We start from the raw sequence: 115,343 nt of genomic DNA, 5'->3' as shown, positions 1-115,343 counted from the left end.
GGCTTTATTGCCGTCTATATGGAAGGCAAAGACGACGATAAAGATGACGAAGATGCAGAAGCCAAATTGCCGCATCTAGAAACCGGCGAAGTGCTGACCGTTGAGAGGATTTTTGGCGAGCAACACTTTACCGAGCCGCCACCACGTTACTCCGAAGCCAGCCTGGTCAAAGCCCTTGAAGAGTACGGCATTGGCCGCCCTTCAACTTATGCCAGCATTATTTCGACCCTGCAAGACCGTGAATATGTAGTGCTGGATAAAAAACGCTTTACGCCGACCGATGTCGGCCGCGTAGTGAATAAGTTTCTCACCGAACACTTTACCCAGTATGTTGACTACGACTTTACCGCCAAGCTTGAAAACGAGCTGGACGAGATTGCTGAAGGCAACCTGGACTGGCTGCCTGTCATGGACAAGTTCTGGCAGGGCTTTAATCAGCAAATTCAGGTCAAGGCCGATGTAGAGCGCCCTGGCAACGAGCTGATTGATGAAATGTGCCCAAAATGTGGCCTGCAATTGCAAAAGCAATTGAGCCGCTACGGCAGCTTTATTGGTTGTACCGGTTACAACGCCACCCCAAAATGCGATTACAAACGCAACCTGGATGGCGAAGCCAATATGGCTAGCGAACCGGTAGTGATCGGGCAGGATGCCGACACGCAAAAAGAAATCTACCTGATGAACGGCCCTTACGGCCCTTATTTGCAGCTTGGCCTGCCTGTAGAAGGTGACAAGAAAAAGCCTAAACGGGTCAGCATTCCGAAAGAAATTCCGCTGAGCCAGGTCAATATAGACACCGCAAACATGTTGCTGAGTTTGCCGCGAGACTTAGGCCAGCACCCGGAAACCGGTAAAAAGATTGTCGCCAATATCGGTCGCTTTGGGCCTTACGTCAACCACGACAGCAAGTTCAAATCGATCCCTAAAACCGAGAGCGTGTTTAGCATAGACCTCGAAGGCGCGGTGAAGCTACTGGCGGCGGCCAACGGCCCGACTCCGCTGGCAGATTTGGGCGAGCACCCGTCAGGCGAGGGGCGCATTGAGGTGTTTTCTGGCCGGTTTGGCCCTTATGTGCAACACAACGGCTTGCGTGCAACACTGCCCAAAAGTGTCGCGCCAGAGGAGCTAACGGTGGAGCAAGCATTAGAGTTACTGGCAGAAAAAGCGGCTAAAGAAGGCGGTAAACCCAGCGCTAAAAAGCCAGCAGCAAAAAAAGCGGCCGCCCCCAAAGCAGCTGCAAAGAAAACCACTGCAACCAAAACAACGGCTAAAAAACCAGCCGTCAAAAAAACCAGCACGACTAAAGCGGCCGCCAGCAAAAAAAACAAAAAGTCAGCAGAAGAGTAAATAACCCTCATAAAAAAAGGAGCGCATTAGCTCCTTTTTTTATGTCAATCGCAGCAGGCCAATCTCCTGCGTTAATGGCTAGACCACAAGTGATCAATATTGCCCACACCCCAGGTGGCCGCTGAGTCATTACCAATAATCTCATCCATGCCTTTTGACAAGTCGAGCTCTATCACCGGGATATGGATTTTGGATTTAGTCGAGAAAAACGCTTTGACCACCGGCTTGAGCAAACTGTCTGGCGTTTGCTTCACAACCACTGCCAGGCGGCCAGACTTCAGTATGACAACTGTGCCAATCGGATAAATGCCTAAGCTTTTGACAAATGCTTTAAACACCACCGGGTCAAAATGCCCGGTCCAGCTCGCCATGCGTTTGAGTGCCATGCCAGGCTCCCAGGCTGGCTTATAGGCGCGGGTAGAGGTCACCGCGTCATACACATCACAAATCGCCCCCATCTTGGCAAAAATGGTCATTTGATCACCACTTAAATGTTCGGGATAACCGGAGCCATCGATCTTTTCGTGGTGATGCAAACACACGTCCAGCGTCACACTGTCAGAAATATGGGCCTTCACCAGCATATCGTGACCAAGCTTGGGGTGTTGTCGAATCACATCAAACTCGTTATCAGTGAGTGAGCCTGGTTTATTCAGTATCTGCAACGGAATGCCGGCCTTACCCATATCGTGCATCAGCCCGGCGAGGCCGGCCTGCTTGACTTCGGTTTCGGACAATTTGAGTTCTCTGCCTAGCGCAGTCATCAATGCACAGACCGCTACCGAGTGCATATAGGTGTAATCGTCTACCGTTTTCAAACGCACCAGACTAATCAGCGCGTGCACATTACGGGTCACCGAGGCTGAGATTTCTTCCACAATCGGCATTACGGCTTCGGCCTCAACCGCCTTGCCCATGCGCAAATCTTTAAACATGGAGGCGATCGCTTTGCGCGAAGAGGCAATAATTTTTGCCGCCTGCTGACGTTCAACATCCAAAGTGGCTGGCCTTAAGCGCTCGGCATTGGTTTCGTCTGCCGCAACAGGCCCATCGAGCTCCAGCATGGCCATTTCTTTGTCAGTAAGCTGATGCGCCCCCCGTTCAGGCTCAAGCAACACATCCACGCCCTGGTCAGTGTCTATCACCACCTGCTGCAGACTGCTTGCTTTTAACTTTTGCAAATCAATGGGGTCATTCAGCACAAATTTGCTACGCCAAAAGGGATGATCCATCCACGGGCCTTTTAGCTCATGAATATACATCCCCATCCGCACCTCTTTGGTTGCTATTGTTTTTAACATACGACCCTGAAAACCCCTGCACAATACTTACATCTTATTACTGGATAACGGAAAAAAATTGAAAAAAAAGAGGGCTAAAAGCCCTCTTTAAAATTACTTTTATATGCATGTATTAACATGCATGATGATCAGCCAGATTTACAGACCTGCGGCAGCACGCAACGCGGCAGCTTTATCAGTCGCTTCCCAGCTAAACTCTGGCTCATCACGACCAAAGTGACCATACGCTGCCGTTTTGGTATAAATCGGGCGTAACAGATCCAGCATCTTAACAATGCCTTTAGGGCGCAAATCAAAATGCTCACGCACCAACTGTGTCAGACGCTCGTCTGAAATCTTGCCCGTGCCATACGTTTCTACCATGATAGACGTTGGCTGTGCCACGCCAATCGCATAGCTGACCTGCACCAGGCACTTGTCAGCCAACCCGGCAGCTACAATGTTTTTTGCCACGTAGCGACCAGCATAGGCCGCTGAGCGGTCAACCTTGGAAGGGTCTTTGCCAGAGAATGCGCCACCACCATGCGGTGCTGCACCACCGTAAGTATCCACAATAATCTTGCGGCCAGTGAGGCCACAATCACCTTGCGGGCCACCGATCACAAAACGGCCGGTCGGGTTGACCAGGTATTTGATCTCGCCTTTAATCAACTCGGCTGGCAGTGTCGGCTTGATGATTTCTTCAATCACCGCTTCACGAATCGCGTCCAGCGTCATTTCTGGCGCATGTTGCGTAGAAACCAGCACGGTATCAATGCTGTGCGGTTTGCCATCCACATAACGGATAGTCACTTGTGACTTGGCATCCGGGCGTAACCATGGCAAACGGCCATCTTTACGCAATTGTGACTGGCGCTCCATCACGCGATGGCTGAGCCAGATCGGCAATGGCATTAATTGCGGGGTTTCATTCACAGCATAGCCAAACATCAGGCCCTGGTCTCCGGCACCTTGATCCAGCGGATCATCATTGGCGTTATCCACACCTTGTGCAATATCAGGTGACTGCTTGTCGTAAGCCACCAGTACAGCGCAACCTTTGTAGTCGATGCCGTAATCAGTGTTGTCGTAACCAATGCGCTTGATGGCGTCACGTGCGACTTTAATGTAATCGACATTGGCCGTGGTGGTAATTTCACCCGCCAATACAATCAGGCCGGTGTTGGCCAGGGTTTCTGCGGCCACGCGTGCAGTTGGGTCTTGTTCAAGAATTGCATCCAGAATGCTATCAGACACCTGATCAGCTAATTTGTCGGGATGGCCTTCGGAAACCGATTCCGAAGTAAAAAGATATTCACTCATGTTTGACGCCTTGAAAAGTAATCGAGTTAATAAATGGCACTGACTAAAGGCTGAAGCCAGCACCCAAATTGGAGAACAAAGATTTTACCCGAGTTTATTTCTGCTAAGGAATAAATCTTCGTGCCAAGGATGCCTTCAACGGCACGATAGAGTATTATCTTGAGCTATGAAATTACGATTTACCAAAATGCAGGGCGCAGGCAATGATTTTGTTGTGATTGATGCCACGCAACAGCCTGTACACCTCTCTCACAGCCAAATCCAGCATATTGCCAACCGTTATTTTGGCGTTGGGTGCGACCAGTTACTGATGGTTGAATCAACCAATACCGCTGGGGTTGATTTTCGTTACCGCATATTTAACGCCGATGGTGGTGAAGTGGAACAATGCGGCAACGGGGCACGTTGTTTTGTGCGCTTTGTGGTTGAAAAAGGCCTCACACACAAACGTGACATCAAGGTTGAGACCGCCAGCGGCGTGATCTCGCTGATGCTACAAGAGGACGGCCAAGTCACGGTCAATATGGGCGCACCGCGCTTTACACCGGCACAGATTCCTTTTGAGGCTGAAACACAGTCTACCGTTTACGAGCTACCGCTCAAAGACGAGACGGTGACCATTAGCGCGGTCTCAATGGGCAACCCGCATGCCGTGATGCTGGTCGACAACGTGCATACGGCTGAAGTCGCCAGCCTGGGGCCACAAATTGAATCTCACGCGCGGTTTCCGCAGCGCGTGAATGCAGGCTTTATGCAGGTGCTTAACGAGCATGAAATTAATCTGCGCGTGTATGAGCGTGGCAGCGGTGAAACCCTGGCCTGCGGCACAGGGGCCTGCGCGGCGGCAGTGAGCGGCATTCAGCTCGGCACCTTGCAAAGCCCGGTGAAAGTGCATACCCGTGGCGGCATTTTAACCATTCAATGGGCGGGTGCTGACGCACCAGTCATGATGACCGGGCCAGCAGACATTGTATTTGACGGCGAAATAGAGATTTAGAGAGACCAGAGCAGCAGCATGGAAGACAGTATTAACGAAAACGATATCAAGCATTACCTCAAGGCGCATCCCGACTTTTTTGAAAGTCATGCCCACTTGCTGGCTGAGCTATTTTTGCCCAGCCCGCATGGCAAAGGCACTATTTCACTGCCCGAACGCCAGCAAATTGCCCAGCGCGATAAAATTCGTGTGCTTGAGTCACGCTTTACCGAGCTGATTTTAACGGCAGAAGAAAATGAAGCCACGGCAAATAAAGTGCACGAGCTCACCCTGGGCTTATTATTCGCCAAAGATGTTGCGGCATTGCATACCCATCTGGTGGCGTTTCTTGCCGCGCATTTTCAGCTACCCAACGCGCAACTAAAATTATGGGTCAACGACAGCCACGCAGCGGATGACTTGTTTATAGAAGCAGAAGACTCGCTGAAAAACTGGGCCAAAGACTTGAGCCAACCCTATTGTGGCACCTTGCCCACCATGGATATCGCCGGCTGGTTTACCGACACCCCGGCCTCACTGGCCGTGATTCCCATGCGCTACCAAGACATCACCTTCGGCCTGATGGCGATCCCTAGTGAGCAACGCAGCCGTTTTTATGCTGGCATGGGCACCTTGTTCCTCAACCGGATTGGAGAACTGGTCAGCGCATCACTGGCCAGATATATCATATGAAAGCCCCCGCTGAGGTTTCCGCCAAGAGGGATATTCTTGCGGCAACTGTCAGCGTAGATCAAACATGGCTGCGCGGCCAAATTGCTGCGTTGCGCGGTACTAGGAGTCCTCATGTACTTAAATGTACATTCCGGCTCCTGTGTTCCGTGCGCCTTGCACTTCCTGCCGCTCGCGCATGTTTGGAGCATCGGGTATTTCACCATGCATGAACTGCTGGATGACTACCTCGACTTTCTGCATTTTGAGCGCGGCTTGAGCGAGCACACGCGCAACAACTATCAGCGCGATATTGAGCGCTTGCTGCAGCAACATGCAGCCGACCTGCAAACACTCACCCCACAAGACATTCGTCGCCAAATCGCCAGTTTAAATAGCCAGGGCCTGCATGGCCGTAGCATCGCGCGCATATTGTCGAGCTGGCGCGGGTTTTATCGCTATCTAGTGTTACACAAAAGCTTCCCGGCCAACCCGGTGATCGGCTTGCGCGCACCTAAAGCACCAAAAACATTACCGCACGCATTGTCGATAGAGCAAACGATCAAACTGGTAGAGATTGAAGGCGACGAGCCGATAACGGTGCGTGACCGTGCCATATTAGAACTGTTTTATTCCTCAGGCTTGCGTCTGAGCGAATTGGTTGGCCTCAATCTGGATCGCCTGGACTTGCAAGAAGGCCTGATTACCGTCATAGGCAAAGGCAACAAAACCCGCATGGTGCCTCTGGGCAGCAAAGCTGTTGCCGCGCTCAAAGACTGGTTAGCCATTCGCACACTCTGGCTCCTCAAGCGTCCGACAGAAATGGCCGTGTTTGTCAGCCAGCAAGCACGTCGCATCCATGGCCGCACCGTGCAAACGCGCATCAACCACTGGGTCACCAAACAAGGTCTGCATAACCATGTGCACCCGCACATGCTGCGCCACAGCTTTGCCAGCCATGTGTTACAAAGTAGCGGCGATTTACGTGCCGTGCAAGAAATGCTGGGGCATGCCAACATCAGCACCACACAAGTGTACACCCACCTCGACTTTCAACATTTGAGCAAAATTTACGACGCCGCACACCCGCGTGCACGCAAAAAATAAAGAATCTATCAAACAAGTTAACGCGCACAAGGTTTTGCAAGATGCCAAAATATGGCAAAATGGCCCTGCTAAATTGGTAAACCTTTGCCAGTCTCGTGACTCTAATGTCATCTCGTCTTAGCTTACAAAAGCAGGCTTATATTTAACAAACCTAAAAAAAGGAACCTCCATGGAACACACCTTACCAGCGTTGCCATTTGCAAAAAATGCATTGGCACCACACATGTCAGAAGAAACATTTGACTATCACTACAGCAAGCACCATCAGGCATATGTGACCAACCTCAACAACCTGATCAAAGGCACCGAGTTTGAAAATGCTGCGTTAGAAGACATCATTAAAAAGTCTTCTGCTGGCATCTACAACAACTCAGCCCAGGTTTGGAACCACACTTTTTTCTGGAACTGCCTGTCTCCAAACGGTGGCGGCGAACCAACCGGAGCATTGGCAGCAGCTATCAATGCCAAATGGGGTTCTTATGAAGAGTTTAAAAAAGCTTTTCAAGCTTCAGCCGTGGGTAACTTTGGTTCCGGCTGGACCTGGCTGGTGAAAAAAGCTGACGGCGCTGTGGATATCGTCAACATGGGCGCCGCTGGCACCCCACTCACCACTGGCGACACCGCAGTGTTGACGATTGATGTATGGGAACACGCTTACTACATCGACCACCGCAATGCGCGTCCTAAGTTTGTCGAAACGTTCCTGAACCATCTGGTGAACTGGGAATTTGCAGCGAAGAATTTTGCGGCTTAATACTGCTCAGTAGCAGCAAACCTGTCATGCTTTAAGGCCTCTAATCACTATTTTAGAGGCCTTTCTTATTGCACCTCCGGATAACCTTATCCTGGCCACGGCCCCCTTCTCCCCCCTCAATAGCATTTGAACCATCATTCGCCTTTAATATATGACGACCATCATATATAATGCAAAACATGAGCAATCAGTCTGTGAAAAAAAATAAGGCCACGCGCAAAGAAATGAGCCATGCGCGCATTTTAGAAACGGCTGCCAAGGCAATACGTAGAAGTGGCTACAGCGGCACCGGTGTCGCCGATATTATGAAAGAGGCTGGTCTGACACATGGCGGGTTTTATGCGCATTTTGCCTCTAGGGATGAAATGCTGGCTGAAGCTGCAAGCCTGGCTGGTGCAGAAACGATCGCCATTGTCGAACAAGTTTTCGCCAAAACGCCACGAGAGCAACGCTTGTGGGCATTGATGAATGCGTATTTATCCAATGAACACATTGCAAATATAGACATGGGATGTTCTTTCGCCGCACTGGGTTCTGAAATGCATAGGCAAGCACCTGAAGTCAGGGCTGCTTCTACTCAACGAATCAAGGAAATGATTAATTTAATCGAAGGTCAATTACCTCATGCCAGTCAATCTGATGCCTATGCTGAAGCACTTCTGATGGTATCCACGATGGTTGGTACGCTTATGCTGGCGCGTGCGGTGGATGATGCTGAACTAGCTGAGGCCTTTCGACAAGCGGCACTTCAACACTATGCACCGCAACATAGTTGAAATAGTGACAGCAGGTTTTTTTTGGCCAAAAATATGATGGTCATCATATAAAATAAAAACGAACCATCATAAAAGGACAACACGATGAGAGCACTTATCCTGAAACGCTACGGCAAATCCGATCAACTGGCATTTACTGACATTGCAAAGCCCGCCATACACCCTGATGAAATATTGGTTCAGGTGCATGCGGCAGGCTTAAATCCAATTGACTATATGATTCCCAAGGGGGCATTCAAGCCGATACTTAAATTCAAGCCCCCTGCGGTGATGGGCAGCGACCTGGCTGGGGTTGTGGTGGAGGTCGGGAGCCGTGTGACCCGCTTTAAAACGGGGGATGCGGTATATGCCAGCATATTTGATTTAGGCACGGGATCCCTCGCTGAATATGCTGCTGTTCCTGAAAGCGCTGCGGCCATCAAACCAGAAACGCTAAATTTCATCCAGGCTGCTTCGATCCCCATGGTGGGACTCACTGCCTGGCAAGCACTTAAAGAACGCGCGCATATTCAGCCCGGACAGCAGGCATTCATACCGGCTGGTTCCGGTGGGATCGGCACATTCGCGATCCAGCTAGCCAAATACCTGGGTGCCAAAGTGGCAACGACGACGAGCACAAGCAATGTGGCACTCGTGCGACATCTGGGTGCAGATGAAGTTATTGATTACAAAACGCAGGCCTTCGAAAAATTACTACATGGTTACGATGTGGTGTTAGGGACAGTAAAAGGCGATAGCATTGAAAAGTCACTGCAAATTCTCAAACCCGACAGCCAGGTGATCTCGTTAATTGGCCCGCCAGACGCGGCTTTTGCCCGCAAAAGAGGCATGGGGATGTTAATGAAACTGATCTTTGGCTTAATCAGCCACAAAATCATCAGGCTCGCCAAAAAGCGCGACATTGAATACAGCTTTATGTTCGTGCATCCAGATGGCCAGCAACTGTCTGAAATCGGTAAATTGCTTGACGCTGGGCATATTCAGCCCGTGGTGGACCAGGTCTTTTCGTTCGACAAAACCATAGAGGCTCTCGCTTATTTGGAGACTGGCCGAGCCAAGGGAAAAGTAGTTGTTAGTTTGATTTAAAGCTAGCTTTGACCATTTTTTAGTATCAACCAAGGAGAGATAGCATGCACAGTAAAGTGGCGATTGTGACGGGGGCTTCATCGGGAATCGGCGCAGCGACGGCAGAGATGCTGGCTGACGCGGGTTATAAAGTATACGGGACCAGTCGCAAAGGGGCGCCGTCTCACCTGCGCGCTTACAAAATGATTGCTTTAGATGTGAATAGTGAGGCCTCTATAGACGCGGCCTTGAAGGAAGTGATACAGACTGAAGGCCGCATTGATCTGGTGGTGAATAACGCCGGGTTTGGCGTCGCAGCGGGCGGTGCTGAAGAGAGTTCGGTTGAGCAGGCAAAAAGTATTTTTGAAACCAATTTTTTTGGCGTTGTGCGTGTGATACGCGCCGTTGTCCCTTACATGCGGCAACAAGGACAAGGGCGCATCATCAATATAGGCTCCATTCTTGGTTTAATCCCGGCACCCTACATGGCGACTTATGCGGCGAGCAAACACGCGATTGAAGGCTACTCAGAATCGCTAGACCATGAACTGCGCACCAGGGGAATCCGCGTATCAGTGATTGAACCTGCTTATACTAAAACCAATTTTGAAGCGAATGCCCCAGAACTAGACGCCAAGATTGAAGCCTATGATGTTGCCAGGAAAGCACTGGCGAAGATCTTAAAATCGGCAGTAGAAGGCGGGGATGATCCTAAAGTCGTTGCTAAAGTGGTATTGAAAGCAGCGAATGCCAAGCAGCCTAAAATGCGATACACAGCGGGGAAATTAGCCTGCCGATTAAGCTTTTTACGGAGATTTGCACCTGCAGCATTGGTTGATAAAGGGATTCGTCAAGAAATGAAGTTAGACATACTCGACAAAATAGCTGACTAAAGACAGGCCTTGATCATGCATGTATCTTTTCACTTTCTGGCACTATGCACGGCGGCTTTATTTCTGCTACTCGCCCTCACCTGGATGTTTGCCCCCACCAGACTTCTGGCCGCGTGGGGCGTCGGCTTTTCAGAGACGGCGGGACTGGTCGGCAGAAGAGCGGCGGCGCTTTATACAGGGATCGCCTTGATGTTTTTTCTGGCGAGAAATGCAGCGCCATCCGCCACCCGCGATGCCCTCATTTATGGGCTAATAGTTACGTGCATGATACTGGCTTTATTGGGGATTGATGCGTTTGCAAAAGGCAGGGCAAACAAGGGGATGCTGACTGCGGTTTTAATAGAGATCGCGTTATGCCTGTTGTTTTTACTGCCTATGTCTTTAAGCGACCTCATATAAGCTCTCAGCATCAGGTCAAGACATAGCGCTTCCCTTGAAACAGATTTACTATCGGCAAATCTATGTAGACATGTATAAGGAAAGCTCAATGACCATACTTGAAGCGACATTTGAACAGAAACTGTTTGAGCTGATCCCGCAAACCCGGAATCTGGGTATCCATATCACACACATCGGGGATAACGAACTGCAAGTAAGTGGCTCGTATGCGCGCAATAAAAACCATCTGGATATTGTGTTTGGTGGCAGCATTGCCGCCATTTCGATCACGACTGCCTGGTCATTACTGCAGCACAAAATACAGCAGACCGGGCTCACAGGTAGCCTGGTGATCAAGCAGCAGGAAATCAAATTTCTGCTACCGGTGCATAGCGATTTTGAGTGTGTTTCTACCTTGCAATCCGCCGAGGACTGGCCATTATTTCTGGAAAACTATCGCCAGCGTGGACGTGCCAAGCTGATCGTGAATGCGCAGATTTTATGCGACGCCAGAATCACCTCGACTTTTCAGGGAGTGTTTGTGTTGTACCAACCGAGCTGAGAGGTTTCACACCACACTTATTTGCCCTGCATTTACATGGCCTGCAATACAGCTTTGCCTTTGGCGGGCTGCTGCGACTGCGCAACCCAGGCTTCAAACACGTCTAGCGCCAGTGGCCTGGTGAAATAATAGCCCTGAAAGATTTCGCAGCCCAGGTCTTTGAGGACATTGAGCTGCGCTTCGGTTTCAACGCCTTCGGCAAGAATCTCCAGTTTGAGGCTTTGCGCCAGCGAAATAATGGCGTTGACGATGCTTTCATGATCGTGACCGTTGAGCATATCGCGCACAAAAGACTGATCAATTTTTAACTGGTCAAACGGCAGGCGCTTTAAGTAAGACAATGAAGAATAACCGGTGCCAAAGTCATCCAGTGAGAAGCAAACGCCCAGTTGTCTGAGTGCCGCCATTTTGGCGATGATGTCTTCGACGTTGTCCACCAGCATACTTTCGGTCAGCTCTAGCTTGAGGTGACCGGGGTGGATGCCAGACTCGGCCAGCATTTGCTGCACATCTGCCACAAAGTTAGGTTGCAAATACTGCTTGGGGCTGACATTCACCGAGAGCACCAGATGGCGCAATGACGGCTGACTGGCCCAGCGCTGCAACCAATAGCAAGCCTCTTGCAACACCCATTGCCCCAAAGCAACAATCTGGCCGGTGCTTTCGGCCAGGCTGATAAATTGCCCAGGCATGATGAGCCCTCTAACAGGATGTTGCCAACGCACGAGTGCTTCGGCACCCACGATCTCATGCCGTTGGTTGTATTGCGGCTGAACATGCAAAATAAACTCTTGTTTTTCAATGGCGGCATGCAAATCTGTTTCGAGCGCGACCCGTTGACGCAACTCGGTTTCCATTTGCGTATCAAAAAACTGATAGCCATTTCTGCCCGCTTCTTTGGCTTTATACATTGCCATGTCCGCTCGGCGCAACAACTCGTCCGTTTGGCTCATATGCTCGGGGTCAAACAGCACGACGCCGATACTAGGCGTGGTGTAGTGCTGATAATGCTTGAGGTTAAACGGTTTTTTAAAGGCCGCTAAAATCTTTTCGCACACGCGCCTGGCCTGCTTTTCGGCTTGCGCCGCCTCATGGTGCAAGCTGTCTAGCACAACCACAAATTCGTCACCACCCAGGCGGCTCACGGTATCAAAGCGTCGCACTGACTGTTTGATGCGCTTGGCCACTTCGACCAGCAAGGCATCGCCGACATCGTGGCCGTGCGTATCATTGAGGGTTTTAAAATTGTCGATATCGATAAACAGCAACGCGCCACCGGTTTCTTTGCGCATGGCTTTGCGCACATGCAAAGCCAGTTTTTCCTGTAACAGCATGCGGTTAGGCAGGCCGGTCATGGTGTCGTAATAAGCCAGTTGGCGAATTTGCGCATCCGCTTGTTTGCGTTCGCTAATATCCCTGAGCACCGCGACCCATTGCGTGACCACACCGCCTTTATCCAGCAACGGTAGCGCATCCATTTCCAGTGAAATACCTACGCCGTCCTCATTCACCGTCACCACCTCGGTTTTAACCGGGCGCATGTGCTGGAAGGCTTCTTTCATCCGCTCCAATTCACGCCCGGGTGTCGCTTCCTGAAACAGCTCAAAGGGGGAGATGCCACCTAGCACGTCGATTGAGCGGCCAGTAATACGGGTAAAGGCATCGTTTAAAAACACGATTTTTTGCTGCATGGGCGCATGCACTGGCGACTCGGTAATCATCACAATGTCATTGAGCCTGGAGATGCCACTGCGCAACAAATGCAGTTGTTCGTCTGATTGCTCGCGTTCAATGGCCAGCCCGAGAATTTGGGCGTAGCTATCGATAAAATCTTGTTCAGCCGCTTGCGGGTGATGCCGCTGCTGCCGATACATGGCTAGCACACCCAGCACACGATGGCTGCGCGACAAAATCGGCATGGTCCAGCAGGACTGCAAACCATGTGCCATCGCCAGTCCACGACATTGCTGCCACAAAGGATGCGTACTGATGTCTTCAGCGATGACCCGCCCCTCAGTCAGCGCAGCAATACCGCCAACCCCCGGTTCGATATCATTAATGGCCTGGGCATACGCGGCAGGTAACCTGGCTGAAGCGATACGACGCAAATGCTGTTCATCTTTATCGAGTAGCAGCATCGCGCAACTCGCCTCTGGAAACTGTTCTTCGATTAACAAGACAGCAGTATGCAAAATTGCTGGCAACGCGACATCAGCCAGCATCATGGCCTGCATTCTATCCTGCCCCTGTTTGATGGCCGCGAGTTGTTTGTGCGCAGTAATGTCTTGTAATGAGCCTTGCAGTTTGACGATCTTGCCTTCGCTATCACGCACTGGCCGCCCCATGGCACGCACCCAGAAACGGCGACCATTGGCAGTGATCTTTTCCATCTCCAGGTCATAGGGCATCCCCTCATCGACACACTGTCGAATCGCGCTACACATCAGTGCCTGATATTCAGGCACAAACATGCTCAAGCCCTCCTCAACTGTCGGCGAGTAGCCTGGTGGCATCTCATGCAACATGGCCACTTCGTCTGACCAGTGAATCAGGTTGGTCTTCAGGTCTATCACCCAACCACCGATTTTCGCCACACTGCCAGCTACCTTGAGCAAGTATTCAGCCTGTGTCCGTCGGTCAATTTCTTTTTGCAAGGCCTGCGTACGGTGCACCACTTGCCGCCTGATCTGCAAGTTCCACAGAAAAGTGACGCCCAGTACCAGCAACAATATGGCGACGCCACGCGTGAACCACAGCATATATGGCCGCTTGACCAGCACATCCCCTTGATAGACAAACCCTTTCAGGTTGTATTGCGCCGGGATCAACCCGAGATCGGCAAAAGTACCGGCAATCGCATCCCAGCGATCTTCATTCATGTGCCCCCACGGCACAACTTCTGATAACACATAAGGCACCATTAAACTGGCCTCTTGCATCAGCGTTTGTTTGGTAATGCCGCGCTTGGAAACCCCAGGCATACTGGCAATCTGTTCGCCCATAGACTCTTTGTGATTAAAAGCGTATACCCAGCCTTTTTTGGTGGCGCGCAAAAAAGCCTCCACGCGCGCAGGGTGCATGGACAGTTCACGTTCAGTCGTGAATAAAATATCACCGTAAAAATCTACGCCATAGCCCTGATTGCTGATGATAGCGGGCGAGTAACCCATTTGCTGCAATTGCACAGGTTCATCCATGGCATAGGCCGAAATCACATCCACCTTGCCCTCTATCAAATCCTGCAAGCGCCAGCTATGCGGCAGAATCGTCATCTGGCGGATATCAAGGTGCTGTTTGAGTAACATGGCTTTAAACTGCAAGCCCCCCTGATCACCAGACATCATGATACGTTTGCCGATCAAGTCTTCTGGCTGATAAATGCCGCTTTCATTCAAGCTGAGCAATACGTAGGGGGAATGCTGAAAAACGGCAGCGAGTGCCACCACTGGTTTACCTGAAATACGAGAGACCAGAATCTCGGAATCACCGATTGAATAATCTGCCTGCCCGGATAACACTTGTTGCAAAGGCGGCAGGTTTTTACTACCTTCAATTATCTCAACATCCAGGCCTTCATCGCGGTAATAGCCCTGTTGCTGGGCCGCATAATATCCGGCAAACTGAAACTGGTGATGCCATTTGAGTTGTAGCTTGATATGCTCAGACGCCACCGTCACAGTCGCAAACGTCAGGCAAACCAATGCCAGCAGCCATTTGCATAATGTAAGAGTCAATCCGCGCTTCATGGGTATCCGAACAACGTCAAAGAAATATGGGATTGGTCACTAACAACCAATCTCATCCAATGGTGTTTATACCGCACGATGGGCAGATCACATCATGCAAACAAACCAGAATTTATAGCTGTATCAATCGAATTGACGACTATGCTCCTTAAGCCGCCGCAGACGCGCCTCAAAACAGCCCCGGTGATTAATCGCCATGCGCTGAAACCGGGCCAGGTTTGAGTGTTAATGCAAGCAACAGCATCAGGCAAGAGACCAGGCACAAGAGTCGAAACGCACTCTCGAAGTGACCACTCACATCACGGATATAGCCGACAATAAAAGGACCGCAAGCGGCGATCAAATAACCAATTGTTAACACGAAAGCATTCCAGCGATTAGCAGCATCCGAGGTGTCTGTATGGTCTAGTGGCAAGGTCATTGCCAGCGTAAACGCACCGCCCAGGCCCACAGCCGTGAGCGGCACCCACAGCCATGGCGAGGCGCCGGGGGTTGCCATTCCGGCCAGGCCGATGGTAGACAACAAGGCACAGCCGGCAAGCCAGCCGCGCCGATCGGCTTGCCGGCTATACAACCCGACCACCGGGCTCGCCAACATAAAGCAAAAAGTAAAACTGGCAAGTACTGCACCAGCTTCGGCGGCTGGCATGCCGCTTTCCTGATACCTGGCCGCAGTCCAGGTGAGAATGGCATAAAACAAAAAATTAACGCAGGCAAAAAATAGCGCAATCAGCCAGGCCACTGGCGTGCGTAGCGGCAGGCGTGATGCAGCTGCAGAAAGCACCTTTGGCTGAGCCGGAACCGTTTTTTTCATTGCCTGCCACCAGGCAACGATGGCGATGACGCCTAAGGCAGCCCAGACACCGGTCGCCACCTGCCAACCTGCCATTTGTACCATCCAGCCAGTCAACCCGGCCGACAAGGTACTCCCCAACGACAGTGCCGTGGCATAAATGCCCATCATTAACGCGGCACGCTGGGCAAAACTGGCTTTAACGATGCCAGCAAACATGGCGCCAGCCACGGCAATGCCAACACCGACACCAACAGTGGAGCCAATTAAGACACCACTGCTCGCGGAGTAAGTACGGACTAACATCGACACGCTGAGCACACTTAAAGCCGCCATCAGCACTTTATTCACACCAAACCGGCGCACCAGCCACGGTGTCGGCAAGGCCAATGCACCCATTAATACATCCGGTATCGCCGTCATCAGCGAGGCCATGGCATGACTTAACTGAAAACGGTCTATGATGGCAGGTAACGCGGGCCCCATCGACACGATGCCAGGCCTTAAGGCGATCGCCACCAGCACAATCGCCACGACCAGCCTCCACTCGCTGCCAGAAAACCCGGCCCAACGCCCTTGTTGCTGCACTCGCTTGCCCTTCATGGCATCCCCTGTAAACATTCACTATACAAACCACACTGTAGCGGGGAGTCTCTGATTGCAAAATACGCCATTTGTCTGATACGGGCTGGTGATGCCACACGCATTGCGCCCATCGCCAGCGACTGGGAGTCGTGTAAAATGCGCGAGCATCGCTGGCGTATTGTGCGCGCCCGCAACCATTTTTTGTGGAGAATAGTGTTGAAACTGGCTACCTGGAACGTCAACTCCCTGACTGTGCGCTTGCCGCATGTGCTGGACTGGCTGGCTGCCAACCAGCCAGATGTGTTATGCCTGCAGGAAACCAAGCAGGAGGATAGCAAGTTCCCTTATGCAGCGTTGCAAGAGGCGGGCTTTAATGCAGTACATAATGGCCAGAAAACCTACAATGGCGTGGCGATTATCAGCCCGCATGCACTGAATGATGTGCATGTTGACCTGCCCAATTTTGTCGACGAACAAAAACGCATCATTGCGGCGACCATACAAGGCGTGCGCGTCATTTGTGCGTATGTGGTGAATGGTCAGGCAGTAGATTCAGACAAATATCAATACAAACTCAACTGGCTGGCTGCATTACAGAACTGGGTTACAGACGAGTTAAAGCAACACGAAAAACTCGCATTGCTGGGTGACTACAATATTGCGCCTGATGATAGAGACTGCCATGACCCAGTGGCCTGGCAAGGCCAGGTGCTGGTGAGTGCCCCCGAGCGGGAAGCGTTGCAACGATTATTAGCCTTGGGATTACACGATAGCTTTCGCCTGTTTAACGAGGAAGCCGGGCAGTTTAGCTGGTGGGATTACCGCATGGCCGGCTTTCGCCGCAACATGGGCATGCGTATAGACCATATTTTAGTCAGTGAGGCCTTAAAGCCGTTATGCCAAAGCTGCGTGATAGACAAGGCACCGCGCAAACTGGAACGCCCAAGCGACCACACACCGGTCATGCTCACGCTGGCAAACGGATAAGCTTTAAACCGTAGGCATCACAAACTTGATGCCTTGCAATACTTCGAGAATGCGTGACTTGAGGCGTTTGTTCAACTCGGCCTCCATCTCCTGCAATTGCGCCGCAACGACCGTTGCCACCTCCGCGGCGATTTTTTCTTGCAAGGCGGGCTCAGAGGCAGCCAGCTCAGTCTGCATATTCTGTTTAAACTCGGCCATTTGCGCCGCGTTTAACTCGGTAAACACCTGTTGCAAAGACGCTTTGTAATCATCTACCAGCGTCGATGCCGCCAAGGCCTGGCTGTCAGACAACGTTTGCTTATTAGTTTCTTGCAACTGTTGCAAATGCTCGGTCAAGCCTTGTTCAAGCTGCTCGCGCAAAGACTGCAAGCGACTTTCCATTTGTGCTTGTTGCGCGTCAACCAGGGGCGATAAAGTTTCTCCCAACCACTGGTTGCCAGCTTTATCGACGGTGTCACGGACTGCCTGCTCTGTGCTGGCCAGCAACTGCTGCTGTGTTTCACTTAACTGCGACAGCTTGCCTTCAATGGCCTGCAATTGCAGCTGAACCGTGTTTTCCAGCGTGCCCGTAAACGCTTGCTCACTGGCTTGCATCTGTGTTTGCTGCGCGTCAGTCACACGGCCAACATGCTCTTCAAATGTCTGCAACTGCTGTTTGCTGACATGGCCCATTGCCTCACGAAAAGCCTGCTCTATCGCCTGAATACTGTCACCCACTTGCGACTGCGCCTTGGCCAACACCTCTTGTTGCAGCGTATTTGCATAGTCAGCAAGTGATTGCTGCCCGGCAGCGAGCGTACCTGGACTCTTCTCGGCCAGTTGTGCTGTCACCAATTGGGCGATTTCCGGTAACAACGCCTGTTTAAGCTGTGCCACCAGCTCGTCCATCTCAATAGCAGGTACAGACGCTTTTTGAACGACTTTGGTTAATACCGGAATTTCTGAAATATCCACACTATCTCCCTTGCAAGGCTTGTTATTGCGTTTGCTTATTCATGTGCTGAATTTCGTAACCGCGATCACGATAAAACGCCCAACGTTGCCGCCCGGCCACCTTGTCGGCCTCTTCGGTGCCGATCAACTCGAATACATGGCGAAAACGACTAAAAAACTTAGGCAGACTTGCCTGACAATTAAACAGCAAATCATCCTGGCGAATCTGCTCCGGCAGCCAGGCCAATTGCACCGGCGTCAGGGCGGCATTTGCCGCGTCTGCCAGTGCATTTGGTACAAAGCTCTCTACCGCTTGTTGCCATAGAGTGTCTCCCATGGCCTGCGCCTGGTCACGATCAGACACAAAAATCGTCACACTGCGTTGACGCGCCAACGCCTGGCTCACCAGTTGCTGTACCATCGCTGACGGGTCAGTGACATCAGTGTAAAAACGGATTTTGGTCATAAAGCGTTTATTTGGCAGCCTGTTCCAGCAAGTAAGTCACCAGCAATGGCACCGGGCGGCCAGTACCGCCTTTGTCCTTGCCAGACTTCCAGGCGGTGCCGGCGATGTCCAGATGCGCCCAGTCATACTTTTTGGCAAAGCGTGACAAGAAACACGCGGCGGTAATACTGCCTGCGGCACGCCCGCCGATATTGGCGATATCGGCGAAATTACTGTCAAGCTGGCCTTGATAGTCATCCCATAATGGCATTTGCCAGGCTCTATCATTGGCCTGCTCACCCGCTGCCAGCAATGCTTTTGCCAACGCGTCGTTATTGGCAAACAAGCCACTGACATGATGGCCCAGCGCAATCACACACGCGCCGGTCAAGGTGGCAATATCAATCACTGCGGCTGGTTCAAAACGCTCGGCATAAGTCAGCGCGTCACATAAAATCAAGCGGCCTTCGGCGTCAGTATTCAATACTTCAATGGTCTGGCCAGACATGCTGGTTAACACGTCGCCCGGCTTGGTCGCGCGGCCACTTGGCATGTTTTCGCAAGTAGGGATCAAGCCCACCACGTTCAGCGGTAACTTTAATTCGCCCAGGGCTTTAAACACCCCTAGCACCGAAGCAGCACCGCACATGTCATACTTCATTTCATCCATGTCGGCGCCCGGTTTGAGTGAAATGCCGCCGGTATCAAACGTGATGCCCTTACCCACCAGCACTACCGGTTTTTGCGACTTTTTGCCATGCAAATGCTGTAACACAATAAAGCGTGGCGGCTCGTCGCTACCGCGGGTCACGCCCAAAAAAGAGCCCATATTGAGTTTTTCAATCGCGGCTTGATCCAGCACCTCAACCTTAAAGCCATATTCTTTGGCCAGTTTTTCGGCCTGCTTGCCCAGATAGCTTGGCGTGCAAATATTAGGTGGCAAATTGCCGAGGTCTTTAGCCAGCGCAACGCCCTGGCCTAAACTGCTGCCCTGACTCACCCCTTCCGTGACAGCCGCATGGTGCTCTTTTTCTGCCAGCAGCAGCACTTCTGTTAAGGCATGCGGCTCAACAGACTTCTCTTTGACTGCATTCACCTTATAAGTCGCATCCAGCGCCACCTCAGCCAAGGCGGAGGCGGCTTGTTGCAGTGTCGTTTTTTTAATGCCCAGGCCGGCAAAATCGGTAGCAATACTCTCTACGCCTGCTGGCAATGCCTTAATTGCCGCACGAAAACTGTTACGCAAGCTTTTCAGGCTTGCTTCGTCGGCTTTACCCAAGCCCACCAGCATCACTCTGGACGCACTCACGCCAGCAAGCTGACGCAACAGCACAGTGCTGCCAGTTTTACCTTCCATATCGCCAGATTTCAGCACCGCTGAAATGGCTTTTTCGCTTACAACATCCAGTGATTTCGCCAAATCCGTCAGTTTTCGGCCTTCATAAATGCCAACCAGCAAGCAATCCGTACGCAATTTTTCCGGGGCAGCGCTTTTTATGCTAAATTCCATCTTTATCCTTTGTGATGCCATGCAATTTGCCTGAGTAATGGTTGTATTATCTAGTGTTTTATGCTGATTTCAAAGCGGTGCATCTAAATTGAAAATTTTCAAACGTGCATTGTCCGCAGAGCTGATGTCCTCAGCGTCTGCCATTTTCCTGATTATCCTCGGTATTGTGGTGGCACAACGCGCCGGTAATATCGTGCGCCAAGTCTCTAAAGGCATTTTGCCCAACGACGCCATCGGCACTATCCTGACCTTTAGCTTGGTGCAGTTCATGCCAATGATGCTGTCGCTCGCCATTTTTCTGGCAGTCTTGCTGACGTTGACCCGCTGGCACCGCGATTCCGAAATGGTGATCTGGATGAACGCAGGGCTTAGCCTGCGCCAATGGGTGCAACCCATTTTGCGCTTTATTTCACCGATTGTGATCATCATTAGCGTATTCAGCCTGCTCATCATGCCCTGGGCCAATGAAAAGGCGGACAACTACCGTGCACAACTGAAAAAACGTGACGAATTGTCGTCTATCAGCCCGGGCACATTTAAAGAGTCAAATAACGGTGACCGCATCTACTTTATCGAAAGCTTCGATAAGCTGGGTTACGAAGTCAAAAATATCTTTGTGCAATCCAAACAAAATGGCAAAACCGGTATTATCACGGCCAACAGCGGCAGTCGCTACAAAGCAGCCAACGGCGATAATTTTTTGCGTATGGAACACGGCAGACGCTATGAAATCACGCCCAATACGCTAGAAGTCATGACCACCGAGTTTGAGCGTTACGACATCCGGGTTGAGATCAAGGAAGCCGCCCCAGCATCCAGCACGGCACAAGCCAGGTCTACCCAGTCATTAATCAGTGGGGCAACCAAGGCCGACCATGCCGAGCTGCACTGGCGGTTGGCCATCCCGATTTCAACCATTGTCATGGTACTGCTCGCCATCCCGCTCAGCTTTGTTGATCCACGCGCCGGGCGTTCGCTCAACATCATGTTTGCCATCCTGATATTCATCATCTACAACAACATGCTAAGCATTTTTCAGGCCTGGATTACACAAGGAAAAATATCCATTTTGATTGGTCTATGGCCAGTCCATCTTGTGTTTGTTCTGCTTGGCTGGTATCTCTACCACCGTCGCAAATACCTCAAACCACTCATTCCAGATTGGTTTAAACGTCGAACCAAGCGTGCATAAACCATGACGCTGACTATTCTAAATCGCTATTTCTGGAAAGAAATCAGTTTCAACATCATGTTGGTGTTGTTGGGCCTGCTCGCCATGTTTTCTTTCTTTGACCTGTTACAAGAGCTAGACAGCCTCGGGCGCGGGCACTACGGCATCAATAGCATGCTGATTTATGTCGGGCTCAGCATTCCCGGACACATTTATGAAGTAGCGCCAGTGGCCGTGCTATTAGGCATTGTCTACACCCTGGGAGCAATGGCCTCCAGCTCAGAGCTGATTGTGATGCGCACCAGCGGCATTTCACTGCAAATGATCGCTAAAATGCTGTTAAGCATTGGGCTGGTGTTTGCACTGGTCACCTTTTTAATTGGCGAAGTCATTGCGCCTATCAGTGAAAAAATGGCGCAGCGCATCCGTATTCAGGCCACAGATTCTGTGGTCGCGCAGGACTTTCAATCTGGCTTGTGGATCAAAGATGGCAGCAGTTTTGTCAATGTCAGCACCGTGATGCCAGACACCAGCCTGGTCGATATTCGTATTTACGACTTTGATGCACAGTTTCGCCTGCGCAATGTGAGCCATGCTGACAAAGGCTATTTTGAAGATGATCACTGGGTACTGTCGAATGTGACACAAACCAAAATGCACACCAGCAAAGCTGCCCAAAACAATTCGGTTACCTCGCAATTTTTCAAGCAGACCAAGTGGGAATCATTGATTCGACCCGAACTGCTCAATGTCTTGCTTGTGCTTCCAGAGAAAATGTCGGCCTGGAACCTCTATAGCTTTATCCAATACCTGCATCAAAACGGGCAGCGCAGCACTCGCTACCAGGTCGCCCTCTGGTCCAAACTGGTCTACCCGCTAGCCTGCCTGGTCATGGTGGTGCTAGCATTGCCGTTTGGCTTTTTACAGCAACGCGCGGGCGGCATCAGTGCCAAAATTTTTGCCGGTATCTTTTTGGGGGTGGTCTATCAAATCATGAACCGCGTGTTTGTACACCTGGGTGTGCTTAATGACTGGTCACCCCTGGTGAGTGCCATCAGCCCAACGCTATTATTTTTAGCGGCCGGACTCGGCATGCTCTATTACGTCGAACGCCGTTAACATCGCCGCTTAACACCCTACTGATGCGGCAATATAATGATGCGTGAACCCAACAGGCGATCATGCAAAAACTGTTGCTCACTATCCAGCAACGCCCACCATAAAGTGAGCCCAGCCGGCAACAGCAACACCCCTGCCAGTACATAACGCAACACCGCTTGCTGGCGATTCAGCAACTGCCCATGCTGATCAACCACTTTCAATTTCCAGGTCTGGCTCGCCAGCGTTTGCCCGCTTAACACCCAGCAGCGCACAAAATAAGCGCCCATTGCCAGCCACAACAAGGCCTGCAAACCCAGCCTTTTCCAGCCGTGGCTTGCGTCCCCTATCAGCATGACGTACGCTGCAGTCAAGGCCAGCGCTAACGCCACCATCAACAAGGCCTCGTAGACCACCGCCAGATACCGTTTAATTAAATGCTTCATTTGTCATCCAGATAACAAAAACCCCGCAATTGCGGGGTCAGGCAGAAAAACGCAGGCTTATTTCTGATCCCAGCTATCTTCCCACATGCAGTGTCTGATTTTGTGACGGTTAGCAATCAGTTCATCAATGCTAGGCTCGTCATTCAAGGCACGCTTCAACGCCAGCTTGATCGCTTCGTAGTTGTTTTTGTACAAGTCAGCCTTGTCCAGGTTAGCTTCTTTGGCACAGCCCGGGTCTACCCACAGCAACGCAACGATACACAACTCGTTGACCAGTTCTTTAGGAATAATGCCTTCGATCACAGCATCAGTAATGCCATCAGCCACACCAGCTTGCACCACGCCACCGAACAATTCAATGTTCAGGGAATCTTTCAAGGTCACTTTTGGCACCATCATGGTCGCAGGGCGTACCATCTGGTTAATATCGCGCACGGCAAACATCGCTGTATGGCCTTTGGTTTGTGCCATCATGTTGGCAAATGCAGCACCTACCGGGCCGTCTACAGAACCAATCAAGATTTCCGGCATCGCGGCTGTAACATCTTTACCTTCAGAAAACACGGTGGCTTCACCGGCTTTAAATACGATTTTTGACATGAGAATTCCTTTGATGTCTGCAAGTTTGAGAAAAACTGAAGCCGCAATTATACCAGTTCAAGTTGCATATCAATATGTAATATATCGGCATCACTGTAAGGCTCGCCGCAGATTTCAAAGCCGGTTTGCTGATAAAAACCCACGGCATGCATTTGCGCCGATAAGCGCGCATGTGTGACCTCCAGCTGACGACAGACCTGTATCGCCTGCAACAACAGCGCCTCACCCACGCCCTGCCCACGCCACTCCGCCAGCACTGCCATACGGCCAATATGCCCATCCGGCAAGACCCTGGCGCAGGCAAGTGGCAGATCGCCCTGGCAGGCCAGCAAATGGATCGCTGTTGCATCGGCAGCGTCCCACTCTAGCGCAACCGGCACCTGTTGCTCGTCTATAAAAACGCGTTGCCGAATATTGCGGCACTCTGCCCACAAGAGATGATGCATATTCAGTGCATGGATATTGAGTTGAATACCTTGGACGGACATGCCCTGCTCCGGATCAAATCCGCTCATTGTACCTGCATTGCAACTGCGCCTATATTGCAATTGACCGTGGCCACAGGCATCATACGTGCTTTATTAAAACAGGATTTGAGGAAAAGCTATGTGTCGTTTTCAAACTGCGGCGGCCAGAATTTTGCTGGGGCTGGTGTTTTTCGGGGTGGTAATTTTAAAGTTGATGGCGATTTTGAATACGCCTGACGGCTACTTGCAATATCAGATGACGTTGGGCCAGTTTGGTTTGCCAGCGGTGTTTGCTCCCTTGCTGATCCTGGTACAGTTTGTGTTTGGCCTGCTGCTGATTATCGGCTTTAAAACCAGACTGTCAGCGCGTGTACTCGGTGTGCTGGCAGCATTTATGGCATTGATTCTGGCACAGGCATCCCTGGACGCATTTTTTGCCTATATGGGCATTGCCGGCGGCATGTGGCTGCTGAGCATTTATCCTGACACAGCTTGCAGCCTGGATAACCGCCGCAAATAATTTTTCGTGCTTTGCTCGTAAAAAAAGCCGGTGCAATTGCCCGGCTTTTTTTGTTTGTGCCAACGGCATTAACCTTTGATTTTAATGCCCAGCTGCTTGAGTTTACGGTACAAATGCGTGCGCTCCAAACCGGAGATTTCTGACAGGCGGCTCATATTATTTTTCACCAGCCGCATGTGATACTGAAAATAAAAACGTTCAAATTCGTCACGCGCTTCACGTAAGGGCTGGTCGAGATTGAGCGGCATATGCTGCTCGGCCGACGCGGCAGTTTGGCCTTGAAAATTGGCTAACACCCGTTGCACATCTGCCTGCGTGATGACTTCGGCAAGACTGGTCATCAGTAGGTTTTGCACCACGGACTCAAGTTCATCCAGGTCACCCGGCCAATCGGCATTGCGCATGGCATTCAAGGCCGCAATATCAAACGATTTATAGTCAATTTTGCTGGCTTCCACCATCAGGGTAGCCATCGCATTCACCAGGTCAGGAATATCTTCTTTGTGCTCATCCAGGCAAGGCACTTTGACCGCTGCACCAGCCAGCGTTTGCAGCAAGGACTGCTCCAGCATGGCCTTTTCAATTAATTGCGGCAGGCCATGCTCACTGGCACAAATGACGCGCACACCGTATTTTTCAGACTTGTTAATGACCAGGCTCAAGCCTTTTTGTTCGGTTTTACCCAGCTTGGTCACTTCGTCGACAAACACTACGCCTTCGCGCGCCTGCTCCAAAATCTCCATCGGCGCAGTGACTAATTTTTCATACTCGGTGAGCGCAACCCACGGCGTATTGTGCGGTCGCAAAAATTTAGCGCATAAAGGCACGCTGCCGCCTTTTTTGCCAATCAGAAACAAGGTATTTTTATGCCGGGCCAGTTGTTCAAGGCGTTGCTTGAGCTCCTGAATCACCGCGCTTTTGCCAAAGCTGGATAGATTAATCTCGGTATGCGCGAGGTGCTCGGTGTGCTTAATGGCCGCAGTCACGGTTTTGAGCAGTTTTTGCAGCGCGATGGGTTTTTCGAGAAAATCAAACGCACCCAAACGTGTTGCCTCAACGGCTGTATCAATCGTGCCATGCCCTGACATCATAATCACCGGCATGGTTAGCAAGCCGGCATTCGCCCACTCTTTGAGCAAGCTGATGCCATCGCAATCCGGCATCCAGATGTCCAGCAAAACCAGATCCGGGCGCAATTTGAGGCGCTCGTCCCTGGCCACTTGTGCGTTCTCCGCCAAGCGTACGATGTGCCCTTCATCTCGCAAGATGTCGCTCAACAACTCCCGGATGCCTATCTCGTCATCGACCACCAAAATATTACGTGAAGCCATGGTACTTCCTTACACGATGCGCTCAACGCGCCGACGCTGTTGTTGTTTATCTACCGGCAAGCTGATGGTGACGCTGGCGCCCCCTTGTGGCAGATTGTCTATGCGAATCTGTCCACGCTGCTCTTCTATCATTTTTTTCACAATGGCCAACCCCAACCCGGTGCCGTGAGACTTGGTGGTGACATAGGGTTCAAACACCCTTGCCATCACATCGGTTGGAAAACCACTGCCGTTATCGGTCACTGTCAATTTTATACGCTCGCCATCATAATCGGTCAAGATAACAATGTGCGGCTCAGCCACTTGCGTCAATGCATCCTGCGCATTTTGCAGCAAGTTGTGCAAAATCTGCCGCATCATGGTCGCATCGGCATAAATGTCCGGCAGTTGCTCATGTAAGGCAAATACCAGCTTAACTGCCGAGGCGTTATACAAGCGGCTAACATCACGAATTAAAGCATTTAAATCCAGTTTTACCAACTGTACCGCCGGGGTTCTGGCATATTCACTAAACTCGTTGACCATGTTTTTCATGGCCTGCACCTGATTGACGATAGTGTCTGTGGCCTTAAACAACATCTCGGCGTCTTTGCTATCGAGTTTGTCCTGCAATTTAAGCTGCAGGCGCTCTGCCGACAATTGTATTGGTGTCAGCGGATTTTTAATCTCGTGCGCGAGCCGCCTGGCAACCTCGGCCCAGGCCGCATCGCGTTGTGCCTGCGCCATCGCGGTCACATCATCAAACACCACCACCAGCCCATGCCCCGCGCCTTCTGGCAATCGCGTGACGCGCAACATAAGAATCTGCGACCCGTGCACACCTTCAATGTCGATCTGGCTGGTCAGGTGCCGTTCATGATGGTCAAACTGCAAAGTGTCTTCGTAATGCTGCATCACCAGCTCAGTAAACGGGCTGAGATATTTTTTTTCTGCCGCCACTTCGGTAAAAATCTTGTTTTTAAAACCGACCAGCGAAATTCCCAGAATATTAGTCGCCGCCAGGTTATACACGCGCAACTCTGCGCGCTCATTAATGGTCATTACACCCGAGCTTAAATGCGACAGAATCGCCTCCAGGTAAGCGCGCGCAGACTCGACGTGCTGACGGCTTTGCTCGGAGGCATTTTTTGCCTCCTGCAGTTGCCGCGTCATGCTGTTAAACGACTTCACCAGCACACTCAGCTCATCTTTACCAAACGAAGGCAATTGCTGTGAATAATCGCCGCTGGCAATCAGGCGCGTGCCTTCTGCCAGCACGGTCAGCGGTTGCGCCATGCGGCGACTCAGCGCAAAAGCAATGGTCAATGCACCGAGCATGGAGAGCAATAAAATCATGGTCAGCGTCAGCATGAAAATATCTTTTAATGACTGACGGCTGTAAGACAGCGTTTGATATTCGCGATAAACGTCTTGCACTGATTCGGCGGTATTCGATAGCGCCTTTGGCACTGGCTGCATCAATTGCAAGATGCGCATTTCACCAGTAATGCCCAGGGTTTCCACTGGGGTCAGCACCCGCATATAGAGGCCTTTACCCGGAATCGGCTCGATTTTTCCGTAGACACCCGTTCTGGCCTGACGCAGCTGAGGCACCGAAGGCAACTCGGGCAAAAAGCTGCTGGGGTCCGAGCTACTCACAGCCAAAATGGCCCCTTGCGCACTGAGTAAAGCTGCGTCCTGGATGCCTGCTTTTTCGCGCAAATCGTTGATCTGGCTATAGTGTGAGCGGGCCGGCTGCAGCGACACGGAAACGGCCATGCTTTGCGCTTTTTCTTTCAGGTCGCCCAGCATAATATCCAGTGCACGCTGGCCAAGACTCAGGCCGCCGTCCAGCGCAGACTCAACCTTGACGTTAAACCAGGACTCAATGGAGCGCGACAGAAAATTCACCGACACCAGATACACAATCATGCCGGGAATCAGCGCCATCAGCGCAAACGTGACCAGCAGCCTGAAATTGAGTTTGCTGCCAACCTGCTTGGTTTTGGTGGTGCGATAAAGATGGCGTAACTGATAAGCAATGACGCCCAGCAGCAGCACCGCCAGACCGGCATTGATATAGAGCAAGACCAGGTAATAGTCGCCGCTAATGGCGGTATTGGCACTGGCGAGCGACAGCAGATAAAGCAGGGCTGCTGCCAGCGCAATAGACAAAATCAAGACATAACGCATAACGCTAGCGCAGTGTTTCCTTCACCCACCAGCTAAACGTGGGCGTGACCAGCTCCCAGTCACTTTCACCTAATGCATCTAATTGCAGTGCTTTGGGCAGTTTGCTGGTATCCAGATGCATTTTGAGCGCAGCCTGGTAGGGTTGGTTTTTTTCGAGGGTGGCATGTGGCACCAGCCGCCAGTCATGAATCAAGCCCAGCTCGCGCCTGGCTTCACCCAGGCTATCAAACACTTTTTGTTGTTGCGGGTAATTGAGCAGATATTGTTTGGTGAGCGCATGGTAGTTAAGAGTCACGGCACGACGCTCAGTCACCACTTCGTCATCAAACCAGTATTTAAGTGGTTTGACGATTTGAAACTCGTACAAAAAGGTGAGCGCAACGCCTTTACTGAGTGCCTCTTCCAGCGCGCGCCCAAACTGGAGATCAAGATCGGCATCCAGTGTCCACATTTCATCGCGCAACACCAGTTCTGCACCACGAATATGCGCATGATTGCCACCAGCCATCACCACCCAAGTCGTCAGGCTGAGCAAGAATCCTATGCATAACCAGCGATTAATGTTTTTGCAAAAGTGCATAAAACAATCCGTCATGCGCAGCGGTGGGCAACAATTGGCCGCCAACCTGCGCTTGACAAGGCAATGTCGTCACATCAAAAGCGAGCGGCAACCTTGTCGCATCGGTGTGCGTGGATAAAAATTGTTGAATTTGCATTTCGTTTTCTTGTTGGAATATTGAGCAAGTCACGTAGAGCAATTTACCGCCTTTTGCCAGCATTTGCCACAAATTCGATAAAATTTCCTGCTGTGTACGGGCAAATACGGCCAAATCCTGCGGCCTGCGCAACCACTTCATATCAACATGGCGGCGCACAATCCCCGACGCGCTACAAGGCACATCGGCCAGAATACGGTCAAACAAGTGGCCATCAAACCAGTCAGCCTGAGCGGCGTTGCCGGTGATAACTTGCGCTTGCAACCCTAAGCGCTGCAAGTTTTCATGCACACGCCGCAAACGCTCAGTTTCCACATCCAGTGACAGCAACTCAATGTCACTCGCCTCCAGCAGGTGGCAAGTTTTACCGCCTGGCGCGCTGCAGGCATCAAGCACACGCATGCCTGGCTGTAAATCCAGCAACGGTGCTGCCCATTGCGCCCCTGCGTCCTGCACACTGACCCAGCCTGCCTCAAAATTGGGCAGTTTGTATACTGGCAACGGTTGTTGCAACTGAATAGCGGTGCCGCCCAAGTGGCTCACCTGAATGTCGGCCGCCTCCAGTAGCTGCATATACCCTGCCACATCTGTCTTGCGCAGGTTGACGCGCAAGGTCATCGGCGGGTGGCTGTTGCCTATGTCTAAAATGGCTTGCCATTGCTGCGGATATTGTTGCTTCAGCGTGTCTATCCACCATTGCGGGTAGTTAAACTGCACCTCTTCGCGCTGCATCATAAGCGGCTTTAACGCCTCGCGCTGACGCAAAAAATTACGTAACACCGCATTGACCAAACTTTTAGCCCACCGCTGGCCGGTTTTACCCGCCGCCTCTACCGCCTGATTAACCACGGTAAAATCATCATCGGCACTATGTAGTAGTTGTGACAACGCAACCAGCAACAAGGCAGACACACGATCATCGGTAACCGGTTTAGGCGTCAACGCTTTAAGATAAGCAGCCGCCTCTGCATAAAAACGCAGCGTGAGATAGCTATAATCCTGCGCGGCTGCTTGCTGTTGCGGCGTGGCCGATTTGACCTTGCGCAGCGCCTTGGGCATGGAAACAGTCAGGTTATGTCCGGCCAACACTTCGGCCACCGCATGCGCGGCGATTAATTGGGCAACTTGCAACGATGATCTCTGGGCAAAAAAAGCTATTCTACTTGATGCGCCCCAATTACACAGTGAAAAACGCGCGCAATAAAAAAGGCTTTCACCAGAAAGCCTTTTTAAACTTCAACACATCTGCGCTTAATATTGGTTGGCGAGTGCCAACAAGCGACGAATACGCTCCTCTGTTTGCGGGTGAGTGCTAAACAAGCCCTTGAGGTCAGCGCCAGACAATGGATTAATAATCATCATCTGGCCGGTTTCAGGGTGTTGCTCAGCCGTCATGTTCGGGATCTGGTGTGCGTAATGATGGATTTTTTCCAGCGCGGCCGCCAGCGCTTTCGGGTCACGGCTAATATCCGCGCCCATGCGGTCTGCTTCATACTCACGCGAGCGCGAAATCGCCATTTGAATCAACGAAGCCGCCAACGGCGCTAGCACCATGATCAGAATACCGATCATCGGGTTAGGCCTGTCTTCACCATCACGGTGGCCGCCGCCAAACATCAGGCCAAATTGTGCAATGGATGAGATAGCGCCGGCCACCGTGGCTGAGATAGTCGAAATCAGCGTATCGCGATTTTTCACGTGTGCCAGCTCATGCGCCATCACGCCGCGCAACTCGCGCTCACTTAAAATCTGCATGATGCCAGTGGTGGCTGCTACGGCTGCATGCTCCGGGTTGCGGCCCGTCGCAAAGGCATTCGGCTGGCTTTCGTTCATCACAAATACACGCGGCATTGGTAGCTCGGCGCGCTCAGCCAACTCTTTAATCATATTGTAGTAATTGCGAAACTGGCCATTACCAAAATTATTGTCAGCGTTAATTTCAACCGCGCCATACATCTTTAACACCGCCTGGTCACTAAACCAGTAGGCATAAAAGTTCATGCCGCCCGCCAGTAACAAAGCGATTAACATACCACCCTGGCCACCCAGCGCCCCGCCAACAGCCACAAACAGGGCCGTAATGGCTGCCATCAGCACAAAGGTTTTGGTCCAGTTACCTAACATACATACTCCTTGAATACTTAATAGACTGCCATCTTAATATGCGGTGATGACAGTGGTTTTTCAATGGCTGCGCGAGCAAATACCGAATCGTTGAGCGAACCGGGGGGCCAGTGAAAAGCGCGTGAAATGTAACCAGCCTGCTTAAGAAAACTGGTCGCCCACCTGCACATGCTGCCCTTGCACAAACTGCTGCGCTGTTTGCCGCTTACCACCCGGCATTTGCAATTCGAGAACCTCCAGCACGCCGTCGCCACAAGCGACTCGCAATGGCTGTGTTTCCAGCACAGTACCAGGCCGGCCCTGGCCAGTCGCAGACTGCGCAAACCATACTTTGCACACTTGCTGTTTAAACTTGGCAGTCGCCACCGGAAAAGGATTAAACGCACGCACCTGACGTGACAGTTGCTGCGCAGAGAGTGTCCAGTCTATGGCAGATTCGGATTTCTCCAATTTGTGCGCATAGGTGACCAATGACTCATCCTGTACTTCAGAACGGAGCTCGCCTGTGCTTTGCAATATGTGCATGGCTTCCACCATTAAACGCGCACCTTCACGGCTAATCGCATCATGCAGGCTTTGGGTGGTGTCGGCCTCGGTAATAGCAACCGCCCATTTACTGACCATATTGCCTGCATCCAGCTTAGGCACCACCTCCATAATGGTGACGCCCGTTTCGGCATCGCCAGCCAGGATGGCTCTATGAATTGGTGCCGCACCGCGCCAACGCGGCAGCAATGAGCCATGAATGTTGTAACAGCCACGCTTGGGGATATTCAGTACGGCAGTCGGGATAATCAGGCCATAAGCCGCCACTATCATGACATCGGCATTCACCGCAGCGACCTCTGCCTGTACTTCTGCAGGTTTGAGGCTCTCCGGCTGAAACACCCGTAAGCCATGTTGCAGGGCCAGCTGTTTGACCGGGCTGGCTTTTAGCTGCATGCCACGGCCAGCCGGGCGGTCTGGCTGGGTTAATACCATGACAATCTCATGGCCAGCATCAATCAAGCCCTGCAAAGCAGGCACGGCAAACTCCGGGGTTCCGGCATAAATAATTCGCATGCAAATCCCCTGTGACTAATAACTATTGCGTTCGATTTCGCGCGCGTGTTTGACCATTTTGCTGCGGATACGGTTACGTTTGAGCGTTGACAGATACTCAACAAATACCTTGCCTTTGAGGTGATCCATTTCATGCTGAATACAGACACTGAGCAGGCCATCGGCATCCAGCTTATATGTTTTACCGGTGGCGTCCTGCGCCTCTACCGTGATGAACTCGGCCCGCGTCACATTCTCATACACACCAGGCACCGACAAACACCCTTCTTCGTAATCCTGGCTACCCGCCTCGGCAATGATTTTAGGATTAATCAGCACCAGCAAATCATTTTTTTCTTTGCTTAAATCAATCACAATCAACTGAATGTGCTGATCGACCTGCGTGGCAGCCAGCCCGATGCCCGGCGCATCATACATGGTCTCGGCCATATCGCTCACCAGCTGCTGCAATGCGGCATCAAATACCTGTACTCGCTTAGCCACCGTGTGCAAGCGCGGGTCAGGATATTGCAAAATTGGAAGTAGTGCCATGCTCTACAAATCTTTCCATTCAAATAGTTTGAGGGAAAACAGGGTAAAACGCCCGCTTTTTCACCTTGATAAGAACTTTAAACCCATGCTAGATTGGTCGACATTGCGCAGATGCTGCGCACCGTTGGTGCTGCCCATCCTTTTGTGCTGCATATTACAGAGACGCCACATGACCAAAATTGTTCAAATTATAACCTTGCTTGCGCTGGCTTGTAGCAGCTTGTTGGCGCATGCCGAAGAAATTCCTTTACGTCCGCAACATCCAGATCGCCACGTGGTGGTCAAAGGCGATACGCTGTGGGACATTTCTTCCAAGTTTCTCAAAAACCCATGGCAATGGCCACAAATCTGGCAACTTAACCGCGAGCACATCAAAAACCCGCACTGGATTTACCCGGGCGATGTGATTGTACTCGACACCAGCAGCGGCAAGCCGGTGTTAAAACTGGTGCGCGAATCGGTCACGCTGGAGCCGGGTGTAATTGTGACGCCGATTAAAGGCGATGCGATTCCTGCCATCCAACCTAACACCATTCTGCCATTCTTAAGCAAACCAATGCTGATTTCGCCAGAAGACCTGAAAGCGGCACCGAGAATTATTGCCGCACAGGAAGAACGTGAAATATTGAGCCCCGGCACGCATATTTACGTGCAGGGTTTGCCAGAGTCGGATAGATCAGTCTGGGCCATTTACCGCGAGGGTGAGCCAGTCAAAAACCCGGAAAATGGTGAAATTTTAGGCAACGAAGCGCATTACCTGGGGGAAGCCAAACTCTCACGCCCAGGCCAGCCAGCCACGTTAACCATCACCCAGGCCAAAGAAGAAATTGCCCTTAAAGACAAGCTGATCGCCGTGGAAGACAGCCTCAACCCGGCTTACATCCCACATGCGCCTGACATGCAGATTGAAGGCCAGATTGCGCGAGTGAGTGAAGGCATTAACGAAACAGGGTATGGCCGCGTCGTAGTGCTTAATCGAGGTGAAGAGCAAGGCGTTGAGCGCGGCCATGTGTTGTCTGTGCTACGCAAAGGTGTCAGCATGATTGACCCCGAGTCCGACCCCAAGCATCCGGTCACGATTCAGCTACCCGATGAACCAGTGGGTCTGGTGATGGTATTTAAAACCTTTGCCAAACTCTCATATGCTTTAGTGATGCAGGCCTCACAGCCTATTCATACAGAAGATGTGGTTCGCACCCCATGATGTACAAGCAACAGCGTGACGACAACTGCTGAACATATTGCGCCATGGATTGCACTCAGCCTGGTCAAGGGGCTGGGCAGCGTCACTTACTGCCAGCTACTCCTCAATTTTAAAACGCCAGAAGCCATTCTGGCTGCGCCCTCTTCTGCACTGCGCGAGCTGGTCAGCAAAGAGGTCGCCGATGGCATCCAGCGTGCGATGGAGGACCCGCACATTGCGCACACGCTGGCCTGGCTAGATCAAACAGATAACCACCTGATTACCCTGGGCGACCCCTATTATCCGCAACGGCTGCTGGACACCGACCAGCCACCGCCGGTGCTATATGCCAAAGGCAATCTGCAAATGCTTAAACGCCCTTGCCTGGCCATTGTCGGTAGTCGCCATGCGACGCCGCAAGGTGAAGCTACCGCTGAAAACTTTGCCGAGAGCCTGTGCCGGGCCGGATTAGTCGTAGTGAGTGGCTTGGCGCTGGGCATAGATGGCGCAGCACACCGCGGCGCCCTCAAAGCAGATGGTGCCACCATTGCGGTGGTCGGCACCGGGCTGGATATTGTTTACCCGGCGCGGCATAAAACACTGGCACACCAGATTGCGCAATATGGGCTGATCCTGTCTGAATACCCCTTGGGTACGCCATCCCTCACGCACAACTTCCCCCGGCGCAACCGCATTATCAGCGGCCTGTCTGAAGGCTGCCTGGTGGTAGAAGCTAATATCGACAGCGGCTCATTAATTACCGCCAAACAAGCGATTGAACAAGGGCGCGAAGTGTTTGCCATTCCAGGCTCGATTCATTCACCAGTGGCAAAAGGCTGTCACGCTCTCATCAAGCAAGGCGCAAAACTGGTCGAATCCACCGAAGATATATTGAGTGAATTACGGCACATCCGCCTGCCAAACCAGGCCTTATTGATTAGCCCGAATGGGCCATCACCCGATTGGACTAATTTACCCGCCGAAGCAAGCCCTGTCTTGGTTTGCATGGGGTTTGACCCCTTGTTTGCCGAACAGATCTCGGCCCGCTCAGGCTTGACGCCCGAACAAGTTTCCACCATGCTAACACTACTTGAATTAGAAGGTGTGGTCAGCCATCTCGCCAGCGGTCAATTCCAACGACTGGCTTAAAGATCAGGCTTAGACCCACCCCAACAGCGCTGTCTATGCAACAGCGCGTTTGAGGAGACTATATACATGTTGGAAGTATTGATATTTATTTATCAAAATTACTGGGATAAACATGATGCGTTAGAGTTGAAAGAAACCGACGAAACCATCATGGCTTACGAGTTATCCCAGGCTGGATTTAACCATCAGGACATTCTGCACGCGGTAGACTGGGTGAAAGACCTGCGCCGCTCGGTACAACAACCGCGCTATTTGCACGACCCGGCGGCCATTCGCATTTTTTGCGAAATGGAGCGTAGCAAGATTAATGACGAAAGCCTTAACTTTCTCACGCTGCTGCAACGCAGTGACATCATCACGGCCTACGAGCGCGACTTGATTGTCGATCGTGGCATGGTGCTGCCACAAGAAACGCTGAGCATGGAAGATATCCGCTGGATCACCATGATGGTGCTATGGGACGAAACACGCAAACAAGACTACTTGTTTGTAGAAGACGCCTTGTTTAATCCACAAGGTCTTTCACTGCAATAAACACAATGGACGTAAAAAAGCGCGACCTGATTCAGGCCGCGCTTTTTTTATTTTTTTAACGCTATAACTGCCGAATAATCTGGCCAATAATCCCGGCCTGATTCAGCGTGTAAAAATGCATTTTATCGACGCCGGCAGCGATGAGCTTGGCACAAATATCGGTGACCACATCGGCGCCAAACGCACGCAATGACGGCAAATCGTCACCATAAGCCTCCAGGCGCAAACGTAACCAGCGTGGAATCTCAGCACCACAGCCACTAGAAAAACGCGCCAATTGCGTGTAATTGTAGATAGGCATAATGCCGGGAATAATCGGCGCGGCAACACCCAGTTTTTGCGCTGCTTCTACAAAGCGGAAATATGCATCCACGTTATAAAAGTACTGCGTAATCGCCGAGTTAGCCCCTGCATCAATTTTACGTTTAAAGTTTTCGAGGTCTTTTTGCGCAGAGCCTGCTTCCGGGTGAAACTCAGGATAAGCCGCCACTTCGAGGTGAAACCAGTCACCGGTCTCGGCACGGATAAAGCTCACCAATTCGTTGGCGTACTTAAAGTCACCTGCACTCACTTCACCAGAAGGAATATCGCCACGCAGCGTGACCAAGCGCTTGATGCCTTTGGCCTGGTAGGCCTGTAGCAGCTCGCGAATTTCTTCTTTACTGGAAGAAATACAAGAGATATGCGGCGCAGCACCATGGCCTTCGGCCTGTATTTCCAGCACGCTATCCATGGTGCGATCACGCGTAGACCCGCCAGCGCCAAAAGTTACCGAGAAAAACTCAGGCGAAAATGCGGCCAACTCGTTGCGCACATTACGTAGATTAGCCATGCCTTCCGCGGTTTTTGGCGGAAAGAATTCAAAACTGAAAGAAGTTTTATTATTCACTTGTTTAATCTTTATCTATTCACTGTTTGGGCCTCATGGGCCGTATGAATGCTCAATCTTTATCATCCAGGACAATCGCACTCAGTACGCCTGAGATCACACTGTAAACCAGCGCCCCAATCACACCAATGAGGATTGAACTGACCGAAAAGCCTTGCAGATAATTGCCGACCGCCCAAAATAGCAGCCCGTTAATGACCAGTATAAACAGGCCTAGCGTGAGTAAAGTGATGGGTAACGTGAGAATCACCAGCAAAGGTTTAATCAGCACATTTACCAGGCCAATCACCAAAGCGGCCACTAATGCCGCTTTAAAGTTCGCCACATGAATACCGGGGACCAGATAGGTCACCGCCATCAATGCCACTGCATTTAATACCCAGACAACCAGTAACTTAAACATGCTCACTCCTCAGGATTTGCTTGAGAAAGAGTGTACACCCAAACCACCGCCAAGACATCTGGCGGTGATTGGGCACGCTAGTCAGTCACATTGAGTCACGCCAGGCGTGTCTTTTCAGCTTAATATCTATAGTGATCTGGCTTGTATGGGCCACTTTTGCTCACACCAATATACGCAGCTTGTGCGTCTGTCAGCGTGGTCAATTGCGCGTTGAGTTTTTTCAACTGCAAGATGGCCACTTTTTCATCCAGATGCTTGGGCAAGGTATACACGCCCACCGGATATTGCTCAATTCGCGTAAACAGCTCAATTTGCGCGATGGTCTGGTTAGCAAAACTGGAGCTCATGACATAGCTTGGATGGCCGGTGCCGCAACCCAGGTTAACCAGGCGGCCTTTAGCCAACAGGATGATGCGCTTACCATCCGGGAAAATCACATGGTCCACTTGTGGTTTGATCTCGTCCCACTGGTATTTTTCAATGCCAGCAACGTCGATTTCGTTATCAAAGTGGCCAATATTACACACAATGGCCTGGTCTTTCATTTTGGCCATATGGTCATGGGTGATCACATGGTAGTTGCCCGTTGCCGTGACAAAAATGTCGGCATGCTCGGCTGCGTAATCCATGGTCACCACGCGGTAACCTTCCATCGCTGCTTGCAAGGCGCAAATCGGGTCAATTTCAGTCACCCATACCTGGGCAGACAACGCACGCAATGCTTGTGCAGAGCCTTTACCCACGTCACCGTAACCAGCAACGACGGCAATTTTGCCTGCAATCATCACATCGGTCGCACGTTTGATACCGTCAACCAGTGATTCACGGCAACCATACAAGTTATCAAACTTGGACTTGGTCACAGAGTCGTTCACGTTAATCGCCGGGAAAGCCAATTTGCCCTCTTTGTGCATTTGATACAGTCTATGCACGCCGGTAGTGGTTTCTTCAGTCACGCCTTTAATCGCGGCCAAACGGTTGGAATACCAGCTTGAATCTGTTTTCAGTTTGGCTTTAATCGCGTTAAACAAACAGACTTCTTCTTCTGAGGTAGGGTTAGCCACCACAGACAAATCTTTTTCGGCACGGCTACCCAAATGCAGCAGCAGGGTCGCATCGCCACCATCATCCAGAATCATGTTTGAGAATACTTCTTCCCCATTTTGGCGGTCAGCCCATTCAAAAATGCGGTGGGTGTAGTCCCAGTATTCTTCCAGCGTTTCGCCTTTTACCGCGAACACAGCGGTGCCTGTCGCGGCAATCGCGGCGGCGGCGTGGTCTTGGGTAGAGAAAATATTGCAGGAGGCCCAGCGCACGTCGGCACCCAGATCCTTCAGTGTTTCAATCAACACTGCTGTTTGGATGGTCATATGCAAAGAGCCAGTAATACGTGCGCCCTTGAGTGGTTGTTGAGCAGCATATTCTTCGCGAATCGCCATCAAGCCTGGCATTTCAGTTTCGGCAATCGCAATCTCCTTGCGACCCCAAGCAGCCAGGCTCATGTCAGCCACGATGTAATCTTTGATATCAGCTACAGTATTCATGTTTCAAATCCTTAAAAAGATGAAAACTGAGCAGGAAAAGTTCTAAGAACCGGTGGAAACGTTTGTTCACCTTTTTTCCGTGCTCGCACAGTGAAAAGTGAACGCCGTTGAGATGCTTTGCAGCAAATACTCTGAGCCTGGGAGTCGAGTGACTCTCGCAGCGTTCCTCAGAAGTGGCGAATTATACGCCAACCCGGGCATTTTACAAAAAAGTGGCTGGCACCAAGCGCGAAACAGCGGGCTAAATCACACGCAAATAAACCGTCTGCCTGCGCCCAAACATCATCAGACAAACTAAGCCTATTACACCTTGCTGCTCTGCAAAATCACTGTCATACAGCTGTGCGATGATGTCATCACGGCAATCAGCACACAACCAGATCAGAAAGGTGGTTCACATGACAATGTACCAAGTGATGGACGAAGAGAACCATTGCATCGCAACCTTTCATCATTTTCAGGAAGCGATTTATACCGCACAAGACTTCACCCTGTGGGATGATGAACATTACTACCATGTAGAAGAACTCGACATGGCAGTGGCATAAGCAAGCAGCCTCTGTCGCAAAAAAAGCGCCCATTCAGGCGCTTTTTTGTTTTAGCCTCAGACCATGATCGCTATTAAGGCAAGCTTTTCATGGCCACTGTGAGCGCGTCAGCTGCCTCGGCATCCAGGTGCTTAAGTGTATCGACACTGGCCATGGCCTCACCGTGTTTACCGCTCGCCTCGGCAATCATACCCAGATAATAAAATGCCTGGCTATGCTGATCGTTCATGCTTACCACACGATGTAGATGTTGCTCTGCCAGCGTCAAGTCTTTGGTTTCATACTCTGCTGCAGCCAGGTAAAACCATGCCTCGGTGTTATGTGGCTCTTGCGCTGTCCATTGTTCGGCAATCACTTTCAAACCGTTCCAGTCTTTATGCAGGTATGGATACACCACCTTCATAAAATGTGGCCACTCAGCTGCAGGCTTGCCCCAAAAAGGTAATTCACTTTTAACGACGATAGGGCCTGCTGGTTTGCTGATCAATGCTTGCACCCAGTCAACCGACATATAGTAGTAATAAGCGTCTTTGCCAGGGCTTTTCAGGGTGATCAAGCCCACCAGTGCGCCACTGTCATCAAACAAGCCGCCGCCGCTGGCACCTTGCCTAAAGCTGCTGGTCGCACGCACAATGACAGAGTCATCCATGCTAAACAAACCTTTAACCACACCGCTAGTACTCACTGGGGCAGCTACAAAACTAGGGTAGCCAATGGTAAATACTGGTTGCTCATATTTAAGCTCGCGGCTGGATTTCATCGCCACTGGGGATAGTGGCAAATCTTCCATTTGCAACATGCACACATCATGCTCCCAGTCTGGCTTAACGCCCACCGCATGATAAGCAGCGCCACCACTCATGACACTGATACTGCTGGCATTAGCCACCACATGGCAGTTGGTCACTACTTGGTTTTCGGCCACGACCACACCAGAGCCCAAACCATACTGGCCGTTTTTTAGCCCGACTTGCACACGCAACACACGACTATTTAAATCATGAACCAGCGCCTCGGCTGGCTCGGCCATCAGCGATGCGCTTATGCATCCTAACAATAATCCGATTAATAATTTCGTCATGTCGTGCTCCAATCTATGGCAGCAAGTGGGAGGTGTTACCCGCTTGCCGGTAAGTCGCTGGAAAGCCTGTCAGGTTTGATTTAGCAAGACGTATTCCAACCTGCACTTACCCCTGCTTTAGCGGCCAAATACACGACTCAGGCCAAGCACAAACATTTAAAATTATATTAATAATCAGATAGTTAAAATAAATAATCCTTTATTTAAAAACAGTATTCTATTTAAGAAACAGCGGTACCATGAGCAAGCGAACGATTACTTGAGCAGAGCTTCGCACCAAAAAAGTGCACCAAAATAACAGGCGCACAATAAACTGGCATTTGAGTAGATTTTCAGGAAAACGCTGGAAAAAAAAGAGACATAACCGCACAGCTATGCAAGCATCGTACGGCCAGCTTGTAGAGATAGATTAATGGTTAGCGATAAAGACGCGATTGCGGCCTTGCTGTTTGGCAGCGTAGAGCGCGGCATCAGCCATTTTCATCAAATGTGCCAGGCCTTGCTGATCGCTAAGCTGCGAGGTAGACACCAGCCCAAATGATGCCGTGTAGTGAATGTGCTCACCATGATCACTCATCACGCTGTGGTCTATTTCTGAGCGCAGACGCTCAATCACGCGTGCGGCTTCATGCAGGTCTGTCATCGGCATTAAAATGCCAAATTCTTCGCCGCCGAGGCGACCGACCATATCGCTGGTGCGTAAAGCATTGACGCAACGCAAGCAAAAATTCTGCAAAATCAAGTCACCGGCATGGTGCCCGTACTGATCGTTGATTTTTTTAAAATGGTCAATATCGACCATCGCAAATGCAAACGCCGAGCCATAGCGCTGACTGCGCCGGATTTCTGATTCTAGCTCATGGATAAAATGCCTGCGGTTGGCAATGCCGGTTAAAAAGTCGGTAAAGGCAAACTTGTCTGCCTCAATATGCAGTTGATAAATGCGCCAGGCCACGAAAATACCCACCGTCAAAAACAAACTGAGCAGGAGTGCCGCATAAGCCAGGCCATGCCGCGTGTGTTTTTCCAGGCGCTGCTGGCTTTCATTCACATATTGGGTAGCACGTTGATTGGCGTTTTTGAGCACCACCTCATTCAGACTGGCAACCTGGTTAAATCGCGCAGTCCACTGCGCCTCTATCAGGCGGTTAGCCTCTGCATAGCGGGCGGCTTCCAGTGCATGCAGTATCTGGTCGCGCACCTGATTAAGCTGCGCCAGGGTTTGTTTAAGCCGAGTGACTTGCTGCGGGTCGCCAGAGTAACTATGCGCAATGACTGCAAGTTTTTGCTGCGCCAACTGCTCACGCGCCTCAATAAAAGTCACTGTCGTTGCCAGTTGCAAACGATCCGCCTGAATCAAGGTGGCATAGAGCAGACTACCGCGAATCTGATACAAATCGGCCTCTAAAGCCAGTGCCGCGTTGGCAACGGCAAAAGGCTGCTCATAAAGCTTGCGCGTGGTTTGGTGCATTTCGCGCATGCTAGAGAAATAAATCCACACAAACAGCAGTACGCCGATAAAAGCGATCAGAAACCCGGCGACCAGAATATACAACACGGCATGTTTTCGTTGTCTGTTCATAAGCCTGTTCTATGTGAGTAATGCATCTAGAATGCGGTAGCCGCCCTGCCCAAGCCAGCGATCAATCAGCCAATAACGCCGAAATAACAGCCCACTCCTTGGGATCGACCGGTGTAATCGACAGGCGGTTCCCTTTTTGCAAAGTGCGCATATTGGCCAACTCAGGCACTTCCCGCATTTCTTTCAGGCTTAACAACCTGGTTTTGCGCACCAGTTTGACATCCACATTGACCCAACGTGGATTTTCCGGGGTAGATTTCGGGTCAAAATACTTGTGCCCCTCCACAAATTGCAGCTTGTCTGGGTAAGCCAATTGGCTGACCTCACACAGCCCTGCGATGCCGGGCGTCTCACAATTAGAGTGGTAAAACAACACGCCGTCGCCTGGTTTCATCTGGTCACGCATGAAATTGCGGGCCTGATAGTTACGCACACCGTACCAATCCACCGTTTGGTTTGGAAACCTTGCCAAATCATCAATCGAAACGTCCGAGGGCTCGGATTTCATCAACCAGTAACGCGCCATGCTTGAAAACCTTCTTATGTCCAACAAATGCCAGTATCATAAACCAAGTTACAGTACAGCTGACAATCATGGCAAAAAACGTTCTTGGCACCCTACTCATTCCCTGCAGCATGCACCCAATCACTGGTTTTATGCGCGACGGCTGTTGCGGATTTCACCCGGAAGACATAGGCAGGCACACCGTGTGTGCAGAAATGACAGATGAATTTCTGGCGTTTTCACAGGCGCAAGGCAATGATTTATCAACCTCAAGACCAGAATATGGCTTTCCCGGGCTCAAAGCTGGCAATCGCTGGTGCTTGTGCGCACGGCGCTGGTTAGAAGCAAGCGAAGCTGGTTATGCCCCGCCGGTGATTTTGGAGTCTTGCGATGAAAGTTGCCTGGAAGTAGTCAGCCTGGCCGACCTGATGTATCACGCATTACGATAATCAGATCAGCCAGAAAAATATTTTGCGGCCAGCAGCTTAATGCAGCCGACGCTGACTGCGACGCGCCAGCATCATGACCAGTCCAGCGAGCAGCAATCCCGCTTGCGCAGGCTCAGGCACTGGAGAAATGGCGGCAAACATGCGCTGCCCAAGATACTCGTGCACCTTGGTCGTGATATGCAAATCATCCCAAAAAATATACTCATCAGGATTGGCACATAAGCTTGCGCCGTTATAACAAGCATCTGTTAAATTGGTAAATCCATTACTCAGCGCCTGTGCCACGCCATTGTCCAACTCGGTTTTGGTATCAAAATAAGTCAAGCGGGCAGACGTTGGCAACCCTAATCCTGCAAGCCCCGCAACCAGGTAATCGTTGTAGTCTCTCGTGTAATCTTCTAAAAACTGAACCACACCCGGCGTAGCCACGCTGAATCGTGGCGCATCAACCAGCGCAGGTAAGCCCAACACAAGAAAGTCGGTCGCGCCTTTGCTATGCAATAACGCCACCATATCAATCATATTTTGTGCCGCGGCTTGTGCAGTAAAAGTTTCAATGCCGTTGCCGCCGCCATCCAGCACATATAAATGTCCAGCATCAATCGAAGATACCGTATTCAAATAACTCGACATAAAAGTGAGCATATCCGCTGTAGTTGCGCCACCCACGGCAAAATTCTGAAAACTAGCGGGTGAATTTACCCCCAACTCAGTGGCAAGATATTCAACAGCCGTTGGGCCATTGGTAAAACGATAGTTGCTGTAAGGCAAAGCAGTTTGCCCGCCACCAAACAATTTGTAATAACTGACCACCGCAGTCTCTTGATCACCACCGTCAAAAAGACTATCTCCTATCGCAGTGATGCCGCTGTAGGCAAATGCTTGCTGAGAAAACAACACAAATGCAAAAAACCAGAAAAATAGCTTACGCATGACGTACTCCCTGAGTGTTAATTGTTAATTTATGCAATCTACTGGATTTTTAATGAATCCATCAAGGATTGCAATAGAAACTTTTAAAACGACAGCTATTTGAAACGTAACGAGAGACGAAAAAAGAGAAGGAGTGAATGATGTGCTAAGGGGTTACCTGAGCCTTGATCCTGAACCAAAAAGTTCAGGTGGTAACAGCCTAAGGTACATTAGGTTCGCACGCCAAGGGAGCCTTAAAAGACCACCCAACTTAGTGCGATCGCACAGCACCTGATGAGCCGAAACCTATAACAAAGACTAGTTCAAGGAATTTTAGACTCAGGCAACGCCTTAGCACACCATTTTTATGATACGCCATTTAGCAAAAATGACGATGAAAATTTTGTGAATTGAAGCGGATTACAACAGCTTATGCTGGCCGGATAACACATCATCAATCTGCTGCTGCATGGTCGAAATGCGTTTTTTAACATCGCCTACATCCACACCGCCGCTGCGCGTATTCAACAACTCATGCGTGATATTGAGTGCTGCCATAATGGCAATCCGCTCAACACTGACCATTTTGCCAGCATCACGAATTTCGCGCATTTTACCATCAAGGTAGCCCACGGCCTGCAACAAACTGTCACGTTCTTCGTCAGTACAGGTGACGCTAAGCCCGCGCCCCATAATTTCGATATCAATCGGATTACTTGCCATGACTAATGACCTTCCTCAGGCAACGCTGACAACAATCGCTCTAACTGAACGCTGGCTTGGGTCATATTCAGCTTGAGTGATTGCGACTCCTGATGCAGCCGTGTGACCTCCTGACGTAACTCAACATTTTCGTCACGCAGCTGGCCGCACAAAGCAATTAGCTTCGTCACACGCTCTTCAAGACTTTTTAAATCGGCATCCATCAGCCCATTATCTTTTAAAAAAATGAGTGTGGTCAATAGCTAAGCGCGTTTTTTCAAAGTAAATTAACAATTTAAGCATCGCCGCCTAAAGTTGGCTTACTGGCAAAAAAACGTGCTTTAGACTAAAATAGCGCTCAGTTGTCAGGTGCCTTCGCTGTGTTTCTTACAGAAAAGGTGAAACTGGGAAACAGGTGCGTGAACCACGTTCACAACTCCTGTGCTGCCCCCGCAACGGTAAGCAAGTGCGGGTCTATCCACATGCCACTGAGCGCAAGCTTGGGAAGGCGATAGATCAAAACTTGCAAGCCCGGAGACCGGCCTCGCAACCAACCATTTGCAATACCGCGGGGTGACGGTGTCTGATGATGTATTTAGCATTGCTTATTGTATAAGCAATGCTTTTGCGCATTCTCCCTCACTCCCTGGTCTTGATAGACAACCCATATGCGGGGACGCATATGACACAGGGATAAGATAATGAAAAAAGCCATTCTTAAAGGCCTGATCGGCCTTTCTTTAAGCGAACTCGCCTATGCCGCAGACAATGCAACGCTAGACGAAGTCATCGTGACTGCAACACGCACACCTCAACAGCAAGAGTCGGTCATTGCCGATGTTTCTGTGATTAATGCAGAAGAAATCAAGCGCGGCGGTCAAAGCACATTGATTGAATTGCTGCAACGCCAACCCGGCATTGAAATTAATAATAACGGTGGCGCAGGTAAAACCTCAGGTGTTTTCATGCGTGGTACCAATACCGGTCATACCCTGGTGTTAATTGATGGTGTGCGTGTGCAGTCAGCTACAGCAGGTACAACAACACTTGAAAATATACCGATCCAGCAGATCGACCGCATTGAAATCGTCAGAGGACCATTAACCAGCCTCTACGGGCAAGATGCGATTGGTGGCGTCATCCAGATTTTCACGAAAAAAGGTGTCGACGGTTTCAAACCGTATGCAAACCTGGGCTTTGGCACCTACGATACAACCTTGGCAGAAGCTGGTTTGCGTGGCAAACAAAATGATACTGCGTACGCAGTGAATGTTTCAGCAAACAAAACCAACGGATTCTCCGCATTGGATACCCGTAACCCCAACCTGAACGACAACGATGGTTATCGCAACCTGGCGGTGACTGGCAGCCTGTCGCATACAATTGTAGAGGGTCATGAAGTCGGATTAACCTTGATGCACAGCAAAGGCAGAACCCGCTACGACAACCGGTTTAATATCGATGCAACATCCCCAGCCTTTAATCCGGCCTTTTCTGACCATGCAGATATTGAACAGCACACCTACTCGCTGTTTAGTAAAAATCAGATAACAAGCAACTGGCACTCCACTTTACGTATCAGCCAAGGCTTTGATGAGTCTGTCAATTACGCAGCCCTCGGCCCATTTACCAGCGAAAGCAGAAGCCTGTTTAGAACAAAACAAGACCAATTTAACTGGCAAAACGATATTGCTCTGCCAGTTGGCGTGCTGACTCTGATGTATGACAAACTGGAAGACAAAGTGAACTCCACGACGGCTTACAATAATACCAAGCGCACCAATGAAGGTTACGTTGCCAGCTACGTCGCGAATATAGGCGCACATACTATTCAAGCCAGCGCACGTGAAGATCACAACTCAAGCTTTGGTAACAATGTGACTGGCGGTTTAGGCTATGGTTACAACATTAATAACGCGTGGCGTATTACCGGTAGTTATGGCTCTGCATTCAAAGCACCTACTTTTAACGACTTGTTCTTTCCAGACTCTTTTGGCTTCGCAACCAGCAATCCTAATCTAAAACCTGAGAAATCAGACAACGTGGAAGCCAGCCTACGCTACCGTGATGACACATCCAGCGCTTCGCTGACGGCCTATGAAAATAAAATTCGAGACCTGATCATTCTGGATAGTGCATTTGTTCCTGCCAACCTGAATAAAGCCAAGATACGCGGCGTCACACTGGCAGCTAGCCAGCGCTGGGAAAGCCTGGACATAGGCGGTAGCATCGACATTCAGTCACCACGTGACGATACCACCGACAACATGCTGGTGCGTCGCGCCAACCGACACGGCCAGTTTAATCTCGGTTACACGGTACAAGACTGGCGCTTTGGCACGGAGTTAGTGACTTCTTCTGCACGCTACAACGATTCTGCCAACACTTTGCGCATGGGTGGTTACACCCTTTTCAATATGACTGCACAATATAAAATCCATCGCGACTGGACTGTGCAAGCACGTGCCAACAACGTTTTTGATAAAAACTACCGCTTGGCATTGGATGGTAATCCGGCAACAACAGGCTTTGCCTACAACACCCCTGGCGCCAACCTGTTCGTGAACATTCGTTACGAACCTAAGTAACCCTCTCAATCAATACCAACCATTAACAATACAATCTTTCTTCCTGATCAGCTCGGTGTAGAAAGATTGTATTCGAGAATCACCAAATGAATATAACCATCAAAAATCACCTCCCCTTTATTGGGCTGATCTTAAGTGTATCTGGCAGTCTCTTTGCCGCAGACAACACTAATTCACTTGATGAAATCGTAGTCGCTGCCAGCAGAACTCCACAATCCACAAAAACAGTCACGGGCGACGTCACTGTCATTGACCGAGAAGAAATCAATAGACTACGCGGTGGATCCTTAACTGACTTACTAAGACTGCAACCTGGAATACAAACCTATACCAATGGCGGCATGGGGACGAGTAGCAACATTGCCATGCGTGGCACAAATGACAATCAGCTGATTGTATTAGTGAATGGTGTACGCATGAACTCTGGCACCACAGGCACCACCGCTTTTGAAAATATTCCGCTAGCGCTGATTGACCGCATTGAAATTGTGCGCAGCCCGGCTTCGAGCCTCTATGGCTCTGACGGCATTGGCGGCATTATTCAGATTTTCACCAAACGCGGCCAAAGCAATAAAACCCATGTTTACGGCAGCCTGGGGGCTGGCAGTTATGATGCTTATAGCGGCAATGCCGGATTCGACTCTGCTTATCAAGCATTAAAATTAGGTGCCCAAATCAGCAATTACGATACCCGCGGCATTAGTGCAAGAAAAAACCCGACTGCGGCAGTAGACAAAGATCGTGACGGATACAACAATTTTAGTGGCTCTGCATATGCCGATCTCGAGTTTGCACCTGGCCACTCCCTCGGTTTGCAATATCTGGAAAGCAAAGGCAAAAACCAATATGACAGCGGCTATATTGGCAACTACTTGGAGAGGCATCAGCAAGGATACGGGCTAACACTAAAAAATGCTCTGACAGAGCACTGGAACAGCAAAGTACAATACAACGTTGGCCGGGATCAGTCTTTCAGCATCAACAGCGCCACCCGCAATAGCAATATCGAGACAGAGCAACGCCAGCTATCCTGGCAGCATGATTATAGTCTGACGCATGGCACAGTCACTTTTGCTTACGATAGACTGGAGCAAGATGTTGAGACTGAAGCAACGGGTGTCCGTACACTGGACAGAAGCCGCAATAATGATGCTTTTGTACTAGGTTATGTGGGCAACTATGCTGCACACAGCACTCAATTGTCATTACGTGAAGATCATAATAGTCAGTTTGGCAATTACACAACTGGCGGCATCGGTTATGGTTATGCATTCACACCTGCATGGCGATTCACCGCCCAATATGGATCTTCTTTCAGAGCGCCGACCTTTAACCAATTGTATGCTGACAGATTTGGCAATCCAGATTTACCATCAGAGAAAGCAGACAATCTTGAAGCCAGCCTCCGCTATCAAGGGCAAGAATTACAAGCCAAAGTTACGGTATTTGATAACCATATTCGTAACTTTATTCAAACAGTGACATCAGGCTGTCCAGCTGGCTTTACCAGTGGTTGTGCTGTCAATGTCGGCAAGGTTGAAGTTCAAGGCGTGACGATAGAAGGCAGTATGCCAATTGGCGAGCAATGGCTAATCACTGCCAATGCGACTATACAATCTCCGCGTATAGATGCCACGGACAATCTGCTGGCTAGACGTGCACAACGCTACGGAAATATGATTGTGCAATACAAAAATGGCGCCTGGGACTGGTCCAGCGAGCTAACCGCCTCTGCTGAACGTTACAATGATCCTGCCAATCGCATTCCGCTGGGTGGCTATGCCTTGCTTAACTCAACGTTGGCCTATCAAATCAACCCGAGCTGGCGCTTACAAGCACGTGCAAACAACATCTTAGACAAAAACTATGTGTTGGCAGCGGTGTCATCCACCGTTGACTACAACACCATGGGCACCAACGTGTTTGTCAGCCTGAATTACGATATGAAGTAAACCGGTAACGGGTGGATTTTGCCCAAGCCTGATCGAATTGGGCTAAAATTCACCCCTAGTAATTAACCCCAGTAATAAAACTTAGTCATTCATCTTAATTTTGGAGTCGTTGGCATGCCACGTAAAATTTCAACCCAATCTCTGGCAATCGCACTTGTCATTGCACTGATGGTCATTGTGACGCGCGGTCATCATTTCGCTTCTATCGAGTTTTTGCCTAGTGCTTCTTACGCGGCGTTCCTGATTGCCGGTTACTACCTGCGCTCGACAATTCTGTTTGTTGCACTGCTGGCTTTGTGCGCTGGCCTGGATATGGCAGCAGTGACCTGGGGTGGCGTGAGCAACTTTTGCGTGACGCCTGCCTACGGCTTTTTGTTGCCGGCCTATGGCACCATGTGGCTGGCTGGCCGCTGGTTGGCAGACAATACAACCTGGGCGTTCAGCAGCCTGTTTAAATTGACGGGCGTAGTAGTTGCCGCTTCTGCGATTGCGGAACTGTTCTCCAGTGGTGGCTTCTACTTCTTTGGTGGTCGTTATCCTGACCCAACCTTTGCCGAATTCGTGCCACGTTTAGTGAAATACTTCCCTAAACAACTCGAAGCAATTGCATTCTGGGTGGTGGTAGCACTGATCGCACACGTGGTGTTTGGCCTGGCTAAACGCTCTGTCCGCGAAAACGCTTAAGTTCCACACAGCATCATGGAAACCAATGACCGTGACAGCCGCCATAAGGCGCGCATGATCCGCAAAAAAGCGGTCATTGACGAAAAAATCGAGCAGGCCAATCAAGAAAAAGGCCTGCTCCTTATTCTCACCGGCAACGGCAAAGGTAAAAGTTCTTCTGCCTTTGGCATGGTTGCCCGCTCTTTGGGCCACGGCATGCGTGTCGGCGTGGCCCAATTTATCAAAGGCCGCTCAGATACCGGCGAAGAAGCCTTTTTCCGCCAGCATCCTGCCGTCACCTGGCATGTGCTGGGCGAAGGCTTTACCTGGAACACACAAGATCGCCAGCGCGATACCGAAACCGCCATGCGTGGCTGGGAAATCGTGGCGCAAATGCTGCAAGATCCGGCGATCGATCTCGTGGTGCTGGACGAACTCACTTACACTTTCAAATATGGTTACCTAGACGAGCAAATGGTGTTGGACGCGATTGCCAAGCGCCCACCCATGCAGCACGTGGTGATTACTGGCCGCGGGGCTTCTGAGGCATTGAGAAATGCGGCCGATACCGTCTCTGAATTGATGGATGTCAAACACGCCTGGCGCGCAGGCATCAAAGCCCAGGCTGGGATAGACCTCTAATGCAAGCAGCCAGCTGTCACGCCATGCTCATGGCTGCGCCTGCTTCCGGCCAAGGCAAAACCATGACCACCGCCGCGTTGGCGCGCGCCTACCGCAACCGCGGCTTGCGTGTGCAAGCCTTTAAATGCGGCCCGGACTTTATTGACGGCATGATTCTGCAAGTGGCCACAGGCAAGCCGGTCTATAACCTTGACCTCGGCATGTGTGGCGAAGCCGATGCGCAACGATTATTACATCAGGCTGCGCAAGACAATGACGTGATTTTGCTCGAAGGTGTGATGGGGCTTTATGACGGCACACCCTCTTGTGCCGATATTGCCGAGCGCTTTGGCATTGCCGTCGGCTTGGTGATTAATGCCAAAGCCATGGCACAAACCTTTGCCGCGATTGCCTTTGGCTTGTACGCGTTTAGGCCAAGCCTGAAACGCGCAGGCGTATTTGCCAACCAAATTGGCAGCGATGGCCACGCCAAGATGATCCAAGCCGCCTTGCCAGCCGATATCCCCTGGCTGGGTGCCATGAAGCATGACGCACAGCTGAGTTTGCCAGAGCGCCACCTCGGCCTGCACCTGGCACAAGAGATTGACGATATTGAGCAGCGCATAGAAGCCGCCGCACAATTTCTGGGGCCAGGGATTCCTTTGCCGCCCACCGTCAGCTTTCAAGTACCGGAACCACTTGCTACGACGCCATTGCTGCAAGGCAAAACCATTGCCGTGGCCAAGGATGCCGCGTTCTGTTTTACCTATCAGGCCAATCTCGATTTACTGCAAACACTAGGTGCCGACATTACGTTTTTCTCACCTGTGCACGATGCGCAGTTACCTGCCGCAGATGCTTACTGGCTACCTGGCGGCTACCCCGAACTGCATCTGGACCAACTGCAACATAACCACAGCTTGCGCGACGGCCTACACGCCGCCGCGCAAGCGGGTAAACCTATCCTGGCCGAATGCGGCGGCATGCTGGCGCTGGGTGACACACTGAATGGCCAGCCTGTGTTCGGGCTATTGCCAGGCAAGAGTGAGATTCAACCCAAGCTACAAGGTCTGGGCACGCAACACGCCACTTTTGCAACTACGGACGACGACGCGGCCAGCATAGGTGCACACACGTTTCACTATGGCCGCTTTGACACTGATATGCCAGTGATCGCCCAAGGCAAAGGCAAATATGGCGCGGGTGAAGAGGTCTATCGCCACCAGAATATCACCGCCAGCTTTCTGCATTTTTACTTCCCGTCTAACCCAGCGCTGGCCGCACAATTTTTCCTGCCATGAGTTTTGCCTATTCAGACACCGACAAAGCGGCGATCTACAAAGTGATTGCCGAGCGGCGCGATATGCGGCACTTTTTGCCGACGCCGATTGCTCCCGAATTATTGCAAACACTATTGCAAGCCGCACACCATGCCCCCAGCGTTGGCCTGATGCAACCATGGCGCTTTATCCGCATCAGCGACGCAGAGCTGCGCAAACGCATACATGCGCTGGTCGATGAAGAGCGCAAACACACGGCGCAAGCCATTGGCGAAGTTGAAAACACGGCACGCATGGCCGAATTTATGCGCCTCAAGGTCGAAGGCATTTTGGACTGTGGTGAATTACTGGTCGCCACTTTGTGTGACCAGCGCGAGAAGTATGTATTTGGCCGCCGCACGCTGCCCGAAATGGACCTGGCTTCAGTCAGTTGTGCCATTCAAAACCTGTGGCTGGCAGCACGTGCAGAAGGCATAGGCATGGGCTGGGTCAGCCTGTTTGACCCACAAGCATTGGCGCAATTATTAGGCATGCCAGCCGATGCCAAACCGGTGGCGATTTTATGCCTGGGCTATGTGAATACTTTTTACAAATCCCCCATGCTGGTAGAACAAGGCTGGGCTACCGAAAAACCACTCTCAGACATGCTGATGGAAAACGGCTGGCATAATCACGAGGCGCAGCCATGAAGCGCTGGCCGCAACGCATTGTCTGCCTAACCACTGAAACGGTGGAGGTGTTGTACCTGTTGGGTGAGCAAGACCGACTTGTCGGCATTTCTGGTTTTACCACCCGCCCGGCCATTGCGCGCAAAGAAAAACCCAAAATCAGCGCCTTCACCAACGCTAATATCGAAAAAATTCTGGCACTACAACCAGACCTGGTGCTGTGTTTTTCTAACTTGCAGGCCGACATTGCCGCGTCACTGATTAAAGCTGGCTGCCAGGTGCATGTGTTTAACCAGCGCAGCCTGGACGAAACTTTGCAAATGATACTCACCGTGGGCGACCTGGTCGGGGCCAGCGACAAAGCGAATAAGCTAGTAGAAACTTACCAGGCACAACTGACTGCCGCGCGCCAGCAAGCGTCCGCTTGGTCACGCCAACCCAAGGTCTATTTTGAAGAGTGGGATGAGCCCATGATGTGTAGCATCCGCTGGGCAGCTGAGCTCATTGAAGCCGCAGGCGGCGTCGATTGCTTCCCGCACTTAAGCCAGTTTCACAGCGCACGTGACCGGCAAGTCACTGCAGAGCAGGTATTAGCCGCGCAGCCTGACATCATTATTGGCTCCTGGTGCGGCAAAAAATTCCAGCCAACAAAAGTGGCTGCACGTGCAGGTTGGCAAGCCATGCCCGCCATACGAGACGGCCATCTTTACGAAATAAAATCCGTCGATATTTTGCAGCCTGGCCCCGCACTATTTACTGAAGGCCTACCGCAATTGCAAACCATTATTCAACGCTGGCAACAGCAGCACGGGAGTGTTTTATGAGTAGTCACCTGATTTTAGGCGGTGCGCGTAGCGGCAAAAGTGCTTATGCAGAGCGGTTAGCGTCTGCACTGGAGTTGCCGGTGACTTATATCGCCACGGCGCAAGTGTATGACGATGAGTTCGCCAAGCGGGTGTCGCATCACAAAGAACGCCGCCCACCCTATTGGGCATTGGTAGAAGCGCCGTTTAACCTCGGGCAAACGCTGCTAGCCAACGATGCAGCTGATACCTGTGTGATTGTCGATTGCCTGACCTTATGGTTAGCACAATGCATCTGCCCCGATTGTGACAAACCGGAGCGGCTGGATTGGCAGGCAGAAAAGCAGGCCTTGCTGGACGCGTTGCCGCAATTGCAAGCGACGGTGTTTTTAGTCAGCAATGAAGTCGGCATGGGCATCGTGCCGCTGGGCGAAATCAATCGCCAGTTTCAGGATGAACAAGGTCGCTTGAACCAGCATGTGGCAGCCATTGCCAATGCAGTCAGTTTTATTGCAGCAGGCTTGCCGTTAAAGCTTAAATAACAAGAAAGACATACCATGAAAAAAATTTCCTTAGCCATCATCGCCTTCGTTGCATCCCTAGGTGCCGAGGCGCATGTGCCATTTTTAAAACCTAACCAGTTCAATGTGACGCATCACCGCCTGACCATTGAGTCAGCATTTACCGAGTTTCCATTCCAGGCCGATTTTGCCATGGACTCGCCCAACTTTACGATCACGGCGCCTAACGGCACAACCTCGGCGATCAAACCGATCGCCAAAACCAAGGCAGCAGTTTATCTCGAGCCAGAATTAAAAGAGGAAGGTACGTATCGTATCAGCACAGGACTACGCGTGGGCCCAATCTATAAAGCTGTTGAGACGGCGGATAAAAAGCTCTACTTTGCGGCAGACATGAAGCGCGTGACCGGCAAGCCGACCACCATGAATTACTATAGCTATGCTGACACTTATATCTTTAAAGGCCAACAAAAATACACTGCCAAGCCCTTTAACCAAGGCCTGGAAATTATTCCACTGGCGTCACCCAATGGCCTGCTGCTGGGCGGTGAACTCAGTTTCCGTGTGCTGGAAAATGGTAAGCCGGTGCCAGATGCGCGCATTATCGTGGTGACGGATAACGAGCATTTTATCAAACACAGGATCGAGGACTTGTACGACCTCGACAATGTCAGAACCTCCAACATTCATGCCAACCAGCAGGGCGAGTTTAGCTTTCACCCGCAAAAAGCCGGGTTGAATTTTCTATTTGTCACCGTGCATCACCAGTTGAATGAAAATTTGTGGGAAAGCCAGAATGCCTCACTTACACTGGAGGTGAATTTACCGCCAGAAACTGCAAACAAGCCTTAAAATGACGCTTTCAGACACGCATAGGACAAACCATGGCAACGACGACTTTTGAACTGAGAGGCGAACATATCGCGCTATGTGATTTGCTGAAACTGGAAGGCGTGGCCGACAGTGGCGGCCAGGGAAAGTCTATGGTGGCCGAAGGGTTGATTAAGGTCGATGGCGCCATTGAGCGCAGAAAAACTGCCAAAATCCGCGCCGGACAAGTGGTAGAAGCGTTTGAGCAGACGATTAAAGTGGTGTCAGGCTAAACTGGCTTAAACCCTGCTGGCAGATAAGGTGCAAGCGCTGACCAATTGATATGCTGGCGCAAACTTTGCGCCAGTTGCTCCAAACTCTGTTCTCGCAATTGCGTGTAGTCGTAATCCACCTGGGTAGACAACCCCGCCCATTGCAACCAGGCGGCACAGGCTTGCGGGTGGTCAAACAAACCATGCACGTAACTGCCCGCGACCTGGCCATCGGCTGACAATGCGCCTTCTGCCTGCCCCGCGATGTCATGCACCGGGCGCGCCAACGCAGCGCCGCTACTCACGCCCATATGAATCTCATAACCCTGTAATTCTGCATCGGCAAAAGCCAGCTTGCCTGAGACTTGTTTGAGCTGTTTATGTGCTTCCAGCGTGGTTTCCATGGGCAACCAGCCTAGCCCTTTACTACTGCCGGCTTCGCCCTCTAGCGCCAACGGATCATGCAACTGCTGGCCGAGCATCTGAAAGCCGCCACAAATCCCCAGTACTTTGCCGCCGTAACGCAAATGCCGCGCAATCACAGGCTCCCAGCCATACTCGCGCAAAGCCGCCAAGTCGCCTCGCACATTTTTACTACCGGGCAAAATGATTAAATCAGCCGCGGGCACAGGCTCACTCAAACGCACAAACTTGAGGTCGACTTGCGGGTGCAAACGCAACGCGTCAAAGTCGGTATGGTTGGCGATATGCGGTAACACGGGTACCACGACCGTTAATTGTGCGCCGGTTTTTTTGGTACTCGTCCTGGCCACGGCATCTTCTGCTTCCAGATGCAAATCATGCAGATAGGGCAACACGCCTAGCACGGGTTTGCCCGTGCGCGCTTCCAGCCAATCCAGCCCAGGTTGCAGCAAAGCAATATCGCCGCGAAATTTGTTAATGACAAAGCCAACCACCCGCGCCTGTTCGCTTTCGCTCAGTAAAGCCAGGGTGCCAACCAGGTGTGCGAACACGCCGCCTTTATCAATATCGGCCACCAAAATCACCGGGCAATCCACCGCCTCGGCAAAGCCCATATTGGCAATATCATTCGCACGCAGGTTGATTTCGGCCGGGCTACCTGCGCCCTCAACCACCACGCAGCCATACTGTTGCTGCAAGCGTTGATAAGATTGCAGCACCGCCTGCATCGCGGTTTTTTTATAGTCGTGGTAAGTACTCGCTTCCTGGTTACCCACCACCTGGCCGTGAATAATCACCTGGCAGCCGGTGTCTGAATTCGGCTTGAGCAACACCGGGTTCATATCGGTATGCGGCTGCAATCCGCACGCCATCGCTTGCACCGCCTGCGCCCGGCCAATCTCGCCGCCATCGGCAGTCACGGCGGCATTGAGCGCCATGTTTTGCGGCTTGAATGGCGCCACCGCCACCCCTCTGCGGTACAATACGCGGCACAATCCGGCCACCAGCGTACTTTTACCGGCATCCGACGTGGTGCCCTGAACCATTAATGTTTTCACTACCTGTTTATCCATCACTCGATTATCTCACACTCGCCGGGCTTGCCTGTGGTGCTGTGCTGCTTGATGGCTGGCTGGGCGAACCCAGGCGCTGGCATCCGCTGGTGGGCTTTGGCTGGCTGGTGACGCAACTTGAAAAACGCTTGAATCTCTCACACAAACACCCATCACGCCGCCAATATATTTACGGCGTGCTCGGCGTCAGCCTAGTCGTTTTACCGCCGGTCATTTTATGCCTGTTAATCATGCATCTCTCAGTATGGCTGGCACTCTCGCTACACCTGTATTTGCTGTATTTTGCCATTGGTCACCGCAGCTTGCGCCAGCATGGGTTGGCAGTCTATAACGCGTTGCAGACTGGGCAATTTCAGCAGGCACAACTTGCCACCTCTTATATGGTGAGCCGCGATGTAGAAGCGATTGAACCCGTGAGCGCGACCATTGAATCGGTGCTGGAAAACGGCAATGACAGCGTGTTTGGTGCCCTGTTTTGGTTTTTTGTTGCAGGCGGCCCTGGGGCGCTGGCCTACCGCCTGGTGAACACCCTGGATGCCATGTGGGGCTATAAAACACCGCGTTATTTCTATTATGGCTGGGCGGCCGCCCGACTGGATGACGTGCTGAATTATGTGCCCGCCCGGCTGACGGCGCTCACCTATGCATTGCTTGGCCACACACGGCTGGCATGGCAAACCTGGCGGCAACAGGCACCGTTATGGGATAGCCCGAATGCAGGCCCGGTAATGGCTGCCGGAGCAGGCGCGCTGAATGTGCAATTGGGCGGACGCGCCCGCTATCACGGTGAGTGGCATGAGCGCCCGCGCCTGGGCACCAATATTGCACCCACCAAAGAAGATATTCCCCGCGCGTTGCAATTGGTACGCAATGGCATCGTCATTTGGCTGATGCTTGCGCTACTGCTTGGAGCGGTCACTTATGCTTGAACATGGCGGTAACTTGCAGCAGGCCGCGCAGCAATACGGCAGGCCACTGGCAGACTGGCTGGATATCTCCACCGGCATTCATCCAGAGCATTACCCGATCCCGGCATTATCAGCCTCGCTGTTTCAACGCTTGCCGCCCGCGCCCGATGCGCTGCAGGCTGCGGCTCGTGCTTATTACAGTTGCCAGCACGTATTAGCCTGCGCAGGTTCACAGGCAGCCCTGCAAGCATTACCCAGCTTACGCGCACCATGCCGTGTCGCCATGCCACGTACCATGTATCAAGAGCACGCACACGCCTGGCAACGTGCCGGGCATCAGGTGCAATTTTTCGACCAGATGCCAGATGACCATCTGTTACAGAATACGGACGTATTGCTGGTATGTAATCCCAATAATCCCACCGGCTACTTATACCCAACCGATACGCTATTAGACTGGCATACGCGACTGGCCGCACGCGGCGGCTGGCTGGTGGTAGACGAAGCGTTTATGGACACCACACCACAACATAGCCTCGCCAGCCATAGCGGGCAAGCAGGTTTATGGGTGTTACGATCGCTGGGTAAGTTTTTTGGCCTGGCCGGGCTACGCGTGGGCTTCTTGCTTGGCGAACCACAAGCGCTGGCACAGCTTGAATCGTTACTCGGCCCATGGACCATCACCGGGCCGAGTCAATTTATCGCCAGTCAGGCACTGGCCGACCGCGACTGGCAACAACAGATGCGCGAACAGTTACCTGCGCAATCCAGGCAGTTAGCACAACTACTTAGCCAGCATGGGCTCGCACCCGCGGGCAGCACAGATTTATTTCAATATGTGTTGCACCCTGCGAGCCGCGCGTTGCAGCAGGCATTGGCCGAGCAAGGCGTATGGACGCGTTATTTTGCAGCGCCGCAAGCACTGCGGTTTGGTTTACCGCTGACCACCGCCTGGTCACGCCTGGCACAAGCGCTAGACAAGGCCTCTAAGTCGATAAGTGGTTAACTGCCCGGACAATCTCAGCCATGGCTTTGCCATGCGCAGCCTCACTCGCACTTAAGCCCTGTAGTACACCCAGTTGATTCGCCAGTGGCTGGTTCTGGCTTACCTTCCATTTGCCCGTCAGTTGCGTGATTTCAATTTCAATGCCCACCACTGCCTGCATCAGTTGATCGATAAAGCCCGTTGGTGCATCTTCCAACTGCCAAGGCTGTTCAAATGCCGTTTCCTGTTGCGCAGTTAGCGCTGCCAGATGGGCGCCTAACCAGTGGGCATCTTCGATCACCCGCAGCGTGCCTCGCACATGCGCCACCACATAGTTCCAGGTTGGCACCACCATGCCGGTTTGCGCTTTACTGGCGTACCAAGATGGCGTCACATAAGCATGCGGCCCATGAAAAACCGCCATCACGGGTTGCTCAGCCTGCTCAGCCTGCTCAGCCTGCTCAGCCTGCTCAGCCTGCTCAGCCTGCTCAGCCTGCTCAGCTTGCCATAAGGGATTTGCACGCGCCAGGTGACCGCTCAACACACCCTCAGCATCTAAATACAGTGGCAAATGGTTGACCTCGACACCATCGCCTGTGGTCATGATCAAGGTGGCAAATGGATATGTCCGTATCAGTTCGTGTAGCGCCGCCTCACCGGGGGCAGAAAAATGTTTGGGGGTATACATACGCGATCAAATAAACACGTCTGCGGGCAAATACGGCCTGACATGGCCTACCGCACGCTGCACATAAAGTTCTTTTTCGCCGACCGGAGCGACATAATGCAATGCACGCTCGGCGGCCTCAAGGCCTGCACTACGGACAATCAGCCAAAACGCCAGATATTGTGAAGCCAGGCAGCCCCCTGCGGTAGCCAGATTACCTTGTGCAAAAAACGGCTGATCCAATACATTGCAGCCCAAGGCTTGCACCCAGGCTTTAGTCACCAGGTCAGTGCACACAGGCATCTCATTGAGCAGCCCTAGCCTGGCCAAAATCAATGCACCTGAACATTGCGCAGCGATCAATTGCCTTTCCGGGTCTAAACGCACAGTTTCAAGTACTGCACTCTCTGCAACTTCCCGGGTATAAATACCACTACCGATAATGACGGCATCGGCAGCCGCACTCTCTTCTAAAGAAATATGTGACGCTATCACTACGCCATTCATGGAGGTGACGGTGGCAGTAGGGCTGGCAATAGAGACCCGCCAGCCAGGCCGCTGCACACGATTGAGGATGCCCAGTGCCACGATGGAATCCAGCTCATTAAATCCATCAAAAGTCAGGATAGCAATATGCATGGTCGTCCTTTCTAGCGCACAGGCAGCAACTGCCCTCTAACGAACACCATCACCTGCTGCGCATCATCGGCAGGCTCACACACAGCCCCCGCCCGCAGGTTACTGACACACACCCGCCCGGCATCCTGCTGACCAGCATCTGCAAGATGACCATAGTGGCCGTATGCATAAGGCAGAACAACCACAACCAGCAACACCATCACCACGACTCGCATCATCAGTCTTTATTCCCTAATAAGTTTAATCACATACTATCGCCCCACACATGTACACTACATATACAATTTAAATATCAATTTTAGACACTGTACAGGTCCATACACCATGCCAGTCACGCAGCCATTGATCACCCTAAACCCGCAAGACCCGGTGCCGCTGGTCGAGCAGATTGTCACCGGCGTCAAACAGCAAATAGAGCAACGTCTGTTACGCACGGGCACGCGCTTGCCCTCTATCCGCGACTTTGCGGTACAACACCACATTAGCCGCTTTACCGTGGTCGACGCCTATGACCGCCTGGTGGCATTAGGTTATTTACTGTCGCGGCGCGGCTCAGGTTTTTATGTGGCACCGCTCAACAAGCCTGAAGAAAGCGTTTCAAGCACCTCTTACCTGGATAGGGCCGACGATGTGTTATGGCTTCTGCATAACACTTTCAGGGACGTGCCAGATGCACTTAGGCCGGGCTGTGGCTGGTTGCCCAAAGACTGGCTGGATGAAAAAGTCATTCAAAAAAGCCTGAATGAATTGTCACGAAAATCGGGGGATTTTTTAACCGGCTATGGCGATGTAAGTGGGTACTTACCATTGCGGCAACAGCTTGCACAAAAGAACCTGGCCGACATTGGCATCCACGCCGAAGCGCAACACATCCTGATGACCAACGGTGCTTCGCATGGCCTGGATTTAGTCGCGCGATTATTGATCAAACCCGGTGATGTGGTGTTGGTGGACGACCCAGGCTATTACACCTTATTTGGTTTTTTAAAATCCATGGGCGCGCGCATCATGGGCGTACCTCGGCTATTCAATGGCCCTGACGTCAGTGCCTTGCAGCAATTGCTGCAAACATATAAACCCAAATTATTTTTTACCAACACCGTGTTGCACAACCCCACAGGCACCAGCACCAGTCTGGCGGTGGCACACCAGATATTACAACTGGCCGAAAAACACAGCTTATATATTGTGGAAGATGATATTTACGGCGACTTTCATCCGCAGAATGCACCGCGCCTGGCGGCACTGGATCAGCTTAACCGCGTCATTTATGTCAGCAGCTATTCCAAAACCATTTCTGCCAGCTTGCGCGTGGGTTTTATTGCCTGCCAGGCCGAACTGGCCAGCCGCCTGCTAGACCTCAAATTACTCACCGGCCTCACCAGCTCAGAAATCAACCAACGCGTGATGTACCAGATTCTGGTCGAAGGCAGGTACCGCAAGCACATGGAGAAAGTACGCACGCGGCTGGAGGTGAAAAGAGCACAAGTAATACGCGCACTGGAAGAATGTGGCTTAAGCATCCACGCCGAACCTGCAGGCGGCATGTTTGTCTGGGCTAAACTGGCTCACGACCAAAACGCTGCAGAAATTGCCAGCGAAGCATCGAAGATGAATATCATGCTGGCGCCGGGCAACCTGTTCAGGCCTTACCAGGAACCTTCGTCGTGGCTGCGCTTTAATGTGGCGCATTGTGACGACGACAAGGTATTTGCGCTACTGCGAAAAGCTAGCCGCCAATAAATACCTTAGGAAACACCTTAGCGATTCACAAACTCCACTTTAGGAATCGAGCCCGACAGGTCCAAACGTGTGAGGCTTGCGTAAGCGACATGAAACCTAAACAACCCCTTAAGATGCATATTGAGCGCATGCGCAATCAAGGCGCGTATCATGCCGCCGTGCGTGACCACCAGCACATGCTGCCCGGCATGGCGGGTGTGTGCTTCTTGCAAAAACGCCACCCCGCGCCGTTGCAAATCAGCAAATGTTTCACCGTTAGGCGGCGCCATGTCGGCATAGTTTTGCGCCCACACATCAAACAACTCACGTGGAATATCGTTCCACGACTGCATTTCCCAATCGCCAAAATGCAACTCTTGCAGGCGCTCATCGTGCACGATGCTGTCAAACCCCAGCGCATGCGCCAACTTGCTGCAACGCTGTAGCGGGCTGGCATACACGGCATCAATCTGTTCATGAGTCAGCTTCTGTTTAAGCTGCGACAATTCGCTGGCAAAGTTGACTGAAACATCAATATCGGTCTGGCCATAGCAAATGCCCTCAGCGATTTGCAAACTGGTATGCCGTACTAAGGTGAGTTTCATGTTAAATGTTCCCAGGCCAATACCCCTAAGTAAAAGGCCAGCTCAGTTAATTGTTGTGTCGCGCCTAATGTATCACCGGTATAGCCCTGCAAATGGCGCAAAATCAGGCGACGCCACCACCCCCAGATCACAAGCACTGGCAAACTGGTGATAAGCAAAAAGCGGATGGCAGCGATGGCAGAATGATTTACCGCTAACATCAGGCCAAAACCCAGCCAGCAGACTAAGCCAAATACACTGGCGCACACAATATCCTGCCTTGTAAGCGTGGTGGCCAAAGGCTTGGACTTACCGGCGAAGCGGACATAGCTGGCCGTCGCCATAATGACCACCGCAGCCAGACGGCTCAGGGCATGGGCGGCAATCAAGGCAAACGGCAGAATGGCTGGCGTGAGTGCAGACAAGGCCTGAAATTTGAACAGCAACATACCCACCAGCGCAATGGCGCCATAACTGCCCAAGCGTGAATCCTGCATGATTTCAAGTTTACGGGCGCGATCCATGCCGCCGCCCAGGCCATCGGCGCTGTCAGCCAGGCCATCTTCATGAAACGCGCCGGTGAGGTAAATTGTGATGGCCATGCTGCACAATACGGCCAATGCAGGCGGCAACAGCCAACTCGCCAGCCACCAGACAATGGCGGCCAGCAGGCCTATGAGTAATCCAACCAGCGGAAAATATCGCGCGGCATGGTTGAGATCAGACTCGTGAAAGTCTGACACCGTCGGCACTGGCAACCGCGTGAAAAAGCCGACCGCCAGGACGAAATACCGCCATTGCAGCTTCACTGCAATGACCTTCACTCTAGTTGCCCGCTGACACCAGCACTGTCAAAACTGGCCATTTCATTGAGAAAAGCCACCGCCGATTGCAACAAAGGATAAGCCAGCACCGCCCCTGTGCCTTCGCCCAAGCGTAGCGACAAGTGCAATAAGGGCTGTGCCTTGAGGTGCGACAGCATCATGCTATGCCCGCTTTCATCCGAGCAATGGGCAAACACACAATAATCGATCACTTGCGGATACAGTTTAGCGGCCACCAATAAAGCAGAGGTAGCAATAAAACCGTCAATCAGCAAGGTGGCCCTGGCTTCTGCCGCCGCCAGCAAGGCGCCAACCATCATGGCAATTTCAAACCCGCCAAATACGGCCAAGGCTTGCAGTGGGTCGTCAGCAGACACATGATGAGTTTGCAGGGCTGACGTCAGCACCGATAATTTATGCTGCAAACCTTTATCGCTTAACCCGGTGCCACGGCCAACGCACTGATGCATAGGCAAGCCGCACAGCACACTCATCAGGCAACTGGCGCTAGAGGTGTTACCTATGCCCATTTCACCCAGTGCGAGCACGTTACAGCCCTGCGCAATGGCATCACGCGCAATTTGTGCGCCGCGTGTGACGGCTTGCGTACACTGATCTGTGGTCATGGCAGGCAGATGGCGAAAATTCTCAGTGCCCATGCCCAGCTTGGCATCCACGAGCAGTGGGTGCGGTTGAAACACCGCATTCACACCGCTATCGACCACGTGCAAATCAAAGCCATGCTGGCGCGCGAACACATTGATTGCCGCGCCGCCATTAAGAAAATTGAGTACCATTTGCGCCGTCACCGCCTGCGGATAAGGACTAACGCCTTCTGCCACAATGCCATGGTCGCCGGCAAACACCAGCATGGTGGGCTGTTGCAAGGTTGGCTGCTCGGTGTTTTGTACCAAGCCCAGCTGCAAAGCCAGCGCTTCCAGGCGCCCCAATGCGCCCAGTGGTTTGGTTTTTTGGTTAATTTGCCGCACCAGCGCGGCTTGCAAAGGCTCGTTCTGGGTAGGCGCAATGTGAAATGTCTGCATAGTTGTTATTTTACCGAGCAAAAACCAAAGCGTAGCAGAATTATGCAATGCCTGGCTTGCATTTTCCTGACCATAAAAAAGCCCCGCAAACGCGGGGCAGGGCTCTAAGGATCACACGCAAAAATCAACTCATTTTAACCGGCACGTAAATTTTGCTGTCACCACGCATCACCAGCAAGGCAACGTTCTTTACGTTTTGCGACAACTTGTCCTGCAGTTGCGCCACATTTTTAACCTGGTCACCATTCACGGCCAAAATCACATCCCCCGGCTGAATGCCTGCGGTGGCTGCAGGCCCTTTAGCCACCTCTTCAACCAGCAAGCCTTGCTTGAGTTGCGTTTGTGCCAACTCTTGCGAGGTCAGTGGGCGCAAGCTCACCCCCAGTTTAGATTGCTGGCTGTCTGGCACCGTGGCAGGGCCGGCTTGCGCCGTTTGCATTTCATCAATACGCACAGACAGTTTTTTCAATTGCTTGTTGCGCCAGACTTCGATGCTGGCGGTACTGCCCGGCTTCACGCTGGCCACCATCGGCGGCAAATCGCTGGAACGGTCTATACTTTGACCATTAAATTTGACGATCACATCGCCTGGCTCCAGGCCCGCTTTATCCGCCGGACCATTTTTTTCCACATTGCTCACCAGCGCACCATTAGGCGACTGCAAGCCAAACGAACTGGCCAGATCCTGATTAATGGATTGCACGCCGATACCCAAACGGCCACGGCTGACTTTACCCTTCTCAAGCAACTGCTGCTCAATGCCCATGGCCACATCAATCGGAATAGCAAATGACAAGCCCTGATAGCCACCACTACGGCTATAAATTTGTGAGTTAATGCCGATGACCTCACCATTCAGGTTAAACAACGGGCCTCCTGAGTTGCCAGGGTTAATGGCCACGTCTGTTTGCAAAAACGGCACATAGCCTTCATCTGGCAAGGCGCGCGATTTGGCAGAAATAATGCCTGCGGTCACCGTATTATCAAAACCGAATGGCGAGCCGATGGCCACCACCCAGTCGCCAACATTGCTGTTTTTAGTACTACCAATGTGCACCGTCGGTAAATCTTTGGCCTCAATTTTAAGCACGGCAACATCGGTCAGTTTATCGACGCCGATCACCTTGGCCTGAAACTCACGCTTGTCTGAGAGCTTCACCGTCACCACGTCCGCTTTGTCGACCACATGGGCATTGGTCAGAATCACGCCATCAGACTTAACGATAAAGCCAGAACCCAGGCCGCTCATAGGGGTTTCGGTTTGTGGCAGGTTGGGTTGAAAACGACGAAACAGTTCAAACATGGGGTCATTCGGGTCCACGCCGGGAATCCCTGCCGTTTTCACCGTGCCGGTCACGCTGATATTGACCACCGCCCCACCCTGGCTAGACGCAATGCTGGCAAAATTAGGCAAGGTAATATAAGCACTCGGTGCCGTCATTGTTTTGGCCGAGACGGGTGCCGTGGCTTGCGCATGATTAACCAGCGTGTTGCCTTTAATCCAGTAGCCTGCGCCGAACAAAGCGGCCACAGCCAAGGGGACAGTGACCCAGTGCGTGAGTCTTGATTGTAAAAACGATTGCATGACAACGTCCTTTCTTGCTCTTTTTAATATGGGCTCTTATTCAACATTTAAGAGTCTCTGCGCATATGAGCAGTAAAAACGTGCCGAAGTTTCACTGTTTTTGTATCTTGATGTATCAGGCAAGCCAGCACCCACCGGCACTGCCTGCGCTGTGGCAGAAAAGGGAAAATGCATTGATCGTGATACACTTCACACTCTTTGTTTTTTGACTCAAGCAATGACAGCGTTACCGTCTTTTTTGAAGCCCTACTGGCCACGACGAATGACAGGCACACTGCGCGACTATGCGCGGGCTGCCATTGGCGCCGGACTGGGTATTTTGTCTACCGGGCTGCTTGCCCTGAGTGTGGTGCCAGGAGACTGGCATAGCGCCGTGTTTTTAATTGCACCTATGGGCGCATCGGCCGTCATTCTATTTTGCCTGCCGTCTAGCCCGCTGGCGCAACCTTGGGCCATCCTGGCCGGCAATACCGTGGCCGCCTTGGCGGGCGTGTTATTCACCCAACTATTACCGCATCAACTGGTGTTTGCCGCTGCGCTCGCCATGTTAAGCGCGATCGCACTCATGTTTGCCCTGCGTTGCCTGCACCCGCCCAGCGGCGCGGTCGCCTTGACTGCCGTGTTGGGTGGTGACGCCATTCACAGCCTGGGTTACAGCTTTGTCTGGTGGCCAGTGCTGGCAAACAGCGTATTACTGGTACTCACTGCCTGGCTTTACCACACCCTGACCGGCTACCGCTATCCGGCTGCGCATCATGAGCATGCGCCCAATTCGCCTACGCATATGCACTACCAGTTTGGCTTTAAAACAGAAGACTTGCAGACTGCGCTAGGGCAGTTTCATGAAGTGCTGGACATACACCCGGAGCAGCTACAAAGCTTGCTTGAAAAAACCGAGCTCATCGCCTACAAACGTAAACTAGAGGCGATTCAATGCCGGGAAATCATGCGCCCGGTGCCAACCATGCTTGAGTTTGGCGACCCGTTGGAAACTGCCTGGCAAACCATCCTCAAACAAACAGAACCAGCCATTCCGGTGGTGAATAAAGCACAACTGGTGATCGGCTTGCTGAGTATGTCTGACTTTATGCGTCATGCCAAAGCAGAAAGCTACCGTGAAGTGGCGCCTGCCTTAAAGCGCCTGATCCGCTGGTCACCGACCACACACAGCGACAAGCCAGAAGTGGTTGGCCAGATCATGACCACCCCGGCAATCACCATTACCGACAACATGCACCTGATGCATACCATTCCACTGATGACCAGCCATCATTTGCAATTGCTACCGGTGGTTGATGCCTCTAACAAACTGGTCGGTATTTTGACGCAAACCGATGTGATTCGCGCCCTGTATCGTTAACGTTTGACAGGTTTTTCGCGCTGCTGAAACGGCACAATCACTTCGCGCGAGGCGAGGACGATTTCACGCAAAAAACACAACAGTCCAAAAATCAGCGAAGCCATAGAAATAATAAAAGACACCATCACCAGGTGCGGCAATCGCAAGCCGGTCTCTACTGACAAAAACATACTGGCAATCGAAACACAGATACACAAGGCGGCAAAAGTGGCCGCAGCAATCGCCCGCCGCAACCATTTGGTGCGGCGCACAATAATCCTCAGCTCATCTTTAAAGCGCTCACGCTTCTCATCAGGCGCATCGGTCAAAAAACGGGCGCGGTCTATCGAACGCCCCAAGCGGCCAATCAGCACGCCTAAAATCGAGCCGATACCGGTCAACAAAAATACCGGCGCCACCGCATCGCGGATGGCTTCAGACACGCTGTGAATTTCAATCATGGTATTAATCATAGGCTTAATAATGCTCAAAGAAGGTCATTAGGCACCAAAACCGCACTATTTTGGTTATTGACGCACTAGAAAAAAGCATGGAGGAATCAATTCTGTGAAAAAGAGCGGGTTTAATGGCTAGTTTAGCGGTTGATAAGCGATTTTTACGCCATGTTTAGTATATTTAGAGCCTTAATATTGCAATAAAAGCATTTTTCTTGCCATTGTTTTTCAATTCAAACCGCTCAAACGGGACCCATTTTTGCTCTACTCAAGCCTGGCAACAATCAATATGGATAGGGAAAGAGGCAACAAGATGCACCCGCAACCGTTAACCGAGGATCTGGCTAACCACTTTAAAAAGGTCAATGACTTTCGCTCACACATCTACCAACTCCAACATGCCTGGGACAGCCTGGCATTGATGGCACAACTCTCTGGCACCGGCTCCGAAATGGAAGAAACGCGCAGTGCCTTTAATACGATTTCTAATGATGTGCTGCGGCATTTATCACAAGAAACCCTGCACAAAACGGCCGCGCAATTGTCTTCAAAAGCGTTTGAGATCATTAACCTGCTGATACGCAACCTGTTTGAGCGCACGGCAGACATTGGCTTTTTTGCCACCGATAACGATGTGCGCGACTATCTGGATCAACATGCGGCGGATACCCTGGAGACAGAGGACCAACGCAGCATTGAGTTTCGCTTTCAGGAGTATCAGAAGAAATATACCGTCTACGACAACATCGTGCTGTTTGATGCCGAAGGCCAGTTATTGCATCAACTGGACGATACGCAAACCACTTTGTTTCACTATCATCCGATTGTTGCGCTGGCGCAGCAGTCGACCGAGCCGTATGTAGAGCGTTTTTATGAAACTGATATCGGCGGCAAGCTACATAAATCGCTGGTTTACGCGCACGAAATACGCAGTAAAGATGGCCTACAGGCATTGGGTGTGATTTGCCTGTGTTTTAAGTTTGTGAACGAGCTGGACACTATTTTTAGCAACCTGATTTCGCACAACGACTGGACCATAGGCGTGTTGCTGGATGAAGAGCGCCATGTGATTGCCTCCAGCGACCCGTATCAAATTCCACTCGGCATTTCACTTTGCGTAGACACCGATACAGACTGGTTTATCACGCGCTTTAACGGCCGCGAATACCTTTGCGTGACGAAACAATCTGAAGGCTACCAAGGCTATTTGGGGCCAGGCTGGTTGGGCCAGGCCATGATCCCGATCGAGCATGCGTTTAACCAGAGCATCCACCCTATGGGGAGCAATATTGATGCGGAAATTTTGCGTAAAGTCATGCGTAGCCCGCTGATTTTTTCTGAAAGCCTGCTAAATATCCCCAAACAGGCCGCCAATATCCAGAGCAAACTGAACCAGTCGGTGTGGAACGGCAACATCAGGCAAAGCAATGACGTAAACACCCAGCAAAAAAACTTTTCCAAAAGCCTGCTTTCTGAAATCAGCCATACTGGCCATAAAACGCAGAAAATTATTGAAAACATGGTGTCTGAGCTTTACCAGACAGTGGTGTCGGTGATGCTGGAAAACTCCAGTTTTTACGCGCAACTGGCGGTAGAAATCATGGACCGCAACCTGTATGAACGCGCCAACGATGTGCGTTGGTGGGCGCTGACGCATGTGTTTAGAGAGTTTTTGGCCAAGCCCAGCTTGCTGGCTGAAGACAAAGGCAAAATGACGGAGGTACTGCGTTATATCAACAGCCTGTATACCGTGTATGACAACCTGATTGTGTTTGACCGCAAGGGTGAAGTGATGGCGGTGTCTAACCGCCAGCACGAACACCTGCTGGGCACACAGTTGGCAGACGAATGGGTCGGCCGAACGCGCAGTTGCAGCTCAACCCAGGACTACGTGGTCTCCCCGTTTGAACCCACCCCGCTCTACAACGACAAACACACTTATATTTATGCAGCACCGATTCGCCACCTCGATGGCAACAGCATCGTCGGCGGCATTGCCATTGTGTTCGATAGTACGCCGCAGTTTCAGGCCATGCTACGCGATGTGATCCCACGGGATAAAACAGATACGCCAGTTAATGGCAGTTTTACCTTGTTTGTGAATGAGCAGCTCAGTGTGATTGCAAGCACACATAAAGACTTTGCCATGGGTGAGCCATTTGAGCTGATGCCCGCGATTAGCAAGTTAAAAGAAGGTGAACAGCTGTTTGACATTGCTATTTACCAAAACACCTACTATGCAGTGGGCGCACGTGCAGCCTATGGTTACCGTGAGTTTAAAAGCGAACAGGACAACTATCGTAACAAAGTCGTCGCGTTGATTTTTACACCGCTGGGCAAGGTCGACGAAATTAACCAGCGCATTCATGCCGAAGCGCAGGTGATTCATAACAAATTCAACCCCAACCTGTTTGTACAATCCGGACAGGACTGCCAGGAGTATGCCACTTTTTATGTGGGCGACTCATGGATGGGCATAGAGGCGCGCTTTGTGCGCGAGGCGATTGATGAACACCAGTTACGCACCCTGCCTGAGTCGGCGCCATTTATTGCGGGCATGCACACCTATCAGGGCGAAGTGATTCCGGTGATAGACCTGGCGCGCATGCTGGGGCATCCGCACTACTTCACTGACTATCGGCAGATCATCGTGATTGAAGACAAAGCAGCTGCACTCAAGTTTGGCGTGTTTGTGTCGGCACTGGGTGAAATCCCCTATTTAGCCCCGAACCAGATTCAAGCCATGAGCAGCTTTTTTAGAGGGGCCAGCCACAACCCCGGCATTGCAATTGCCAACCTGGCCCAGAACAGTATGCTGACTCTGATCACCGCAACCAGTTTATGGGAAAAGGTACTCGCCGTGCGCTCACAACCAGCAGAACAGGTGTACGCCTGATGAATAGTCAGACGATGCTCGACATCATGCAAAATGACATCATGGACTCCTTACTCACCGCACAGCAACAGCGATTGCTGGATACGCTGCTGGATAATCTGGATGGCATGATTTACCGCTGCCTGTATGACAGCAACTGGACCATGATTTATGTGAGCAAGGGTTGCGAAGCCCTCACCGGCTACCCGGCGCCAGACTTGCTGCTCAACAAAACCACCTCTTACGAAACCATTACGCACCCGGATGATAGAGAAAAAGCACGCACCATGATTGATGCCGCCATTCACAAAGGCGAACGCTTTGAGCTCGAGTATCGTATTGTGCGTGCTAATGGCGACATCACCTGGGTGGCTGAGCGTGGCAGCGCTGTGCTTGATCATGATGGCAAACCAGTTGCACTGGAAGGCATTATCCAGGACATCAGCTGCCGCAAACGCATAGAGCACGAGCTATTTAGCACCGAGCAAAAATATCGCTCCATGTTCGAAAATTCAACCTTGGGCATGTTTCAGACCACCGAGTCTGGCACCTACCTCAATGCCAACCCGGCGTTGGCCAAACTGTACGGCTATGTGTCGCCAGAAGCCCTGATTAGCGACCTTAACAATATCAGCACCCAACTCTATGTGGCTGAAAGCAGGCGTGGCGAATTTACCACTGCCATCCGTGCACAGGGCCGGGTACTTAACTTTGAGTCTGAGGTGTACAGGCTCAATGGTGAAACTATCTGGATCTCTGAAAACGCCCACGCCGTGTTTGACCCGCAAGGCCAGATTCTTTACTACGAAGGCACGGTAGAAGATATTACCGACCGCAAAAATCATGAGTTGCAGATTCGCCAACTGGCCGTCACCGATAACCTCACCGGCCTGCTTAACCGCCATGCGTTTAGTGGCAAACTGGCGAGCCTGATTGCCGAGGCTGATAAAACGCAAAACAAGATTGCGATTGCCTTTATCGACCTTGACCACTTTAAGCTGATTAACGATACGCTGGGCCACCGTGCCGGGGATAAACTGCTGGAAAATGTCGCACAACGGCTGATCCAGAGTACGCGGCCGACTGATGCGATTGTACGCTTTGGTGGCGACGAGTTTGTCATGCTCTACCCGGGGCTACGGGTGGCAGAAGATGCCGAGCCATTGCTGGCGCGCGTGATGGAGGCTATTTCACAGCCGATTGCGATTGGTGATTATGTGTTTAACATGACCTGCAGTGTCGGCGTCAGCATTTACCCCGACCACGCCCAAGAAATAGATGCCCTGCTCAGTTGCGCCGACTCGGCGCTTTACAGTGCCAAAAATGCCGGCAAAAACAAGGTGCAAATGTTTAGCGGCGCCTTGGCGCAGCAACTGGGCGAGCGCAATGAAATTGAATACGGCCTGGGCCATGCCCTGCAACGGCAAGAGCTCATGCTGTATTACCAGCCACAAATCAATATGCAGCATGGCAATATCAGCGCGCTGGAAGCACTCATCCGCTGGCAGCACCCTGAGCGCGGGCTCATCCCGCCCGACCAGTTTATTCCGGTGGCCGAAGAAACCGGCCACATTTTTGCGATTGGTGAATGGGTGTTGCAAACCGCCTGCCAAAAAATCAAATCCATGCAAACCGAGTGGGGCTACATGGTGCCGATTGCAGTCAATGTGTCACCGATTCAGTTTTTGCGTGGCAACCTGGTTGAAACTGTGCAGCGTGTATTACGGCAAGAGCGGGTGCCCCCACATTTAATCACGCTGGAAGTCACCGAAAATGCGCGCTTTAAAGACGAAGTGATGTTCACACGCACGCTGGAACAACTAAAGCGACTGGGCGTATGCATTGCCATTGATGACTTTGGCATTGGCTACTCCAACATGGCCTACCTCAAAAACTACCCGATTGATGAACTAAAAATCGACAAGGCCTTTGTGCAAGACCTGGAGCAGAGCGTCACTAACGGCAACATTTTGCTGGCGCTGATTAACCTGGGCAAAAGTTTGCATAAGTCAGTCACAGCCGAGGGCATAGAAACCGAATACCAGCATCGGTTTTTACTGCATAGTGGTTGTGATGTCGGGCAGGGATACTATTACAGCCGACCGTTGTCGGACGAGGCATTGGCTGAGTTTATGCGGGAGCAGCAGCCCAAGTTCGATCATTTTCAGCAGGTGGCCAGATAACGCTGGCCACCGTTGCTTTAGCAAGTGGCTGATCAGGCAGCCGTTTGTTCGATCTCTGGCAAGGCTTCATTTTTGATCGCCGCTTCAAATGCGGTCAACCGTTTGTACACCGAGAGCAGTTCAACAATGGTGGTCCAGGAGTTCACCAGATATTGAAACGAGTTACTCACCTGTGAAAACGCGGTCAGAATCTGCTGCAAAATACCAAAAGTAATGCGACCGGCGGCAATGGTCGGCACCAGAATCAGGTAGGCGAAAATATTATCTGCCTGCAAATACAGGCTGCGCGCCACGTTGAAATACATATAGTGAAAATAAAGGCGGAAGTAGTTTTTACGTACATCCATAAACAGTGACTTGAGCGTTGCCGGTTGTGCGCGCTCGACATTATCTTCGCCATAGACCAGCTCTTTACGGTAAGCCGCTTCTACGCGCTGATTTCTAAATTCCAGCCCCGGCAATTTAATCCCCACTGACGCCAGCAATAAAGTCCCGAATATAGACCAGGCAATCGCCGAGGTAAACAATGGCGCAGGCACGGCACCAAACAGCGGCAACTCACTCACATAAGCCGATAAACTCCACAGCACAGGCAAGAATGCAAACAGTGTCATAATCGCCTCCACCATAGACACGCCCAAGCCTTCCATAATGGTGGCAAAGCGCATGGTATCTTCCTGCACCCGTTGCGAGGCACCTTCAATCCGGCGCACCTGTGGCCATTGGCTGGTGTAAAAATCGTTCATGGCCGTACGCCAGCGAAAAATATAATGGCTGACAAAAAAGCGCGTAATCACGTAAATAAAAATCGCCACGAAAGCAATTTCGGCAAACTGCAACATCAAGGTGTACAACTCGGCAGTGGTCACTTTGGAGTTAGGTGACAAGGCAGCCTGTACGCCGTCAAAGAACGGTCGGCGCCAGTTATTAATCGCCACAGATACCTGCACCGAGTAATAAGTAGAAAACAGGATAAATGCCGAGCCGACAATAGACCACCATTGCCAGCGGCTAGGTTTGAGCTTAAACCAGGCAAATGCAAACAAGGCGACACTGACGGCGTAATAGCCATAAAACAGTTTGAATGAGTCGGTGACAAAATGGCCGAGGCCGATCACCGGCTGCTCTTCTGCCATAGATAAGCCAACCATGGCACCGATCGCCGTTGAATACTCAAACCAGACGCCGCAGCAAATAGCCGCCCAAACAATGACGGAAGGCCAGAACCAGCGGGAATCAGGAAAAAAGGATTTAAACATAGCGCTTTCTTTGACTATTTTTCTTTAGATGGTTTTTAGGACAATTTTCTGCCAGTGTATTGGCTCTTGAAAAGACCTGCAACAAAAAAGCCTCCACAAGGAGGCTTTATGTTTAAGTGACAACGCTTGCAACTAGATGCGGTTGCCGCGGAAGCAACATCCCAGCGGCGTATTGGCAGTGTAATTGGCTTTAAGCATGATGGCATGCGGCCTACTCGCCGAGTGCTTTTGTGGCACGTGTTTTTTATATACCGCTGGTTTTTTCATGGTCACCGGTTTCTCTTCATCCGCCGCCGCGACTTTAACCGCTGGCGGCTGTGAATCGCTGGCAACAGCCGCCAGCGTGGCGTCAGGCTTTGCTGCCATCGCCTCACCAGACTGTACCGCGCTCAGCAACGGATTATTGTCAGCCGGGGCTTGGTGCTCAAAGGTAATCATCATCAGGGCAAGCATGTTTAGAAAAATCAGCTTGGGTAACATATAGGACTTGGTTCGTTGCATATTTAATACTCAGTTTCGTCTCAGGCTATCTCAGCCGTGATGATAGAGGGTTAGGCCGGACTAAATAAGTAGGCAGGCGCCGATTCGCTTGTCAGACAATGCCTACAAATTAACTATCACAGAAAACATTTACGCGATACGATGGTCAGAAGACAACTTGAGTCGTGCATCAATAAGATGCCGCTGGCCTATCAACATGGGAGCCTGTATGAAACAGTTATTACTATTGCCGATCATCTTGTTGGGGGTGAGTCATGTGCGTGCGCAGCCTAGCATTGTAGAGACGCTGGAACTCGGTCACTCGATTGTGATGGTGACCACCGACATGCCTGGCGGCTCTAATGGCCGCGGCTCTGGCGTGGTGGTGAGCCCCGAATATGTGGCGACCAATTGCCATGTGGTGGCCAATAGCAACGGCGCCAATATCGCCAAGTTTCGCGATGGTTATCAACCCATCGCCCTCAAAGCCAACTGGAAACGCGATGTCTGTTTGCTCAAGTTTGATCCGTTGCCATTTAAACCCATCCCCATGCGCGACAGCAAAACGCTGCAATACGAAGAAGAAGTGTTTAGTTTGAGCTTTCCGGCGGCGGCGCCCGTGCCGCAACTGTCTTATGGCAATATCAAGGGCATTTATCCTTATGATGGCAGCATGATCGTGCGCACGAATGCGGCTTTTTTAATGGGATCCAGCGGTGGCGCACTGTTTGACCAGCACTTTAACCTGATCGGACTCACTACCTTCAAAAGCCCTGGGCACCAGGCGTTTTATTACAGCCTGCCAGTGGAGTGGATCAAAGAGTTGATGGACGCGCCTGAAGTGATCTCGCTCAAAACCAATGAGGTGCCATTTTGGGCGTTGCCGCTGGAGCAGCGCCCCTACTTTATGCAAGTGGTGATTCCGTATCAAAACGCTGACTGGCCAGCACTCAAAACGATTGCTGACCAATGGGCACGCCAGGAACCGGCCTCGGCCGATGCCTGGTATTTTTTAGGGCTGGCAGAAGAAGGCTTGCAACAGTTTGCGCAAGCCGAGCAAGACCTAAAACATGCTTATGACCTGAACCAGCGTGACTATGATGCCATGCTGGCATTGTCACGCGTGGCGTTTACGCAAAAAGACCTGCCAACCTTGCAATCACTGCAGCCCGCCATCAGTGCGATTGATAAAGACCAGGGCGAACAAGTCACACAACAGATTCTCAAATTAAAACAGGGCAGCTAGCCACAGGGTGCCGCCAAGCATGTTACGCTTCGGCGGCCGGAACTAATCAAGCCCCTCACCGCCCAAGCATCACAACATATAATAATCACGGATACACACGCATGATCACGCACACTCTCTCCCGCACGGCAGCCAGCCTTGCAATTTCATTATTTAGCGCAGCCGTGGCCGCGGAGTCACGCGTTGATCGCCAAACCGAAACAGCGGTGCCCAGAGCACAAAACTTATACGGTATTGGCGTAGGCGTATTGCCCAGAACCTCAGGCTCAGACGAATACCGGGCACTGGTGTTGCCAATTGTTAATGCCAACTATGGTGACCGTTTTTTTGTCAATGCCTTGCAGGCAGGTGCCTGGCTGTTAGACAGTGATGACCAGCGCTTGCGTTTTGGACTCTCTGCCGAAGCCAAATTTGGCTGGGATGCCAGCAAAGGCGACCGCACCCGTGGCATGCATGACAGGGATTTTTCAATTTTTGTCGGCCCGCTGCTACGCTGGCAAACCGACTATGGCACCATCAATGCACAATGGACGACTGACGCCAGCGGCAACAGTAACGGCCAGCAAGTTCAGCTGCAATACATTAAAAGCCTGATTCGCGCACCACAACTACGCTTAAATGGCGTGGTAGGCGCCACCTGGAACAGCCAAAAATTTAACGACTACTACTTTGGTGTGCGCACGAGCGAAGTGACGGCCAACCGCCCCTTTTATCGCGCAGGCTCCGGCGTTGAATGGCAGGCTGGGGTGAACGGCATGATGCCTGCATTTAAAGACCACTCATTGCTATTTGGCGCGTTTATCACCCGCCTGAGCAAAGAGCAAAATGACAGCCCGATTACCGAAACCAGAATCCAGCCGATGGCCTATGTCGGCTACAGCATTCCTTTTTAGCCAAGTTGGCAGTGGCCGTTAGTGGCGGCCATTGGCATCAAAAAATTGCCAGATCATCTCGTTGGCGACAATAGCCTCTGAGCCTGCACTGCCGCCACCCGGCCAGGAGTGGCCTCCAGTCTCGGTCACACACAGTTGCACTGGCGCCAACCCGCCACGATGGACTTCACAATAAGCGCCAACGACATCCAGGGTGCGCTCCGCCTGTGCACTGGCTTGGTTGAGCTGCACCCACTTTTGTATCGTCGCTGGCACTGACACAAAGCTCACATCGACCATGGACTGCTGGCCTTTGCCACCACTAAACGGCACATGATCATCATCTTGCGCATGAATATGCAAAATCGCCACCGGCTTGGTCGGCTGGCAACGCTGGGTATTGTCTGTGCCTGCAACCGCGGCAATGGCACTCACTGTGTCAGAGAGTTCACACGCCAAGCGGTAGGCCATCATGCCGCCATTAGACATGCCATCAACAAAAATACGGTTGGCATCAACGTTGGCCCGTTGCTGCATGTCTTGAATCGTGCGGCGAATCACCGCCACATCATCACTTTGCTTTTTAACCGCTGGGCCGCAACAACTGCCTGCGTTCCAGGTGGCAAACTTGCCGCCCGGCAAACGGCTGTAGCCATTGGGGAACACCACGATATACCCATATTGTTCTGCGGCTGACACCTGATGATAAAAGCGCTCGGTTGCCTGCACCTGCCTATTGCCCAGGCCGCCATGCAACACCAGCACCATAGGCAACGCTTGACCAGCCTGTGCCTGCTTGGGGACATGGACCAGATAGGGGCGCTGGTCTCCGTTCACGGTCACAGCAAATTCATAGTCGCCTGCCGCAAGACCGGCCCACACCAACGCAGGAAAAGTCAGAAAACCCAGCAACACACTGTAATATAAACGCTTAGGCAAAGTCATCGCTGCTCCAGACAAGCGTATGGCAAGCATACATGAACGCGCCAGTGAAGTGAGTTGTTGACCACGTAAGTTCAACCGATGCAATAACAGACATATGACACCTACTGACCCCGCACAACGACCTGTCGTCGGCTTATTGCTGGCAGGTGGCTTTTCGCGCCGCTTTGGCGCGCAGAACAAACTGCTACAACCACTCGCTGATGGGCAATTGATGGCGCTGAGTGCTGCGCAAACCTTGATTCAGGCGCTGCCGAACAGCATTGCGGTGATACGTGGCAGTGAGTCGCCACTCGCTAGCCAGCTCATGTCACTTGGGTTTAAGGTGGTGACATGTGAAGAACAACATCAACAGATGTCGGACAGCCTGAGATTAGGTGTTGTGACGGCACAAACACACTTTCCACACATGCCTGGACTGGTGATTGCGCTGGCAGATATGCCATACATTCAGACCGCCACAATTGCGCGCGTCGCACAACAACTCACGCAGGCAACTATTGTGCAACCAATGTATAAGAACCAGCCCGGGCACCCGGTTGGATTTTGCCGCGACCTGATTCCGGAATTACTGTTGGTCGAAGGGGACCAAGGCGCGCGGGCAGTCTTGCGCGCGCATCAGGCCGAGATTTTACGATTCGAATGCCAGGATGCGGGCATCTTAAAGGATATTGATACACCTGCAGACATGATTTGACCCATGCTGGTCAAGCCGCAACAAGATTTGCACTGCTTTGCGACAACCCGACCTGTTGCAACTGTGCCCGTGCCTGAATCAGCTCTGCCAGAATAGATACCGCAATTTCAGCCGGGGTGCGGCTACCAATACGTAAACCCACCGGGCCATGCAGGCGATTCACTTCCTGCTCACTTAAATCAAAGCTGCGCAAACGCTGTTTGCGTTTTTCCTGGTTTTTCACCGAGCCCAGCGCACCGATATAAAACGCCTCTGATTTGAGCGCCTCAAGCAAAGCCATGTCATCCAGTTTAGGGTCATGCGTCACCGCCACAATCGCCGTGTGCGGATCAGGCGCAATGTCGAGCACCACATCGTCCGGCATGCCGGGCAACCAGTCCGCGCCTTCCACATGCCATTCGGCACGCATGTCTTCACGTGGGTCGCAAATCATGACGTGGAAATCCAGCGCTTGCGCCATGGCCGCCAACACCGACCCTAACTGGTTGGCGCCGATGATGAGCAAGCGCCATTGCGGGCCAAAATAGCTGTGGAACCAGTCGTTATCCAGGTAAGGCAAGCCTTCTGGCAATACGGGCTGCTGGCGCACTTCACCGCTATGCAAGTGAACCGAGCGCTTTAACAAGCGCCGCTGCGACAAACTCTCAAGCATCGGTGCCAGTTGTGTGGCATGCGTTAATGGCTCGGCAAAAATCTTAAGCTGCCCGCCACACGGAATACCAAAACGTTGCGCTTCATCCTGATGAATGCCGTATTCGAGAATAGCGGGCTGTGTGGGTAACTGCTGATGTTTGGCTTTATCTGCCAGGTCATCCTCAATACAACCGCCCGACACCGAGCCAACCAGATGGCCATCATCACGCACCACCAAAATAGCGCCCGGCAAACGCGGTGCCGAACCCCAGGTCTGGATCACGGTAAACAGGTGCGCGCGATGACCTTGTTGCAGCCAATCGCTGGCACGTTGCAGCACTTCCCAATCTGACGATTGCATTACACTCAAGCCAGTTGATCGCCAATCGGCAAACGACGAATACGTTTACCGGTGGCCGCAAACACGGCATTTGCCACAGCTGGTGCCAACGGCGGCACGCCAGGCTCGCCCACACCGCCCATTTTTTCGGTGCTCGCCACAATATGCACGTCTACCTTGGGCATGTCTTTCATGCGCAGCACCTGGTAATCATGAAAGTTGGACTGCACTACCTGGCCCTCTTTAAAGCTGATTTCGCTGCTGAGCGCCGCGCCCAAGGCATACGCAACTGAAGACTCCATTTGCGCTTTAACGCCATCCGGGTTCACCGCCAGGCCGCAATCAATCGCCACCACCACGCGGTGCACCTTGACCTCGCCCTCTTTGACCGAGACTTCAGCCACTTGTGCCACATAGCTACCAAATGACTCGTGCACAGCAATGCCGCGGAACACGCCTTTAGGCAATGGTTTGCCCCAACCTGCTTTATCGGCGGCCAGGTTGAGTGCTGCCAAATGGCGCGGATGGTCTTTGAGTAATTGACGTCGATAGGCCAGCGGGTCTTGCTTGTCTGCATGCGCCAGCTCGTCTACCAGGCTTTCCATGACAAAGCCTGAATGGCTATGCCCAACCGAGCGCCACCACAATACCGGCACATCACTTTGTACTGAATGCAATTGCACCTGATGATTCGCCGTGCCTTTCACATAAGGCGAATCGGCCACCCCTTCCACCGAGGTGGCATCAATGCCTTCTTTAATCATAAAGCCTTCAAAGGGTGTGCCTTTGATAATCGACTGCCCGACCAACGTATGTTGCCAAGCCTGTGGCTTGCCTTGTTTATCCAGCGCAACGGTGGCGCGGTGCACAAACATCGGTCTGTAAAAGCCACCTTTAATATCATCTTCACGGCTCCACACCGTTTTCACCGGCAAACCGGCGGCTTTAGCCACCTCTACCGCCTCAGACACAAAGTCAGCCCGTGGGTTGGCGCGACGGCCAAAGCCACCGCCAAGAAACTGGGTATGAATACTCACTTGCTCAGGTTTGAGCCCCAGGATCTTAGCCGCCGCGGCCTGGTCGGTGGTTTGCATTTGCGTCCCGGTCCATATGTCGCAACCCTGCTCAGAGATTTTCACCGCGCAATTGAGCGGCTCCATCGGCGCGTGCGACAAATAAGGCAATATATATTCTGCCGTCACGGTCTGTTTGGCCTGCTTACTGGCAGCGGCAACATCGCCCGCCTTGGCGGCAGATAAACCAGGCTGTTGTGCCAGTGCCTGATATTGTTTTAATAAGGCAACAGAATCCGGCTTGTCGTGCCCAGCCAGGTCCCATTCCAATTTGAGTGCTTCACGCCCCTGCTTGGCCGCCCAGTAATGCTCGGCAATCACCGCGACGCCAGTCGGCACAGTCACCACTTTAATCACACCCGGCACTTGGCGTGCAGCGCTGTCGTCTACGCTTTTCAACTTGGTGCCAAACACTGGCGCACGCGCCACCATGGCCACCTTCAGGCCCTCAAATTGCACGTCCTGGCCAAACTTGGCAGTGCCGTTGATTTTTTCTGCACTGTCCAGGCGTTTGGTCGCTTTGCCAATCAGCTTCCATTGTTCGGGTTTTTTCAAAGTGACGCTGGTTGGCGTGGCTAGCTGACTGGCCGTTTCTACCAATTGGCCGTAACGCAACTTTTGTGTGCCGTTAATCACCGCCCCGTTTTCAGTGCGCAAACCATCGACCGGCACATTCCACTGCTTGGCGGCGGCCTGTATTAACAGAGTACGCGTCAGCGCGCCGGCCTGACGGTAACGGTCAAATTCTGACCAGGTAGTAGAAGAACCACCTGTAATCTGAATGCCATACGCAGTGTGAATATAAGCAGGTGCAGCAGGCGCGTGCTCGACCTTCACTTTGCTCCAGTCTGCATCCAGTTCATCGGCAATCAGCATCGGCAAAGTCGTCCATACGCCCTGCCCCATTTCGCTATGCGCCAGCATCACGGTAATGCTGTCATCCGCGCCTATGCGCAAAAATGCATTGGGTGCCGGTAATGGCATGGCTTCTGCCGCATTGGCTACACTCATAAAACGCTTGGCCTGCGGAATACTAAAAGCCACCACCAAGCCACCTGCCACCAACGCAGTACTTTTAATAAAACTACGGCGCGAGAGATTAATCATATCGTTCATTGCGTCTCTCCTTAAGCCAGCTTGGCAGCAGCTTCGTGAATCGCTGTGCGGATACGTTGATACGTGCCACAACGACAGATATTGCCGCTCATGGCGGCATCAATATCGGCATCACTGGGTTTAGGATTTTGTTTGAGCAACGAGGTAGCCGACATAATCTGGCCCGACTGACAGTACCCGCATTGCACCACATCAATTTGCTGCCAGGCAGCCTGCACGGCCTGGCCGACTTTGTCTTCGTGCATGGCTTCAATCGTCGTGATGTTTTTGCCAACCGCCGCACTCACCGGCGTGACACAGGAGCGAATGGCCTGGCCATCCAGATGCACGGTACAGGCGCCACATTGCGCCATGCCACAGCCAAACTTGGTGCCAGTCATGCCAGCCACATCGCGGATCGCCCAAAGAATAGGCATGTCGTCACTGACATTGAGCTCGGCTTCTTTGCCGTTGATTGTTAGTTTCATTGGGCGGGTTCCTTGAGTAAATCTGTTATGCCTGTTGGCAGAACCAATCTAAAGTTGGCTATCGTGAAATTATACTAACATACACACTTGTATGTATGTGCGTTTATGGCATAGCAAATATGAAATTTAACACTGTTAAATTGTGTACACAGCCTCGCTATATCTATCTGTATATAACGATAGACTCAGATAATTTACAGCCCGCCGACAACACGGCACAATCCAAATATCGCATACACAATATGATTGTGAACAATCTGTTTTAAGGAGAGTTAAATGAGTAAAGCCATCATTGTGCAACCCGGTGGCGGGTATCAAAACGTGACCATAGGCAGCCGTGAAGCGGCCGCGCCCAAAGCTGGTGAAATCACGGTCAGGCTGCATGCCAACTCACTCAACTACCATGACTTTGCCGTGGTGAGCGGCATGTGGGGACCAACCGAGCCACGAATCCCCATGGCAGACGGTGCTGGTGAAGTGGTTGCTGTCGGCGCAGGCGTCAGCGAATTTAAAGTCGGCGATGCCGTCGTCAGCACCTTTTTCCCCACCTGGCAATCTGGCGTACCGCACGTGGAAGGCTTTGCCACCGTGCCTGGCGATGGCATAGACGGTTACGCACGTGAACTGGTGACCGCCAGCGTGGCGTCGTTTACCCTGGCACCCAAAGGCTGGGGTCATCTTGCCTCCTCTACTCTCACCACCGCAGCCCTCACGGCCTGGCGATCACTGATGGCAGATGACCACCTTAAAGCAGGCGATACGGTGCTGGTGCAAGGCACAGGCGGCGTGTCTATTTTTGCGCTGCAATTTGCCAAACTGGCTGGAGCTACCGTGATTGCAACCTCCTCGAGTGACGCCAAACTGGAGAAACTCAGCGCCTTAGGCGCAGACCACGTCATCAATTACAAAAGCACACCGCAATGGGGCACCCTAGCGCATGAGATGTCTGGCGGTCGCGGCGTCGACCATATTGTGGAAGTCGGCGGCCCGGCCACCTTAGAGCAATCCATGCTCGCAGCGCGTGTCGGCGGCCATATATCGGTGATTGGTATCTTGACTGGCCTGGCGGGTGATTTTCCACTGGTGACAGCCTTAATCAAGCAATTGCGCTTGCAGGGCGTGCTGGTAGGCAATCGTGAACAGCAACAAGCCATGGTGAAAGCAATTAACGCTAACGGCATGCAGCCGGTGGTGGATAAAGTATTTGCCGTAGAAGAAATGGTGCAGGCGTTTCAATACCAGGAAACCAACCAGCACTTTGGCAAAATCTGCCTGCAGATTTAATGTTTCACCTGTTTTAGCTTGCTACAGAAGCTGACAGCACCACGCTCTGTGTATAGCCAAAAACTCATGACGACTGATTTACCACCTGCCGGCCGCACGACTGGTTGGCTGGCAGCGCCACAGCCATCTGTATTGGCGGCGCCAGTTTGAGGTTAGCCATGAGCTGCACAAACGCCGCACGTGAAATTTGGCCACCCAGCCGCGGATTATCACGTTTTTCTTTACCCACGGTCGATACCGTATGGCCGTGATAATCATGGCCAGGATAAACCAGGGTTGCATCGGGCAGACTGAAAATTTGACGATGCACACTGTCGTATAGCTGACCAGCATCGCCCTGCTGAAAGTCAGTCCGGCCACAGCCATTGATGAGCAAGGCATCGCCGGTAAAAATACGGTCACCCAGGCAGTAACTCACGCAACCATTGGTGTGACCGGGCGTGTAGCGCACTTCAATATCCAGTGAACCCACCTTTAAATGCATGCCATCAGTCACCAGCAAGTCACCACACAGCACACCCGCATCACGGTGGATCACGCTTTGGCTACCCAAACGCTGACGTAGTGCATCTGCCGCTGTCACATGGTCGGCATGCACATGGGTTTCTAACGTATAGGCCAGCGTTAGCCCCTGGCTATTCAAGGCGTCAATATAGTGCGCGACCTCACTCTCAACCGGGTCAATCAACACGGCCTGCCGGCTTTGCTCGCAGGCCAGCAGATAGCTATAGGTGTGGCTTTCTGCTTCAAAAAACTGTTGAAAAATCATGTGTCAGCTCCTAAGAAATAGTTTCTTGAGAGATCGTGATGCCAGGCCGTGTTTAAAGCAGACATGTTTAAAGACGATCAACAGAAACGAGGCAGGCCAGTGATTGACTGGCCAAAAGACCAGGCATAAGTTGTGCGCGCGATGGCGACAAGAAAAAGATTAAAACCAACCGCGGCGCACGGCCAGCGTATGCAAGGCCATGCCTGCGATCATACTGGCGACAAACAGCCACACGCTACTGCCGCCAACCAAGAGTGATGTCACCGCCGGGCCCGGGCAAAAACCGACCAAGCCCCAACCAGCGCCAAACAACAGCGCGCCAATCACCAGTTTTCGATCAATCAACGTGGTCGTTGGCAACTGCATGGGCAGGCCCAATAAGCTGCGCGATTGCCTGGCGGCCAGCTTAAATGCAAAAAACCCGATCGCAATCGCGCCCATCATGACAAATGCCAATGAAGGATCCCAATCGCCAGTGATGTCTAAAAATGCCAATACCTTGGCTGGATTAGTCATGCCACCCACAATCAGCCCCAGACCAAACACCACCCCAGCTATCAACGCGATAAATACAATCATACGACCGCCCCCTATCCAGCGACCAGCACATGGCGCACCAGCCACACCACCAGCCACACCACCAGCATCGCCACCAGCATAAAACTCAGCGTAGCCACCAGTGAGCGCAGCGATAACCGCGACAACCCGCATACGCCATGACCACTGGTGCAGCCGGAGCCCAGGCGACTGCCAAAGCCAACAAGCACGCCAGAGACCATCAGCAAAGGCACACTGGCAGTCATTTGCATGACAGGTAAAGGTGCGAACAGCGCATACAGCAAGGGCGCAAACATTAAGCCCGCCACAAAAGCCCAGCGCCAGGCACGGTCGCCAGTACCGGCTGACCATAACTGGCCAACAATGCCGCTGATACCGGCAATCTGGCCCAGCCAGCGGATCAGCAGCAAGGCCGAAAAACCAATCAGCAAGCCGCCGATTAATGATGACAAAGGTGTAAACGTGGTCATGCGGGACTCAGTTTTAAGCGTTGATGATTAAATGCAGGCTAATCGACCTCATCCGCCATGTCTTCATGTGGCGTGGGGGAGTTACGGTTACACTCAAAGCCTGCTTTCTCTAGCGCCACGCGATAATCACACGCGGGCAGATGCCCTTCGAGGCGGCCATTGATTTTGGTTGTTTCCTCTTTGCAAAGTGCACAACGATAACGATGCGCCTGTCCTTCAAAATGCTCTTGCGGATAATCAATATAGAACAGTTGTTTCATCATGGCCTCCTCTGGTTGCGACACTACCAGCCTATGCTACGCCTGCGACCGCAGGCTGGCAATACACACAAAAACGGGTTCAGCAAGGATTTTTTGAAAATAATTTGAGCGTGCAGATTTTAATCACCCCCATTTTTAATCATAAAATCATATAGTTAAATCACTCACCCACAACACATCCAAAAAGTTATCCACAAAAAATGTGGACAGCGCACACCTAGCCACGGCTATGTAAAGCTGCAATTTCCTGAATATCCAGATCGCGCTCCATCACATGCAGCAATTCATCGTGAATCTGGCCCGAGCGATGTAACTTAAGCAACTCTTCGCGCCCGGCGGCCACAGCGGCCAGCACGACATTAAAATGCGCTTTGCGCACATCCTCTGGCAGCATGGCATCATTTTTATGCTTGTCTGACAAACTTTGCCGATAGCCATATTGCTCCAGCAACCGCGGGTGCTGCAGCACGCCTTGTTCGTTGTAAGCCAGTTTGTTCACCACCGCATATTGCGCCTGCTCTATACGCGCCCAGGTTTGCGGCTCATTTAAGTAAACCCGCTCATGTGCCGTGGCTTTTAATTGGAGTACGCGGATAATCCAGCCGATGGTTGTGCCCTGAAACAATACCGTCACCAGAATCACGGCAAACGCACACAGCAGCATCAGGTCACGCCCCGGCACTTCAGCTGGCACAGCCAGCGCAGCGGCCAGCGTGACCACACCGCGCATCCCGGCCCAGCTTTTCACAAACGACTCACGCCAGTTGCTTTGTATAGGCGAGGCCCGTTTGCTCACAAGCTTGGCCAGGCCATCCACTGCAAACACCCATACAAAGCGTGACACAATGACCACCGCCAGCACCAACAATACCTCCATGCTGTAATCGGTGATAGATTTCTGCCCCTCGGCAATACGATCCCACACGCCGCGCAATGAGAGCCCGATTAAAATAAACACCAGTGACTCCAGCATGAAAATCATGATTTCCCAAAAGGCGCTACCGCGACGGCGCGCGGTCGCAGTCATCAGTTCATGCTGATGCCAGCCCAGCATCATGCCGTACGTCACGGTGGCAATCACGCCAGACACGCCCAGATGCTCGCCCACCACATAGCAAATCCAGCCAGGCAAGGTTGACGCCAGTATCATAAGCGACGTGTCGCGCAAATAACGCAGGGTTTTCAAGACCACATAGCCGGTCGCGCCGCCCAGCAGCACGCCACCGATACTCAACCAGGCGAACGCTTGCAGCGCATCACCCATCGAGAACACGCCGGTTAATAACGCAACAATTGAAAACTTGTACAACACCAGGCCGGTGGCGTCGTTGAGCAGGCTTTCGCCTTCAAGTAACACCAGCAATTTTCGTGGCAGGGCCACACGCTGTAGTACTGCCTTGGCTGCAATCGCATCCGGTGGCGACACAATCGCCCCCAGGGCAAAACAAGCGGCCCACGGCAAACCCGGATTAAACGCATGCAAGGCCAGGCCCACCAACAGTGTCGTAAATAACACCGCACCCACCGCCAATAACAAAATGCCGGTCAGGTGGCGCCTAAACTCATGCCACACCGTGAAATAGGCGCCTTCCATCAGCAAGGGCGGCAAAAACACTACCAGCACCAGCGCAGGGTCGATCTCAAACGCTGGCAAGCCAGGAATAAAGGCAATCGCTGCGCCGCCGATTAATTGCGCCACGGCTGGCGGCCAGCGTAACTTTTGCGCCAAAAACTCCAGCGCAATGATCGCCACTAAAAAAAATAAAATCAGATTGAAATAAAACTCATTGGGCATAAATTAAGGATGCGCTTATTGGCGCAAAGCCAACAAACAACACTTTCGCATGCAAAAAACAACTGAAAAACCACGGCGGGGCGTCACCTGCTGACACTAAACGAGTGTAATAGAAAACATCCGCCGGCGTTTCATTAAAACACGTAAAAGCTGTTTAAGCCGCGGCTTAGCGCGTGCTTTAAGTCATGGCCACACCCGTCATGCAGCGCTTGAAAACAACATCCACCGCCCGCCACAAAACATATATTTACATATGCAATCAAAGCAGTGTTTAATAACGGCTCCTGGGTTTCTATTGTGTCGCACACCCATCACCGAGAGTCATTATGTCTCAGTATTTACTGCGCTGGCTGCACCCATGAAGTTAGACTGGAAGACCTGTTGGCTTCTGGGCCTGCTGGCGACTGGCTGCCTGCCATTACTCAGCAAGCTAGGGCTCAGGGATAGCTGGTACTTTTTAATTGCCCTGCTCAGTGTCGGGGTCACCTGGCTAGGTATTTGGCAACAGCGCCCAGCACCTTTTCAACCCTGGTTAAAGTTCGCCATCGCCATCAGTGCGCAATGCCTGGGCGGGCTGATAGAAGCCAATACTGATGCCAGTGGCGCCTTTGGCATGCAATTATCACCGGCAGATCTATGCTTGCTCACCGGGCACCTGGCCTTGATGAGCGGCCTGTGGCAATTGGCTTGTCACCAACAGCCACAATTTCCGCGCCATGGTTTTTTTCAAGGCTGGATTCTGGCCACCAGCCTGATGTTAATTGGTTGGCAGTTTCTGTTTTTACCCACCATTGTGCATCACGGGTTTTCGCTAGACCGGCCACAAATCTTTCGCATGCTCTACCCCTCACTCTCGTTTATTGAGTTAGGCATGCTGCTGTGGTTATGGACCAGCAGTGCCGCTTACGCCTCACGCGCCTTTATCCAGCTATGCCTGGCCACCTTGTTTTTTGCCATCGGTGAAAGCATTTTTCATGGCACCAGCAACAGTCTGGCGGTGCCGCATGACATCAACCTCATGTTTTGGCTGTTGGGCTATGTGAGTTTTGCCAGTGTCGCCCTGCACCCCGATTTAGCCCAACTCGGCCAACCACGCGCCAGCGAAGATGACCGTCATGCCAACCATATTTTGACGCTACTCTTGCCGCTGGCGCTGCTTTTTCCGGTGGCACTGCTGCTGCGCTACTTTCAGGCGCTGCATCCGGCCACCATCGGTATTTTGCTTGGTTTTTTTATTGTGTTTATCATCGGCTGGTATCAACTCAGAACCACCATGGGCAATATCATCGAGGTCAAACAGCAACTACAACAACAAAACCGCACTGACTACCTGACGGGCGTGCCTAACCGCAACTATCTTGAACAGGTAGTTGAACAGAGCATTTATGCCTCGCGCAAACCGCTGCCGCATAGCCTGAACGCCATGTTGCTGATGGACATAGACGGTTTTAAGGCCTTTAACAATATTTTTGGCTTTGGCTTAGGGGACCTGATTTTAAAAGCGGTGGCCAAACGGCTCTATCACGACAGCAAAATCCACGGCGACCACTTTGCCCGTGTTGACGGTGACGAGTTTATTTTGCTCATGCTCAATGTGCCCGAAAAAGCCATGGTAGAACAACAAGCCTGGCATATTCACCAATTGCTTGAGCAACCATTTGTGGTCAATGGGTTAACCGCCAAGGTCAGCTGCAGCATCGGCATCTCGACGGCAGACTCATTCACCAAACATACCTTTGCCAATATGCAACGCGAAAGTGAGCGCGCACTCTTATGGGCAAAAGAAAGCCAGTCGCAAGTAGAGTGCTACCAGGCCATGCGCGATAAAACCACCGACAAGAGCTGGGTGATCAGTGAGTTCCGGCAAGCCATTTATCATCGGCAAATTGTGGTCTACTACCAGGCAAAAGTGCATTTGCAAACGCAAACGGTGTTCGGGGTAGAGGCCCTGGTACGCTGGCAACATCCGGTGCGCGGGTTGATTATGCCGGGCGAGTTTGTGCCGCACATTGAAAACACCGATCTCATTCACACCCTGTTCAAACTGGTGCTGAATGAATCTACCCGCCAGTGGCAGCAGTGGCACCAACAGCAGCTTGAGCTGACGATTGCGGTAAATGTGAGTGCGCGCGATTTGATGAACTTTGACCTGGTGAAAGAGATGGAGCACGCGCTGCAAAAACACGCCATGCCTGCCAGCTGCATAGAAGTTGAAATTACTGAATCCAGCGCAATCGCCGACCCCAGGCGCGTCAAAAAGCTATTGTCTGCGCTGATCGCCCTCGGCGTTAAAATCAGCATTGACGACTATGGCACCGGTTACAGCTCGTTGCTTTACCTGCAACAATTGTCTTTGCACTACCTTAAAATAGACCAGCAATTTATCCGCGAAATGCACCAGGATGCCTGCAGCCTGGCCATCGTACGCTCGACCTTAGAGCTGGCAAAAAACCTGAATATCGAGGTCATCGCCGAAGGGGTGCATGCGATTACCGTCTTGCAACAACTCATAGGCCTGGGCTGCTATGGCGCACAAGGCTTTTTATTTTCACCACCGGTGGCAGCCAGCGACGTTGCCGCCACGGTCAAACGCATTGCAGCAAGCCGTTATGAACTCGACCAGGCAAACTGACTCCAACTGAGCATGGGGCTAAAACCAGCGGCAAAATTAGTTTAATATGCTGCAAATCATGGCAAAAATGGCAGGAGCTTGTATGTTTACATTGAAAAAATGGATCTGGACACAATGGCAAAAGCTGCGTGGCGCCGATCGCGCTTATGCCAAATACCTGTCGCACTTTCAGCACTACCAGTCACAAGTGGTCGACAGCGAATTACAGCAATCACTCAATATTCAACCCATGAGCAAAGCCGCATTTTTGCAAGCCTGGCAGAACAAAGGGCTAAAACCGGCAGGCAAATCCTGCGGCTGTAAAACAGGTTGTGGCAGTTAGGCTTACCATGGAGATGATCCAAGTCCACTCCGGTAAATTACGTGCGATTGGTTATGACACGCCACGGCGCGTGTTAAGGGTAGCGCTGGAAGATGGTAGCGCTTTGGAGTACGCCAATGTGGGTGAAAGCCTGTGGCGCAACTTAAAAAATGCCAGCACGCCGTGGAGCTATTACCGCGACAATATCGAAGAAGAATTCACCGCCAGCCGGGTTTCCAGCAAGCCATCCTCTCACGGTAAAAATCCGCTGGATGATTTATTCGGCTAGGCAGACGAGCACCATCAACGCAAGGCCAGGCTAAAATGCAGCGCCTGCGCTAGCAAGCCCTGCCGGTAATAAAACCGGTGCGCCAGTACATTCGTCAACCCGCTATCCAGAATCAGGTGGTCGCAGGCCTCTAGTCTTGCCGCTTGCATGACGGCACTTAATAACTGGCTGCCTAATTGCTGGCCGCGGCGACCGCTATCCGTCACCAGATCATCCACATACACAAAACGCCCATGCACCAGATTCTGCTGGTAACGGTATCCCGCCAGGGCGACCACCGTGTCGGCAGCTAGCAAAGCCATCAATTGATACCCTTGCGCCTGCTGTTGACGAACCTTATTCAAAAAATCTGCCGGGTCCAGTAGCGACGGCCTGAGCAAACGCATTAAAGAATAGCAGTGCACAATTTGTGCGTCTGTGGTCATGATTTCTGCATGCAGCATGAGGCCTCCTGGCAATAAACAATAAAACATCAACATCGTCGCCAATATAGCCACATCAAGGCATAATAATAAGAACCATAATCTGCCAAACCGACTATGCCATGACAGTTTCAAGCCGTGATCAATGGATGCGTGTAGACAAATCCCGGAGCGAACCCATACATGTACAAATCTATACACGGTTTAAGCAGGCAATTGAAAGTGGCCTGTTAAACGATGGTGACAGAGTACCTTCCACCCGCGTATTGGCCAGCACACTGAATGTGGCACGCGGCACAGTAGAAAATGCCTATGCCATGTTGCTGGGGGAGGGCATCTTTATTGCGCGGGGCCAAGCGGGTTGTTACATTCATGCGCCATTTCGGCAAATGCAGGCAACAGCCGTACGGCAGGCGCCACAACGCCCTATCACGCAACACACTCCCGCTACGCCCGCAGGCCCATCCCATGTATTTTTACCCGGTAGCCCGGCGTATGACGCTTTCCCCAAAAAAATATGGTCCAGGCTAGCCGCCCGCCGGGCTCGCAGTTTATCCGCCGCAGAGCTGGCTTTTCGTGACCCGTTTGGCTATCTGCCACTACGGCAGTCCATTGCTGCCTATCTGCGCCTGTCCCGAGGGGTGGTTTGCGATGCGCAGCAAATTTGTATTACTCATGGCTATCTGGGCGCACTCGACTTTTTGTTCAAGTGCCTGCCCATCCAGCAGCAAAAGGTCTGGATGGAGGACCCAGGCTACCTGTTTGCCACACGCCTGCTTGATGCGGCCGGGGCACAACGTGTCGCCATTCCGGTTGATCACGAAGGCCTGATGGTGGCAGAAGGCATCCGCCGTGCCCCAGATGCCGCACTAGCGATTGTCACGCCCTCGCATCAAAGCCCGCTGGGTATAGCATTGTCATGGTCACGCAGAATGCAGTTACTGGACTGGGCCGGCCAGGCCGGTGCCTGGGTGATTGAAGATGATTACGACGGAGAGTTTCGCTACTCAGGCTATCCTCTGCCTTCGCTCAAAAGCCTGGACCAGTATGACCGGGTCATTTATGCCGGCACATTCAGCAAAACGCTGTTCCCGGCATTGCGGCTGGGCTACCTGGTACTACCGCAGCCACTGTTGGCGTTATGTCAGCAAAAAGCGCAACTGTTTCCTCCCACCGGAGCCATAGGCCCGCAACTGGTCGTCAACGACTTTATTGCCGAAGGGCATTTTTCGCGGCACCTAAAGAAAATGCGTACGCTTTATGCCGAGCGTCGCGAAATCACTCGCCAGGTATTACATGACCACCTGGGCGCACAGCTTGAAATTAATGCCCATAAAAACGGCATGCACTTTGTCGCCAATATCGTCAGTCCACACACGGACCATGTGATTGCAGATGCCTTCAACCTTCATGGTTACGGCATTCATGCCCTGTCCCGCTGGGCGCAGTCTGCTGGCCATAACGGCCTGATCATCGGCTTTACCAATATTCCCACCGCAGCCACAGCCCAGCGGGCGGCCACGCAGCTGCGCGCCTGCTTTTAACCATCAGCCTCTCTCCCCAGGCCATCATGGCCCAGTGTGATAGACCATTTTTGGCTCTGTCAGCCTTGGGCCATCGCGCCTAACATGCCAGCATCTTAACTCAGCCAAAGGATCAAGCGATGAGACTGATGCATGTGGATGCCAGCCCAAAAGCCACGTTATCAAACTCCAAATGCTGTCTGCCTATTTTGTCGAGCAATTGAAACAGCAACTCACGGGCCTGGAAGTAGATTACCTGGACCTGTCTGAAAACACGCCACCGCACATCAGCGGCGATTTTGCCAAGGCCACTTACACGCCCGCAGACCAGCGCACGGTTGCAATGAAAGAAACACTGGCCTATTCCGACCAGCTCTGCGCACGCGTCATGATGTCTGACCTGCTGGTATTCGCTATGCCTATGTACAACTTCTCCATGCCCTCCAGCTTTAAAGCCTTTATTGACAACCTGGTGCGCACCAACCTTACGTATACCTTTAACGCAGATGGCAGCACCTCAGGCACGCTGACCCGCCAAAAAGTCATTTTTATCACCAGCCGGGGCGCGGACCTTAGGCCAGGCCTCAGCCCGTGGTCACACATGGACGCACTAACGCCAGCATTAAAAGCGCCTTTTGCGTTTATGGGCGTAGAAGCCCCATGGTTTGTAGATGCACAACCGCTACAGTTCTCAGATCAATCGGCTAGAGAAGCCGCACTTAACCGCGCTTATGCCGACCTCAATAGCGTGGCCAGCACCTGGGCTACCCAGCTTGGCCACCCGCAGTAAGCCCTGACTGCCACCCATTAACTGAAAGGATAAATCATGAAGATTGTTGTCATTGGCGGCACCGGCCTCATCGGTAAAAAAACCGTCAACTTACTGCAGACAAAAGGCCACCAGGTGCTGAGCGCCTCGGCCAGCACAGGGGTGAATATTGTCACAGGGCAAGGCTTGACGCAGGCACTCACCGGCGCAGAAGTCGTGATTGATGTCTCAAATGCGCCCTCTTTTGAAGACACCGCAGTCATGCAGTTTTTTGACCATGCCGGGCGCAACCTGGCAACAGCCACAGCGTTGGCGGGCGTAAAACACTATGTCATGTTATCGGTGGTGGGCACAGACTCTTTGCAAGACAGTGGTTATTTTCGCGCCAAGCTGGTGCAGGAGCAGCATGCCTCACAAGCAAAAACCCCGTACACCATCGTCCGCGCAACCCAGTTTTTTGAGTTTATGGATGCCATTGCAGGTGGCAGCACGGTGGGCAATACTGTTCACTTACCAACGGCCTTATTTCAACCGATTGCCGCACAGGATGTTGCGGCTGCCATGGTCGACATTGCTCTCGCTGCGCCGGTCAACGGCATCATTGATCTCGCAGGCCCTGAAAAAGTCAGCATGGCGGCACTTATTGCTGACTACCTGGCACAAAAAGGGGATACCCGCACCCTGGTTGCAGATAGCCAAGCCCTGTATTTCGGGTTACAGCTGAATGACCAATCGCTCAATCCCAAGCAACACGCCAGGTTAGGCGCACAAACCTTTCAATCATGGTTTGCTTCACAACACGGCACACTCACCACTGCATAATAAAAAAGCCCGCTTGTTCGGGCTTTTTTATTATGTCTTACGCTGATGGCGGCAGTACTGTCGCCACCTCGGCCCTATCCAGCCTCAGCCACAATAAATACACGCGGCAATCAAACTCATACTGCATATAGTTGGGCTCCATATGCAAACACAGCTGATAAAACGCTTTGCCGTGATCGCGCTCCTTTAAGTGCGCCAGCTCATGCACCACAATCATCTGCAAAAATGCCAGCGGCGCCGTTTTAAAAAAAGCTGAAATGCGGATTTCTTTCTTGGCTTTGAGCTTACCGCCCTGCACGCGCGAAATCGCCGTGTTTAAGCCCAAAGTCTGCTTTTCAATCGTCAGCTTGTTATCAAAATGCACTTTATCGAGTAGGGGCGCATTTTTTAAATAGCGCTGTTTAAGCGCAATGCAAAAATCATACAAGGCCTTATCGCTTTGTATATCACTCGGCTGTGGATAGCGCGTTTGAATATAAGTGCCCAATTGCCCCTGCGCGTGCAACTGCGTAATTTGCGCCCGCAATTGGGCCGGATAACCAGGGAGAAATTGTTGAATCAGGGCTGCAGACATGCCGCCATTTTAGACAGCAGACCAGATTGAAACAAGCCACCGATCGTTTTAATTTTATGTTTAATAAAACGCGGCACACCTTGCCTGACACAAGGCTTGGCCGGTGAATTAACGATCAATAGTGTTATTTTCGCTGCGAGTAAATCAGGCAGCTATAGGCGCCAATGGTCACCTGCGCTGAAAAATCATAGCCATCGCGCGCCTCGGCATTGGCTGTCATGTCAGTCGATTCAGTTTCATCCAGTTGCTCGTTATACAAAGTGGCATCGCTATTAAAACGCAGTATCCACGCGCCTGTGTGTGGCAAGCCAATCACATAGTTTTGCTGGCAGCCCTCGGCAAAATTAAACACCACAATCACGTCATCACCGGTGCCGCCTGCTTGCCAGCGGTGCATGGCAAGCACTTTGTCATTGTCGTTCACATGATACACAGCCGTGTGTTGCCCGCTCAGGCCTGCTGACTCACCGCCACGGTTTAAGCGCAGGTTAATCAAGTCGCGGTAAAGCGTGGTGATGCTGACATATTGCTCCGCGCGCTGCCAGTCAATCGGGCGGTCGTCACGAAACCATTGGTCACGCAAAAATTCCTGCCCCTGAAATAACATGGGGATGCCAGGCGCAGTCATCACCAGCGCGGCCCCTAAGCTAGAGCGTTTAATTGCATAACGCCCGGGCTGTTCGCTGGGGTCAATTTCTGACACCAGCCGCTGTTTGCCGTTGGCCACTTCATCGTGCGATTCGGTATACACCACGCGCTGAAACGCATCGTCATTGTATTGCTTAAGCAAGGCATCACGCACCGCCGCCATAGAGCGATGCGCGTCGTCTACTTCAATTAATGCCGCGCGAATCGGATGCACGAATCCTGCGTCCCATTGGCTGCTAAAGTGTGCGCCGCCATCTTCATGCTTGAGGGTAAGCTCGGCGCTACTTTGCAAGTCTTCGGCAATGGTGATTTTGCCTGGAAAGCGCGCCGCCACTTCACTGTTAATCCATTGCAGCAAACTCCAACCCTCAACAATCATCGCCTGTGCACTCGCCTCTACACTGCGTATATACAAAGTCATGTCATAACGCAGGCCATCGGCGTGATAATCGTGCAGCCACATCATGGCGTTGTCAAAAATATACTGCCGCACCTCACCGCGACCATAATCCGGCCGCGTATCACCCCACGGCGTGGTCGAGCGCCAGTCGTTATAAAAATAAATACCGCCTTTGTCGTTTTCCTGCCAGCCATCAAACTGCCACAAGCTAATGTCAGACGGCCCAAAATGGTTGTACACCACATCCACAATCACCGCGATGCCCTGCTCATGCGCCGCGGCAACAAACCGTTTAAAGGCCTCGGCCCCGCCGTAAGCAGTTTCCACCGCAAACGGATGCGCCGGGTTATAGCCCCAGGAGTAATCCCCGGCAAACTCTGCAATCGGCATCACCTCCACCGCATTAATCCCGAGCGCCTTCAGGTACGGCAGCCGCTCAATCGCCGTGTCAAAGGTGCCCACGTGGCCATCTTTGGCGTTAAAGGTGCCAATGTGCAACTCATAAATCACCAATGTGTTCCAGGCAGGCATCTCAAAACTGGTTTCTGGCGCGGCAAAAAAGTCCAGCGCGGGCACCACCGCATTGCCTGCAGAGTTAGTCACCACCCTGGCATAAGAGTCTATGCGCTCAAATTGCTGCTCGCCATTCACCAGATGATATTTATATTCGTCCCCCGGCTTGGCATGCGCAAGGTCTGCATACCAGTAACCATTGCCCTCATTGGCGCAAGCATCACGGCCGGGCTGCCAGTCATTAAATGACCCAATCACCGACACTTGATCGGCATTGGGCGCCCATACCCTAAACGCCACGCCATCCGCATGTGGAATGGCCCCCATGCCGGGGAGTGAATCAATGATTGGATCAGGGGATAATTGCGAACTGGCAGACGACATCAATACGACCTCCTGCAATAAGTAAACGTTAAGCCACTTACAGATTAGGGGCTTATTAATTAGGGGCAGACAATGATAGAAAATATATATCACCCACCGCGCAGGAAAAAGACGACTTATGCTGATGTGTTTGTAAGCGTTTTCTGGCAAACGCACGATTGAATCACGAGGCCCAGCACGTGCATAAGTAGCGCTACATCGAAAAGTCTGATGAAAGGTCCATAGTATTTGGCCCGTCAGAGGATTGATAAGTCGACGACGGCGCTGACGCTTGCGCACGTGCCCAGTCCTCATATGCCAGCTTGTCTGCGGCACTCAGGCGCTCAATATCACTGGCACTCAAATACTGAAACACCCGGCCATCACTAGTCGCATCGGCGGCAATCGCGCTCACGCTAGTCAGCAGCAAGAATAAACCAAACAACCCGTATTTTCCCCACATGGCAAACCGCCTTTCTAGTGTTTATATTGCCAGGCAAGACTAGTGCAGACCTTACACAGAATCAATGGGAAATTCTCACGCAAGCGAGTCAAAACTTTGCCCGGCACAAACCACTCAAACAGCAAAGGCCTTGATATAAGCTAAACGCTTGCGCCCAAAGCCTGTTAGAGTAAACATCATTACAAGGAGGAAACCCCATGACCACAGCACTCAAAAACGCCAAACTCGAAGCCCATTTAGACGCGGTAGAAAAACACAAACAGTTACTCGAAAAACTGCATTTAAACGGCAACCAACATCTGGATGAAGTGAACAGCTCATTGCAGCAGCTCACACTCACATTAGAGGAATACCTGAAGATTATTGGGATTCCTTAAACGAAGCAGGTGATGTACTGAGGCGTTGCTAATCGCGCACCTTGCAAAAATGCATGCAAAAATATAAAATGCATGCACACTATTACTGTGATGGAGGCCATCATGGCCATGCTGACAGTCCGCAATTTACCCGATGACATCCATCGGGCACTCAAGGCGCAAGCTGCTAAAAACGGCCGTAGTGCCGAGGCAGAAGTGCGTGAAATCATCGCGCAAGCGGTTAAACCAGAAGCGCGCCTACTGATCGGGGATGCCATGCTGCAACTTGGCCGTGACGCAGCCATCACAGACCAAGAGATAGACGCCATACTGCAACACCAGCCCAAAACACCAGCTCAGCCCATGCCGTTTGAATAGCCATGATTATTCTGGACACCAATATTGTTTCAGAAACCATGCGCCCTCAGCCCAACGCGCAAGTCATGCAATGGCTTAACGCTCAAGTGGCAGAAACCTTGTTTCTCACCAGCATCACCCTGGCAGAAATCCATTTTGGCATTGCCGCGCTCCCTGATGGCAAACGAAAACAAGCGTTATCTACCGTGGCTGACGGCATACAACAACTATTTAAAGACCGCATTTTGCCGTTTGACCTCGCTGCCGCCCAAGCCTACGCTTCACTGGCTAATCAGGCACGCCAGCACGGCAAAGGCTTTCCTGTCCCCGATGGTTATATCGCCGCCATTGCCGTCGCAAACCATCACATCATTGCCACCCGCGATACCGCGCCGTTTTTGGCCGTTGGGCTACAAGTGGTCAACCCATGGCAAGACTATGCAATGAATAACGGGCCAGCCACTGAGCTACGCTTGCAGCAAACAAGCAGTTAATTGTCCACACACACGCTTGTGAGCTGACCCGCAGGAGTAACATCCCGCCATGTTAAACTGGCTAGCGATTTTCAACAGATAACACACCATGATTCAATACAATCCCAAAGACTGGCTCACCTTTATCTTCCGCTTTCACGAGTCTGATACCTTCCGCCAACTCATGCCCATGATGGCGCTCATCGGCGCTTATGCCGGTGGCATTGCCTACCTTGAAATTGAGTATTGGAAGCTGGCCGACAGCAGCCATGTGAAAAACCTGTCGTTAATCCACACCACGGTTGGTTTTGTGCTCTCGTTATTGCTGGCCTACCGCACCAACACCGCCTACGACCGCTGGTGGGAGGGTCGCAAAGCCTGGGGCGCGCTGGTTAATAACAGCCGCAACCTGTCGATTAAACTATCGGCTTATTTGACCGACGAAAGCGACCGCAATTTCTTTAAAAAAATCATCCCGACCTATGCCGCGGTGCTGTCGAAACATTTAATGAACGAAGACGTCAGCAAAATGCTGTTTGACGGCCTCGATTTAGAAATCGACCACCACGAACACCACCCCAACCAGATCGCGCAACGCATTTTCCAAAAAGCCAACGAGCTCTACACCGGCGGCAAAATCACTGGCGACCAGTTTTTTATTATTCACGAAGAACTCAAGTCGTTTACCGACGTATGCGGTGTCTGCGAGCGCATTAAAAATACGCCCATCCCCTATTCATACAGCGCGTTTATCAAAAAATTCATCTTCTTTTATGTAATGACTTTGCCGTTTGGCTTTGTGTTCAGCCTCGGTTATTACGTGATTCCGGTGGTCGTATTTATTTTTTATGTACTCGCCAGCCTAGAACTCATCGCCGAGGAAATTGAAGACCCGTTTGGCACCGACACCAACGACCTGCCCACGCCAAAAATGGCCGCCAATATTAAAAAACACGTCGAAGAGTTACTGTAATTTTTTTAAGGTTTCTGACAGTGCACAATATTGATGCTGTCGTGCAGGACGATGCAATGACTTAGCATCCCTCGAGTACTCCTTATGACTGAAATGGTCGCCAAATATCACGGCGACCATCTTGCTAAACCAGCCTGAATAGACTCACTTAGAGGCTTTGAAATAATTCAGAGAGGCATGTCGGTCTGCTTTTAAATCCCCTGCAAAAGAGTGATTGACAGCAAGTGCGTAAGCACATAATGTCAACCCTGTATTCAGCCCCATGCCATAAATGTTTTATGCACTAAATTTCATAGATTAGGTTCTTACGCATTAATCAAGGATGGTTGCTATGAGGACTAAACAGTCGAATATCGTTGCATATACACACTCACTGCTACAAGCGTGCACTCTCGCCATCTTTTGGTTGTTCACACCCAGTGTTTTATTGCACGCAGCCCCCACGCCAACTTATACCCCACAAAAACCGCTGACCTTTGCTGATGGCTCTGCACAAATGCGAAAAGGGCTTTCTCAATATCCCGCATTGGCTGAGATTGTAGAAGGCCGATTCAGCATTGCCAACGCCGATTTTAATGATGATGGGCGCGCTGAAATAGTACTCATGGGGGCTGATAGCAACTTTTGTGGGTCTGGTGGCTGCCAAACCTATGTGGTCGAGTTTTTACCCAACAAAGCGATTAAAGTATTAGTCACCGCCTATTTTGGTGGCGACATTGCCATGACGAACGAAAAAGTGGATGGTTACCGCGCCCTGGCTAGTGTCCATCAAGGAAGAATCGAGATTGCTAACAAACGTGGCACACCTATGCACGCGGCGTTGCATGGCAAACAAATTGTTTATCCAATGCGCGTGACTGAAATCCAGCAGACTGCCAAGCATCCACAATAATCAACATCAGCATAGCCGCTGGTGCGGATGCGCTTTGTTATTTAATATTTTTATTAACGTTTAAAGGACAATGTTGTGGAGAATTTTAAATGGTTTGACCGGGAGTTTGAGTTTTCAGCGCTGTCTGGCGAGGTGTTTAGCAATAACAAATACAGCGAAACGCATGTGAGTTCTAGCGGGGGAGGTGGCCATGTGGATGGTCAATACGGTGGGCATGTGGCCGCAGCCCAAGTTCATTCTACCGTAGTCACGGTACATGAATTCTGGATAAGAGATGACGCAGGAAAAGAACACCCAATCAACCTGCGCGGCATAGACGTTCCCCTAGCCGTAGGTCAAAAAATCACACTTCTAGCCAGCGGCTTTGTCGGAAAAAAGCAACACTTTGTCCTGCTGTTAAACCATAAGGCAGAAAAACACTGGCACTTATTTAAAGGCCGCGAATTTGTGAATTATTGCTTAGAGTCTGAGCAAGCGATCTCTGCGGGAGTCACGAAGATGTTGTTTAAAATAGCTATATTCATCGCGATTTACATCTTGATGCTTAACTTAACCAGCGGCTATGTCACATTGGCGATGCATATAGGTTTAATTATTTACTGCGTCAATTGGTACAGAAGTAGAGCCAAGAGAGCAAAAGAGTTTGATGCGCATGTCACAAAAATCGCGCATTCGCTTTATTAAAAGCACCTCACGGTGCGACACCGGTTATCTTTAAACACTCGTGCAACGCACTCTAAATCATGACGGCACAAAGCAATCATGCTGTGTTCAGCCCCGGCTATGACATGATTCTGATGGTCGTCTTATCTTTTACGTATTAGCCAGCCTGGCACTCATTGCCGAAGAAATTGAAGCCCTGTTTGGCACAGGCACCAACGACCTGCCCGCGCCAAAAATGGCCGCCAATATTAAAAAGCGCGTGGAAGAGTTACTTTGATTCTGCTACTAAGTTGAGTTGATTAATGGAAAATTTAACGATAATTATTCGCTGGAAAGATCCTTTCACTCATAAAGAGGTTTTAAAGTCTGAGGACGGTAATGGTCTATATCTTTTGGCAGGAATACAAAAGCATAAGCAACTTAACGAAATTCAGTATTGCGGCATTACTGAAGGAAAGTTTAGAACAAGACTTAACGAGAACACACATCACAAACTGCCAAAAATATGGCGAGAACTAAATATTTGGTTAGGTGAGATTCAGTACCCTTTAGAACATACAAGAACTCACCTTGAAGTGGCTGAAACTGTAATCGTTTATTTCTGGCAGCCTGATTTAAATAATAGAAAAAAATTTCGCCTTCCTCGCCCAACAACTTTAATTTCACAATGGTATAAAAAAGATGGCTCTCCAAGAGTTAGGCAACACTCTTTGAGCAAAGATTTACCTGATGTTTTATCCTGGGATGGGCATCATTGGCGTACAGGTAACCTTTCGGTGTACGAAGACTAATCAAAATACTTGCGGAATAATATATTTGAAATAACAACTTTAGGAGTCAGCCTGATGGAATCTTCACTACACACACTCAACAATCTATTTGCCCAACTTGGCTTGCCGAATAGGGATGACGAGATCGACAGCTTTATTCAAACGCATAGTCATTTGGCAGGCTACATTTCACTGGCTGAAGCGTCCTACTGGACACCAGCACAAGCCACCTTTTTACGTGAAGAAATTTTGAAAGATGCTGATTGGGCAGAGGTGATTGATCAGCTCAATGCGCGGCTACATGCGAAATAAGGATAACGTATCAGTGGCTGGCCTGGCACGCATGCATCCGCATGCCACACAGGCCAGGTACGATCACTTTTTAGCGCCCAGGCGCTCCAGAAAATAATCCAGCGAGGCTTTGCCTGCGCCGCTAATTGCCAGCCAGGTGAACACGGCAAAATAAGTCGCCTCTTCAAAGCCGAGCAGGGTTTCTAAAGAGTCAATATCCGCCAGCTTGGCCGAGACAATGGCAACGACCATCACCACGGCCAGGCCGCCTCCGAGCACTCTGGTCATCAATCCCAGTATCAAGCCTAAGCCACCCAAAAACTCCCAGCCAGACACAAATGGCGTTAGCAATTCCGGGTAAGGGATGCCCCAGCCTCTAAAGTTTTCTATCATGGCAGGCAAATTCGTCAGCTTGCCCCAACCGGTGAGCATAAACGTGTAGCCAACCACGATGCGCGCGAGCAAAGGGCCCGCCCATGCAAAATGCGCAGCGATGCGTTTTGGCCACCAGATCAATATGTTCAGTAGTGCGTTCATGTGTACTCCCCTTTTATAAATATTCGTCGTGTTGGGATGCCAGCAAGCCATTGCGCATCCATTTTGAAAAATAGGCCGTGATGTTGTGGTTTTCGGACTCATCGACGTCAGCTAGCACCTCACCGATGGTCGCGCCGCTAAAAATACGCGATAACAACGCAAACTCGTGAGCCTCCAGCGACATGCGCCAGACCACATCCTCATGACGGAACACCGCCAGATATACCGCCTCTTTGCGTGGCGCCACATCAACTTCGTCATCCATCACCGCCTGATAATAGGCATTGACCTGATAATCGAACTGCAGCAGGCGCAGCGCCTGCCGTGGATACAGCGTTAAATCCAAAATACTTTCTGCCGTCAGCCCTTGCAGATGTGATTCATTCAGCGCTTCGGTTTCTGCCGGATCGGTCATTTGTGCCACGGTGGTTTCTAGCTGACACAGCGCATAGGCAAACGCATCGTTGGGCAATTCTTTTTGAATAAACGCCGGGAGCTTGAGCGCAAAGCGGCCAATATTAAAGTGGTCTGGCAACACCTCCGCCACAAATGCCCATATGAGGTCAGCAAAGGTTTGCTCGGTCAGGTAATGCTGCAACACCGGATAATCTTCCGCCACCACGTCATACAAACGGTAGCGGTAAGCATTGGCATACACCGACAACTGTTCGTGTGGCGCAAACGCATGTTTGGCGCGTATCCATTGCTCGGGCGCGCTATCAAACCGGCTGCCCAGCGTCACCGCCTGCTGCATCTGGGTTTGCGCCGCGAGTAGTGGCATGCCCGGCGTGTCCAACACCACGCTGCCTGCCTGTGCTAGCTGCGGCAGGGTAAACTCGCTGGCGTGCTGCGCCGCCAGCTTGGCTTTATCCAGTTCGGCAAACAACACCGGAAAATCGGGGATGCGGTCATCCCACTCAATCATGGTATTCGGCACACGCCCGGCCCGGTGCACCACATATTTGTAGAGGTTCCACACCTCATCAATCACATGGTCATCATGGGTATCGACAATATGGTTGCCTTTATTGCTATGCCCTGACAGATGTACCTGTATCACCCGGTCCAAAGGCAGCGCATCGAGGTAGGTTTGCGGGTCCAGCCTATGGTTATAACAAGTCACATAAACATTATTCACATCGAGTAACAAATGGCAGTCAGCCTCGTTGGCCATGGCGGCCATAAACTCCGCCTCGGCAATGGTAGAGTGCTTAAACTCCAGGTAAGTCGACGGATTCTCCAGCGCAATTCTGCGGCCCAGGCGGTCTTGCACCTGCCGAATACGCTGCACAATATGCTTGAGTGACTCTTCGGTATAAGGCAGCGGCAGCAAGTCGTGCGTGTTTTTATGCGCCACACCCGTCCAGCACAAATGGTCAGAAATCCAGGCTGGATTCACCCAGTCAATGAGGGCTTTTAGCTTTTTAAGATACTCAGAATTCAACGGGTCCACACTGCCTATCGACATGGACACCCCATGCATCACCACCGGATACCGCTCTTTAATACGCGCCAGATTGCGTTTAGGCTTACCGTCGGTGTCCATAAAGTTCTCAGAGATAATTTCAAACCAGTCAACCTCGGGTTGATGTTCAAAAATATACGGATAGTGCTGTGGCCGCAGCCCCAGCCCAAAGCCGAGAGATGGATCGAGAGAAAAGTGATCTAGGCGCATTTAAAAATTCCTATCAAAAAAGCAGGACAAAGCCCCTGCCTTTTTGAGTCTGGTTATGATAATTTCTAAATTACTTGCTACCGTCAGTGGCGCAAGAACCATGGCCTTTACACGCATTTTTGCCATCGCCACCCTGGCCTTTGCAAGAGTTTTTGCCTTTACACGCATGCTTCTCTTTGCCATCTGCTGTTTTGCAATTGGCTTTTTCCATCTTGGCGTTATCTTTGCCATTACAGCTAGATTTACTATCCTCACCGGCAAATGCTGGTGTAGCAGTCATCACAGAAGCAGTAAAAAGGCCCAAAAGCGCAGCGGCAGCTAATTTGTTAGTCGTTTTCATAACATCTCCTAAAAGTAACAATGAACAAAAAAATAAATCAATAAATGTGTACTGCAACCCTTAGTCAGGCGGCATACAAACGCCTTACAATTATTTTTAATTATTTTGAAATAAGTTTTTGCAAGCAGGTCACATGCGCTTATGGTGATTGAATACATTGAATTTCAATCAGAGTTAGTTATAGTTGTAAAAAAATGCTGATAAGGCTTAAAAAAATGAAAGCTATTTCAGTCGGGTGTTTTCTTGCTTGCTCCATGCTGCTATCAGGTTGCGTCACTAACAATATGACCGGCAGATCGCAATTAATGATTGTTTCTGAAGATACGGCCATCAATAAAAGCTCGTCGTTATATAGCTCGATGATTGACGCTTACGATAAAGAAAAAAAGCTGAGTGGTGACGCGGAGACGAATCAGCGTGTGCAAAAAATCACCAACCGGCTGGTCGAACGTGCGGTGTTGTATAAGCCAGAATCGCAAAAGTGGAAATGGCAAGTCAACGTGGTTGAATCAGAGGAAATTAATGCGTTTTGCATGGCTGGCGGCAAAATGGCGGTGTATACCGGCCTGCTTGAGAAGGTCAAACCAACCGACGACGAGCTAGCGCAGGTGATGGGCCACGAAATTGCACATGCACTGGCTAACCACACCGCAGAAAAAATGTCGGTCGATATTCTGACCAAAATTGCCGTCGCAACAGTCACCGTGGCTGTCGCCGCATCAAGCAACGGCACGCAACAACAAAATAATAACAATGTGCAAACCGCCAATCAGTTAGCCATTCTGGCTGGAGGCGCCTTTGTCACGCTGCCAAACAGCCGCGGTGCAGAAACCGAGGCGGATAAATTGGGTATTGAGATTGCAGCACAGGCGGGCTACAACCCGGCGGCCTCAGTCACGCTGTGGGAAAAAATGATGGAGGCCACTGGCAATAAAAGCAAAGGCGACTTTTTAAGCACCCACCCGTCACCACCCAACCGCATCGAAGCCTTAAAAACACTGCAAGAACCCATGCTAAAAATTTATGAGCAGCGGTTGCCTGTGTATGCCGATTACACACCTAAGTACAACTATGTACGCACCACCAAAAATGACTGGCTGGAAAACTCATCTAATGTGAGGGTGATTGAAGAAAGCAAATCTAGTCTGGTTGATCCACCAGCCATAGACTCTGCCAAAGCCATTGCTTTTTATTCCAGCGATTTTGAAGCGTTTAAGGCAGGCACGCTAGAAATGAAATGTGAAACCTGTGGGCTTAAGTTTTATATGAACACCAGTGATTTAAAAGCGCTGCACAGCAAACAAGATTGGCGCGGCCTGGTGCATAAAGTCGTTAACATCAACTACATGTTTGACCTCTCCTACTACTATTTGGCCCAAGCCGCATACGGCATGCAGAATCATCAAGCGGGTAATTTGTACATGGCGAAAGCGCGCGAGTTAGCTCAGACCGACAAATACGCCTGTGCAACGGCCAAGATGAATAAATGCGGGGAGATTAGAATTGCTGAAGAAACTGAGGCATCTGCTGCCAGCAACTAAACAAATGCTTTAAATACAAAAGCTGCTCTGAACTCAACATCATGCCCTACGACTTCACCCTGCCGCCAACCTACACAACCGCACGGCTACAAAATCTCAGCGTGCCAGAACAAACTAGGCTGTTGCCGCAGGTGTTTGCACTGGCTAAAGAACAATACCCAGAATGGCCAGCCGAGCAATTGCAAAACTGGCTTGCAGCGTTGGCGGGCGGTAATGACAACGGCACCAAAATGGCGGTTTCTGTGGTGCTGGATGCGCAAGGCGACGTGGCCGCCACCAGCGCAATGGAGTTGTATAACAATGGCACGGCCATGATCAACTACAGCCTGGCCCGCAAAAATGCTGGCAACCATTCCGCCCCTAGCTATGCCGCGCTCATTTACGCCGCCACTAAAGACATGGCGGCTGGCATTAAAGCGTTACAAGCCAGCGGTGAAACCATCCACTTTGTGGGCAAAGAGCACCATTTGCAAAGCGTTCGCGCGATTGCTGGCTATTATGCCGTTGGCAACGTGCCGATTGATGGCCCGACCTCGTTGTTAACACAGGCGGTGAAATATTTTGAAGTAGCCTATGGCGACCCAGCACAGGTAGAAAACCAGGCCAGAATCGCCCATGCCTATCAACTCGCTGACCCTAAAAACGGCTATACCGAGGAAGAAGATGTGCACCTATGGCTGCTAGGTGACTTTACCCCTAGCGACCCGAGCAAACCACTGGCCGAATCACTCAGAGCGCTGGCGGAAACCTATGCCCAAGAGCACAGCATCTTCCGCGAAAAAGATGTCCGCTTAGACCCCGGCTATCACTCGCTACACCAGCTTGCCGACCATCTGCCAGCCACCGCCACCTACCAACAAGCAGTACTTGCCTCGGCACGTGGCGCAACGCGATGGATGGGCTTGGCGTGATTTAGTAGCGTCTCATTTCAAGGTTACTCTCACAGTCCATTGAAATATAAAAGGCTTGGGCGTAATATTGCATGCAATATGGCTTTTGTTCTGGACACCAATATCATTGTTGCAGGGCTACGCAGCCCAAGCGGCGCTTCAGCTGAAATTTTACGCAAAGTTTTGCGTAACGAAATCCGGCCTTGTGTGAGCGTTCCGTTATTTCTTGAGTACGAATCAGTGTTATTGAGAGACTCGCAAGTAAAAGCGATTGGCTTGACGTCAGCACAAATTATTCAGTTTTTGGATACGTTGGCTGACAAAATGAACCCCATAGAGATTTTTTATTTATGGCGGCCACAGCTGCGTGATCCGGCAGATGATATGGTGCTAGAGGTCGCTATGAATGCAAATGCCAAAACGATTGTGACTTTCAACTTGGCCGACTTTGCACTTGCACCACAAAAGTTTCAAATCACACTCATGCAACCAAACCAGTTTTTAAAGGAGCTAACCCATGGGCACCAATAGCAATTACGCTTTGCGCATCCCCACATCGCTCAAACAGTCAGTCGAACAAGTGGCTCAAAAAGATGGTAGCTCGATAAACCAGTTTATTGTCACCGCTGTCGCTGAAAAGTTAGCGGCCATGAAAACAGCTGAATACTTTGTAGAGCGGGCTAAAAATGGCAATGTGCAAGCCGCTCTGGACTTACTCAACCGCCAAGGTGGCCTGCCGCCACAAGCCGGAGATGAACTTTTGGACTAAAAAAAGCCGCAAATCGCGGCTTTTGTTTATTTTAAAATATGCGTTTTTCGCAAGGAGCAGCCATGAGACCCGCAGCGAAAATGAGTTTGGCTGGTTTAGTATCCAGAACGATATTCACTGGTTTGATGTTGTGCGCCCTGCTATCAACGAGCCTGACGCAAGCAAACACGCTAGAAGAAGCCAAGCAAAAACTCGCCGAAAAAGACTATGCCGCAGCCCACGCCATTTATTTATCACTCGCTAATCAAAACGATGCCAAAGCCTGCTACAACTTAGGCCTGATGTACCAAGATGGCGACGGCGTTGCTAAAAACCTGGACGAAGCGGTCAAGTGGTACACCAAGTCGGCCGACCTCGGTTACAAAGAAGCGCAATATACGCTCGGCGCATTGGTGTTTCAGCGGCAGATTCAAAGTATCAGCTACCCGCAAGCCGTGACCTATTACGAGCAAGCGGCCAAACAAGGCCATGTGAAATCGCAACTCAATTTAGGTATGTTGTACTTTAGGGGTGACGTGATCGCACAAGACCTGCCCGCCGCAGTGCAATGGTTAAGCCTGGCCGCGAGCAACAACAATAGCGAAGCCCAAGGCTATATGGCCCAACTCTACCAACAAGGCGCAGGCGTTGAACAAGATACGGTGAAAGCGGCGATGTGGTTAATGCTGGCGACGCAAAACGAAGACAAACGCTTTATTAATCGCCATACCAAAATGCTTAATTATCTTTTGGCGCAAATGACGGAGGAACAAAAGACCGCTGCTACCCAATTAGCCGCGCAATGTAAAAGCAACCAATTGCATGGGTGTTAAGTAGGTTATGCATCGAGTGATTCACGCCTTTCGATACCAGCAGGAATACGTGTAAGGCATCAACAACTGCCACGACCAATCCACTCCAGCCAACTGATGGAGTGTCGTCATGAAACAACAATCTCTGCTAACCGCTTTGTGCGCAATCGTGTTTGCGTCAAACGCCATCGCACAACAGCAATGCAGCGCCGTCAGTGGCCCGCAAACCAATGCCTTGGTTGAGCTCTACACCTCAGAAGGCTGCAGTAGCTGCCCACCCGCCGACCAATGGTTAAGCCGCCTTAAAAATCAAAGTAAACCCATTGGCAACATCGTGCCGATTGCGTTGCATGTGGATTATTGGGATTACATCGGCTGGAAAGACAACTTTGCCAACCCAGAATTTGCCAATCGGCAACGTGAAATGGCCACCACAGGGCATGCACGCGGCGTGTATACCCCGCAACTCGCGATTAATGGTCAGGATACTCGCAGTTGGTTAAGTGATGCGCGCTTTAAGAGTGAAGTCGCCAGCATTAATCGCATGCCTGCCAAAGCCGAGATTCGGCTGACAGTCAACGTACAAACAGCTAAGTCAGTACAAGTAGCCACAAACATCAAAACCGCCGAGGCAGGGCCATTCGTCTATTACCTCGCGCTACAAGAAAACAACCTGCAATCCACCGTCAATGCAGGTGAAAACCGTGGCGAGCTATTGCACCATGATTATGTCGTGCGCCAGTGGTTAGGGCCGTTTAAGGTGGGGGCGGATGGAAAAATAAATGAAAGTCATGATATTCAACTTCAACCAGGCTGGAAGCAGCGTGATCTCAACGTTGTAGCTTTTGTGCAGAACTCGGCAACGGGGGAGATTTTGCAAGGATTGGTGTCAGGCTTCTGTGAGGATTGATTTACGCTTTGCTAACCCCAATTATTTATCAATATCTTCCAATGCGTAGTAACTGAGCAAGTCTTTTTTATCAATAGAGTAACTATCCAGGACACCTCTTTTAGAGGAGAGTTGATCAACTATTTTACCAGCCAACTTATCTTCAGCATGGTGAACCGCTCTATGACAGTAAGGACATAAACAAAATACATTTTCCACTGTGTCCAGGGATGTTTTAAATTGCCCTTGCAAACTCATCGGGATCAAATGGTGTATTTCAATATAAGGTTTCTTTGAAAATCTTGAGATGAACAACTGATGAGTCTTATCAAACTCACAAATATAGCCTGACTCGTTCAAGCGTTGTAGAGCAACGCGTTTATCTCGTTTGTATATGTCTCGCTCTTTGAGCGTTGTTGTCTTTATTTCAATCCCCTGATTTACGGAAGCCTGATAAATATCATCAAAATCATCTTGCTTAAGTTCTGACGACTCCAATCTCCACGCAAGCTCGGATAAAGATCCTAACCATAAACCACCATCATTAATAAAAATAAACCAGACATCACCAGCAGCTGGTTTAAAACCTGCTTTTTTTGATAGATACAACCTCAATTCCGACTTGTGAGGCTTAGGAAACACTAAATTCAGATTAACAGGTTTTCCTTCTGGAAACAGTCTAAAGGTCTTCGATGCTTTTACAGGGTCAGAAGTCTTATTACCGACATGAATGTTATCAGCACCGAAATAAGACAGTATCAAATCCGCCTCATAATCGGTCAAGGTTACTTGGGAGTCATAATATTCTCTTTCGGTTACTAACGAATATGCCCCTTTAAGGGTGCCAAATTTACGACTCTGCGCCAGCCCAAACTTCATTCATCGTTCCATTCAAATATTCTGTTATTTTTTCTGCTATCTTCGTTACTACTGGCACAGCCACAGAGTTACCGAACTGACGATACGCTGCAGTTTTTGCAACAACAATCTTAAATTCTTCAGGGAATCCTTGTAACCTTGCGCACTCTCTTGGAGTTAACATTCTCGGATTTTTATTTTCCTGTGGGATTAAACACTCTTTTCCGTCTTTCCCATATCTAGCAACCAATGTGTTAGACGGCTTATTAATATCAGCGCAAAAGGCAGTAAAGCCAGCTCCTCGAGCTAAATTCTTTTCGGTTCTTCTTTGATGCCCCTGCCACAATCTATCTGAAATTGTGAAGCTATCATCAACGTTTTCATCTAATATGGACCTTAAAAGCTTGCTAGGTCCTGATATTTCAGGAAAATTAAATTTTTCTTTTGAGTCCCTTAAGCACACCATGTAACAACGCTCTCGCTTTTGTGGAACAAGGGGACTCGCATCATAAACTTTGTAAGCAAAGCTATACCCTAATGCTTCTATTGATTCTTTTATGATCGAAAATGTATTTCCTTTATCGTGATTTACTAAATTTTTAACATTCTCTAAGAACAGCACTTTTGGGCGCTTTTGTTTGACAATTCTAATAATGTCAAAAAAAAGTGTCCCTTGTGTTTCACAAGCAAAACCATGTGCAGTATTTAATGATGACCTAGCTGATACGCCTGCAAGGCTAAATGGCTGGCAAGGAAAACCAGCACATAAGACATCATGCTCTGGGATCTGTTTCTCATCTATTTTTTTGATATCACCGAACGGCACTTCACCAAAGTTTGCTTCGTAAGTTCTTTTAGCATAAGAGTCCCATTCGCTACTAAAAAGACACTTACCTCCACTTGCTTGCATTGCTAACCGGAATCCCCCTATACCAGCAAATAAATCAATAAATGTGAATTTTTGATTTATTTCGCTTTTATAAAATGGAATATCTCCCCAAATGACTGGGATAGAGTATTGGTATGGTGCAGATTTCTGCTCAATCACATTTTTCGGTGTGATACCTTGAGCAGCAAAAGAAGTGATCTTCTGAAAGTACTCTCTGATTTCTAGTGATAAAAAGGGAACAGAAGTTGACTGCGACTGCAACCAATGTGTTGCGATCGCATTCACTTCACTAGTATCAACCTCTGGAAAGTTATTTAAGAGAGATGTAACTAGAGATTGATATATTTCATTATGTTGATAAGCCATTATTGGATTATGAGGCTTATTAGCCGCACTTACTATCCCCACAATTCAAGCAAGTCATACATCCATCCATTAAGATGCTGGCTTTGGTATTACACTTTTTACAAAGCTGCGCGCCTTTTGGAAAGCCCTCGTCGTTTGATTCGTCACCTGATTTGGCGTGTTTTTCGAGATATTCGGCTTTTTTCTCTTCTACCAGTTTTTGCTGGTGTTCGTCTAAACCCGGTTTTTTCAGCATGCCGATTTCTTGCAGGTGTTTTTCTACCACTTCACCAATCTCGGCCACCAAGCTAGGCACAAACTTGCCGCCTTTTTTAAAGTAGCCGCCGCTAGGCTCGAATACGCTTTTGAGCTCCTCCACCAAAAAGGTGACATCGCCACCCTTACGGAACACGGCGGACATGACGCGGGTCAGTGCGACTATCCACTGGAAGTGCTCCATGTTTTTGGAGTTGATGAAGATCTCGAACGGGCGGCGGTGCTCTTGTGGCGTGCCTTGGTTCATAATGACGTCGTTGATGGTGATGTAGAGCGCGTGCTCGGTCACCGGCGTTTTGATTTTGTAGGTGTTGCCTACGAGCATGTCTGGGCGGCTCAATGGCTCACCCATTTGAATAATGTTTGTGACAGGCGCTTGTGCGGCCTCGGCTGCTTTTTTGTCTTCATCGGTCACCAGTTTGTAGGCGGTGATTTTTTTGTCGATTTTGATTGCCATGTTGTTCTCCCTATTGGAGCTTAATTTTTCAATAAATTCAATATGCTAACGTCATCCAAAATTCTGGATGGTTGCCGTTACGAGCGATGCCAGTGCCAGGTGAAAAGCGGTTTTAAACCGAAGTGTACAAGCGAGTACATGAGGATTTAAAACTGCTTTTTAACGCCGCAATGGCGAGCGCAGTCGGCAAACACTAGAATTTTCCGTAGTAGCCTTCTTTAAACGCGTCGAATAAATTGGCCGCCGTGTGAATCTCACCGTCGTACTCAATCTCTTCGTTGCCTTTGGCTTCAATCTCGGTGCCATCTTCCAGCGTAAACTTGTAGGTGGTGCTCTCTAAATCTTTCTCGGTCACCAACACGCCCTGGAACGCCTCAGGGTTGAAACGGAAGGTCGTGCAGCCTTTGAGGCCTTTGTCATAGGCGTAGAGATAAATGTTCTTGAAATCTTCAAAGTCGTAATCGGTCGGCACATTGATGGTTTTGGAGATGGAGCTATCAATCCATTTTTGGGCAGCGGCCTGAATATCCACGTGGGCTTTGGCCATGATGGTGGATGAATCGAGGAAGTAGTCTGGCAATTGCTCTTCTGGCTTGTCGCTGAAAGGCATGGCGTTGGCATTCACCAGCTCACGGTAGGCCAGCAGCTCGTAGCTGAATACGTCGACTTTCTCTTTAGATTTTTTGCCTTCACGAATCACATTACGCGCATAGTGGTGGGCAAAGCTCGGCTCGATACCGTTGCTGGCGTTGTTGGCCAGACTGAGTGAAATCGTACCGGTTGGCGCGATAGAGCTATGGTGGGTAAAGCGCACGCCTTTGGTGGCGATCTGGTTACGCAAGCCTTCTGGGAACTGCTGCATGTAGCGGCTGTATTTACCCAGCAACACTTTACCGGCCAGTTTTTGGCCAACCTTGATGCCATCAGCCGCCATTTCCGGGCGCACGCGCAGCATGTCAGCGGTGACTTCAAACTTTTCGTCCATGATCGGTGCCGGGCCTTTTTCTTCGGCCAGTTGCACGCCGACTTCCCAGCCCACTTCGGCCATGACGCGGGTCACTTCTTCGGTGAATTTGATCGAGTCTTCATCACCGTATTTCATTTTGAGCATGGTCAGTGTAGAACCCAAGCCTAAATAGCCCATGCCGTGACGGCGTTTGCGGGCGATTTCTTGGCGTTGTTGCTCTAATGGCAAACCGTTAATTTCGACCACGTTATCCAGCATGCGGGTGAACACGGCAACCACCTTGTGATATTCATCCCAGTCAAAAGCGGCTTGATCGGTAAATGGCTCACGCACAAACTTGGTCAGATTGACTGAGCCCAGCAAACAAGCGCCGTAAGGGGGCAATGGTTGCTCGCCGCAAGGGTTGGTGGCGCGGATGTTTTCGCAGAACCAGTTGTTGTTCATTTCGTTGACGCGGTCGATCAGGATAAAGCCTGGCTCCGCAAAGTCGTAGGTGGAGGACATGATCACGTCCCACAGACGGCGCGCTTTGATGGTTTTGTAGATACGGCAAGCCACTTTACCGGCTTCTGGGCCATCGAGCTTGGTCAGGTATTTTTGCTTAACCGGCCAGTCGCGCCACACCACTTGTGACTCGTCATTCACATTCAGGCCATCAATAATGGCTTCTTTCTCTGTGACCGGGAACGCCAAACGCCACTCGTCATCGGCTTTTACTGCCTCCATAAACTCTTTGGTAATCAGGCAGCTCAGGTTGAACTGGCGCAAACGGCCGTTTTCACGCTTGGCTTTGATAAAGTCAGTCACGTCTGGATGCGAAATATCAAACGTCGCCATTTGTGCGCCGCGACGGCCACCGGCAGACGAGACGGTGAAACACATTTTGTCGTAGATATCCATAAACGACAGCGGGCCGGAAGTGTAAGCACCCGCGCCAGCGACAAACGCGCCTTTGGGACGCAGGGTAGAAAACTCATAACCAATACCGCAACCGGCTTTGAGGGTCAGGCCAGCTTCGTGCACTTTGCCCAAAATATCGTCCATGCTGTCTTCAACCACGCCTGAGACAGTACAGTTAATGGTAGAAGTGGCTGGCTTGTGCTCTTGCGCACCGGCGTTGGAGGTAATGCGGCCGGCCGGAATCGCACCGCGGCGCAATGCCCACAAAAACTTTTCGTGCCATTCGGCTCTTTTGGCCTCGGTGGTCTCGACGTCAGCCAATGCGCGCGCGACGCGGCTGTAAGAATCGTCCATGTCCTGGTCTACATGCTCACCAGATTTTGTTTTCAGGCGATATTTTTTATCCCAGATATCGAGTGAAACAGGTTGCACCGGGATTTCCACGGCGGCCTCCTCTGAATGGACTTTCTTTTGTTCAACAGCTTTCAGCATCGAGTTCTCCCACCTTTGGTGATTCTTATTAATTGATAACGCGCTGTGAACCGGAAAAACGCCTGCGGCTGACAACGCGTTAGAACAAAGATTGGCTTGAAACAAGCGTTTGCACGCTTATGTTGCCGCACGCTATGGATTGAGATGCGGCTTCAGCCAAACACAACATCTTGTGTTGCTGGCAGTAATTTATGCCTATACTTTGTTGACGTCAATTGATTTTTTACGCCTTTTTTTGGTGCGTGTAGCTTGCATTTTGTTAATCACTTTAACTATAAGGCCCCTGGCATAGGTGAGTCATCACTCTCGTGTTTTGCATGCATTTGATTGGTGCACTCAGGCGACATCACACGCAAATATGCGAGAATAGCGCCATGCCAAAATTCGTTTATTCGCTGCTGATGTTTGCCGTGGCCGCCCTGCTGCCACTCAAGCTATTCTGGCGCGGCCTCAAGCAACCCGAATACCGCCAGCATGTGGGTGAGCGCTATGGTTTTTATACGCAAGTTGTTAAAGCGCCCGTCATCTGGATACACTGCGTCTCGGTAGGTGAAACGCGCGCCACACAGCCGTTAATACAAGCCTTACTGGCGCACTACCCCAGCCGCCAACTGCTGATTACACACGGCACCCCGACGGGTCGCGATACCAGCAGCCAGTTGTTTCAGCCAAAAATTGCCAGTGGTCGTGTACTGCAAGCCTATTTACCCGTAGACACGCCAGGCGCGGCCAAGCGCTTTCTCACTCACTTTAAACCAGAGTTAGGCTTGTTAATGGAAACCGAGCTGTGGTTTCATTTAATTAACCAGGCCACGCGGCTGAGTATCCCCATGGCACTGCTCAGCGCGCGCCTGTCAGCAAAGTCAGCCGCAGGCTATACCAAACTGGGCAGCCTGACCCGCACCGGCTTGCAACAACTGTCACTGGTCGCCGCACAAACGGCCGCCGATGCCGAGCGCCTGCAAGCACTGGGGGCACAACACCCCATCATCTGCGGCAACCTCAAGTTTGATGTCACGCCGCCAGCGGATAGCGCTGCCAAAGGCGCTGAATTGCGCCAGTTGCTAGGCGCACAACGCACCGTGTTTATGGCGGCGAGTACGCGTGAGGGTGAAGAATCATTAATCCTCGACGCCGTGCAAGGCGCGGATGTGCTCACCCTGTTAGTGCCGCGCCACCCGCAACGCTTTGCCGAGGTTGAGTCACTACTCAAGGCACGCGGCTTGCGTTATGTATTGCGTACAGAACTGGTGCAACCTTTGAATAAAGACGTGCAGGTAGTGCTGGGCAATAGCATGGGTGAGATGTACACCTATTATGCGGCCAGTGACTTTGCCGTGATGGGCGGCAGTTTGCAGCCGCTGGGTGGGCAAAACCTGATTGAAGCGGCGGCCATGGGCGTGCCGACGATATTAGGGCCACATATGTTTAACTTTGCGCAGGTGACGCAAGCGGCGGTGATGGCAGATGCGGCGGTGCAACTAAGCGATGTGGCGGAGCTGCATGGCATGATTGCTACCTTGGCGGCGGATAGAAGCAAAGTGCGAACGATGTCGCAAGCAGCGAAGGGGTTTACATTGCAGCATAGAGGGACAACGGAGAGATTGATGGCAGCGATAGCGCCATTGTTGAAAAGGTAATTCTTTGAGCGCACAGTCACTGGAGCACTCAATCAAGTTTTTGCTCAGTTGCGGCATTTTGTTTCGCCTTGTTGGCGAGTCACTTTCTGGTGCTTGTCCCCCAGAAAGTAACCAAAGAGGACGACACCCAGCCATCACGGCCTTCGGCTCCCTTGCGTTGCTCAACAAAATAAGCCGGTCACGAAACTCGCCCTAGCAGCTTGCACACACCGCAAGCTGCTGCGGAGCTCAAACAGTCGCTCCCTCTACTCTTATTTTGTCTCCGCTACTCAGCGTGATGGGATGGGATTCTTCTCACTTAACTAGCTGATTCGAAGTTTGGAAGGTTAGAAAAAGAAATTCTTTTTATTCAATTCGCTAACGGTTGCAGTCGCATGGTGTTCGGGGTCCCCATCTGCCGCGCCGAGCAACGCAGGATTGGCGGGAGTTGTCGGCCATCGGCTGTCCGAATCCCGCAGCAGCTCACGCTTTGTGTGAGCTGCCAGGTTGAGTTTCGATGGACGCCCGACAAGCCGAGTAGCGCAAGGATGAAGCGGAAGCTGGGGTGCACTTTCTTTTGGTTACTTGTTCTTTGTGCAAGCAAAGAAAAGTAACTCGCTGAAAAAGCGAAAGAATACGTCAAATCAACCTGCCAATATCACACCTCCAAACAATTACCTTCATGATCACTCAAACAAAAAAGGCGCACCTCTCAGTACGCCTTTTTAACTCAATCAAAAACCCATCAACCCAGGTTAGGCGCTAACCAGCGCTCCAACCAATCTTTCTCCACATCACGCCGTTTCGCCATATCTTCCAACTGGTCATTACCAATTTTATCCACACTAAAATACCTGGACTCAGGATGCGCAAAATAGAAGCCGCTCACTGCTGCCGCTGGCAGCATGGCGTAACTGTCTGTGAGCTGCATGTCAATTTCGGTGGCTTGCAACACCTCAAACATCTGCTCTTTCACCGTGTGATCGGGGCAAGCCGGATACCCTGGTGCCGGGCGAATACCC

Annotated in this window: 118 protein-coding genes and 2 riboswitches (2 of these 120 running past the window's edge); of the genes, 60 read left to right on the top strand and 58 right to left on the bottom strand. The window is 51.2% G+C overall.

What is annotated here, in order from left to right; all coding sequences use genetic code 11:
• Positions 1-1,347 carry the 3' portion of a type I DNA topoisomerase gene (gene topA / locus METH5_RS0107575; RefSeq protein ID WP_029147941.1) on the top strand. Its footprint begins 1,269 nt before the window's first position, so only the last 1,347 of its 2,616 coding nucleotides appear in the window; its start codon lies beyond the left edge, outside the window; it ends in the stop codon at positions 1,345-1,347.
• Positions 1,348-1,418: 71 nt separating this feature from the next.
• Here topA and METH5_RS0107570 read toward each other — a convergent pair whose 3' ends face one another.
• Together METH5_RS0107570 and metK are read right to left on the bottom strand one after the other, a co-directional pair.
• Positions 1,419-2,648 carry an HD-GYP domain-containing protein gene (locus tag METH5_RS0107570; protein WP_029147940.1) on the bottom strand — a complete coding sequence of 410 codons (1,230 nt, stop codon included), beginning with the start codon at positions 2,646-2,648 and terminating at the stop codon, positions 1,419-1,421.
• Between the two features lie 138 nt (positions 2,649-2,786).
• Positions 2,787-3,950, bottom strand: a complete 1,164-nt coding sequence (gene metK / locus METH5_RS0107565; protein WP_029147939.1) for a methionine adenosyltransferase — start codon at positions 3,948-3,950, stop codon at positions 2,787-2,789.
• Positions 3,951-4,116: 166 nt separating this feature from the next.
• Between metK and dapF the strand changes: the two genes are divergently transcribed.
• The 9 genes from dapF to METH5_RS0107515 all read left to right on the top strand — a co-directional run bounded on the left by dapF (position 4,117) and on the right by METH5_RS0107515 (position 11,130).
• Positions 4,117-4,947, top strand: coding sequence for a diaminopimelate epimerase (gene dapF, locus METH5_RS0107560; protein ID WP_029147938.1), 831 nt, complete (start codon positions 4,117-4,119; stop codon positions 4,945-4,947).
• An 18-nt stretch (positions 4,948-4,965) separates the two neighbouring features.
• Complete coding sequence (locus tag METH5_RS0107555; protein ID WP_029147937.1) at positions 4,966-5,619, top strand: DUF484 family protein; 654 nt, start codon at positions 4,966-4,968, stop codon at positions 5,617-5,619.
• A 201-nt stretch (positions 5,620-5,820) separates the two neighbouring features.
• Positions 5,821-6,702 (top strand): tyrosine recombinase XerC, encoded by an 882-nt coding sequence (gene xerC, locus METH5_RS0107550; RefSeq protein ID WP_029147936.1) that lies wholly within the window; start codon positions 5,821-5,823, stop codon positions 6,700-6,702.
• A gap of 169 nt (positions 6,703-6,871) precedes the next feature.
• Positions 6,872-7,456 carry a superoxide dismutase gene (locus tag METH5_RS0107545; RefSeq protein ID WP_029147935.1) on the top strand — a complete coding sequence of 195 codons (585 nt, stop codon included), beginning with the start codon at positions 6,872-6,874 and terminating at the stop codon, positions 7,454-7,456.
• A gap of 179 nt (positions 7,457-7,635) precedes the next feature.
• Complete coding sequence (locus METH5_RS0107535) at positions 7,636-8,232, top strand: TetR/AcrR family transcriptional regulator (RefSeq protein WP_029147934.1); 597 nt, start codon at positions 7,636-7,638, stop codon at positions 8,230-8,232.
• Between the two features lie 84 nt (positions 8,233-8,316).
• Positions 8,317-9,318, top strand: coding sequence for an NADP-dependent oxidoreductase (locus METH5_RS0107530; RefSeq protein ID WP_029147933.1), 1,002 nt, complete (start codon positions 8,317-8,319; stop codon positions 9,316-9,318).
• Positions 9,319-9,362: 44 nt separating this feature from the next.
• Entirely contained in the window at positions 9,363-10,190 is an 828-nt protein-coding gene (locus tag METH5_RS0107525; RefSeq protein WP_029147932.1) for an oxidoreductase, read from the top strand.
• 15 nt (positions 10,191-10,205) lie between these two features.
• Positions 10,206-10,589, top strand: a complete 384-nt coding sequence (locus tag METH5_RS0107520) for a hypothetical protein (protein ID WP_029147931.1) — start codon at positions 10,206-10,208, stop codon at positions 10,587-10,589.
• Between the two features lie 88 nt (positions 10,590-10,677).
• Positions 10,678-11,130, top strand: a complete 453-nt coding sequence (locus METH5_RS0107515) for a YiiD C-terminal domain-containing protein (RefSeq protein WP_029147930.1) — start codon at positions 10,678-10,680, stop codon at positions 11,128-11,130.
• 32 nt (positions 11,131-11,162) lie between these two features.
• On the opposite strand, the gene METH5_RS0107510 is transcribed toward METH5_RS0107515, so the two are convergent.
• Entirely contained in the window at positions 11,163-14,876 is a 3,714-nt protein-coding gene (locus tag METH5_RS0107510; RefSeq protein WP_029147929.1) for an EAL domain-containing protein, read from the bottom strand.
• 187 nt (positions 14,877-15,063) lie between these two features.
• Entirely contained in the window at positions 15,064-16,272 is a 1,209-nt protein-coding gene (locus METH5_RS0107505) for a CynX/NimT family MFS transporter (protein WP_232410984.1), read from the bottom strand.
• A gap of 198 nt (positions 16,273-16,470) precedes the next feature.
• Here METH5_RS0107505 and xth point away from each other — a divergent pair, with 198 nt between their 5' ends.
• Complete coding sequence (xth, locus tag METH5_RS0107500; RefSeq protein ID WP_029147927.1) at positions 16,471-17,241, top strand: exodeoxyribonuclease III; 771 nt, start codon at positions 16,471-16,473, stop codon at positions 17,239-17,241.
• Positions 17,242-17,244: 3 nt separating this feature from the next.
• Here xth and METH5_RS0107495 read toward each other — a convergent pair whose 3' ends face one another.
• Genes METH5_RS0107495 through METH5_RS0107485 form a run of 3 tightly spaced genes read right to left on the bottom strand, consistent with a single transcriptional unit; the run spans position 17,245 to position 20,129 of the window.
• Positions 17,245-18,195 (bottom strand): hypothetical protein, encoded by a 951-nt coding sequence (locus METH5_RS0107495; RefSeq protein WP_029147926.1) that lies wholly within the window; start codon positions 18,193-18,195, stop codon positions 17,245-17,247.
• Between the two features lie 22 nt (positions 18,196-18,217).
• Complete coding sequence (locus tag METH5_RS0107490; RefSeq protein WP_029147925.1) at positions 18,218-18,640, bottom strand: DNA polymerase III subunit chi; 423 nt, start codon at positions 18,638-18,640, stop codon at positions 18,218-18,220.
• A gap of 7 nt (positions 18,641-18,647) precedes the next feature.
• Positions 18,648-20,129 (bottom strand): leucyl aminopeptidase, encoded by a 1,482-nt coding sequence (locus METH5_RS0107485; protein ID WP_029147924.1) that lies wholly within the window; start codon positions 20,127-20,129, stop codon positions 18,648-18,650.
• Positions 20,130-20,217: 88 nt separating this feature from the next.
• On the opposite strand from METH5_RS0107485, the gene lptF reads away from it, so the two are divergent.
• Together lptF and lptG are read left to right on the top strand one after the other, a co-directional pair.
• A complete protein-coding gene (lptF, locus tag METH5_RS0107480) occupies positions 20,218-21,321 on the top strand; it encodes an LPS export ABC transporter permease LptF (RefSeq protein ID WP_029147923.1) in 1,104 nt (367 codons plus the stop codon).
• Between the two features lie 3 nt (positions 21,322-21,324).
• On the top strand, positions 21,325-22,419 hold the full coding sequence (gene lptG / locus METH5_RS0107475; protein ID WP_036307706.1) for an LPS export ABC transporter permease LptG: 1,095 nt from the start codon (positions 21,325-21,327) through the stop codon (positions 22,417-22,419).
• A gap of 17 nt (positions 22,420-22,436) precedes the next feature.
• Here lptG and METH5_RS0107470 read toward each other — a convergent pair whose 3' ends face one another.
• From METH5_RS0107470 to METH5_RS0107460, 3 genes are read right to left on the bottom strand one after another with little or no spacing between them, the layout of a single operon-like run.
• Positions 22,437-22,844 (bottom strand): RDD family protein, encoded by a 408-nt coding sequence (locus METH5_RS0107470; RefSeq protein ID WP_029147921.1) that lies wholly within the window; start codon positions 22,842-22,844, stop codon positions 22,437-22,439.
• 57 nt (positions 22,845-22,901) lie between these two features.
• Entirely contained in the window at positions 22,902-23,444 is a 543-nt protein-coding gene (gene fae / locus METH5_RS0107465; RefSeq protein ID WP_029147920.1) for a formaldehyde-activating enzyme, read from the bottom strand.
• Positions 23,445-23,491: 47 nt separating this feature from the next.
• Complete coding sequence (locus METH5_RS0107460; protein WP_029147919.1) at positions 23,492-23,932, bottom strand: GNAT family N-acetyltransferase; 441 nt, start codon at positions 23,930-23,932, stop codon at positions 23,492-23,494.
• 118 nt (positions 23,933-24,050) lie between these two features.
• On the opposite strand from METH5_RS0107460, the gene METH5_RS0107455 reads away from it, so the two are divergent.
• Entirely contained in the window at positions 24,051-24,431 is a 381-nt protein-coding gene (locus METH5_RS0107455; RefSeq protein WP_029147918.1) for a DoxX family protein, read from the top strand.
• A 68-nt stretch (positions 24,432-24,499) separates the two neighbouring features.
• Here METH5_RS0107455 and METH5_RS0107450 read toward each other — a convergent pair whose 3' ends face one another.
• The 7 genes from METH5_RS0107450 to def form a co-directional block, all read right to left on the bottom strand.
• Complete coding sequence (locus METH5_RS0107450; protein ID WP_029147917.1) at positions 24,500-25,762, bottom strand: sigma-54 dependent transcriptional regulator; 1,263 nt, start codon at positions 25,760-25,762, stop codon at positions 24,500-24,502.
• A gap of 9 nt (positions 25,763-25,771) precedes the next feature.
• On the bottom strand, positions 25,772-27,934 hold the full coding sequence (locus METH5_RS0107445) for an ATP-binding protein (protein ID WP_029147916.1): 2,163 nt from the start codon (positions 27,932-27,934) through the stop codon (positions 25,772-25,774).
• A 4-nt stretch (positions 27,935-27,938) separates the two neighbouring features.
• The gene (locus METH5_RS0107440) at positions 27,939-28,514 is read right to left on the bottom strand and encodes a DUF4390 domain-containing protein (RefSeq protein ID WP_029147915.1); all 576 of its coding nucleotides are present in this window, start codon (positions 28,512-28,514) and stop codon (positions 27,939-27,941) included.
• Positions 28,492-29,781 carry a 16S rRNA (cytosine(967)-C(5))-methyltransferase RsmB gene (rsmB, locus tag METH5_RS0107435; RefSeq protein ID WP_029147914.1) on the bottom strand — a complete coding sequence of 430 codons (1,290 nt, stop codon included), beginning with the start codon at positions 29,779-29,781 and terminating at the stop codon, positions 28,492-28,494. The genes METH5_RS0107440 and rsmB overlap by 23 nt, the downstream gene beginning before the upstream one ends.
• A 120-nt stretch (positions 29,782-29,901) precedes the next feature.
• Positions 29,902-30,774, bottom strand: coding sequence for a zinc metalloprotease HtpX (gene htpX, locus METH5_RS0107430; RefSeq protein WP_029147913.1), 873 nt, complete (start codon positions 30,772-30,774; stop codon positions 29,902-29,904).
• Positions 30,775-30,915: 141 nt separating this feature from the next.
• The gene (gene fmt, locus METH5_RS0107425; RefSeq protein ID WP_029147912.1) at positions 30,916-31,836 is read right to left on the bottom strand and encodes a methionyl-tRNA formyltransferase; all 921 of its coding nucleotides are present in this window, start codon (positions 31,834-31,836) and stop codon (positions 30,916-30,918) included.
• A 15-nt stretch (positions 31,837-31,851) separates the two neighbouring features.
• Positions 31,852-32,367 carry a peptide deformylase gene (gene def, locus METH5_RS0107420; protein WP_029147911.1) on the bottom strand — a complete coding sequence of 172 codons (516 nt, stop codon included), beginning with the start codon at positions 32,365-32,367 and terminating at the stop codon, positions 31,852-31,854.
• Positions 32,368-32,536: 169 nt separating this feature from the next.
• Here def and METH5_RS0107415 point away from each other — a divergent pair, with 169 nt between their 5' ends.
• The 3 genes from METH5_RS0107415 (at position 32,537) to METH5_RS0107405 (ending at position 35,233) form a co-directional block, all read left to right on the top strand.
• Positions 32,537-33,571, top strand: a complete 1,035-nt coding sequence (locus METH5_RS0107415; protein ID WP_029147910.1) for a LysM peptidoglycan-binding domain-containing protein — start codon at positions 32,537-32,539, stop codon at positions 33,569-33,571.
• A 15-nt stretch (positions 33,572-33,586) separates the two neighbouring features.
• On the top strand, positions 33,587-34,699 hold the full coding sequence (gene dprA, locus METH5_RS0107410) for a DNA-processing protein DprA (RefSeq protein WP_029147909.1): 1,113 nt from the start codon (positions 33,587-33,589) through the stop codon (positions 34,697-34,699).
• Between the two features lie 66 nt (positions 34,700-34,765).
• Entirely contained in the window at positions 34,766-35,233 is a 468-nt protein-coding gene (locus tag METH5_RS0107405; protein ID WP_029147908.1) for a DUF494 family protein, read from the top strand.
• A 61-nt stretch (positions 35,234-35,294) separates the two neighbouring features.
• Here the strand turns inward: METH5_RS0107405 and metF are convergent, their stop codons facing one another.
• The 3 genes from metF to ahcY form a co-directional block, all read right to left on the bottom strand.
• Positions 35,295-36,122: a methylenetetrahydrofolate reductase [NAD(P)H] gene (metF, locus tag METH5_RS0107400; protein WP_029147907.1), complete on the bottom strand. Its 828-nt coding sequence runs from the start codon at positions 36,120-36,122 to the stop codon at positions 35,295-35,297.
• A 52-nt stretch (positions 36,123-36,174) separates the two neighbouring features.
• Positions 36,175-36,525: a phage holin family protein gene (locus METH5_RS0107395; RefSeq protein WP_029147906.1), complete on the bottom strand. Its 351-nt coding sequence runs from the start codon at positions 36,523-36,525 to the stop codon at positions 36,175-36,177.
• A 119-nt stretch (positions 36,526-36,644) separates the two neighbouring features.
• Positions 36,645-38,069: an adenosylhomocysteinase gene (ahcY, locus tag METH5_RS0107390; RefSeq protein WP_029147905.1), complete on the bottom strand. Its 1,425-nt coding sequence runs from the start codon at positions 38,067-38,069 to the stop codon at positions 36,645-36,647.
• A 92-nt stretch (positions 38,070-38,161) separates the two neighbouring features.
• Positions 38,162-38,245, bottom strand: a riboswitch (S-adenosyl-L-homocysteine riboswitch).
• Positions 38,246-38,467: 222 nt separating this feature from the next.
• Between ahcY and METH5_RS15660 the strand changes: the two genes are divergently transcribed.
• Positions 38,468-38,617, top strand: a complete 150-nt coding sequence (locus METH5_RS15660) for a hypothetical protein (protein ID WP_154650038.1) — start codon at positions 38,468-38,470, stop codon at positions 38,615-38,617.
• Positions 38,618-38,690: 73 nt separating this feature from the next.
• On the opposite strand, the gene METH5_RS0107380 is transcribed toward METH5_RS15660, so the two are convergent.
• From METH5_RS0107380 to METH5_RS0107370, 3 genes are all read right to left on the bottom strand, one after another.
• Positions 38,691-39,698 (bottom strand): serine protease, encoded by a 1,008-nt coding sequence (locus tag METH5_RS0107380; RefSeq protein ID WP_232410983.1) that lies wholly within the window; start codon positions 39,696-39,698, stop codon positions 38,691-38,693.
• Positions 39,699-40,107: 409 nt separating this feature from the next.
• Positions 40,108-41,280: a diguanylate cyclase gene (locus METH5_RS0107375; RefSeq protein ID WP_029147903.1), complete on the bottom strand. Its 1,173-nt coding sequence runs from the start codon at positions 41,278-41,280 to the stop codon at positions 40,108-40,110.
• Positions 41,281-41,341: 61 nt separating this feature from the next.
• Positions 41,342-41,806, bottom strand: coding sequence for an EVE domain-containing protein (locus METH5_RS0107370; RefSeq protein ID WP_029147902.1), 465 nt, complete (start codon positions 41,804-41,806; stop codon positions 41,342-41,344).
• 68 nt (positions 41,807-41,874) lie between these two features.
• On the opposite strand from METH5_RS0107370, the gene METH5_RS0107365 reads away from it, so the two are divergent.
• Positions 41,875-42,234: a DUF2237 family protein gene (locus METH5_RS0107365; protein ID WP_029147901.1), complete on the top strand. Its 360-nt coding sequence runs from the start codon at positions 41,875-41,877 to the stop codon at positions 42,232-42,234.
• A gap of 36 nt (positions 42,235-42,270) precedes the next feature.
• Here the strand turns inward: METH5_RS0107365 and METH5_RS0107360 are convergent, their stop codons facing one another.
• The 3 genes from METH5_RS0107360 to METH5_RS0107350 form a co-directional block, all read right to left on the bottom strand.
• Positions 42,271-43,167: an SGNH/GDSL hydrolase family protein gene (locus METH5_RS0107360; RefSeq protein ID WP_029147900.1), complete on the bottom strand. Its 897-nt coding sequence runs from the start codon at positions 43,165-43,167 to the stop codon at positions 42,271-42,273.
• Between the two features lie 399 nt (positions 43,168-43,566).
• Positions 43,567-43,869, bottom strand: coding sequence for a cell division protein ZapA (locus tag METH5_RS0107355; RefSeq protein WP_029147899.1), 303 nt, complete (start codon positions 43,867-43,869; stop codon positions 43,567-43,569).
• A 2-nt stretch (positions 43,870-43,871) separates the two neighbouring features.
• Entirely contained in the window at positions 43,872-44,108 is a 237-nt protein-coding gene (locus tag METH5_RS0107350; RefSeq protein ID WP_029147898.1) for a hypothetical protein, read from the bottom strand.
• 90 nt (positions 44,109-44,198) lie between these two features.
• Positions 44,199-44,410: riboswitch (cobalamin riboswitch) on the top strand.
• A 139-nt stretch (positions 44,411-44,549) separates the two neighbouring features.
• Here METH5_RS0107350 and METH5_RS0107345 point away from each other — a divergent pair.
• The 10 genes from METH5_RS0107345 to METH5_RS0107300 all read left to right on the top strand — a co-directional run bounded on the left by METH5_RS0107345 (position 44,550) and on the right by METH5_RS0107300 (position 54,047).
• Positions 44,550-46,436, top strand: a complete 1,887-nt coding sequence (locus METH5_RS0107345) for a TonB-dependent receptor domain-containing protein (protein ID WP_029147897.1) — start codon at positions 44,550-44,552, stop codon at positions 46,434-46,436.
• An 86-nt stretch (positions 46,437-46,522) separates the two neighbouring features.
• Positions 46,523-48,388, top strand: coding sequence for a TonB-dependent receptor domain-containing protein (locus METH5_RS0107340; RefSeq protein ID WP_029147896.1), 1,866 nt, complete (start codon positions 46,523-46,525; stop codon positions 48,386-48,388).
• A gap of 114 nt (positions 48,389-48,502) precedes the next feature.
• Complete coding sequence (locus METH5_RS0107335; protein ID WP_029147895.1) at positions 48,503-49,072, top strand: hypothetical protein; 570 nt, start codon at positions 48,503-48,505, stop codon at positions 49,070-49,072.
• A gap of 15 nt (positions 49,073-49,087) precedes the next feature.
• On the top strand, positions 49,088-49,693 hold the full coding sequence (gene cobO, locus METH5_RS0107330) for a cob(I)yrinic acid a,c-diamide adenosyltransferase (protein ID WP_029147894.1): 606 nt from the start codon (positions 49,088-49,090) through the stop codon (positions 49,691-49,693).
• The gene (locus METH5_RS0107325; protein WP_029147893.1) at positions 49,693-50,973 is read left to right on the top strand and encodes a cobyrinate a,c-diamide synthase; all 1,281 of its coding nucleotides are present in this window, start codon (positions 49,693-49,695) and stop codon (positions 50,971-50,973) included. Before cobO ends, METH5_RS0107325 begins: the two co-directional genes overlap by 1 nt.
• Positions 50,970-51,641, top strand: coding sequence for a 5,6-dimethylbenzimidazole synthase (gene bluB / locus METH5_RS0107320; protein ID WP_029147892.1), 672 nt, complete (start codon positions 50,970-50,972; stop codon positions 51,639-51,641). Before METH5_RS0107325 ends, bluB begins: the two co-directional genes overlap by 4 nt.
• Complete coding sequence (locus tag METH5_RS0107315; protein WP_029147891.1) at positions 51,638-52,444, top strand: cobalamin-binding protein; 807 nt, start codon at positions 51,638-51,640, stop codon at positions 52,442-52,444. The genes bluB and METH5_RS0107315 overlap by 4 nt, the downstream gene beginning before the upstream one ends.
• Complete coding sequence (cobU, locus tag METH5_RS0107310; protein ID WP_029147890.1) at positions 52,441-52,965, top strand: bifunctional adenosylcobinamide kinase/adenosylcobinamide-phosphate guanylyltransferase; 525 nt, start codon at positions 52,441-52,443, stop codon at positions 52,963-52,965. Before METH5_RS0107315 ends, cobU begins: the two co-directional genes overlap by 4 nt.
• 15 nt (positions 52,966-52,980) lie before the next feature.
• On the top strand, positions 52,981-53,796 hold the full coding sequence (locus METH5_RS0107305) for a DUF4198 domain-containing protein (protein WP_029147889.1): 816 nt from the start codon (positions 52,981-52,983) through the stop codon (positions 53,794-53,796).
• A 32-nt stretch (positions 53,797-53,828) separates the two neighbouring features.
• Positions 53,829-54,047: an RNA-binding S4 domain-containing protein gene (locus METH5_RS0107300; protein ID WP_029147888.1), complete on the top strand. Its 219-nt coding sequence runs from the start codon at positions 53,829-53,831 to the stop codon at positions 54,045-54,047.
• Here METH5_RS0107300 and METH5_RS0107295 read toward each other — a convergent pair.
• Positions 54,044-55,495, bottom strand: coding sequence for a cobyric acid synthase (locus METH5_RS0107295; RefSeq protein WP_029147887.1), 1,452 nt, complete (start codon positions 55,493-55,495; stop codon positions 54,044-54,046). The genes METH5_RS0107300 and METH5_RS0107295 overlap by 4 nt on opposite strands.
• Before the next feature lie 2 nt (positions 55,496-55,497).
• Here METH5_RS0107295 and cbiB point away from each other — a divergent pair, with 2 nt between their 5' ends.
• Positions 55,498-56,451 carry an adenosylcobinamide-phosphate synthase CbiB gene (gene cbiB / locus METH5_RS0107290; RefSeq protein WP_029147886.1) on the top strand — a complete coding sequence of 318 codons (954 nt, stop codon included), beginning with the start codon at positions 55,498-55,500 and terminating at the stop codon, positions 56,449-56,451.
• Positions 56,444-57,436, top strand: coding sequence for a threonine-phosphate decarboxylase CobD (cobD, locus tag METH5_RS0107285; protein WP_029147885.1), 993 nt, complete (start codon positions 56,444-56,446; stop codon positions 57,434-57,436). Before cbiB ends, cobD begins: the two co-directional genes overlap by 8 nt.
• Here the strand turns inward: cobD and METH5_RS0107280 are convergent.
• From METH5_RS0107280 to METH5_RS0107270, 3 genes are read right to left on the bottom strand one after another with little or no spacing between them, the layout of a single operon-like run.
• Positions 57,417-58,103, bottom strand: a complete 687-nt coding sequence (locus METH5_RS0107280) for an FMN-binding negative transcriptional regulator (RefSeq protein WP_029147884.1) — start codon at positions 58,101-58,103, stop codon at positions 57,417-57,419. The two genes, cobD and METH5_RS0107280, sit on opposite strands and share 20 nt — an antisense overlap.
• A gap of 6 nt (positions 58,104-58,109) precedes the next feature.
• Complete coding sequence (locus METH5_RS0107275) at positions 58,110-58,721, bottom strand: DJ-1/PfpI family protein (protein ID WP_029147883.1); 612 nt, start codon at positions 58,719-58,721, stop codon at positions 58,110-58,112.
• 11 nt (positions 58,722-58,732) lie between these two features.
• Positions 58,733-58,939: a hypothetical protein gene (locus METH5_RS0107270; RefSeq protein ID WP_232410982.1), complete on the bottom strand. Its 207-nt coding sequence runs from the start codon at positions 58,937-58,939 to the stop codon at positions 58,733-58,735.
• A gap of 106 nt (positions 58,940-59,045) precedes the next feature.
• On the opposite strand from METH5_RS0107270, the gene METH5_RS0107265 reads away from it, so the two are divergent.
• Positions 59,046-60,464, top strand: coding sequence for a PLP-dependent aminotransferase family protein (locus METH5_RS0107265; protein ID WP_232410981.1), 1,419 nt, complete (start codon positions 59,046-59,048; stop codon positions 60,462-60,464).
• Positions 60,465-60,481: 17 nt separating this feature from the next.
• Here METH5_RS0107265 and cobC read toward each other — a convergent pair whose 3' ends face one another.
• From cobC to METH5_RS0107245, 4 genes are all read right to left on the bottom strand, one after another.
• Positions 60,482-61,048 (bottom strand): alpha-ribazole phosphatase, encoded by a 567-nt coding sequence (gene cobC, locus METH5_RS0107260; RefSeq protein WP_029147880.1) that lies wholly within the window; start codon positions 61,046-61,048, stop codon positions 60,482-60,484.
• A complete protein-coding gene (locus METH5_RS0107255) occupies positions 61,045-61,836 on the bottom strand; it encodes an adenosylcobinamide-GDP ribazoletransferase (protein ID WP_029147879.1) in 792 nt (263 codons plus the stop codon). The genes cobC and METH5_RS0107255 overlap by 4 nt, the downstream gene beginning before the upstream one ends.
• Positions 61,837-61,847: 11 nt before the next feature.
• Positions 61,848-62,894, bottom strand: a complete 1,047-nt coding sequence (gene cobT / locus METH5_RS0107250; RefSeq protein ID WP_029147878.1) for a nicotinate-nucleotide--dimethylbenzimidazole phosphoribosyltransferase — start codon at positions 62,892-62,894, stop codon at positions 61,848-61,850.
• Between the two features lie 124 nt (positions 62,895-63,018).
• Entirely contained in the window at positions 63,019-64,479 is a 1,461-nt protein-coding gene (locus METH5_RS0107245) for a DegQ family serine endoprotease (protein ID WP_029147877.1), read from the bottom strand.
• 262 nt (positions 64,480-64,741) lie between these two features.
• On the opposite strand from METH5_RS0107245, the gene METH5_RS0107240 reads away from it, so the two are divergent.
• Positions 64,742-65,839: an HPP family protein gene (locus METH5_RS0107240; protein WP_232410980.1), complete on the top strand. Its 1,098-nt coding sequence runs from the start codon at positions 64,742-64,744 to the stop codon at positions 65,837-65,839.
• Here METH5_RS0107240 and METH5_RS0107235 read toward each other — a convergent pair.
• Entirely contained in the window at positions 65,836-66,279 is a 444-nt protein-coding gene (locus tag METH5_RS0107235; protein WP_029147875.1) for a DUF2721 domain-containing protein, read from the bottom strand. The two genes, METH5_RS0107240 and METH5_RS0107235, sit on opposite strands and share 4 nt — an antisense overlap.
• A 283-nt stretch (positions 66,280-66,562) precedes the next feature.
• Here METH5_RS0107235 and METH5_RS0107230 point away from each other — a divergent pair, with 283 nt between their 5' ends.
• Both METH5_RS0107230 and METH5_RS0107225 read left to right on the top strand, forming a co-directional pair.
• Positions 66,563-69,169 (top strand): chemotaxis protein CheW, encoded by a 2,607-nt coding sequence (locus tag METH5_RS0107230; protein WP_232410979.1) that lies wholly within the window; start codon positions 66,563-66,565, stop codon positions 69,167-69,169.
• The gene (locus METH5_RS0107225) at positions 69,169-71,331 is read left to right on the top strand and encodes a bifunctional diguanylate cyclase/phosphodiesterase (RefSeq protein WP_232410978.1); all 2,163 of its coding nucleotides are present in this window, start codon (positions 69,169-69,171) and stop codon (positions 71,329-71,331) included. The genes METH5_RS0107230 and METH5_RS0107225 overlap by 1 nt, the downstream gene beginning before the upstream one ends.
• Positions 71,332-71,363: 32 nt before the next feature.
• Here the strand turns inward: METH5_RS0107225 and sbmA are convergent, their stop codons facing one another.
• Together sbmA and METH5_RS0107215 are read right to left on the bottom strand one after the other, a co-directional pair.
• Positions 71,364-72,590, bottom strand: coding sequence for a peptide antibiotic transporter SbmA (sbmA, locus tag METH5_RS0107220; protein ID WP_029147872.1), 1,227 nt, complete (start codon positions 72,588-72,590; stop codon positions 71,364-71,366).
• Positions 72,591-72,722: 132 nt separating this feature from the next.
• Positions 72,723-73,091, bottom strand: coding sequence for a hypothetical protein (locus tag METH5_RS0107215; protein WP_029147871.1), 369 nt, complete (start codon positions 73,089-73,091; stop codon positions 72,723-72,725).
• Positions 73,092-73,299: 208 nt separating this feature from the next.
• On the opposite strand from METH5_RS0107215, the gene METH5_RS0107210 reads away from it, so the two are divergent.
• Positions 73,300-74,316, top strand: a complete 1,017-nt coding sequence (locus METH5_RS0107210) for a serine protease (protein ID WP_029147870.1) — start codon at positions 73,300-73,302, stop codon at positions 74,314-74,316.
• 101 nt (positions 74,317-74,417) lie between these two features.
• Complete coding sequence (locus tag METH5_RS0107205) at positions 74,418-75,209, top strand: MipA/OmpV family protein (RefSeq protein ID WP_029147869.1); 792 nt, start codon at positions 74,418-74,420, stop codon at positions 75,207-75,209.
• 18 nt (positions 75,210-75,227) lie between these two features.
• Here METH5_RS0107205 and METH5_RS0107200 read toward each other — a convergent pair whose 3' ends face one another.
• Entirely contained in the window at positions 75,228-76,133 is a 906-nt protein-coding gene (locus METH5_RS0107200; RefSeq protein ID WP_029147868.1) for a PHB depolymerase family esterase, read from the bottom strand.
• Positions 76,134-76,227: 94 nt separating this feature from the next.
• Between METH5_RS0107200 and METH5_RS0107195 the strand changes: the two genes are divergently transcribed.
• Positions 76,228-76,827, top strand: a complete 600-nt coding sequence (locus METH5_RS0107195) for an NTP transferase domain-containing protein (RefSeq protein ID WP_029147867.1) — start codon at positions 76,228-76,230, stop codon at positions 76,825-76,827.
• Positions 76,828-76,837: 10 nt separating this feature from the next.
• Here the strand turns inward: METH5_RS0107195 and METH5_RS0107190 are convergent, their stop codons facing one another.
• From METH5_RS0107190 to METH5_RS0107180, 3 genes are read right to left on the bottom strand one after another with little or no spacing between them, the layout of a single operon-like run.
• Positions 76,838-77,821 carry an XdhC family protein gene (locus METH5_RS0107190; RefSeq protein ID WP_029147866.1) on the bottom strand — a complete coding sequence of 328 codons (984 nt, stop codon included), beginning with the start codon at positions 77,819-77,821 and terminating at the stop codon, positions 76,838-76,840.
• Between the two features lie 5 nt (positions 77,822-77,826).
• A complete protein-coding gene (locus tag METH5_RS0107185; protein ID WP_029147865.1) occupies positions 77,827-79,989 on the bottom strand; it encodes a xanthine dehydrogenase family protein molybdopterin-binding subunit in 2,163 nt (720 codons plus the stop codon).
• A gap of 11 nt (positions 79,990-80,000) precedes the next feature.
• A complete protein-coding gene (locus tag METH5_RS0107180) occupies positions 80,001-80,456 on the bottom strand; it encodes a (2Fe-2S)-binding protein (RefSeq protein WP_029147864.1) in 456 nt (151 codons plus the stop codon).
• 276 nt (positions 80,457-80,732) lie between these two features.
• Here METH5_RS0107180 and METH5_RS0107175 point away from each other — a divergent pair, with 276 nt between their 5' ends.
• On the top strand, positions 80,733-81,740 hold the full coding sequence (locus METH5_RS0107175; protein ID WP_029147863.1) for an NAD(P)-dependent alcohol dehydrogenase: 1,008 nt from the start codon (positions 80,733-80,735) through the stop codon (positions 81,738-81,740).
• Between the two features lie 64 nt (positions 81,741-81,804).
• Here METH5_RS0107175 and METH5_RS0107170 read toward each other — a convergent pair whose 3' ends face one another.
• The 5 genes from METH5_RS0107170 to METH5_RS0107150 form a co-directional block, all read right to left on the bottom strand.
• Entirely contained in the window at positions 81,805-82,509 is a 705-nt protein-coding gene (locus tag METH5_RS0107170) for an MBL fold metallo-hydrolase (protein WP_029147862.1), read from the bottom strand.
• Between the two features lie 159 nt (positions 82,510-82,668).
• Entirely contained in the window at positions 82,669-83,088 is a 420-nt protein-coding gene (locus METH5_RS0107165; protein ID WP_029147861.1) for a DUF6691 family protein, read from the bottom strand.
• Between the two features lie 11 nt (positions 83,089-83,099).
• Positions 83,100-83,537: a YeeE/YedE family protein gene (locus METH5_RS0107160; protein ID WP_198290688.1), complete on the bottom strand. Its 438-nt coding sequence runs from the start codon at positions 83,535-83,537 to the stop codon at positions 83,100-83,102.
• A 38-nt stretch (positions 83,538-83,575) separates the two neighbouring features.
• Entirely contained in the window at positions 83,576-83,800 is a 225-nt protein-coding gene (locus METH5_RS0107155) for a hypothetical protein (RefSeq protein WP_232410977.1), read from the bottom strand.
• A 214-nt stretch (positions 83,801-84,014) separates the two neighbouring features.
• On the bottom strand, positions 84,015-85,592 hold the full coding sequence (locus tag METH5_RS0107150) for a Na+/H+ antiporter (protein WP_029147858.1): 1,578 nt from the start codon (positions 85,590-85,592) through the stop codon (positions 84,015-84,017).
• Positions 85,593-85,950: 358 nt separating this feature from the next.
• Between METH5_RS0107150 and METH5_RS0107145 the strand changes: the two genes are divergently transcribed.
• From METH5_RS0107145 to METH5_RS0107135, 3 genes are all read left to right on the top strand, one after another.
• Entirely contained in the window at positions 85,951-88,224 is a 2,274-nt protein-coding gene (locus METH5_RS0107145) for a bifunctional diguanylate cyclase/phosphodiesterase (RefSeq protein WP_051412897.1), read from the top strand.
• Positions 88,225-88,306: 82 nt separating this feature from the next.
• Entirely contained in the window at positions 88,307-88,546 is a 240-nt protein-coding gene (locus tag METH5_RS0107140) for a hypothetical protein (protein WP_029147856.1), read from the top strand.
• 7 nt (positions 88,547-88,553) lie between these two features.
• Positions 88,554-88,814, top strand: a complete 261-nt coding sequence (locus METH5_RS0107135; protein ID WP_029147855.1) for a KTSC domain-containing protein — start codon at positions 88,554-88,556, stop codon at positions 88,812-88,814.
• 14 nt (positions 88,815-88,828) lie between these two features.
• On the opposite strand, the gene METH5_RS0107130 is transcribed toward METH5_RS0107135, so the two are convergent.
• The gene (locus METH5_RS0107130; RefSeq protein ID WP_036307694.1) at positions 88,829-89,257 is read right to left on the bottom strand and encodes a GNAT family N-acetyltransferase; all 429 of its coding nucleotides are present in this window, start codon (positions 89,255-89,257) and stop codon (positions 88,829-88,831) included.
• A 101-nt stretch (positions 89,258-89,358) separates the two neighbouring features.
• Between METH5_RS0107130 and METH5_RS0107125 the strand changes: the two genes are divergently transcribed.
• The 3 genes from METH5_RS0107125 (at position 89,359) to METH5_RS0107115 (ending at position 92,350) form a co-directional block, all read left to right on the top strand.
• Complete coding sequence (locus METH5_RS0107125) at positions 89,359-90,780, top strand: PLP-dependent aminotransferase family protein (protein ID WP_029147853.1); 1,422 nt, start codon at positions 89,359-89,361, stop codon at positions 90,778-90,780.
• 172 nt (positions 90,781-90,952) lie between these two features.
• A complete protein-coding gene (locus METH5_RS14850) occupies positions 90,953-91,549 on the top strand; it encodes an FMN-dependent NADH-azoreductase (RefSeq protein WP_232410976.1) in 597 nt (198 codons plus the stop codon).
• Positions 91,550-91,585: 36 nt separating this feature from the next.
• Positions 91,586-92,350: an SDR family oxidoreductase gene (locus tag METH5_RS0107115; protein WP_029147852.1), complete on the top strand. Its 765-nt coding sequence runs from the start codon at positions 91,586-91,588 to the stop codon at positions 92,348-92,350.
• 37 nt (positions 92,351-92,387) lie between these two features.
• On the opposite strand, the gene METH5_RS0107110 is transcribed toward METH5_RS0107115, so the two are convergent.
• The 3 genes from METH5_RS0107110 to METH5_RS0107100 all read right to left on the bottom strand — a co-directional run bounded on the left by METH5_RS0107110 (position 92,388) and on the right by METH5_RS0107100 (position 95,311).
• Positions 92,388-92,924 carry a M48 family metallopeptidase gene (locus METH5_RS0107110; RefSeq protein WP_029147851.1) on the bottom strand — a complete coding sequence of 179 codons (537 nt, stop codon included), beginning with the start codon at positions 92,922-92,924 and terminating at the stop codon, positions 92,388-92,390.
• 124 nt (positions 92,925-93,048) lie between these two features.
• Positions 93,049-94,869 carry an alpha-amylase family glycosyl hydrolase gene (locus METH5_RS0107105; RefSeq protein WP_029147850.1) on the bottom strand — a complete coding sequence of 607 codons (1,821 nt, stop codon included), beginning with the start codon at positions 94,867-94,869 and terminating at the stop codon, positions 93,049-93,051.
• A gap of 193 nt (positions 94,870-95,062) precedes the next feature.
• A complete protein-coding gene (locus METH5_RS0107100; RefSeq protein WP_029147849.1) occupies positions 95,063-95,311 on the bottom strand; it encodes a hypothetical protein in 249 nt (82 codons plus the stop codon).
• Positions 95,312-95,508: 197 nt separating this feature from the next.
• Between METH5_RS0107100 and METH5_RS0107095 the strand changes: the two genes are divergently transcribed.
• From METH5_RS0107095 to METH5_RS0107060, 8 genes are all read left to right on the top strand, one after another.
• Positions 95,509-95,688: a hypothetical protein gene (locus tag METH5_RS0107095; RefSeq protein ID WP_029147848.1), complete on the top strand. Its 180-nt coding sequence runs from the start codon at positions 95,509-95,511 to the stop codon at positions 95,686-95,688.
• Positions 95,689-95,760: 72 nt separating this feature from the next.
• Positions 95,761-96,045 (top strand): plasmid stability protein, encoded by a 285-nt coding sequence (locus METH5_RS0107090; protein WP_198290687.1) that lies wholly within the window; start codon positions 95,761-95,763, stop codon positions 96,043-96,045.
• 2 nt (positions 96,046-96,047) lie between these two features.
• Positions 96,048-96,518: a type II toxin-antitoxin system VapC family toxin gene (locus METH5_RS14845; RefSeq protein ID WP_051412895.1), complete on the top strand. Its 471-nt coding sequence runs from the start codon at positions 96,048-96,050 to the stop codon at positions 96,516-96,518.
• Between the two features lie 88 nt (positions 96,519-96,606).
• Positions 96,607-97,470, top strand: coding sequence for a bestrophin family protein (locus METH5_RS0107080; RefSeq protein WP_029147846.1), 864 nt, complete (start codon positions 96,607-96,609; stop codon positions 97,468-97,470).
• A gap of 331 nt (positions 97,471-97,801) precedes the next feature.
• Positions 97,802-98,362 (top strand): hypothetical protein, encoded by a 561-nt coding sequence (locus METH5_RS0107075; protein ID WP_029147845.1) that lies wholly within the window; start codon positions 97,802-97,804, stop codon positions 98,360-98,362.
• A gap of 75 nt (positions 98,363-98,437) precedes the next feature.
• Positions 98,438-99,046 (top strand): hypothetical protein, encoded by a 609-nt coding sequence (locus tag METH5_RS15210; protein ID WP_051412894.1) that lies wholly within the window; start codon positions 98,438-98,440, stop codon positions 99,044-99,046.
• A gap of 281 nt (positions 99,047-99,327) precedes the next feature.
• A complete protein-coding gene (locus METH5_RS0107065) occupies positions 99,328-99,816 on the top strand; it encodes a hypothetical protein (RefSeq protein ID WP_029147844.1) in 489 nt (162 codons plus the stop codon).
• Positions 99,817-99,870: 54 nt separating this feature from the next.
• Entirely contained in the window at positions 99,871-100,107 is a 237-nt protein-coding gene (locus tag METH5_RS0107060; protein WP_029147843.1) for a DUF2789 domain-containing protein, read from the top strand.
• A 63-nt stretch (positions 100,108-100,170) separates the two neighbouring features.
• Here the strand turns inward: METH5_RS0107060 and METH5_RS0107055 are convergent, their stop codons facing one another.
• The 3 genes from METH5_RS0107055 to METH5_RS0107045 form a co-directional block, all read right to left on the bottom strand.
• Positions 100,171-100,623, bottom strand: coding sequence for a DoxX family protein (locus tag METH5_RS0107055; protein ID WP_029147842.1), 453 nt, complete (start codon positions 100,621-100,623; stop codon positions 100,171-100,173).
• Positions 100,624-100,636: 13 nt separating this feature from the next.
• A complete protein-coding gene (locus tag METH5_RS0107050; RefSeq protein ID WP_029147841.1) occupies positions 100,637-102,298 on the bottom strand; it encodes a DUF692 family multinuclear iron-containing protein in 1,662 nt (553 codons plus the stop codon).
• 70 nt (positions 102,299-102,368) lie between these two features.
• Positions 102,369-102,638, bottom strand: a complete 270-nt coding sequence (locus METH5_RS0107045; protein WP_029147840.1) for a hypothetical protein — start codon at positions 102,636-102,638, stop codon at positions 102,369-102,371.
• A gap of 215 nt (positions 102,639-102,853) precedes the next feature.
• Between METH5_RS0107045 and METH5_RS15205 the strand changes: the two genes are divergently transcribed.
• The 6 genes from METH5_RS15205 (at position 102,854) to METH5_RS0107015 (ending at position 107,539) form a co-directional block, all read left to right on the top strand.
• Complete coding sequence (locus METH5_RS15205) at positions 102,854-104,179, top strand: M48 family metallopeptidase (RefSeq protein WP_232410975.1); 1,326 nt, start codon at positions 102,854-102,856, stop codon at positions 104,177-104,179.
• Positions 104,180-104,220: 41 nt separating this feature from the next.
• On the top strand, positions 104,221-105,090 hold the full coding sequence (locus METH5_RS0107035; RefSeq protein ID WP_029147839.1) for a hypothetical protein: 870 nt from the start codon (positions 104,221-104,223) through the stop codon (positions 105,088-105,090).
• A gap of 78 nt (positions 105,091-105,168) precedes the next feature.
• Positions 105,169-105,600 carry a putative toxin-antitoxin system toxin component, PIN family gene (locus METH5_RS0107030; RefSeq protein WP_029147838.1) on the top strand — a complete coding sequence of 144 codons (432 nt, stop codon included), beginning with the start codon at positions 105,169-105,171 and terminating at the stop codon, positions 105,598-105,600.
• Positions 105,587-105,838, top strand: a complete 252-nt coding sequence (locus METH5_RS0107025; protein ID WP_029147837.1) for a hypothetical protein — start codon at positions 105,587-105,589, stop codon at positions 105,836-105,838. The genes METH5_RS0107030 and METH5_RS0107025 overlap by 14 nt, the downstream gene beginning before the upstream one ends.
• A 62-nt stretch (positions 105,839-105,900) precedes the next feature.
• Complete coding sequence (locus METH5_RS0107020) at positions 105,901-106,650, top strand: tetratricopeptide repeat protein (protein WP_029147836.1); 750 nt, start codon at positions 105,901-105,903, stop codon at positions 106,648-106,650.
• 109 nt (positions 106,651-106,759) lie between these two features.
• Positions 106,760-107,539, top strand: a complete 780-nt coding sequence (locus METH5_RS0107015) for a thioredoxin family protein (protein ID WP_029147835.1) — start codon at positions 106,760-106,762, stop codon at positions 107,537-107,539.
• A gap of 21 nt (positions 107,540-107,560) precedes the next feature.
• Here METH5_RS0107015 and METH5_RS15200 read toward each other — a convergent pair whose 3' ends face one another.
• The 4 genes from METH5_RS15200 to METH5_RS0106995 form a co-directional block, all read right to left on the bottom strand.
• Positions 107,561-108,397, bottom strand: coding sequence for an HNH endonuclease (locus METH5_RS15200; RefSeq protein WP_051412890.1), 837 nt, complete (start codon positions 108,395-108,397; stop codon positions 107,561-107,563).
• The gene (locus METH5_RS14825) at positions 108,369-109,631 is read right to left on the bottom strand and encodes a DNA cytosine methyltransferase (RefSeq protein WP_051412888.1); all 1,263 of its coding nucleotides are present in this window, start codon (positions 109,629-109,631) and stop codon (positions 108,369-108,371) included. Before METH5_RS14825 ends, METH5_RS15200 begins: the two co-directional genes overlap by 29 nt.
• A 19-nt stretch (positions 109,632-109,650) precedes the next feature.
• On the bottom strand, positions 109,651-110,343 hold the full coding sequence (locus tag METH5_RS0107000) for an NrdJb (RefSeq protein ID WP_029147834.1): 693 nt from the start codon (positions 110,341-110,343) through the stop codon (positions 109,651-109,653).
• A gap of 193 nt (positions 110,344-110,536) precedes the next feature.
• Positions 110,537-112,702, bottom strand: coding sequence for an adenosylcobalamin-dependent ribonucleoside-diphosphate reductase (locus METH5_RS0106995; RefSeq protein WP_029147833.1), 2,166 nt, complete (start codon positions 112,700-112,702; stop codon positions 110,537-110,539).
• 374 nt (positions 112,703-113,076) lie between these two features.
• Between METH5_RS0106995 and waaA the strand changes: the two genes are divergently transcribed.
• A complete protein-coding gene (gene waaA, locus METH5_RS0106990; protein ID WP_198290686.1) occupies positions 113,077-114,342 on the top strand; it encodes a lipid IV(A) 3-deoxy-D-manno-octulosonic acid transferase in 1,266 nt (421 codons plus the stop codon).
• A gap of 724 nt (positions 114,343-115,066) precedes the next feature.
• Here the strand turns inward: waaA and metH are convergent.
• Positions 115,067-115,343, bottom strand: the final stretch of a protein-coding gene (gene metH / locus METH5_RS0106985) for a methionine synthase (protein ID WP_029147831.1). The gene runs 3,530 nt beyond the window's last position; 277 of the gene's 3,807 nt are visible here — the last part of the coding sequence; its start codon lies off the right edge, out of view; its stop codon occupies positions 115,067-115,069.

Origin of the sequence: Methylophilus sp. 5 (assembly GCF_000515275.1) — a bacterium.
Taxonomy (GTDB): domain Bacteria; phylum Pseudomonadota; class Gammaproteobacteria; order Burkholderiales; family Methylophilaceae; genus Methylophilus.
The sequence above is the reverse complement of the archived record's forward strand: the minus strand, read 5'-3'. Positions and strand labels throughout refer to the sequence as shown.

Coding starts and splice junctions, on each gene's coding strand:
- METH5_RS0107570 (WP_029147940.1), bottom strand. CDS start 2,648: ATGTTAAAAACAATAGCAACCAAAGAGGTGCGGATGGGGATGTATATT.
- metK (WP_029147939.1), bottom strand. CDS start 3,950: ATGAGTGAATATCTTTTTACTTCGGAATCGGTTTCCGAAGGCCATCCC.
- dapF (WP_029147938.1), top strand. CDS start 4,117: ATGAAATTACGATTTACCAAAATGCAGGGCGCAGGCAATGATTTTGTT.
- METH5_RS0107555 (WP_029147937.1), top strand. CDS start 4,966: ATGGAAGACAGTATTAACGAAAACGATATCAAGCATTACCTCAAGGCG.
- xerC (WP_029147936.1), top strand. CDS start 5,821: ATGCATGAACTGCTGGATGACTACCTCGACTTTCTGCATTTTGAGCGC.
- METH5_RS0107545 (WP_029147935.1), top strand. CDS start 6,872: ATGGAACACACCTTACCAGCGTTGCCATTTGCAAAAAATGCATTGGCA.
- METH5_RS0107535 (WP_029147934.1), top strand. CDS start 7,636: ATGAGCAATCAGTCTGTGAAAAAAAATAAGGCCACGCGCAAAGAAATG.
- METH5_RS0107530 (WP_029147933.1), top strand. CDS start 8,317: ATGAGAGCACTTATCCTGAAACGCTACGGCAAATCCGATCAACTGGCA.
- METH5_RS0107525 (WP_029147932.1), top strand. CDS start 9,363: ATGCACAGTAAAGTGGCGATTGTGACGGGGGCTTCATCGGGAATCGGC.
- METH5_RS0107520 (WP_029147931.1), top strand. CDS start 10,206: ATGCATGTATCTTTTCACTTTCTGGCACTATGCACGGCGGCTTTATTT.
- METH5_RS0107515 (WP_029147930.1), top strand. CDS start 10,678: ATGACCATACTTGAAGCGACATTTGAACAGAAACTGTTTGAGCTGATC.
- METH5_RS0107510 (WP_029147929.1), bottom strand. CDS start 14,876: ATGAAGCGCGGATTGACTCTTACATTATGCAAATGGCTGCTGGCATTG.
- METH5_RS0107505 (WP_232410984.1), bottom strand. CDS start 16,272: ATGAAGGGCAAGCGAGTGCAGCAACAAGGGCGTTGGGCCGGGTTTTCT.
- METH5_RS0107490 (WP_029147925.1), bottom strand. CDS start 18,640: ATGACCAAAATCCGTTTTTACACTGATGTCACTGACCCGTCAGCGATG.
- METH5_RS0107485 (WP_029147924.1), bottom strand. CDS start 20,129: ATGGAATTTAGCATAAAAAGCGCTGCCCCGGAAAAATTGCGTACGGAT.
- lptG (WP_036307706.1), top strand. CDS start 21,325: ATGACGCTGACTATTCTAAATCGCTATTTCTGGAAAGAAATCAGTTTC.
- METH5_RS0107470 (WP_029147921.1), bottom strand. CDS start 22,844: ATGAAGCATTTAATTAAACGGTATCTGGCGGTGGTCTACGAGGCCTTG.
- fae (WP_029147920.1), bottom strand. CDS start 23,444: ATGTCAAAAATCGTATTTAAAGCCGGTGAAGCCACCGTGTTTTCTGAA.
- METH5_RS0107460 (WP_029147919.1), bottom strand. CDS start 23,932: ATGTCCGTCCAAGGTATTCAACTCAATATCCATGCACTGAATATGCAT.
- METH5_RS0107455 (WP_029147918.1), top strand. CDS start 24,051: ATGTGTCGTTTTCAAACTGCGGCGGCCAGAATTTTGCTGGGGCTGGTG.
- METH5_RS0107450 (WP_029147917.1), bottom strand. CDS start 25,762: ATGGCTTCACGTAATATTTTGGTGGTCGATGACGAGATAGGCATCCGG.
- METH5_RS0107445 (WP_029147916.1), bottom strand. CDS start 27,934: ATGCGTTATGTCTTGATTTTGTCTATTGCGCTGGCAGCAGCCCTGCTT.
- METH5_RS0107440 (WP_029147915.1), bottom strand. CDS start 28,514: ATGCACTTTTGCAAAAACATTAATCGCTGGTTATGCATAGGATTCTTG.
- htpX (WP_029147913.1), bottom strand. CDS start 30,774: ATGTTAGGTAACTGGACCAAAACCTTTGTGCTGATGGCAGCCATTACG.
- fmt (WP_029147912.1), bottom strand. CDS start 31,836: ATGCGAATTATTTATGCCGGAACCCCGGAGTTTGCCGTGCCTGCTTTG.
- def (WP_029147911.1), bottom strand. CDS start 32,367: ATGGCACTACTTCCAATTTTGCAATATCCTGACCCGCGCTTGCACACG.
- METH5_RS0107415 (WP_029147910.1), top strand. CDS start 32,537: ATGACCAAAATTGTTCAAATTATAACCTTGCTTGCGCTGGCTTGTAGC.
- METH5_RS0107405 (WP_029147908.1), top strand. CDS start 34,766: ATGTTGGAAGTATTGATATTTATTTATCAAAATTACTGGGATAAACAT.
- METH5_RS0107395 (WP_029147906.1), bottom strand. CDS start 36,525: ATGTTTAAGTTACTGGTTGTCTGGGTATTAAATGCAGTGGCATTGATG.
- ahcY (WP_029147905.1), bottom strand. CDS start 38,069: ATGAATACTGTAGCTGATATCAAAGATTACATCGTGGCTGACATGAGC.
- METH5_RS15660 (WP_154650038.1), top strand. CDS start 38,468: ATGACAATGTACCAAGTGATGGACGAAGAGAACCATTGCATCGCAACC.
- METH5_RS0107380 (WP_232410983.1), bottom strand. CDS start 39,698: ATGACGAAATTATTAATCGGATTATTGTTAGGATGCATAAGCGCATCG.
- METH5_RS0107375 (WP_029147903.1), bottom strand. CDS start 41,280: ATGAACAGACAACGAAAACATGCCGTGTTGTATATTCTGGTCGCCGGG.
- METH5_RS0107370 (WP_029147902.1), bottom strand. CDS start 41,806: ATGGCGCGTTACTGGTTGATGAAATCCGAGCCCTCGGACGTTTCGATT.
- METH5_RS0107365 (WP_029147901.1), top strand. CDS start 41,875: ATGGCAAAAAACGTTCTTGGCACCCTACTCATTCCCTGCAGCATGCAC.
- METH5_RS0107360 (WP_029147900.1), bottom strand. CDS start 43,167: ATGCGTAAGCTATTTTTCTGGTTTTTTGCATTTGTGTTGTTTTCTCAG.
- METH5_RS0107355 (WP_029147899.1), bottom strand. CDS start 43,869: ATGGCAAGTAATCCGATTGATATCGAAATTATGGGGCGCGGGCTTAGC.
- METH5_RS0107345 (WP_029147897.1), top strand. CDS start 44,550: ATGAAAAAAGCCATTCTTAAAGGCCTGATCGGCCTTTCTTTAAGCGAA.
- METH5_RS0107340 (WP_029147896.1), top strand. CDS start 46,523: ATGAATATAACCATCAAAAATCACCTCCCCTTTATTGGGCTGATCTTA.
- METH5_RS0107335 (WP_029147895.1), top strand. CDS start 48,503: ATGCCACGTAAAATTTCAACCCAATCTCTGGCAATCGCACTTGTCATT.
- cobO (WP_029147894.1), top strand. CDS start 49,088: ATGGAAACCAATGACCGTGACAGCCGCCATAAGGCGCGCATGATCCGC.
- METH5_RS0107325 (WP_029147893.1), top strand. CDS start 49,693: ATGCAAGCAGCCAGCTGTCACGCCATGCTCATGGCTGCGCCTGCTTCC.
- bluB (WP_029147892.1), top strand. CDS start 50,970: ATGAGTTTTGCCTATTCAGACACCGACAAAGCGGCGATCTACAAAGTG.
- METH5_RS0107315 (WP_029147891.1), top strand. CDS start 51,638: ATGAAGCGCTGGCCGCAACGCATTGTCTGCCTAACCACTGAAACGGTG.
- cobU (WP_029147890.1), top strand. CDS start 52,441: ATGAGTAGTCACCTGATTTTAGGCGGTGCGCGTAGCGGCAAAAGTGCT.
- METH5_RS0107305 (WP_029147889.1), top strand. CDS start 52,981: ATGAAAAAAATTTCCTTAGCCATCATCGCCTTCGTTGCATCCCTAGGT.
- METH5_RS0107300 (WP_029147888.1), top strand. CDS start 53,829: ATGGCAACGACGACTTTTGAACTGAGAGGCGAACATATCGCGCTATGT.
- METH5_RS0107295 (WP_029147887.1), bottom strand. CDS start 55,495: ATGGTTCAGGGCACCACGTCGGATGCCGGTAAAAGTACGCTGGTGGCC.
- cbiB (WP_029147886.1), top strand. CDS start 55,498: ATGTTTTCACTACCTGTTTATCCATCACTCGATTATCTCACACTCGCC.
- cobD (WP_029147885.1), top strand. CDS start 56,444: ATGCTTGAACATGGCGGTAACTTGCAGCAGGCCGCGCAGCAATACGGC.
- METH5_RS0107280 (WP_029147884.1), bottom strand. CDS start 58,103: ATGTATACCCCCAAACATTTTTCTGCCCCCGGTGAGGCGGCGCTACAC.
- METH5_RS0107275 (WP_029147883.1), bottom strand. CDS start 58,721: ATGCATATTGCTATCCTGACTTTTGATGGATTTAATGAGCTGGATTCC.
- METH5_RS0107270 (WP_232410982.1), bottom strand. CDS start 58,939: ATGATGCGAGTCGTGGTGATGGTGTTGCTGGTTGTGGTTGTTCTGCCT.
- METH5_RS0107265 (WP_232410981.1), top strand. CDS start 59,046: ATGCCAGTCACGCAGCCATTGATCACCCTAAACCCGCAAGACCCGGTG.
- cobC (WP_029147880.1), bottom strand. CDS start 61,048: ATGAAACTCACCTTAGTACGGCATACCAGTTTGCAAATCGCTGAGGGC.
- cobT (WP_029147878.1), bottom strand. CDS start 62,894: ATGCAGACATTTCACATTGCGCCTACCCAGAACGAGCCTTTGCAAGCC.
- METH5_RS0107245 (WP_029147877.1), bottom strand. CDS start 64,479: ATGCAATCGTTTTTACAATCAAGACTCACGCACTGGGTCACTGTCCCC.
- METH5_RS0107240 (WP_232410980.1), top strand. CDS start 64,742: ATGACAGGCACACTGCGCGACTATGCGCGGGCTGCCATTGGCGCCGGA.
- METH5_RS0107235 (WP_029147875.1), bottom strand. CDS start 66,279: ATGATTGAAATTCACAGCGTGTCTGAAGCCATCCGCGATGCGGTGGCG.
- METH5_RS0107230 (WP_232410979.1), top strand. CDS start 66,563: ATGGATAGGGAAAGAGGCAACAAGATGCACCCGCAACCGTTAACCGAG.
- METH5_RS0107225 (WP_232410978.1), top strand. CDS start 69,169: ATGAATAGTCAGACGATGCTCGACATCATGCAAAATGACATCATGGAC.
- sbmA (WP_029147872.1), bottom strand. CDS start 72,590: ATGTTTAAATCCTTTTTTCCTGATTCCCGCTGGTTCTGGCCTTCCGTC.
- METH5_RS0107215 (WP_029147871.1), bottom strand. CDS start 73,091: ATGCAACGAACCAAGTCCTATATGTTACCCAAGCTGATTTTTCTAAAC.
- METH5_RS0107210 (WP_029147870.1), top strand. CDS start 73,300: ATGAAACAGTTATTACTATTGCCGATCATCTTGTTGGGGGTGAGTCAT.
- METH5_RS0107205 (WP_029147869.1), top strand. CDS start 74,418: ATGATCACGCACACTCTCTCCCGCACGGCAGCCAGCCTTGCAATTTCA.
- METH5_RS0107200 (WP_029147868.1), bottom strand. CDS start 76,133: ATGACTTTGCCTAAGCGTTTATATTACAGTGTGTTGCTGGGTTTTCTG.
- METH5_RS0107195 (WP_029147867.1), top strand. CDS start 76,228: ATGACACCTACTGACCCCGCACAACGACCTGTCGTCGGCTTATTGCTG.
- METH5_RS0107190 (WP_029147866.1), bottom strand. CDS start 77,821: ATGCAATCGTCAGATTGGGAAGTGCTGCAACGTGCCAGCGATTGGCTG.
- METH5_RS0107185 (WP_029147865.1), bottom strand. CDS start 79,989: ATGAACGATATGATTAATCTCTCGCGCCGTAGTTTTATTAAAAGTACT.
- METH5_RS0107180 (WP_029147864.1), bottom strand. CDS start 80,456: ATGAAACTAACAATCAACGGCAAAGAAGCCGAGCTCAATGTCAGTGAC.
- METH5_RS0107175 (WP_029147863.1), top strand. CDS start 80,733: ATGAGTAAAGCCATCATTGTGCAACCCGGTGGCGGGTATCAAAACGTG.
- METH5_RS0107170 (WP_029147862.1), bottom strand. CDS start 82,509: ATGATTTTTCAACAGTTTTTTGAAGCAGAAAGCCACACCTATAGCTAT.
- METH5_RS0107165 (WP_029147861.1), bottom strand. CDS start 83,088: ATGATTGTATTTATCGCGTTGATAGCTGGGGTGGTGTTTGGTCTGGGG.
- METH5_RS0107160 (WP_198290688.1), bottom strand. CDS start 83,537: ATGACCACGTTTACACCTTTGTCATCATTAATCGGCGGCTTGCTGATT.
- METH5_RS0107155 (WP_232410977.1), bottom strand. CDS start 83,800: ATGATGAAACAACTGTTCTATATTGATTATCCGCAAGAGCATTTTGAA.
- METH5_RS0107150 (WP_029147858.1), bottom strand. CDS start 85,592: ATGCCCAATGAGTTTTATTTCAATCTGATTTTATTTTTTTTAGTGGCG.
- METH5_RS0107145 (WP_051412897.1), top strand. CDS start 85,951: ATGAAGTTAGACTGGAAGACCTGTTGGCTTCTGGGCCTGCTGGCGACT.
- METH5_RS0107140 (WP_029147856.1), top strand. CDS start 88,307: ATGTTTACATTGAAAAAATGGATCTGGACACAATGGCAAAAGCTGCGT.
- METH5_RS0107135 (WP_029147855.1), top strand. CDS start 88,554: ATGGAGATGATCCAAGTCCACTCCGGTAAATTACGTGCGATTGGTTAT.
- METH5_RS0107130 (WP_036307694.1), bottom strand. CDS start 89,257: ATGCTGCATGCAGAAATCATGACCACAGACGCACAAATTGTGCACTGC.
- METH5_RS0107125 (WP_029147853.1), top strand. CDS start 89,359: ATGACAGTTTCAAGCCGTGATCAATGGATGCGTGTAGACAAATCCCGG.
- METH5_RS14850 (WP_232410976.1), top strand. CDS start 90,953: ATGCTGTCTGCCTATTTTGTCGAGCAATTGAAACAGCAACTCACGGGC.
- METH5_RS0107115 (WP_029147852.1), top strand. CDS start 91,586: ATGAAGATTGTTGTCATTGGCGGCACCGGCCTCATCGGTAAAAAAACC.
- METH5_RS0107110 (WP_029147851.1), bottom strand. CDS start 92,924: ATGTCTGCAGCCCTGATTCAACAATTTCTCCCTGGTTATCCGGCCCAA.
- METH5_RS0107105 (WP_029147850.1), bottom strand. CDS start 94,869: ATGTCGTCTGCCAGTTCGCAATTATCCCCTGATCCAATCATTGATTCA.
- METH5_RS0107100 (WP_029147849.1), bottom strand. CDS start 95,311: ATGTGGGGAAAATACGGGTTGTTTGGTTTATTCTTGCTGCTGACTAGC.
- METH5_RS0107095 (WP_029147848.1), top strand. CDS start 95,509: ATGACCACAGCACTCAAAAACGCCAAACTCGAAGCCCATTTAGACGCG.
- METH5_RS0107090 (WP_198290687.1), top strand. CDS start 95,761: ATGCACACTATTACTGTGATGGAGGCCATCATGGCCATGCTGACAGTC.
- METH5_RS14845 (WP_051412895.1), top strand. CDS start 96,048: ATGATTATTCTGGACACCAATATTGTTTCAGAAACCATGCGCCCTCAG.
- METH5_RS0107080 (WP_029147846.1), top strand. CDS start 96,607: ATGATTCAATACAATCCCAAAGACTGGCTCACCTTTATCTTCCGCTTT.
- METH5_RS0107075 (WP_029147845.1), top strand. CDS start 97,802: ATGAGGACTAAACAGTCGAATATCGTTGCATATACACACTCACTGCTA.
- METH5_RS0107065 (WP_029147844.1), top strand. CDS start 99,328: ATGGAAAATTTAACGATAATTATTCGCTGGAAAGATCCTTTCACTCAT.
- METH5_RS0107060 (WP_029147843.1), top strand. CDS start 99,871: ATGGAATCTTCACTACACACACTCAACAATCTATTTGCCCAACTTGGC.
- METH5_RS0107055 (WP_029147842.1), bottom strand. CDS start 100,623: ATGAACGCACTACTGAACATATTGATCTGGTGGCCAAAACGCATCGCT.
- METH5_RS0107050 (WP_029147841.1), bottom strand. CDS start 102,298: ATGCGCCTAGATCACTTTTCTCTCGATCCATCTCTCGGCTTTGGGCTG.
- METH5_RS0107045 (WP_029147840.1), bottom strand. CDS start 102,638: ATGAAAACGACTAACAAATTAGCTGCCGCTGCGCTTTTGGGCCTTTTT.
- METH5_RS15205 (WP_232410975.1), top strand. CDS start 102,854: ATGAAAGCTATTTCAGTCGGGTGTTTTCTTGCTTGCTCCATGCTGCTA.
- METH5_RS0107035 (WP_029147839.1), top strand. CDS start 104,221: ATGCCCTACGACTTCACCCTGCCGCCAACCTACACAACCGCACGGCTA.
- METH5_RS0107030 (WP_029147838.1), top strand. CDS start 105,169: ATGGCTTTTGTTCTGGACACCAATATCATTGTTGCAGGGCTACGCAGC.
- METH5_RS0107025 (WP_029147837.1), top strand. CDS start 105,587: ATGGGCACCAATAGCAATTACGCTTTGCGCATCCCCACATCGCTCAAA.
- METH5_RS0107020 (WP_029147836.1), top strand. CDS start 105,901: ATGAGACCCGCAGCGAAAATGAGTTTGGCTGGTTTAGTATCCAGAACG.
- METH5_RS0107015 (WP_029147835.1), top strand. CDS start 106,760: ATGAAACAACAATCTCTGCTAACCGCTTTGTGCGCAATCGTGTTTGCG.
- METH5_RS15200 (WP_051412890.1), bottom strand. CDS start 108,397: ATGAAGTTTGGGCTGGCGCAGAGTCGTAAATTTGGCACCCTTAAAGGG.
- METH5_RS14825 (WP_051412888.1), bottom strand. CDS start 109,631: ATGGCTTATCAACATAATGAAATATATCAATCTCTAGTTACATCTCTC.
- METH5_RS0107000 (WP_029147834.1), bottom strand. CDS start 110,343: ATGGCAATCAAAATCGACAAAAAAATCACCGCCTACAAACTGGTGACC.
- METH5_RS0106995 (WP_029147833.1), bottom strand. CDS start 112,702: ATGCTGAAAGCTGTTGAACAAAAGAAAGTCCATTCAGAGGAGGCCGCC.
- waaA (WP_198290686.1), top strand. CDS start 113,077: ATGCCAAAATTCGTTTATTCGCTGCTGATGTTTGCCGTGGCCGCCCTG.